The sequence below is a fragment of the Neobacillus cucumis genome, from assembly GCF_016908975.1.
Lineage (GTDB): Bacteria > Bacillota > Bacilli > Bacillales > Cytobacillaceae > Neobacillus > Neobacillus cucumis.
The window spans coordinates 173015-274346 of the sequence record NZ_JAFBEX010000008.1; the positions used below are offsets into that span (position 1 = coordinate 173015).

A 101332-nucleotide genomic window follows, 5' to 3' on the forward strand; every position below is an offset into this window, starting at 1 on the left:
GATGAAGTCCCTGGTTATAAAACCAGGCATCGATTGTATTGTATACACCTCTATTAATTCCATATTTCTCGTTGCAAATATTTATAAAGGAAAGGTCGGGTACATTTACAGTTTCTTCCATCTATATCCTTATCCCCCTTATAACTTACTTCCATACAATTACGGAAGTTTTTTATTTCGTTACTAATTCATTTTCTGCCGTATTTAAAGCCTTTTGCAACATAACTACTTCTTCACTGAGGGATGTGATTCGGCGTAATACATCCTCATCAATAATTTCATTCTGCTTATTGAAATGATCATTATGTGCATATACAGATCCCGGTGCAACATAAGCACGTAAATAACCTGCAACTGGCTTCAATTGATTTTCAATGACTAAATAATGTTGATAGGTTCCGCCAGTAGCCACGAATCCCATAACTTTATGACGAAAATCCTGTGGAGGAACTAAATCAAACAGATTCTTAAGAGCTCCAGTAAGGGATCCTTGGAAAATTGGCGTTCCAATGACATAAAAATCAGCTTCTTTTACTAAATCAATGACTGCTTTTGTATCACCTGTATAGGTAGAAGGGTCTCGACCATCACAAAATTGAACATCATACTGCTTTAAATCAAGTAATTCTACTTCAATCTCCGGATGGTTTTTCTTAACTTCCTCTAATACTTTTTCCACAACAACTTTTGTTTTTGATCCTGTAATAGTTCCGGATATACCCAATAGTTTCATTTTCAATTCCTCCTAAAAAATTTTATATAACCGGATTTTTTATCTCATAATAAACGGATCAGGAATCGGTTCAGTGGAAGTATTAATCCAGACCGTTTTATCCTGCATATATTCTTGAATCGCATCAAATCCGCCTTCTCTACCGTAACCGCTTAGCCCGGATCCACCAATCGCTGCAATTGGCGAAATACTTCGATAGGTGTTCACCCAAACAATACCGGCACAAATGGCCTTTGCCACTCGATGAGCCCTTGCCACATCCTTTGTCCAAATTCCAGCTGCAAGACCGTAGTCTGTGCTATTAGCTAATTCGATGATTTCATCTTCATTTTCAAAAGGAATAACACTTAATACAGGCCCGAAGATTTCCTCTCTTGTAATTCGATCACTGTTATCTCTATGTTCAAAGATCGTTGGCTCGAAATACCATCCCATTTCTAAATGCCGTGGCCGTTTTCCTCCGTAGATAAGTTTGGCCCCTTCTTCTAATCCAATAGATACATAGTTTTCGACCCGATCCAATTGCGCTTTTGTCGCTAATGGCCCCATCTCTGTTTCAGCTTGAAACGGATCGCCTATCTTGATTTTGGACACGCGATCAACTAATCTTTCCATTACTTGATCGTAAATGTCTTTATGCAAAAAGGCTCTTGAACCAGCCACACAACTTTGACCTGTAGCGCCAAAAATTCCTGCTATAATGCCCATCGCCGCATTATCAGGATTCGCATCTTCAAACACAATATTGGGAGACTTTCCTCCAAGTTCAAGTGATAAATGTGCAAAGTTTTTAGCTGAATTTCGAACAATATGACGGGCTGATTCTGCACCTCCCGTAAAGGCAATACGTCTTACAAGTGGATGAGAAGTAAGAGCATCACCGACTGGATTTCCAAAGCCTGTTACCACATTGACGACACCTGGGGGGAATCCTGCCTTTTCTACTAACCTCACTAAATCCAAAAGAGAGGCAGAAGTTACTTCCGAGGGTTTAATAACAATTGTATTTCCCGCTACAAGAGCAGGTGCTAGCTTTAAGGTTGTTAAATAAAGAGGGGAGTTCCAAGGTGTGATGGCGGCCACTACTCCCAATGGTTCCTTTGATGTAAAGGCGAACATATCCTTTTTATCAATAGGTAGAGTTCGGCCATGGATTTTGTCGGCAAGTCCCGCATAATAATAGAAGAATTCAGGTATATAGTTGACTTGACCCCGCATTTCACGAATTAACTTTCCGTTATCAAGTGATTCAACCAATGCAAGTTCTTCGACGTGTTCAGCGATTAGTTCACCTAGTTTGCGAACTAATTTGCCTCGTTCTGTGAAAGTCATCTTCGTCCATTCTGAATGTAAAAAAGCTTTGTGAGCAGCTTGAACAGCTCGATCAACGTCAGCTGCATCCCCTTTTGCAACAAGACACCATGCTTTCTCTGTTGCGGGATTATAGCTCTCGAAATATTCACCGGTTGATGACTCTGTCCATTCACCATTAATGTACATTTGGTATTTTTTTAGCTGTGTCATTTTCGTCCCTCCTTTATCCCAATGAAATTGTCTGTTTCCCTATAAAAAAGCGAAGCTCTTTATTGATGATATCTGCCCCTTCTACTGGCAGCATGTGTTTCATATCTGGGATAATTTTTATGTCTGATCCTTTAATTTGTTCATGCATCATTCTAGCCATCTCAGGATTTGATCCAATATCATTTTCAGCTGTAATAATCAAAGCGGGTGTTTTAATGTTTTGCAATTTTGGCCAAACTTCTGCATCAGCCGTTGCAAAAAGGGTGTAGGCGGCTAAATAGGATGCAGGGTTATTAGTTTGAAGTCTCTTTCGAACTTGGTTCACAACTTCTTCATGGGATTGTATGAAAGTTGGATTAAACCATCGTTTAATGGCTGGTTCAATTGTAAATAGTGGCCCATTTTCGCGGACTTCCTCGACCCTTGCGAGGATTCCTTTTCGTTGCTCGTCAGTTCGATTCGCAACAGCATTCATGATGGTAACCGTTTTCAGTTTATTTTTATAGGTCAGTGCAAATGCTTGTGCGACCATGCCTCCCATTGAAAAGCCAACAAGATGGGTTTTTTCAATTTGTAAATAATCCATCAATCCTGAAAGCTGTTCAACATATTGAGTAATAGAATAAGGACCAGGGGGATGTTCGGATCCCCCATGACCTAACATGTCGTATACAATCACTCGAAAAGAGTCTGATAAGCTATCAATCTGTTGATTCCACATGGTGTGGTCTAATCCTACACCATGAATGAAAATCAACGGTTCTCCAGATCCTTTTTCTTCATAAAAGATTTTCCCTTGTTTGTATACGGCAATTGGCATTAGACAAGCCCCATTTCAACCATATCTAGATGGCGGTTTCCTATTCTAGGATGTGGACGTCCGCCTGTAGATACACCTATGGCTACAACGATTTCATCACATCTCGGTGCATCTGGAATTGTTGCTTCAAAGGTAATAAAGTGAGAACGCTGTGAATCATCTGTTTTATGAACCATAGGAATCATCACTGCTGTTCCTGCTCCGCCGCGCTTATTTGTAAAAGGTAAGATACTTTTTGCTTCTACCGCATCTCTAAATTTATTGCCAAATCTAAATGTATGAATGATAGCAGATGCATGTTCAATCTCTCCATCAACCCCAACAACCGCCGCTTTTCCGAATGCTTCTACGTCGTCAGCAGAGTTGATATGCTTAAATAATTCACTCACTAACAACTCGCCAAGTTGAGGTGCGAATTCTTCAATTTCAGGTTTTAAGTTTTCTACAAATCCTCTGCCTGCCCATGGATTTTTGATGACAGCCGAAGTTATGATCATTTTGATTGGTTCTTCTACTTGCTTTCCACCTTCGATACGTGTTTCTTCAATTGCTGTGTAAACTTTACGAATCTCTAACATTATGCAAGTACCCCCGTATTTTTAGTTGAAAATCTTGGCATTACTTCTTCTGTAAATAGTTTTAGACTTCTCATCATTTTGTCATGAGGTAATCCATTGTGATTAACCCAAAGTAATAATTCTTGCAGGTTAAGCTCTTCTTGTAATTCTTGTATTTTTTCAGTTACATATTCAGGTGTTCCAAATAATAGATTTCTAGGGTGTAAGAATTCATAGTTTAGCTCTTGACCTTGTTTTACTTGTTCGCCTGGATCCATTAGGTTGCTAAGTCCTCTCCAGTGGCAAATCCAACGGTAGTTATTTAACACAGCTTCTGCTGCGTCCTGGCGAGCTTGCTCCATAGTTTCTGCTACATAAACATCACGTACAAGGGCAATTCCTTCACCAAGCGCTACTTCATGTCCACGTGCTTCTGATGCATGTTCACGATATAATTCGAAGCGGCCTTTTAATTCCTTCACAGTTGGCATCCAGAACATACCTTTAATATTATTTTGGGCTGCAGCAATAATGGAAGTTTCTGAATCAATTACTTGCCATAATGGCAGTTCCTTCTGATAAGGTCTTGGCATAAGAGCAATCTTATTAATTTCTCCCTTCTCCATATCCATGAATTCGTCTGTTGATGGGCTCATTGGATGGCTCCATTTCAAGCCTTGTGGAGGGAATTGATAAATATCACCTTGGTGAGAGAAGAAGCGATCTGCCCATGATTTTCTTAAAATCTCTAGTGTTTCATTAAAAAGGGCACGGTTTTGTTGTTGATTTTTTGGATCAGCCAAAGAGTTTAGATTAGCAGCTTCTCTTCCGTATAACCCTCGAGCTAAACCAACTTCAACACGCCCCTTGCTGAGCTGGTCGAGCATGGCTATGTCTTCTGCCAAACGAAGCGGATGCCAGAAGGTAGCAACATTTGCTGCTTGGCCAATTCGAATGTTCTTTGTTCTTGCTGCGATATCTGCTCCCATTAAAATAGGATTGGAAATCAACTCATTTCCTTCATGGCCAAAGTGATGTTCCGTGTACCAAATCGAATCATACCCATTTTCATCACAGTACACAGCCTGCTCGCGCGCTTCATCGAGCACCTTATAGTACTCCTCGTGTCTACCCGGTCCTGAAAGATTCGCAAAGATTCCAAATTTCATACTACTCATTCCTCCTAAGAATTTTTTAGTTTTCTTTCAATGTCCCTTCTTAATTCCTCTCCACTTGCTCTTACATGTTCACGCATGGCTTTCTCCGCTTCCATCTGGTCACCTTTTTCAATAGCATTTAAAATAGCTTTATGCTCTTTAAGGGATTGTTCACGACGAACAGGATCTCCAATCGTAATAAACACATAGCGGTTATATGGGATTTGATTTAATAGAAGGTTCAACATATAGCTTAATTTGGAGCTGTTGGCACCTTCTAAGATGGTTTCGTGAAAAATACTATTTGCTTCAACATACAATTTGTTATCAGATGTTTGTAATGCTTTTTCCATGTCAGTGACTGTCTGCCGTACCTTTTCAATTTCGGCAAGATCCCCTTTTTCTGTAAACAACCCTGCTGCAAGCCCTTCCAAAACTTCCTTCAAGGTAAATAGCTCCCTTAGTTCCTGTTCGGTAGGTTTTGTAACACAGGTTCCAACTCTTGGAATAATTTCAACTAGCCCTTCTCTTTCAAGTTGTTTTAATGCTTCTCTAATGGGTGTACGACTTACTTGGAAGTGTTCAGATAGAGCCGTTTCAGATAATTTCTGGCCCGGTTCATAATCTCCCGTCACAATCGCCTCACGTATCGCATTGGTCACCTGAGCGGTGATACCAAGTGTCAAGATTGCCATAGTTCAAGCACCCCTCCTTTTTTCGTTTCTACCATGTACCATACAAGCTTTATAATTGGAAGTATATGCTATCAATTTTAGCTTGTCAATATAGATTTCTGAAAATTTTTAATAGTATATTTCCTATAAAATATCCCCATTTATGGCTTTGGTAACCCGAGCTTAACACCAAAGACCAAGATCACTATCATTCAAACACTCCTTCTTATTTCGTTTCTACCATGTACCATACAAGATATTTATAATTGGAATTATATGCTTCCCATACTGGCTCGTCAATATAGATTTTAGAAAATTTAAAATTAACTATTATTTTGGTTTCCAAACTTTAAAATTAGACGACTGCTTCCTATGTTTCATTTCTACCTGTTTCAAAGATAAAACAAATTTTTTTCGGATATTTTTTATCTTTTACTATTTTTTGTGTTAAGAAACATAACAAGAAAACCTCAAATCAATTGGGTTAATGCTATTATTCTTTTTAAAGTATTAAAAATTCCAAAGCTTTGCTTTAGTTGATACCCATCAACTTCTTTAGCACATCGGAGGGGGGAATGCACGATCTTTAATAGAACAAAATCTACTGATTTTTTTATTTTTTTCAGAATTTATTGACATTTGGGCACGCTTACATTTATAGTATTTCTTGTAAAACGTACTTGCATGGTACATGGTGGATGCAAGGAAAATTTGGATAGGGGGCGATTGAATGAAAGTTGAATCTCGGAGTATTGAATTTATTCCAATTGATGAAAGGTCAGGAAAAGCTCGCGATTTATTTCCTATTTGGTTTGGGGCAAACATGCACATTACAACTCTGGTAACAGGGGCATTACCCATTACAATGGGGTTGAATTTGTTTTGGAGTCTAGTGGCTATTGTAATCGGGACATTGATCGGTGCAATCTTTATGGCCTCTCATTCAGCTCAGGGTCCTCAACTAGGAATTCCTCAAATGATTCAAAGCCGTGCTCAATTTGGTGTCATTGGTGCTATTTTCCCATTATTTCTTGTCATGTTTGTTTACTTTGGTTATTTTGCCAGTAGCGGGATGCTGGCTGCTCAAACATTAAGCAGTTTAACTTCCATTGATCAAACCTACAGCATTATTATTCTGAATGCACTGTGTTTTATTGTAACGATTTTCGGTTATCAATTCATCCATAAGATGCAAAAAGTGCTGTCCTGGACTACGTTAGTTATCTATCTAATTGCTACCGTTCTTGTTTTTCAATTATCGGTTCCTGCAGGCAGCTGGAATGTCGGTCACGTGAATTTGTCACAGTTTTTATTAGTGGTCAGTATGATTGCTACTTGGCAATTATCATACGCTCCCTATGTTGCAGACTATTCGCGCTATCTACCAATCACAACGCCGACTAAACATACATTTTGGTATAGCTACGCCGGTACCTCAGTTAGCACCATTTGGATAATGACACTTGGCTCGGTCCTGGTCACTGCCATTCCTAATTTTCTTGAACATACAGGTGCCAATTTGGCCCACTTGTTTGGCGGATTCGCCATTATCATGTTTTTAGTGATTATTTTTGGACAACTTGCGATTAATGTCTTCAATTTATACGGGGCCTTTATGTCCACCATTACGACAATTGAACCGTTCGCAAAGCTGAAGGTTACTCCGAAAGTTCGCGTAATCATGATCTTAGCCGTCGCAATCGTCGGCACGATTTTATGCTTACTCGGAAAAAGTAACTTCTTATCGTTTTTCTTAAACTTTATCTGGTTCATGAGTTACTTTTTAATTCCTTGGACTTCGATTAACTTAGTAGACTACTATTTTCTTCGACACGGCCGCTATAGTGTAAAGGATATTTTTGATGTTAACGGACAATATGGAAAAATCAATATGATAACTTGTTTAGCCTTTTTACTATCCATTATTGCAGAAATTCCTTTTATCAACACGACATTATATGTCGGTCCAATGGCTAAAGCGTTTGGCGGCGCAGACCTGGCATGGGTGGTAGGATTAATTGTTCCGGCCGTTTTATACTATTACCCTATGAAATTTAAATTGAAAACAGAAAGTCATAAAATAGATACTCAGGAAAGTATTTTGTAAAGTCTTTGAGGCTATAAGTTGGGGGGAAGGAGAAAAGTGACCTTTTAATCACTTTTTCTCCTTCCCTTCTCTTTGCTGTCTCTTTGCTGTAATTTCAAAAAAATAGATTAAAAAAAGATAAATACAACTATGCTAAGGACAGCCCGTATGGATTAAGTGTTTATTAATTTTTATAACTTGTTTTGAAAGCTACGAGCGCACGAATCTGAGAGTTCCCATTCAAAAAAATAAGCACGCTTCAAACATTATGTTCAGTCTGCTATCACACATTCTATGAATTGTTGAAAATGAGGTCCTATCTGATTTAAAAGTATTTTCAAATCTTATCACCTTAAATATAATCAAGCTACATAAGAGAATTGGAGGAATATTTCATATTAACTATTGCTTATATCGGAAACGGAAAAAGTACCAACCGTTATCATTTAATATAACGCGGAGATATTTGCATAATAAAGAATGAGGTGAATGACAATGAAACTCGGAATAATAGGTTCTGGAAAAATTGTTGCAGATTTTTTAACTATAGCTGGTGATTTACCCGATACAGAATTAATAGCCATCTTTGGTACGGAAAGAAGTATACCAAAAATGGAAGTGATGAAAAACGAATATGGAATTGGAAAAATATATACGGACTATGAAGAATGTTTACAGGATTCGGATATTGATACCGTATATATTGCATTACCCAATCATCTTCATTATTCCTTTACAAAGGATGCTCTTTTAAAAGGAAAAAATGTCATTTGTGAAAAACCATTTACACTAAAGTTTAGTGAGTTTATTGAGCTAAGAAATATTGCTAAAGAAAATCATTTGATATTAATTGAAGCGATCACAACACAATATTTATCCAATTACTTATCAATTAAGGAATCCATTCGTGCTCTTGGAGATTTAAAGATAATCGAATGTAATTATTCTCAATATTCTTCTCGATATGATGCTTTTAAAAAGGGAGAAATCTTGCCGGCTTTTAACCCTAAAGCAGGTGGAGGAGCATTAATGGACATCAACATTTACAATATCCACTTTGTGGTTGGAATCTTAGGAAAGCCTGATTCGGTCACCTATCTTGCAAACGTTGAAAGGGATATAGATACATCTGGTATTCTTTTATTAAACTATCCAACCTGTAAAGTAGTTTGTATTGGTGCCAAAGACTCGACAGCACCGATACGTTCTCTCATTCAAGGCGATAAAGGATCCATTGTCTTAAACGGGTCAGCTAACGTTTGTGATTCTTTTGAGTTGAATATGAATGGGGAGGATAGCCGAATCATTGATAATAAAGTCCATCCACACAGAATGTTTGAAGAATTTTGTGAGTTTGCAATGATGATCAAAGAAAATGATTACACTAAAGCCGATTCTATGTTAGAACAGAGCCAAATGGTGATGGAAGTTCTCGAGGAAGCCTTACTTGATGCTGGAATTAAGTTAGGTTGATTTATCAAATCCTAAAATGCTCAAACTCCTTAGTTATGAGTTTAAATCAAAATAGAAGCAGGGGAGAGAGATCTCTCTCCCTTGCTTCTATAAAAAATCCTTATTCAGCTTCTCCTTGTAAAAACGATAGCTCAAACCAGTTAATATTCATACCAGATGCAGTAATTTGCAGCTTTAAGGAATGCTGACCTTCAGGCAGATTAATTTGGACCGGTGCACCTGTCACCCAATTCTGCAAGCCGCCTGTTGCCTGATTTTGGATGACTGTTCCGACCTTATTATTATCAACATAAATATCAAAGGCAGCACCTGCAGCGTTAACAGCTACCCTCGGAGTAAAAGTATAATCCCCGTTTCTTTGAACATTGATATTGTAGGAAAGCCACTCGCCTAGGTTGGTATTGTTTGGATTCACACCGCCATCAGTATCGAGAGTTACTTGAGTACCAATACCGTTGCTGCTCTAATTGAAATCCATTGCTTTGACTCTAGTATTCTCCTTTTGGCTGATTTTCGTAACCATTGGATGTAATACTCTCTTTTTAAAGACTTGGGTTTTCATAACCATGTTAAGGACGTTCTTAATGTTTCGTTCAAGTTCCTGACGGGTTAAGTCTCCCGAAGCGAGAGCACTCAATAAGTTGGCAGTATTTCCAGACGGCATTTTCACATCGTTACCTGTCTTTGCCTCCTTATAGTGTGTGCTGTTATTGCCCCAGTCCGTCATGACCATTCCTTTATATCCCCACTCACTGCGAAGGATATCGGTCAATAAATCCTTACTTTCTGAAGTTTCCTTGCCATTGATTAAATTGTAGGAAGACATCACTGCCCATGGCTGCGCTTCCTTAACAGCAATCTCGAAGCCTTTCAGATAAATCTCACGTAAGGCACGTTCCGACATCCGGCTGTCACTGCTGTTACGGTTTACTTCCTTATTGTTGGCCGCAAAGTGCTTGATGGTAACTCCTACACCCTCTAATTGAACACCACTGGTGATGGCAGATGACATTTTACCTGTAATAAGCGGATCCTCAGAAAAGTATTCAAAGTTCCGTCCATTTAAAGGATTGCGATGAATATTCATTGCAGGAGCAAGCCACAAATCAACATTATTTAATTGTGCTTCCTTACCCACTGCTTCACCCATTTGCTTCACCAAATCCACATTCCAAGTACAAGCTAGCAAGGTTTCAACAGGCCATGCCGTGGTATGACTCGTCAAACGTAATCCTGCTGGACCATCCGAAGTTTGGGTACTAGGAATACCGTAATCGGCAAGGCCCCCAATTCCACCTGTTCCCCCGGCTATTTGTGCTCTTTTACCTTGAGACAAATCAGCTAGCTGCGCATCGGATAGCTGTGTAAGGAATTGATCCATTAAACTTGGGTTTTCATACACATCTTTCAGCATAAGTTTGCTTTGTGGCGGCTGAACGGTTTGAGTAGGTGCTACAGAAACTTCTTGTGTAGTTGCAGAAGATGTTGCCGGTGTTAGAGTTTCATAAGTTCCATCAGCCAACAATCTTTTATCTAGTTGAATAGGAGCCTGTTCTTTTGAAAGCTGTTCTGTCACGGCTAGTTTGTTAACCTTGTAAGTATAGCGAACACCTTTTTCTCCGGCATCCTTGATGGAGTTCCCGACAAATATGTTATAATCTCCTGGTTCCAAGACGTAAGCTGATTTTTGTACTATACCAGTGTCATCATAACTTGACATATCATTGACATCATAAGACATGTGTACCACATCAGACTTGCCTGGTTCAATCAATTTCGTTTTTGCAAAGGCTGCAAGCTCCTTACCAGGCTTGCCAAGCTTACCTTGAGGGGCACTAAAGTAGGCTTGGACTACTTCCTTACCTGATACTTTACCTGTATTGGTAACCTTTGCTACCACGTTGACTATATCGTCTTCAACAGACGTATGGACATTGGAAATATCAAAAGTAGTATAAGAGAGTCCATAACCGAAAGGATAGTTTACCTTTTGATAAGTAGGGTCGAAGGTTTCAAAATAACGGTAGCCGACAAAAATATCCTCTTCATAGCTAACATGGTCTGTGTATTGATCAAAATTGTTTGCGGATGGGTAGTCATTATAGCTCTTTGCGAAAGTATCAACCAGTTTACCTGATGGGTTCACGTCTCCTGTAAGGACATCCGAAACCGCATTTCCGCCTTCCATTCCAGGTTGCCAAGCAACAAGGACTGAGATACCAGGAAAGTTTGCAATCCAGGAAGTATCAATGACAGCGCCAACATTAAGGACAACAACAACCTTTTTAAATCCTGCTTTTGTTACTTTATCAAGCATCGAAACCTCATCATCACTCAGATAATAATCGCCCTTTATGGCTTTTTTATCTGAACCTTCACTCGAAAATCTACTAATCGTAACAATCGCAGTATCAGCATTATTGGCTGCTGCTTGCACCTGATCATCAGCAAGAGGCATCTCGGCTTTTGTACTAGAAGTAACATATTTTTGATAGGCATCTGTTAATGGTTGATAGATCTTAACTTCCCCACTTGCCTGCTTGTTTTGCATGCCCTGGAGTAAATTGATGACATAATCAACGTTTACGTTTCCAGAACCGCCGCCGCCTTTTTGGAAGTTAATTTGTCCAATGCCAAAAAGAGCAATCGATTGCCCATGATTAAGTGGAAGACCGCCATGGTTTTCAAGTAATACCATACCTTCCCCGGCAATTTTACGGGAAAGATCATGGTTTCCAGGTACGGAAAGCGCATTTGCACGCGGACCATTTACTAAAGCAACCGAAGCCATGACAAAAAAGGCTAATATCAAAGACAGCACTTTTCTTACTTTTTTTGCCCTAACCTTCACCTTCATACCTCCCCTATTTTATTTGAAGCTGAACTGCATACTAACTTTACTCCAACACCTCCCTATTAAAAAATTATTTCGTTAGGCGAAAGAATCCGTTTACATTTAAAGTGTTAACATACTGAATATTCAAAATAACATTACGAACAACTGGATATTTTTGCTATATTCTGGATTATTTTGTTTTTATATCCCATTTATTGAATTAAGACTATCTACTTAAACACAGCAAAGTGAAAAGGTCTGTCCTAGACGTTCAAGAGCCTCTCTCACATCTTCCACTTCCTAAATGACTTTCTTGTCCTCATGAAATCTTTCATGCAGACAATTTCAGCTCCCCCACCTACCTTCAACTCCTCATAAAAGGCAATTCTTAATATCATCACACAAAAGACTTTGGAATCCTAAAGCCTTAATGTCTGATATGACCACCAAAATGGGCACGGTTATAACTAGGAATGAGGATCTTTCCTCCCAAAATAAAGCCCTGGAAGTTAAAGAAATGCTAATGCCCAACAGAGTTAGCAGCGGCAGGGGCAAGAACAAAGAAAAAAGGGATATTTGAAAGGTAATACCTATAGGTAAACCACTATATCCATGGGATATTGATATTCATAGTTATTTTTTTGCCTATTTTCTTAAAAAAATCTAACTAGCCAGTAATAACGTTTAAGTAACAATCCCTTGTCTTACTTGAGGATTTACTATTATTCAACTAGACGAAAGAACTATGGTGACAGAAGTAGTGAAAAGGACGGGCTGTTTTATTAGGACAATCCATTTCGTGGTACATATAAATAAATTACAGCTTAAGAAAAGGGGAATTGTATATGAGTGAACACATCACGAAGAATTTTATTGGTAAAGTAATCAAAATTGACCGGAATGGTCCAGAATCCAGAATTGGAAAGTTATTGCATGTGGGTGAGGATTTTATTGTCATTCTTACAGATGATGAGGTCGTTTACTACAACAGTCATCATATCAAAAGTTTTACTGAGAATGTAACAGGTAATATGACAATCAATGCTGAAGTTCCGGAAGACCTCGAAGTTAAAAAAGCACACAATTTTAAAGGGTTGTTTAAGTGCTCCCAATATAATTGGATACGAATTAATCGTGGCGGTCCTGACACTGTAGAGGGGTTACTAGCTGGTTTAGAAGATAATTTTGCTGTTTTAGTTAATTGTCAAGAGATTATTCGTGTTGCTCTTTTCCACATCAAAAATATCAGTTTTGGAAGCACTAAATCCGAACATGATGAATCAAATGATGAATCATATTATGAATCAAGTGATGAATCAAGTGATGAATCTAGTTCAAGTTCAAGTTCAAGTTCAAGTTCAAGCTCAAGTTCAAGTTCAAGCTCATATTAAGTCCCAGGGGTGAATGAGGACGAGTCCAGTTCTTTCATTCTTACTGCCGAAATCCGGACATCCTGAAAAGGGAGGAAGTCGAGAAACAGATTAATCAATCGGCAGTTTTATGATAAAGAACCCGCATAGCAATGCGGGTTCTTTATTTCTTACTAGTCCATTTGAGTGCTTTACGATAACAAACAGTGATAACGAGATAAAGGATTATGACAATAGCAGCAGTCCAAAATCTTTCTTGCATCGCTCCATCTGCCATGAGAACGGGACCGAGACCAAAAAAAGTTACAAGTCCAAGGAGAATAATAAAGAATATGTGTAAAAATATTTTCACGTCTTTCCCCCCATTACTCTTTAGATATTAATTGACGTAGTTCCTTATTCCCACGTTACCTTGGTTGCCGATTAAATATAAATTTTTTTGAGGACAGGTAGGCTTATCTTTCTGGATTTTGCGCCCTCATGAGGCATTCATGTGGACATCTTCTGCTTGATTTCTGACTTTCTGGTCCTCACGAGGCCTTCATGCGGACATCTTCTGCTCGATTTCTGCCTTTCCTGTCCTCATGAGGCCTTCATGCGGACATCTTCTGCTTGATTTTTGACTTTCTTGTCCTCATGAGGCCTTCATGCGGACATCTTCTGCTTGATTTCTGGCTTTCTTGTCCTCATGAGGCTCCCTTAAGAATCCAAAAATTTCAACCCTACTTATAAAATAAGGGCTTTGGAATCCCAAAGCCCTAACCTTTAATAGTTTATTAACGTATATTTCTTTTTCCCTCTTCTAATAATCGTAAACTGACCTTCAATCCGGTCTGTTCCCTGAAGAACATAAGCTGTGTCTGTCACCTTTTCTCCATTTACTGTGACTGCACCATTTGTAATATCTTCACGAGCCTGACGTTTAGAAGGAGAAATTTTTGCAGCGACGAGCAAATCAACCAGATTTTCTTCCCCTTCGCCAGCATCGTAAGAAGGAACGTCTTTAAAGCCCTGCTTGATCTCTTCAGCGGAAAGGTTTTTGACATCCCCACTAAATAACGCTTGAGAAATTTTAATCGCCTGCTGTAATGATTCTTCACCGTGAATCATGCGGGTAATTTCTTCAGATAAGGCTTTTTGTGCTTTGCGAAGATGCGGCTCTTCTTGAACGCTTTGTTCTAGACTTTCGATTTCTTCATGAGAAAGGAAAGTAAAGTACTTCAAATATTTCACTACATCGGCATCAGCCGTGTTAATCCAGAATTGATAGAATTCATACGGAGTCGTCTTTTCTGGATCTAACCAGACAGCACCGCCTTCTGTCTTCCCGAATTTCGTTCCATCTGCTTTCGTTACCAGGGGAATCGTTAGCCCAAAAGCCTTTGATTCTTCATCATGCATTTTGCGAATGAGTTCTAGTCCGGAAGTAATATTCCCCCACTGATCACTGCCGCCAATTTGTAATTTACAATTATGGTGGTCATATAAATGATTGAAGTCCATTGCTTGTAAAATCGTGTAAGTAAATTCCGTAAACGAGATACCTGTCTCAAGACGAGATGCAATGGTATCTTTTGCAAGCATATAATTGACGCCGATATGCTTACCGATATCACGTAAGAACGTCACGATATCCATTGAGCCTGCCCAATCATAGTTATTAACCATAATCGCTCCATTTTCACCGTCAAAGTCAAAAATATTGGAAAGTTGTTTTTGAATGCCTACAACATTGTCCTGAACGGTTTCCAACGTAAGCAATTTACGCTCTTCACTTTTCCCACTTGGGTCTCCAATTAATCCTGTTGCTCCACCCACCAACACGATTGGTCGATGACCATGCTGCTGAAATCTTCTCAGCGTGAGAAACGCCACTAAGTGGCCAATATGCAAGCTATTGGCAGTCGGGTCTACCCCGCAATAAAGCGAAATACTTTCATTGCTTAATAAATCTTTTAGGCCTTCTTCATCTGTCTGCTGATAAATGATACCTCTCCATGCTAAATCCTGTAATAAATCCATTAAAATCCCTCCAATTAATAAAGCAGCTAAAGTCTGGAAAAAATAAAAACGCCCCTGCAAAATGCAGGGACGTATAATTTACGCGGTACCACCCAGCTTGAGGAAAAAAATGATCCTCCAACTCAAAAACATAACGGATTTGACCGTTTTCTGCTACTTACCATTCGTGTTCACAGAAAAAGCTCAAGGATGTAATTCATTCTTCTACTTGTATCAGCTTTCACCACCGCTGACTCTCTAAAAACAGGGATAGAAGAACTACAGTTGATTCCCATCACAGCTTTAAATATAAAATATGCTATAGCTTTTTTTATCATATTTCAAACATCCTGTCAAACATTCAATTGGAAATTTACAGAAAATGTAGAAGGTTGTCAGTTTTTGATCCTTTGATATGCTATAATGAAAGGGATTTTATAATGAGGTGATGCCCCGAATGAATGAAAAATTGCAAGCGTGGTTGGAGAAAGCAAAATCCATACTGTACTTGTTAACCCATAAAAAAACCGTCAAAGGTGCACGAATTACCTATCAAGTTGTTTGGAACTTAATTCTCCTAGTTCTAACGGTGGGCATTCTAGGAGGATCCTTCGCAACTGGTGTTGGTGCGGGCTATTTCGCTGCACTTGTAAAGGATGAACCGGTTCGATCGTATGCAAGTATGAAAAAGGATATATATAATTATACCGAAAATTCAGATTTATACTTTGCAAATAATGTCTACCTTGGCAAACTTCGATCTGATTTGGTCAGGGAAGAAGTTAAACTTGACCAAGTGTCACCAAATTTAACCAACGCCATCATTGCCACAGAAGACCAATACTTTTATCAGCACGAAGGGGTTGTACCGAAAGCCGTATTCCGCGCCCTTTTTCAAGAAGTAACGAATTCTGCTGTACAGTCAGGCGGGAGTACATTAACCCAGCAATTGATAAAAAATCAAATTTTAACCAATGAGGTTTCTTTCCAGAGGAAAGCAAATGAAATCCTGCTTGCCCTTCGCTTAGAAAAATTCTTCAACAAAAAAGAAATATTAGAAGCATATCTTAATGTTTCAACCTTCGGAAGAAATTCTTCAGGTCAAAACATTGCCGGCGTCCAAGCTGCTGCAAAAGGAATTTTTGGAAAAAGTGCAAGTGATCTTTCATTGCCGGAATCAGCCTTTATTGCCGGTCTACCACAAAGTCCGTTTGGATATACCCCCTTTACAAGAGAAGGAATGGTTAAAAAAAATCTTGAACCAGGACTAACTCGGATGAAAACGGTTTTAAAAAGAATGTTAGATGGTGGATACATAACACAGCAGCAATATGCTCAAGCTTCTGCCTATGACATTACTAAGGACTTTATTAAGCCTGTCGCCAATCCGCTTGAAAAATACCCATGGCTGTCATTTGAAATTGAAAACCGTTCGATTGAAGTCCTTACAACCGTGCTAGCTAAAAAAGATGGCTACACAGAGAAGGATTTACAAAATGACGATACTCTTTATTATAAATACAAAACATTAGCCAATCATGATTTACATCAAAACGGCTACAAAATTTATACCACCATTGATAAAGGTATCTATGATGCAATGCAAGAAGTCAAGGATAATTATAAATTTTATGGACCAGATAAGGCCCAAATAAAAAAGGACCCTGAAACAGGGCAAAATATCACGGTTATGGAGCCAGTTGAAGTTGGGGCAGAATTAATTGAAAATAAGACAGGAAAAATTATTAGTTTTGTTGCCGGTAGGGATTATCAAAAACAACAGCTTAATCATGCAACAAGCGCCGTCAGACAAAACGGTTCAACCATGAAACCGCTTCTTGTCTATGCTCCGGCCATTGAGTTAGGTAAAGTCTCACCTGGCACGCCGCTTCCGGATGTAGCACTTAGTCTTGCTCCTGGTGTGAGTACACCATGGCCACGTGACTATGATTTAAGGTATAGCGGTTTGGTTTCAGCCCGCTATGCGTTGGCAAAATCATATAATGTTCCAGCGGTTAAAGTATATAAAGAAATCGTCGGTCAACAACCGGCGAAGTATCTGGAAAAAATGGGCTTTACTTCACTAAAAAAACCAGACTATACCAATCTCGCAACCTCCATCGGTTCAATGGAAACGGGTGTTACGATTGAAGAAAATACAAATGCTTTCAGTACATTTGCTAATGGTGGAAAATTTATCGATGCCTATATGATTGAAAGAATCGTTGATAAAAACGGAAAAGTTATTTATCAGCATGATGTGAAACCAGTGGATGTATTTAAACCGCAAACTGCCTATTTAACCCTTGATATGATGCGGGATGTTATCAAAATGGGTACAGCTGCAGGTATTAAAAGCAAATTAAAGTTCAGTACAGACTGGGCTGGTAAAACGGGAACTGGACAGGAGTATATTGATTCTTGGTTTGTTGCGACAAACCCGAATGTAACCTTCGGAATATGGACCGGCTACGATACACCAAAGTCGTTAAAAACATCGGGAATGTCCTATAGTCAGCGCACCAATAATTTGTGGGCAGAATTAATGAATGCTGCTTATGCCATCAAGCCTGACTTAGTGGCTCCAAAGGAATCCTTCCAAATGCCAGATGGAATTGTCAAACGCTCAATCTGTGCCGTTTCTGGTATGCTTCCTTCTGCAGCCTGCTCAAAAGCTGGATTAATTGAAAGTGATTATTTTAATGTAAATAATGTCCCAACTAAAGTAGATGATAGTTTAGTTCAAGGAAAATATGTCACCATTGGCAATAATAAATATTTAGCGTTGGATTCCACCCCAAAAGAGTTTTCCCAGTTTGGGTTGGTCCTAAACCCTGATTTTATTACGAGGATGGTTGGCAGTAACTTTAAGAATTATGATCAACTCATTCCAAAAAGAGATAGATGGGGAAAAATACTTGTTCCTACAGCTAAGATGGTAGATAACGGCAGAATTCCAAATCAAGTTACTCTTTCCGTATCGGGGAATACATTATCGTGGTCCCGTTCAGGAGATAATGATGTCGTAGGCTACCGTGTATATCAAGGCCATACAAAGGTAGCAAGCATTACGAACGGCTCCAAACTTTCATATAACGCAGGAAATGGGACCTATTATGTTACAGCTGTCGATATTGCTGGAAAAGAGTCAGTCCCATCCAATTTAGTTGAAGTTGGAGCAGCCGCCCCTCCAAAAGAAGAAGATAAGGAAAATAAAACAACCGCACCTTGATGGCGCGGTTGTTTTATTATGTTCCAGGAAAAACGGGCGCTTGCGCTTACGTTCAAAGATAAGAAAGTATAAATTTCAGCTTTGAGAATTGTCTAGCTCCAGGCGCCATCGGCCCGAAGTCTAAGCGCCTTGCGCTTTTCTTATTAATCCTCCATTGTTGAAAGATCACCTGCCGGCAGGTTCAATTCCCATGCTTTTAAGACCCTTCTCATAATCTTACCACTTCTTGTTTTCGGTAATTTATCACGGAAATCAATTTCTCTTGGAGCAGCATGTGCGGCGAGACCGATCTTAACAAATTGGCGGATTTCTTCTTTTAATTCTTCAGAAGCTACATAGCCGTCCCGTAAAGCCACGAATGCTTTAATAATTTCACCGCGGACAGGATCCGGTTTCCCAATCACACCGGCCTCGGCAACTGCTGGATGCTCAACAAGTTTACTTTCTACTTCAAATGGACCAACTCGCTCGCCGGATGTCATAATCACATCATCCACCCTGCCCTGGAACCAGAAATAACCATCCTCATCCATATAAGCAGAGTCCCCAGAAACATACCAATCCCCCGGCATAAAGTAGGATTCATATTTCTCTTGATTTTTCCAAATGGTATGCATCATGGACGGCCAGCCCTTTTTAATGGCCAAATTTCCCATTCGATATGGCGGCAGTTCATTGCCTTGATTATCAACAATGGCTGCTTTCACTCCTGGAATAGGTTTTCCCATGGAACCAGGCTTGATTGCCATACAAGGATAATTACAGATAAGCTGAGCGCCTGTCTCTGTCATCCACCAGCCATCATGGATGCGCTTATTAAATACCTTTGAGCCCCATTTGACTACTTCCGGATTTAATGGTTCACCAACACTTGAGATATGACGCAGACTGCTTAAATCAAATTTCTTAACCAGCTCATCGCCTGCTCCCATTAGCATTCGGAAGGCAGTTGGGGCACTATACCAAACGGTAACACCATAGTCTTCAATCATTTGATACCAAGACTCAGGGCTAAAACGGCCGCCGATAATCACATTGGAAGTTCCTGTTAACCACGGTCCAAAAATCCCGTAGGAGGTTCCAGTAACCCAGCCAGGATCAGCCGTACACCAATAAACATCATCTTCTTTTAAATCTAGAACCCATTTTGCCGTTTGATAGTGTTGAATCATAGCATTATGTACATGGAGTACGCCCTTAGGCTTTCCAGTGGAGCCCGATGTATAATGCAGGATTAAACCGTCATTCCGGTCAACCCACTCTATTTGAAGGTCTTTACTAGCTGTCTTAAATTTAGCTAGAAAGTCAATAATTAAATCTTGTTCTTCCACATTATTTCCGATTACAAAAATATGCTTTAATGCTGGCAAATCTTGAACAGGGACACGATTTAACAATTCAGGTGTTGTGACTAAAACTTTTGCTTCACTGTCCTGAAGGCGGTCCCTTACCGCCCCTTCCATAAACGCTTCGAACAATGGACCGACAATCGCACCAAGCTTAATGGCCCCCAACACGGTAAAATATAGTTCTGGAGAACGAGGCATAAAAATAAAGACGCGGTCGCCTTTTTCTACATTTCCATAAGATTTCAATACATTTGCAGCTTTGTTGGATAAATCCTTCATTTCCTTAAATGTGTACTTTTCATTTCTAGAACCATCACGATAGTATAAAGCTATCTTATTCTTACGATAGGTTTTCACATGGCGGTCAATGGCCTCGTATGCCAAATTAACAAGTCCTGTTTCACTCCAAGAAAATGTCTTTTCGGTTTCCTTCCAATCAAAACGTTCGTACATTTCTTCATAATTGCCAAGATTATACTCCCCCTGCACAACTGGCAGCGCTTCCACCTTCACCTAAATCTCCCCCTTGTTTGCTAGTATGAGATAATTATAGTACAAACAAGAATTATTCACAATTTTAAAAATATTTTTTCTTGAATTTTATGGCTATTTACCAGGTTCCTGACACAATTTTTTTGAAATTTCTTATTTCTAATAGTTTTTATGTATAATAGAATTAATACATAACCATCTCTCAGGTAGGTGAACGTATGGAACACAAAAAGACATACAATGCCAAACAGTTAAAAACTCCCCATGGGAACATCATTATTGAAGGTCCAATTTCTTCAGAAAAACTTTCGGGATATGAATTTCATCAAGATCTGGTGGCATTTCGCCCTCCTGAACAACAGCACCAAGCGTTAATTGGAATTGCTGACCTCCCTGAAGGAAGAATTATTATTGCCAGGGACCTGGCAACAATCGTTGGATATGTTACCTTTCTTTACCCTGATCCTCTTGAGCGATGGTCCGAAGGAAAAATGGATAATCTGATTGAATTGGGAGCCATCGAGGTCATTCCAAAATTCAGAGGCTGCTCCGTCGGTAAAAACCTGTTGATGGTCTCTATGATGGATGATGCTATGGAAGATTATATAACGATAACAACTGAATATTATTGGCATTGGGATTTGAAAGGTACCAAACTAAATGTTTGGGATTATCGAAAGGTCATGGAGAAAATGATGAATGCCGGCGGTCTTGAATGGTATGCAACAGATGATCCGGAGATTTGCTCACATCCGGCCAACTGTTTAATGGCAAAGATCGGGAAAAGAATAACGGCTGAATCCGTCCAAAAATTTGACCGGCTGAGGTTTATGAACCGCTTTATGTATTAATTTTTCCCCATACATCTAAGGATTAGGGTGATTCGATGATAATTGAAGAAATTATGAAAACAGATGTTGCCGTACTTTCACCTACTAATACCATTGCCGATGCCATTCGGTTAATGGATACCAAAAAGATTCGTCATATTCCCATCGTTGATCAAGATGGACAATTACAGGGGTTGGTAACCGTAGCTAAAATTAGAGAAGCCACTCCCTCCATCTTTCATGCCAATGAGCATCCTGAAGATTTAACAAAACCACTAGAAACCATTATGAAAAAAAACGTCATCACTGGGCATCCTCTCGACTTTGTAGAGGAAGTAGCTGGTGTGTTCTATGAGCACAAGATTAGCTGTTTGCCCATCATCAATGATGGAAAACTTATCGGAATTGTAACAGAAACGGATTTATTGAGAACCATGGTTGAATTAACCGGAGCACATCAACCAGGTTCACAAATTGAAATTAAAGTTCCGGATCTAGCAGGGGTACTTAGCGAAATTACAGCTGTAATTAAAAAGCGAAACGCTAATATTTTAAGTGTTCTTGTTTATCCGGATAAAAAGGATGAGCATTTTAAAATACTGGTCTTAAGGGTGCAAACCATGGATCCGACAGGACTTATCAAAGATCTTAAACAAGCTGGTCATCAGGTGTTATGGCCTAATCTACCGGGGATATCTCTATGAGAGATCCATGCTCGTTTATTTTTTCAGAAGAACTACTAAAGTATAAATTTAATGCTCATCATCCTTTTAATCAATCCCGGCTACAATTAACAGTGGACCTATTACATAAGTTAAATGCTTTAGCACCAGAACAGGTCATACAGCCAAAAATGGCATCGGTGGAAGAATTAGCACTAATCCATGACCAAAGCTACATACGCGCTGTCAAACAAGCTGGAGAAGGAACACTTCCAAAGGATAGGGCTGAAAACTATGGGTTAGGAACTGAGGACACACCCATTTTTCCTAATATGCATGAAGCCAGTTCCTTCTTGGTTGGCGGCACTTTAACGGCAGTAGACCAGGTAATGACTGGAAAAGCATTACATGCCCTCCACCTTGGCGGAGGATTACATCATGGTTTCCGCGGCAAAGCCTCTGGCTTTTGTATTTATAATGACAGCTCTGTTGCGATAAAATATTTGCAGGAAAAATATCATGCCCGCGTACTATATGTGGATACAGATGCCCATCACGGTGATGGTGTTCAATGGTCGTTTTATGATGATCCAAGTGTCTGTACCCTCTCTATTCATGAAACAGGAAGATATTTATTTCCTGGAACGGGCAATATCAATGAACGTGGACAAGGTCCCGGCTACGGGTATTCCTTTAATATCCCCGTTGATGCCTATACCGAAGATGAATCATGGTTAGAGGTTTATTCACAATCCCTCAAGGATGTAGCAGCCTTCTTTAAACCAGATGTGATTTTAACTCAGAATGGTGCAGACGCTCATTATTATGACCCCTTAACACATTTATCTGCTACCATGAAAATATATCGAGAAATCCCCAGGCTCGCACATGAAATCGCGCATCAATATTGCCATGGCAGATGGATTGCCGTTGGCGGCGGCGGTTATGATATCTGGCGGGTTGTCCCAAGGGCATGGGCCCTTATTTGGCTTGAAATGACGGAGAACATGATTGGCCACGGGCGCTTACCGGATGAATGGATTAGCGACTGGCAAAAGCTCTCCCCTTTCCCACTGCCTCTGGAATGGGATGACCCTGATGATCTCTATACCCCGATCCCTAGAAAGACAGAGATTACTGAAAAAAATCGATTAACACTTGAAAAAGCGCTTTATCCGATTCGAAGCTAGGTAAAAAGTGTAAATAAAAAATAGGGCTGGTCCAAAACCAGCCCTATTTTTTTATTTAGTTGACTGACGATGTTCAATTCGGTGCGGTAAAATAACGATTGAATCACTAGACTCGTCTTTATTCATTAACTTAGTTAACAGACGCATTGAAACAGCTCCAATGTCATAAAGAGGCTGCACAATCGTTGTCAGCTGCGGACGAACCATTAGTGACAGTCTGGTATTGTCAGATGTAATTACTTCAAAGTCTTCAGGAATTTGGAACCCTTTATCCTCTGCCCCATGGACGACCCCTAGAGCCATTTCATCAGACCCAACTAGAATGGCGGTAGGTCTATCAGCTGCTTCTAGTAACTTTTCGAAGGCTTCAATTCCGGAATCATAGGTATAGTCCCCTTCAGCAATCAGTTCTTCATTGTACGGAAGACCTGCATCTTGAAGTGCTCTTTGATAACCCTTTAACTTTTTCTGAGCATTTTTTGGTTCATGTAGTGGTCCAACAACAAAGGCAATATGCTTATGTCCTTTTTCCACAAATTCTTTGACAGAATCATAAACTGCTGCTTCATAATCAATATTAACAGACGGAATTTGATTGGATTCTTCAATAGAACCGGCAAGAACAATAGGGACTGGAGATTTACGGAATTCCTCTACATGATCAGCTGTAATATTGCCGCCCATGAAAACAATTCCATCCACTTGCTTGCCTAACATGGTATTGAGCAGGTGTAATTCCTTGTCCTTATTTTGGTCTGAGTTACTTAAAATGATATTGTACTTATACATTGTGGCAATATCCTCAATACCTCGTGCCAATTCAGCATAAAAGATGCTTGAAATATCTGGAATAACAACTCCTACGGTTGTTGTTTTCTTACTTGCCAATCCTCGTGCCACAGCGTTTGGACGGTAGCCTAATCTTTCAATTACTTCTAATACTTTCTTTCGAGTTACTGGTTTTACGTTCGGGTTTCCATTGACGACACGGGAAACGGTTGCCATTGATACATTAGCTTCCCTTGCCACATCATAAATCGTAATATTCACTTTTATACACTCTCCTAATACGTACATTGTTTTTTTTATTTTACATCTGTTTTTAAAAAACTAGTCATAATTATTTACCTAGTTTAAATTTCTCTATCTGACAACCATCCGTTTTGGTTTATGTGAGATATTAAACAAACTACATATGTACTTAATGATACGACAACTAGATTAAAGCCGCAATTGAAAAAGTCAATATTTTTTAGTAAAAATGAAAAAAACCTTCCGCAATGGATTGCAGAAGGCCTTTTAAATTCAATGGAACTCTTTGAACATTAAATTTGAACAAAATTTGATGCAAGTAATTGGCTATAGAATTCATCAAATTGTTTTAGATCCATTTGCTGCTGTGCATCTGAAAGGGCAACAGCTGGATCTGGATGGACCTCTGCCATTACGCCGTCAGCACCGATTGCAATAGCGGCTTTAGCACATGGAAGTAATAAATCTCTTCTGCCAGTTGAATGGGTAACATCGACCATTACCGGTAAATGAGTTTCTTTTTTCAAAATTGGAACGGCAGAAATATCTAACGTATTTCGTGTTGCACGTTCATATGTTCTAATTCCACGCTCACAAAGAATGATTTGACCATTACCTTGTGCCATAATGTATTCTGCTGCATTTATAAACTCTTCAATTGTAGCAGCGAGACCTCTTTTTAATAAAATAGGCTTTTTAACAGCACCGGCAGCTTTTAATAATTCAAAGTTCTGCATATTTCGGGCACCAATTTGGATGACGTCAATATAATCGCAAGCTAGCTCAATATCCGCCGGGTTAACGATTTCACTAATAACAGCCATATCAAATTCATCTGCTACACGTTTTAAAATTTTTAAACCTTCTACTCCAAGCCCTTGGAAATCGTATGGAGAAGTTCTTGGCTTGTAGGCACCGCCGCGAAGAAGTTTTAAGCCTTTTTCTTTCATTGCCTTCGCTACTGTTGCAACCTGCTCGTAGGATTCAACCGAACATGGTCCAAAAACAAAATGTTGTTTGCCATCCCCAATATTTTGGCCTTTTAATGAAACAATTGTATCTTCAGGCTTTTTCTTTCTGGAAACTAGGAGTGCTTTTTCGTGGTCATCCTTTTGCAAGTCTAGCCCAGCTTTAAAAATTTCCTTAAAGATATGATCAATTGTTGAATCTTCAAACGGTCCATCATTATGTTCTTTAATCACTTCAAGCATTTTCCGTTCGCGGACTGGATCGTAACGGTAAACCCCTTGGTTCCCCTTGACTCGTCCAATCTCTTGAACAAGCTGAGCTCTCTCGTTAATTAGTTTTAATAATTCCAAATTTAATTCATCAACGCGTGTTCTCAGTTGATCCAATTCAATATTGCTCATTATTCGTCCCGTCCCTTCTTTGGTAAATCATTTTTTCAAGTTTGAAGTTATTGTCAAAACCAAATGATTTACAAGCTTAAAGTTTTAAAATTTATTAATTTTTGAATAATTAGGCTAATTATATCTGAAAAATTTTTCTTTGTCACTTGTTTTTTCTTTAACAATTAAACGCTTTTAAGCGCTAAAGCGAATTGACTTATAGTAGAGTAATATATGCGTGTGATTCCTAAATGTTTACAAAATTTTTTAAAATCTGAACAAAAATTAATTTGCCTGCTTTACATCGGTAAGGGAACGGGTTGTAATTTTCCAATGGGAAGCATTCCAAAGCGGTTTTCCTTCTGAAAAAAGAATGGCCTGTGGTGATTCATGCTTAATTTCGAATCGTTCAGCAATTTCATTTGATAATGGACGTGAATCTTGTACAGCTAGATAATATGTAGGAAAATCTTGATTGGTTCCGGCAAACTTTTCATATTCCTTATATGCGGCTTGGCTAATCGGACATGTAAGACTATGTTTTAGAAGAAAGAATTTACTGTTATTTTTCACTAATTCATCAAATTGTTCTACGGTATCAATTTTTTCAAGCATTTCTACATTCCTCCAATTGTTTCATAAAATAATAAATGGTGAAGTAATTTTAACACTTCACCATTTTTATCACAAATATTTAGGGCTATTCTATAGTTTAACTTTACTTTCCTCTGCATCAAAAGCCTTTTGCGCTTCTTCCAATTTTTTCTTTATATCGTTGCTATCGGGTGTCTTTAGTTCTGACTTTGTAATCGATTTGGTTTCATTCGGTCCGTGAATCGGGATATAGGTTACATCAGAACCCTCTGTTTCTTCATTCCTTTGAGAAGTTTTCCCCGTTACTTTATTAACAAGTTCTGAAGATTGCAGGACAATTCCTTGTGAAATGGATGATGTTTTGGAAACCAGTTCATTGCTTTTCGCTATTACATTTTCTCTTAAATTGACCGTTTTATCCATAATAGAATCTTTCTGGCTGCTAATTGTGGAACGAATTTCTCTTCCGGATTTAGGTGCTAAAAGCAATGCTGCGGCAGCCCCTACTACCCCTCCAATTACGGCCCCCCATAGGAAAGTGCTAGAAGACCCTTCTGTCCGGGGTGGGTTCGATTCTCTTGATTCAAACTCTCTACTTGTCATTTGTTCTCCTCCTTCATTCATCAATGTGACCTTAGCTTTTGCCTTTCGGATATACTAACTTCCGGTTTTGATTGCTTCCTCGCCTGCCACTTTTCTTTTAATTCTAGGAAGATATTGCCCCATTGGACAATTTGCGAGATTTTTTCTTTACTTTCCTCTACTTGCTGGTCAACTGATTGGGTAATATTCTGAAGTGTCCCATTAAATTTGGTCACCGTTGTCCCTACATCTTTAACAGCTTCCACCACGCTATTTAGCTTTTCAGATTTTTGCTGAATATCTTCTGCCAATGCGTTTGTTTTTTGGAGCAGTAAGGTTGTTTCCGTTGTAACTCCATCCAATTGTTTCTCTAGGCCGCTCAATGTATTAGAAACGCTTGTCAGGGTAACCTGAAGTGATTTAAGTGTCTTTGATAAATAAATTACCAGCACAAGAAATGCGATCGCTACTAAGGCTACGCTTAGATATAATATAATTTGCATTGTGCACCTCCGCCTTAATTCTATCCATATGTATATCCTTTTCGTAACAGATATAAACCTCGCTAATTATCTTATACTAGTTCCATACATTTGTCGTGTTTTCCTGCTAAATTTTTTAAAAACAACCTAAATTAGGAAAAGGATGCCATATGCTGGCATCCTTTGTTTATTTCGTGACTTGTTTTTCATAAGACTCTTGGAATTTTTGAATATCTCCGGCACCCATAAAAATAATCACACTGTGATCATGCTTGTTTAACACAGCCGTATTTTCCTCTGATAATACTTCCGAACCGTTTATTTTATCCTGTAAGTCTTTAATCGACAGTTTGCCGTGATTTTCCCTAGCCGACCCGAAAATTTCACACAAATAGGTTTTGTCTGCTGCTCTTAAGCTCTCTGCAAAATCCTCCAAGAAAGCCTGGGTGCGAGAAAAGGTGTGTGGTTGGAAAACCGCAACAATCTCTCTATCCGGATATTTTTGATTCGCCGCATCAATCGTGGCCCTTATTTCAGTCGGATGATGGGCATAATCATCAATCAAAATTTGCGAACCCACTGTTTTTTCAGAAAATCTTCTTTTTACGCCTTGGAAGGTTTGTAAACGTTCTTTGACAATTTGTACATCTATTTCCTCGTAATGACATAACCCAATAACCGCTAGTGCATTTAATACACTGTGATCACCAAAGGTAGGAATCGAAAAATTGTCATAGTAGGTATTTCGAATAAAGACATCAAAGCTCGTTCCATCTGTCGTCTTAACAATGTTTTTAGCTTGATAATCGTTTTCTTCACCAAAACCATAGAATAAAACCGGAACTTTTGCCTGAATCTTTTGAAGCTGTTCGTCGTCGCCAAAAGCAAATATTCCTTTTTTAACCTGCACGGCCATCTCTTGAAAGGCTGAAAAAACGTCATCAATATTGGCAAAGTAATCGGGATGATCGAAATCAATGTTTGTCATGATGGCATAGTCAGGAAAGTACGATAAGAAATGCCTTCTGTATTCACAGGCTTCAAAGACAAAATACTCAGCACCTTCCTGGCCTTTGCCGGTTCCATCACCAATCAAAAAGGAAGTAGGTTTGGCCCCTGCAATTACATGTGAAAGTAATCCTGTCGTAGATGTTTTTCCGTGCGCACCTGTAATCGCGATACTTGTAAAATTTTGCATAAAATCACCTAAGAAACGATGATAGCGTATGATAGGAAGCCCAAGCCTCATCGCCTCTTGTATTTCTTCATGGGTATCAGGAAACGCATTTCCTGCAATAATGGTCATGCCTGGCTTTATATTTTCCTTCTGAAAGGGAAGGATCGTAATCCCTGATTTTTCAAGAGCCAGTTGTGTAAAAAAGCGCTTTTCGACATCGGAGCCTTGCACCTGAAATTTCATATCATGAAGAACTTGTGCCAGTGCACTCATTCCAGACCCCTTTATACCTACAAAATGGTAAATAGTCATAGAAGAACCTCCAACCAACGTAATACTGTTAAACAGTATATGAAATCTGTCTGTAATTGCTAATCAGTATGTAAGCACACGTTGTTTTATTATTATAATAAATCAATTCAATATTATAGCACTGTTCAGGAATAAAAACTATTTTATCCACTTAAATTTACTTTTGCCTTAAATATTTGTACTAGTTAGTATTTGTCCACCGTAATAAAGAATACAAAAGATTAATGAATAATACTAGTCTTGCATGGATTGTAAATCAGCCTCTGTGATTAACACATCCCGTGGTTTACTGCCGTTTGCACTTGAAATATATCCATTTTGTTCAAGCATATCCATTAATCTGGCAGCACGGTTATAACCAATTTTAAATCTCCGCTGCAAGCTGGAAGTAGAAGCACCGCCATTACTTACAATAAATTCACAAGCTTCATAAAACAATTCATCCTCTTCCTCGATTACCTGTGCCTTTTTCAATAGTTCTTCCTGCTCAAATAAATAATCGGGCTCCTGTTGGTCTCTCACATGTGCAACAACAAGATCAATTTCTTCGTCCGATACAAATGTTCCTTGCAGGCGAACAGGTTTGGATGCACCATTTTCTAAGAATAGCATATCTCCCCGACCAAGCAGCCTCTCAGCACCACTAATATCAATAATCGTGCGTGAGTCTACTTGAGACGAAACGGAAAAGGCAATCCTTGTAGGAATATTCGCTTTAATCAAGCCTGTAATCACATCAACCGATGGTCTTTGCGTTGCCACAATCAAGTGGATACCGCAAGCCCTTGCTTTTTGAGCGATCCTACAAATCGCTTCCTCGACATCAGCAGGTGACATCATCATCAAATCGGCTAACTCATCAATAATGATGACGATGAATGGCAATTTGTCTGAATAACGCTTATGCTGGTCTGCTAATTCGTTAAAACGGTTAATATCCCGAACCCCTGTATGAGCAAACAGTTCATACCGGCGCTCCATTTCATCAACAGCCCATTTTAAAGCGGCCGTTGCGGCTTTCACATCGGTAATAACAGGACTGACGAGATGTGGGATACGGTTATAGGGAGCAAGCTCTACCATTTTAGGATCAATCAGTAACAGCTTTAAATCCCGAGGATCCGCTTTATATAACAGACTAATCAAAATCGAGTTAATACATACACTTTTCCCCGATCCTGTCGCCCCTGCAATAAGTCCATGCGGCATTTTTTTCAAATCTGTCACGATAGGCTTTCCGGCAATATCCAGCCCCAATACTGCAGTCAATGGGGAAGCCGAAACTTTAAAAATAGGACTTCCAATTATCTCGTTTATCAAAACAGGTCTGGATTTCTGATTTGGCACTTCAATCCCAATCGTATGTTTTCCGGGGATTGGCGCTTCAATCCGGATATCACGAGCTGCAAGACTTAATTTAATATCATCACTTAGATTCGTTATTTTATTTACCTTTACACCTGGTTCTGGCTGTACTTCAAAACGAGTTACGGACGGACCCTGCGTCACATTAACAACACTTGCGCCAACATTAAAGTTTTTTAACGTTTGATTCAATAGTTCTTTCTGTTCGTCAATCCATTCTGTATCAAGTACTTCTGTAACTGGAGGACTTAATAATTGAGACCCCGGGAAAATAAATGAACCTTCCTTTGGCTCTTCCTCACAGTTGGATGGCAATACTACAGATTCGACCACAGCCGCTTCTTCAGTTGTTTTAATTTCTTGATGATGAGGCTTGAGCACATGTTCCTGCTCTCGTTTCCGCTTTCTTTCCTCCCATTTTTGTTTATCCTGCGTTAGCATCATCACATTAAATGGTAATCGAGACCGTGGTGCAGGAGGAACTTCGGACTCAGTGGTTGCTGAAATTTCCGCTAATGTTTGATCATTCTCAATCTCAAAGGTAAGCTCATTCGTTTCAACTGGAACCCTTTCCTCAAAGGGTTGCTCATTTACTTTTACTTGAACATCTTCTTCAGATTCCAACTCATTCGGCTTATCTTGAAGACTTTCTGTCTCTACAACAGAAACTGGCACATCCATCTTTAATTCCACTTGGTTAATTTGATTAAGTTGATTAAGTAGACCTTGAAGTGGGTTGTCATTCGTTTTGTTTTGGTTTTGAACAATTGTTTGATTGACACTTGAGTCCAGTCCTTTATCCACGTCGGTATCAAGTTGACCTTGAAAAAAGTGGCTTAATTCATGCTCCACAGTCGTCGTTGTCTTTTGAGGTCTGTTAAAGCCAAAAACAGGCGATGGTATTTCAGTGGGTTGAAAGGGTCCTCGTTGCCGTGGTTTTGGTTCCATTATGTTGTTAGTAGGTATAATTGGAATTTTTGATGTAATCTTTGGAATCTTTGATGTAAACTTTGGCAATTCTGATGTAACCTTTGGAATTTCTTCTAATCTGCTTTTACCACTAGAATCAACGGGTTTTTTTGGTCGGTTCGTTACCTGCCTTTGAGTTGATTTGGTCGTTCTTGGTGTCGGGGTCGTACTTCCTCCCTTTGGATATTGATACGATATTCTCGCATCCAAATCCTTTAGGTTATCAAATGGACTCTGGGAAATATGATTTTCAGGTTCCCTATGGAGGATGTAATCGGAGATTTTCTCATCATCCTCTTCTTTCCTTAACTTTTGGAAAAAGTTTTGGATCCAGCTCAAAACTATCACTCTTTCTTTTCATCTATCATTCTATTTTAACAGCTTTTTCTATTTTATCGACACAATTCTTAAGAATGAGTCGAAATATGTTCGAATTGGATACAATAGGTAAGTTACCATGAAAAAAGACCACTAGATGTGATCCCTTTTATGGCTTATTTATTTTTTCCTAAGATAAAAATGGGCTCTAATTCACCATCTTCATATAGGAAGGATAAAGCGGTAATCGGCACCCTCCCACTCGCAAAAAAGCTCATCGCCATTTGAGCAATCACATCGTAGCCCCGATCATTTCGAATATCAGCAATAATTAATACATCCTGATGGGGAACGGCCAGCACCATGGTTCCGGTAATTTGTTTCTCCATCTCATTAAGGAATCCCTTATTTAAGATTCTGCTCGCATCATAGCCGTCATTCGTGTTCAAGAAATAAAAGCTATTTCCAGCCACCTGATCTTCCTTTAGAGGAGTGGCAAGGGACCTAACATTAAATAATGCCATTTCTTTAATGCGGTTTGCACTCCATCCTTCTTTTTCCATGATCCGTTTATCAATCAAGCGGTAGGTTTTACCCATATCAATCGCATAATAGATTTTGGTTTCAGCCGTATGGTCTTCTGTGAGAAAAGGAACTCCTTCTTCCGCTTCTGCTGGAAAAGAAGCAGACCGAATAACAGGGAATATCTTTTTCACCTGTTCTTTTAAGTCAACCGTATTCTCCATGGCACGCAAACCTTCTTGAACATAATAAACAATTTCATCAATCGCCTTATCTTTTTCTACATGCCATTTGGCAATTACTCCTGGGATTGCAATACTGATTCCCTTGCCTGTTGATTGACTTTCAATTCGCAGCTGATCCTTTTCCCGGTCATACGAAATCAGTCGATCTTCCCCTGCCAAACGGGACTCTAATTTCTGGCGCATCTGCCTGCTGTCCATTTTCATGTTATACCCTGCCCTCCACGTGGTTAAAACCTCATTCATATTTTACACTAAAAAACCCCCTCTCAAAAGAAGAGAAAGGGGGAAGTTTCGGGTTACTTCAAACCAGAAATAAATGCTTCTATTTCTTCTTGTGTTTTCCTGTCCTTACTAACAAAGCGACCAAGCTCTTTACCATTTTCATAAGCAATAAAGCTTGGAATTCCATATACGTCTACTTGCTGACATAAATCAATAAATTGATCACGATCGACGTGAATAAAGGTAAATTCATTAAACTTTTCTTCAATTTCTGGCAGTACTGGTTCGATAAAGCGGCAATCTCCGCACCATTGTGCAGAAAACATAAAGATGGTTTTATCTTGATTACGCAGCTGCTCAAATTGTTCAAGTGATTCTAGGTTTTTCAAATTGAACGCCTCCGTTTATATTTAACTTTTTTTGTTATGTTCCTTTCAAATCATATCAGTATACTTTTTGTTCAGTCCAATGTTATGCTTATGCACCACTTGCTCAACTATCATTCCCTTATTCCTATTTTATAATTCTTTCATGTTGGCATAATAGTTAAATTGTCCAATTAAGAGGCTTGTGACATGTGTAAACATATCAACCCGATTGACTACACCATTTGTAAAAATCCCAACCGCGCCTTCGTGTTTTCGAACATTCTTCTTTTTAGCGTAGTCATCCATGACAGGTCCTAATTCCTCTCCTGCTCTCAGCCTTACTGCCACTTCTTCAGGTAGTAGGAATCTTGCTCCTCCAGCAATCAGAGGTTCCATCCCTTGAGTTGCAAGTGCCCCCCAATTACATAGAACTAAACCGAAGCTTGTTTCCTGTACACCGCCTTCGAGACCAATCCCAATATCTCCATTTCCTTGATTCAGTGCTCCTATCGCACGATTAATCGCACCTTGAATCGTTTCTTCATCAGAAAAAGGCTGGTTGTTGACACCTGAGGGGATATCTAAAGAAATAAATTCACAAGCTTCTGTCGAAAAGCCATTTTGTACAGCCGTAATTTTTGCCGGGTTCTTTGAACCGATAATTATTTTTTTCATTTTCTGTACTCCATTTCCAATTGCTCCTGGATGTTGCTTTCCGCTCCAGGCGCGAGCTTTCCGCGGGCGTGCCGGGGTGCCTCCTCGTCGCATACGCTCCTGCGGGGTCTCCCCTGCCCCGTACTCCCGCAGGAGTCTCGCACCTTCCGCTCCAATCAACAATGTTACATAAAGATTTTTAACATCGTCCAATAAAAAAAAGGGCAAAAGTGATGCCCTCATTGTCTAGCTGTTTGATTTAATGGCATCGACCGTTGACTGGTCACATGCCTTCACAAGCTTCACCAATAATTCTTTAGCAGCAGCATAATCATCAATATGGATGATGGAAGCGTGTGTATGAATGTAACGAGAACAAATACCTATCACTGCACTTGGTACACCTTCATTCGTTAAATGAACACGGCCTGCATCTGTCCCTCCCTGTGAAACAAAATATTGATATGGAATTTGATGAGTTTCCGCCATATCGAGGACAAATTCCCGCATTCCACGGTGGGTAACCATGGTACGGTCAAGGATGCGGAGCAAAGTTCCTTTCCCTAATTGGCCAAATTCTTGTTTATCCCCTGACATATCATTGGCCGGGCTGGCATCAAGAGCAAAAAAGATATCTGGCTTAATCATGTTTGCGGCTGTTTGAGCGCCTCGTAACCCCACTTCTTCTTGAACGGTAGCACCTGAATAAAGGGTATTAGCTAATGAAACATCTTGAAGCTCCTGAAGTAATTCAATAGCCAGTCCGCAGCCATAGCGATTATCCCAAGCCTTCGCTAAAATCTTCTTTTCATTGGCCATCGGTGTAAATGGACAAATCGGCAGAATCGCTTGACCTGGTTTAATACCAATCCGTTCAGCATCCGCACGATCATCAGCGCCAATATCAATCAACATATTCTTGATTTCCATTGGTTTATTTCGTTTTGATTCATCTAATAAATGCGGTGGAATGGAGCCAACCACACCAATAACCGGACCAGTTTTAGTGATAATTTGGACACGCTGGGCGAGAAGGACTTGACTCCACCATCCGCCAAGTGGTTGAAAGCGAATCATACCATTTTCAGTAATGGCCGTTACCATAAACCCCACTTCATCCATATGCCCTGCAACCATAACGGTAGGTCCTTGTGGATTGCCCTTCTTCACACCAAAGATACTGCCCAACTTATCCTGGACAATTTCATCTGAATATAAGGCCAGCTGCTCTCTCATGAAATTTCTAACTAAATGCTCATTCCCAGGTGCCCCTGGCAGCTCTGTTAATGTTTGAAAAAGCTTTAAAGTTTGTTCATTCATTTTTTTACTCCTTTATGTATTACTTTTTAACTCCTGCTCCCTTAGAGCACATAACCCTTCTAACATTCTAGATGCAGATGACGTTTTCCAGTTTTATTTTACCGATTATTTTCTTTTGTTACCAATCATTCATTTCATACAGTCATATTATATTCTTAACTATAAATACGATATACTTAAAGAAGATCTTTTTAGCAATCTTTTCCCACTTTGGAGGTGGATATATGAACTGGAAGTCTTTTTTCTTAGGTGCAGCGGTTGGAATGGCTAGTGGTTATCTGACCAAGGAAATCCTTAGCCAAAACACAAAAGTAACGCCTGAAAAGGTGTTGGGGCTGGTAAAAAAACAATTTAGACAACACGGACCTATTAGCGGCTCATGGATCCATATGACGGCAGAGCCCTATGTAAAAAACCATTTGACGTATGATGTGTATAAGGGTGGAATCTCGCGAAATAATCAAGGAATAAACCAGCAATTTGAATTTATTGCCGACGCTAAGACCGGAACATTAATAGAGGTAAACCCTTTTTCAAATGAACAAAGTGTATAGGAACAAAAGCGTAAGCGCCCGTTAAGCGACGTATGGACTGGAGCCCATCGACTGAGATAAAGGAAACACGGAGAGCGACAACGATTCGATGTTGACTTATCGTAGGGAGATAGGATAAGTACACTAGTCGCTGAGCGCTGGAGCTGGACGTGTCAATACCAGTAAAAAAAGTTATGCACGAGTACTAATCCTATTTGCTAGGCCATATAACAGCCGCATCCAAATAAGGATACGGCTTTTTCTTCTCTACGGTTGTCTATTTATAGTTGCAGTGATTTGCTTACCGTCTGCATCCCATTTTACCGCTCTGTAAAATGCATCATGATAAAAGGTAAACCAAGCATTTTTCGCGAGCCCTAAGCTAAGCCACTTTTGCTTAGCTGCAATGGAAGTCATCGGGTAGTCGTCATATGCCATGACCCATAACACGTTTTGATGAGCGTGTGTGGGCATAAGGTCGGCCATATGAATAAGCACTTCTCCCCCATCCTCAATATGGAGAATCGAATGTCCATCACTATGCCCGCCGGTATGAATCATGGTTATGTTTCCAAGTTCCCATTTTTCTTTAAAGGGAATAACCTGTGTTTCGACTGCCTCCCAGTTTTCCTTCCAATATGTATTTTTCGAACGAATATTGGGTCTTCTCATTTCGTCCCATTCCACTTGGGAAGTGATAATTTGGGCATTAGGAAAGACTGAGGCATACTTTCCATCTACAAGTTTGGTTAGTCCACAGGCATGGTCAAAATGCAAATGGGTCATTAAAACATAATCTATATCCTCAGGTGTTAGCTCCAGCTGTTCTAATGATTTCACTATCTCAGATTCTTTTGTAACCCCATAGTTTCGTAATTGTTTTTCCGTTAATTTACCTGCTCCCAAACCGGATTCCACCAATATATTTTTCCCATTCATTTGAATGAAAATTGGGTCTGTTAGACATTCAATTTGATTTTTCTCATTTGCCGGATATTTTTTGGACCATAATCCTTTGGGGACAACTCCAAACATAGCCCCGCCGTCCAGATAGGTAACTCCACCAGATAACCATGTAAGCGAAACATTTCCGATATTTAACGATTCCATTCCATCTCCCCCTTTTAATTTATATTAGCATTATCTAGATTTTGGATAAAATAAAAAAGACAGCATCCATAAAGGAAACTGTCAATAATACGTTTAGTTTTGATATTTTACTTCACATCGGTAAATCCGGTGTCCTTGTTCCGAAAATTTTTGTTCATATTCGGTCATGACGTTGCCTTCATACTCACTTTTATGAAAATCAAGACTTACATATTTCAATAATAAGCCATAAGCGGAAAAGCTCATGAGAGAGTACTCAAATAATCCCTGATTATCGGTTTTAAAATGAATCTCCCCGCCATCGACCAATATATTTTCATAAAGGCTCAAGAAATCCTTATACGTTAATCTTCTTTTTTCATGACGGGACTTTGGCCATGGATCGGAAAAATTCAAATAAACGCGGTCCACGTCATTTTTTGTAAAGTACTTATCTAATTCGGCAGCATTTACATTTAGCAGCTTAAGATTTGGTAAATCAGCTTCAATTAGTCGATCTAATGCAGCCACAATGACGCTGTCGTAAAGCTCAATTCCAATATAATTAATATCCGGATTGGCTTTAGCCATTCCCGTTACAAATTGACCTTTTCCTGTGCCTACCTCAATATGCAGCGGCTGGTCTTTTTCGAAAGCCTCATGCCACTTTCCCTTAAAACTTTCTGGGTTGGCAACTACAAATTGTGGATGCTGCTCTAGTTTGTCCTTTGCCCAAGGTTTATGTCTAAGTCTCATTCTGACACTCCTAAAAAACGTTATCCTTCAAAACATACCATGCAATACTTTTTCATGCAAGTCAAACTAAATGGAAATAAGGTTTACGCATAAACAAAAAAAGAATCCACAACCTAACTGTGAATTCCTTTTTCTATTTCCACTTGAAAGGATGTGCTTTTATGCCATTAAGTCATGGTGACCAAGTTACACTGTTAAAAGATATACTAAACAATCATCAAACGGATTGCTGTGGGTCTGTTTCAGAATGTGAACAATTAGAGCGTTTAGTGAAATCACTTATGGTTAACACCCAAATTGATACAAACGTCAAAAATATCTTACAGGAAGTATATCAATACAGTCAACATGGTTCCCAAACAACAGATTTAGATCAGCATATTCAATCTAATCAAGAAAATCTTTCTCAATGGGTCAACGATATTAACCAATTTTCTTAATTAGAGGATATTTCGCAAGAAAACAATCCATTTATTCATTTCTTCAAAACGGTTTTTATTTTTATACCATTGAATGGATGAAAGTGTTTGAATGGTCACATACCATTTCATTCTTAGTTTCAGATTTTCGGTAAGCTCCTTACCATAAAGCTTTAACCAGTCCTCCCAATTTTCTTCTGGGATGTACCAGTAAAGCAGTAAACCTAAATCAATGGCTGGGTCGGAAATCATCGCACCATCCCAATCAATCAAATACAACTGGTTGTCTTCTGCAAGCAGCCAGTTGTTATGGTTGACATCTCCATGACAAACCACTTTCTCATCACAGTTAACATTTAAGGCTTCCTCTTTAAGGAATTGTATCGCTTTTTGCGATTCAGGTAACGCGAGTACCTCTTTATCTAATTCCTTTAGAACCGACTGTAAAATAGGCTCAGGGTTTACAGGCGAATTCTCTATTCGGCTTAACATTCCAAGCATTGGTTCAGAACAGTGGATTTTCTTAAGCAATCTTGCAACACTTTCTTGGTTCATTTCTGAGGGATTTAACTCCCGGCCAGGTAGCCATTGCTGCGCTGTTATTACATCCCCGTTTTCCAATCGTTTTGTCCATACAAGCTTTGGGACAATCCCTTCTGCTGATAACACTGCAAGGAATGGAGAGGAATTTCGCTTTAAAAATAGCCTTTGATCTTGGTATTCTGCATAAAAGGCTTCTCCAGTTTTGCCTCCAGCTGGAGTAATCTCCCACTCTTGTCCTAGTAAATGTTCCAAAATTGCTCACCTTCAATTTATGCCGTTCTAATGGGCTTATTCCTCTAATAATAAAAGAGGTAAAACCTGTGTTGCCGGAAGGTCTAGTAACCACAATTATCACAAAAGCACTTTTTTATAAATAAAAAAAAGCTATTGAACCATTGCACACAATAGCCATCTTAATAAATTTTATCTCCTATTCCCTTTTTTCGTCAAGTAATCTTGAAAAACTATTTTTTTAGCAAAACATTTAAAGAAACTGGTTCCAAGATATATTCGGGTGCCTTTTTGAATTCTTTCGCCGTTAATCCTGCAAACTGGTGGTTTGCTAAAATCCCCCATTCCCCTTCAGGAAGCGTCATCGGCTGTGTTTGAGAAGAAGGGTTGATAACAAGAATGACTTCCTGACCAGAAAATTGATACAAACATCCAATCATTGGTGAGGGGAGGATCAGTTCTTGTGTGTGAGAACGAATTTCTTCCGAGGTGCGCATCCGAAAACAACTAAACTTCTGACGGATTTGAATCAGCCCTTGAATATACTCTACATTTGCCTTGAAGGTCATTTTTCGTTCCCAATCGAGCTGATTAACAGTATCTAATGAACGATAGCTATTTCCATCACCATGCTTTGTTCGAAAAAACTCCTGCCCACTGTGAAGAAAAGGGATCCCTTGTGATAACAGAACGATTCCTGTTGCAAGACGATGGTATTTTTCTCGAATCAATTGCCCCATGTCTGAATAGCAGCCTTCAAGTTTATCCCATAGTGTATGGTTATCGTGACATTCTACATAATTGACGGATTGAGATGGTTGATTAAAAAGTCGAGTTCCCTTTTTGGTAAAGCCAATACTGCCGGTTAAAACCTCCATTGCGGCATCAACCAAATGCTCATTTCCTAAAGCATATCCTTTATCAAACAAATTAAAAGTGCTTCCTTTAATCGTATCTCTAAATTTATCATTAAACTGTCCAATTTGTGGAATCTTTGCTTGATTAGCAATGGTTGCCTTTTGTGCTGCAGGTAAAGGGGTATTCAGGTTCCATCCTTCGCCAATAATCAGGACTCCATCAGCAAGACTGTCACAAGTCTTTTTCACTTCATTCATAGTAGTTACATCTAGAATCCCCATCAAATCAAATCTAAAACCATCAATATGGTATTCCTCCAGCCAAAACATGACGGAATCAAGGATAAATTTCCGTACCATTCTTCGTTCTGAAGCCACATCATTCCCAACTCCGGTTCCGTTTGAGGGTAAACCAATTTCATTATGACGGAAGTAATAGCCTGGAACGATTTTTTCAAAAGAGGATTGTTCACGAATATAGACATGATTAAACACGACATCCATAATGACTCGAAGCCCCATGCTGTGAATTTGATCAATTAATTTTTTTAACTCGTTGATTCGGGAATATGGATTGGATGGGTCGGTTGCATAGCTTCCCTCTGGAGCGTTAAAATGAAGTGGATTGTATCCCCAGTTATACTGTTTTGATGGATTTAATTCATCCACACCGGCAAAATCATTAAACGGGAGGAATTCCAGATGAGTTACTCCTAAATCTTTTACATAGGTTAAGCCTGTCGGTTCACCATCCTTCCCCTTGGTATTTAATTCCCCAGCCCCTAAATATAACCCCTTATGCTTAACACCGCTTCCCTGATGAATCGTAAAATCACGTATATGGGTTTCATAAATAATGGCATCCACTGGGTTTTCGAATGGAGGTAAGTTTGGTCTTGGTCTGCCAGTCTTTTCAAGTTTCACGATGACCCCTTGCTCTCCATTGGGAGTTACAGCCTTAGCATATGGGTCTACCGCGTCACGCCACTCTTGATTAACCAGTACAAGAAAGCTGTATTGATAATACTCCAAATCACGGTTAAGAGATATGGACCAAACGCCATTATGTTCGCGCTTCATTTTTATAATTTCTGAATAGCCATTAGCTGGGGAGCGCAATTTTAACTTAACCCCTGTTGCGGTGGGTGCCCATAGTTTAAAACAGGTTTGGCCAGTAGGAAAGGTTACCCCTAGGTCATCCCCTTCATAATAAAATTGTTGATCAAATTGTTCAGTGCGGATGACTGCCCCTATTTGTAATTCCGTTTTCCCACCATGCTCATCAAAAATCCAATAGGGCTTTCCAAAGGAAAATTCCCCTTCAAACTGACAAATATATTTATTGTAATCCTCAATCTCCGTCTTATCTAAAATCTCTAACGATGTCTTTGCAGCATCTGCTGCCATGAAAAACAATGAGGATAGTCCATGATGATATGAATAGGGAAGAAGAATAGTGACGATGTTCATTTCATCTAAGTAAGCAAAAAAATTCCTGTTAATAGAATTCATTCGATTCCCTCTCCTTCAAATCAGCTTCTTCCTTCCCTTGGCTTCTAGATAACACCTCTAAGGCTTTCGCTTGAAGGTGAATCGAAAGTGGGGTAAATCCGATATGTTCTCCGTCTGCATGGACATATTGTGTTCTCGATGATTGAATGGTAATATTTTTCCCCCTAAAAGTTTTTACTTCCTTAAAATGTATATGCCTTCCCCAAAACACACTAAGGAAAACCATTAAAAGCTTCCATCTTGGTAATTGGTGGACAATTGTAATATCAAAAAGACCGTCATCCGGCTCTGCTTCCGGTGATATTTTCATTCCACCGCCATAAAACGGCTGGTTGGAAACAGTTACAAACCATGTTTGTTCAAATATATGCTTATTCCCGTCAATTGATAAATCAAATGTTGCAGTTTTATAGGTAAATACAGTTTTTAATAGAAAAAAGACATAAACCAGCCTTCCTAAGGACCATTTATTTAACCATGCTTTTATTCGAGATTGGTTTGCTTCATAAGAAATAATGGCATCAAAACCTGCACCGAGATTATTAATAAAATAATGTTCCTTTTTTTCATTGATCACCGCTTTACCGATATCGATTTTACGCCCTGGCTGCTTTTGCAAGCGCAGAATAACTTTTAGAGCTTCTATTGGATCGATTGGAATAAGAAACCCTCTAGAAAAGTCATTTCCTGAACCACCAGGTATAAATCCAAGAGGAATTTTTTGATCATGAGCAATCCCATTAAGCACTTCATGAAGGGTTCCGTCTCCACCTACCGCAATTATGAGCTTTTCCTGTTGATTTTTCTCGGCAATCTGTTTGGCAAGGGACTGAGCATGACCAGGATATTCAGTAAAAAAAGCTAGATAGTGGATCTGCTCCAGCTTCAGTTTTGACTCTACTTCTTTCCATACATTTAAACAGTAACCATTTCTAGCGTTAGGATTAATGATAAAATAAATTTGTTTCATATGACCCACCTTTACATTCCAACTTCTATGATTTCAATGGGAATATGGTGACTGCTTCATATTTTGGCGTTTGGTTGAGATGTGTTTGATACACTACCACATCTTTCGCTTGGAAAGGTAATGGTTCCGGCTGCAATCCATGCCAAACATTTAATAAATCAGTTTGAAATTCCCCCGTTCCCTTCCACTTCCTAGCTAAGGTAATATGAGGCCTAAATGGTCGAGTTTCTAGTACAAATCCTGCCTTCAGACATGCTTGAAATACTTTTTTTCTACTATTTATCAATTCTTCACTATTCTCTGTATCAGCCCAAAAGACTCGGGGAGAATCTTCCTTCCCGAAAAAACCTAGTTTGTTTATTTTTAATGTAAATGACTCTTCACTATGTAATGCCTCTTTAACATACGTTTCAGCCAACTTAAGTTTCTCTGGTTCTGCCGCTCCTAAAAAAGCTAAAGTGATATGTAAATCCATAGGATGCACCCACCGGCTGAAAGGAAGTGTTTCTTGTAATTTTTCAAGATGATTCTTCATAATCCGTTTTGTTTCTTCAGGGATTCTTACAGCGAAGAAAAAATGGGGTTGTTGATTCATTCATCATCACAATCCTTTTTTTAATTTTAATCTATTTTGACCCAATTGTACCTACAATCAAACCGGTAATTAGGCGATATTTTTTACATTGTGTATTATTTTCTTTATGATAATAGAAAAGCGGAAGCGCCTTGACCAGGGGCGCAAGGCTACAGACGAGCCGGCGAGAAGGCTGCACTTTAGCCTGCTTGACGGATTGGCTGTAGACCTCTGAGCCCCTAGGCGCTGAAGCTGGACAATTCTAAAAGTCTTAAAATTACGTTTAGAAGGGAAAGCCCAAATGAGAGTTGTTAACAATATTGCTGAATTGATTGGAGAAACACCGCTTGTGAAACTAAATCGCTTTGCAGCTAAAGAGGGGGCCTCCGTTTATTTAAAACTGGAATATTTTAACCCAAGCAAAAGCGTGAAGGACAGGGCTGCCTATAATATGATTGTTCAAGCAGAGAAAAGCGGCAAGTTGCAAAAGGGTTCCACTATCATTGAACCGACAAGCGGCAACACAGGAATCGGCATTGCCATGAACGCAGCCGCAAGAGGTTATCAAGCTATTATCGTGATGCCTGATACCATGACAAAGGAACGAATTAGTCTTCTAACAGCATATGGTGCAAAGGTTGTCCTCACTCCAGGGGATAAAAAAATGCCCGGTGCGATTGAGAAAGCAATTGAATTAGCTAGCGTGATCCCTAATAGTTTTATCCCGATGCAATTTGAAAATCAAGCAAATCCTGATGCTCATAGACAATCTACTGCCCTTGAAATTTTTGAGGCTATGAAGGAAATCGGTAAACCACTCTCAGCTTTCGTTGCCACAGCCGGAACCGGTGGTACGATCACTGGAACGGGGGAAGCCCTAAAAGCGTATTATCAAGATTTATCCGTTCATGTAGTCGAACCAAAGGGATCTCCAGTATTATCTGGCGGAAAACCTGGTAAACATAAACTTGTTGGTACAAGTCCTGGGTTTATTCCAGACATTCTTAATCAACACGTATACGATGAAATTCATCCCATTTCAGATGAGAACGCATATGAAATAACAAGAAGATTAGCCAAAGAGGAAGGAATTTTGGTTGGTCCTTCGTCAGGGGCTGCTTGCTTTGCTGCATTAGAGGTAGCCAAACGCTTCACTCCAGAGGATGTCGTGGTTTGTATTGCTTGTGATACCGGTGAACGGTATCTATCTAGTGATTTGTTTCAGTACTAAACTCTTATTCACAAACGCTAAAACTATGTAGACAAAAAGACGTGATCACTTTAGCACGTCTTTTTGTCTTTTCAGAAAATCTCTCTATTTTAACTAAAAATTCAAATAAATTATCATAAAACAAGGACCTACGCCCATATTCTAAAGTATGAAATAATGTAGGAGGTGAGAAAACAAGCGGTTTTCCATTAATTACCGAAGAATTTTTTGACTTTTTTACTATATTGGTAGAAATTTTCTGAATTTATGGGTACAATAAGGTTAGATGTATGACATCTAAGTGTATCCTCAGTAACATTCCATTAAAGGAGATGTCTGCGCGGAAAAGAAACTACATATTTCTTGAAGAGTCTTCTTCAAATAGGCTGTCGGTAGATGGATTAAGCCATAGGTTTGAAATTAGGATAGGGAGTGGTTCTTTGAAACCTTCAACTAACCGGATGTTAAACCGCATCAAATGTATCTACATGTTTATCAGAAATAACGGCACTGTTACGACGCAAGAACTTGTAGAGGAATTTGGTATCACTCCTCGAACCATACAACGAGATTTAAATGTCTTAGCCTATAATGACTTGGTCATAAGTCCAAGCCGCGGAAAATGGACAACGACACAAAAGAAAGTCAAGATGTCATCTTAATTTAAAGAAACTAACCAATCAGCATAAAAAAGCATGCGATTTTATCGCGTGCTTTTTACATTTTATATCACCTTTTATCCTTTAGCAATACTTCTAATCTATTTGACAAGAATAATAATTATGATATATTAATATAGAAAGTTACTTTAACGCTTAAAAGCGTCTAAGCAAAAAAGAAAAGTAGGTACATATATGAAAAATAATCAGCAGCAAAATTTACAAAAGGGGCTCATGCCGCGGCACGTCCAGTTTATCGCCCTTGCTGGAATGATCGGAACAGGAATTTTCAAAGGGAGTGCTGATACGCTAAATATTGCCGGACCCAGTGTTATTGTCGCCTATTTAATTGGAGGATTATTATTATTCATTATTATGGCAGCATTAGGGGAAATGGCGCTCGCATTTCCAAACATAAACGTTCAGCATTTAGTGAACAAAGCATTTGGATTCCAAGTTTCCTATCTCATCGGATGGCTATATTGGATTAACTGGATTCTCGTCACGGTGGTTGAATTATTAGCAGCAGGAAGTTTTCTTCAATTTTGGTTTCCTTCTGTTCCATTATGGCTGTTAAGCTTTCTATGTGCTGTTATCATTGTTGGCATCAATTTATTCCAAGTCAAATATTATGGTGAGTTGGAATTTTGGTTTGCCGGAATTAAAATTATTGCCTTGATAGCCTTTATAATCCTGGGATTATTACTTCTTTTAGGATTAATTCCAAGTAATATTCAAGATCCAATCTCTAACTTTACAGAACACGGCGGCTTTTTCCCGCATGGACTAAGCGGAACATTTAGTGCATTCTTAGTTGTTATGTTTTCTTATGGCGGTGCTGAATTAATTGGAGTTGCGGTTACAGAAACAAAGGATGCAGAACGTGTCTTACCTAAAATTATCAAAGGCGCAGTCTGGCGCGTCATCATTTTTTATGTTTTCCCCATCATTATCATTTGCGGGATGATGCCTTGGAATAAAGTGACTGGGCAGGACAGTCCATTTGTTCAGGTTTTCAGTAGTACAGGCTTACCTGGGGCAGCGCATATAATAAACTTTGTCCTGTTAACAGCTGTTCTTTCAGCAGCCAATTCTGGTATTTATGCTACCTCTAGAACCTTATTTTCAATGGCTCAAAGTGAGGTAGCACCAAAGGTTCTTGCAAAAGTTTCCTCTAAAGGCATACCAGTGACCGGAATTATGTTGACAAGTATTTTTATTTTAGCGGGTGTTTATTTAGCGTACTTAACACCAAGCCAGGTCATTGGTTACTTAATGACAATCCCTGGTTTTACGGTCATGATTATTTGGATAGGCATTTGTGCCGCCCAGTTAAAATTAAGACCGCATTATAAAAATCAACCTGCCTTTAAAGTGAAATGGTTCCCTTATTCTACTATCTTTGCCCTTATATCATTAAGTATCATTTTTATTGGATTCCTCTTTAATGCAAATAATCTGATTGGGACTATTGTTAGTGTTGGAACCATTGCCGTTTTAGTCATTCTATCCTTTAAATACAGGAAACCTAAAAGGTAATTAAATAATAGCTTAGGATGTATCCAAAAAAATGGAGAGTGATTCAATTTGAATCAACTCTCCATTTTTTTCATATAAGGAAGTTTGTCCAAGAGTGTTTAAGAAATGTCTCACGCAGTGGCTAATTATTTTCCTTTTCCTTTTTTCTTTTTCCTTCCGAATAGTTTTTTCAGATAATACGTAATGATTACAAATACAAACATCATCCCAGTGTAAGTTCCAATAACTCCAAGGGCATTAGATGACCCGCCGCCGTCGTGTCCATTCATTTCAGCTTTAAAGTCCTGAGCACTATTTGCATTCTGTGTAGAGCTTTGAGCCGTACTATTTGTAGTAGTTTGTTCCGAGCCTTGAGCCGTGACACCATCAGGACCATGGAATCCCCCGCCATCGTGACCTTCTATATTTTGAGTGCTGCTACTGCCAAAGACAGAAGTTACCCCTGATAGCTGGTTCACAAAACCGTGGCTATTCATTTCGTACACTCCAAACACAAGGATAAGCACCGTTAATCCTCTTGCTGCATATCGCCCCCATGCGAATGTGGTTTTGATCCGCCAGATTTTGTTCCATACATTCACAACCCACTGCCAGTGTAACCCGACATGAACACCTATTAAGACTAAAGTTAGGTAGGAGACCGCAATATGGGTAACATGGAACCATCCTTGGTTCGTAACTTGGATATTTGGAAAAACGACTTTGGAAATAAGAATTCCACTTATGATAACAAAAGTCATGCAAATCAATAACAACAAATTTAACGCATAACTGCCTCTTAAATTCCATTGTAATTTTCTATCAAATATCTTACGTGTTACATTTACGACCCATTTCCAGTTTAAAAATATATGGGTAAAATACATGACTGCAAAGACCAGCCCTGCTATTTCGTGAAAGGACTGACCTCCCAAAACCCTTTTATTAAAAAACAATACAAACAATACAGCCATTAATAAATCTAAGGAAAATTTAATATAATTAATTTTTTTCAATGGAAATCGCCCCTGGTCTTCCACAAATTTTTTTCGAATAAAGTTAATATTTTTGATTTCTAAATCAGAGGTGGGATTCTCCACCAATTTGATGTTATGTACACTTGGTTTTGATTTTTAGGAATCAGACTACATTGCCTCCCTTCACTTCCCAAACATCGTATCAATTTAAGCTGAAGTCCACTTGAAGGTTGGCTGAAAGTTTGCTGAAAGATAAGAAAAGCGCAAGCGCCTTGGTCAGCCCCGACAACCATAAGCGCTCCAAAAAGGAAGGCGCTTTTTGCCCTTCCTTTTTGGAGTGGCTTATGACCTCGAGGGGCTAGGCGCTGGAGCTAGACAATTCTCGAAGTCGAAATTTATACCTTCTTATCTATAAAAAAATACCTATAGATGAAACACTCTTTTTCAAGTGTCCTATCTATAGGTACCATATTATTTAACGCATTATTTCTCGGGTTTCGAATCTGATTCGTCCGATTCTAAAAAGCGCCCCAGTGCACCCAGTTTATTTTCCCAAAATAGTTCAAAATATTGGAGCCAGTCTTTTAGTTCGAATAATGGTGCAGGCTCGAGCTTGTACCTTGTCTCTCTGCCTACCTTCCGCTCTTTCACTAAACCAGCTTCGGATAAAACCCTAAGATGTTTAGAGACAGCCGTCCGACTAATCGGAAAGTGTTCACTAATGGCTGTAACCGGCATTTCTTGGTTACTAAGCAGTTTTAAGAGACTTCGACGGGTTGGGTCAGCAATCGCTTGAAAAACATCATGTTTTGCTGAAGAAGCAGTCATTTATGCCTCAACATAAGCTTGAAGCTTTTTCACAAGGCCTCCCCAGCCTTGGTTCATGTTTTCACGAATTGGTGTATGCGGTGCCCCAAATTCAGTGACTTTATTAGCATCCCATCCGCCGTGGATTAACGTTACTTCTGTTTTTTCATCTAATTCTTTTAATTCAAATGTTAAGGTCCAGTCTTTTCCCCAATTAAAAGAGAGTCGGTTTGGCGGGTCTACATGTGTCACCTTGCATGGTGACATGCCGAATTGCCCTGCATTTATATGAAACTCATGACCTTCTACCGCCTTCAGGTCATTGGGCATGAACCAAGCACTAAGACCTTCTGCTGTTGCCACAGCATCCCATACTTTCGCAATTGGTGCATTATAAATAAGTGTGTATTTAATATCTTGTAATGTTTGATTTTCCATAGTGAATTCTCCTCTTCAATTATCATTATGCAACCATTTGGTTTCATAATTAAATAATATAACACCTTTTGGTTTCACGTCAAGCTTTTTAAAAATAGGCTCTGTTCTAACTTAATGTTGATTTCATATGTTTGAAAAAATAAACGTTAAATTTCCGTTTATATGATCCAAATCTATGGATTTCGTCTTATTTAGAACAGTTAAGCGGAAATTCTCCGCCTATATCCGCTTTTTAAGCTTCCCCTATGGACATTAGCGGAAATTCTCCGCCTATGAATTCTCATACCTACACGAAAAGCAACAATGAATAATAACACAGCCTTAAAAATTAAAGAGCTCCGAATGCATGAGCTCTTAAACGATATTTGTTCCATAAAATATTTCATCCATTTCGGTCTTTAATCGCCTGGTAATTTCAATATGTTCATCCGGAGTTAGCTTGTCCTTTGTATAGCCAAATAAATAGTTATTTAAATCAAATTCACGCAGTTTGCATTTGGTATGGAAAATGTTTTCCTGATAGACATTGACGTCAATCATATCAAATAATTCACCAACATCTTCAGGAATATAGTTCTGGATAGAGTTGATTTCATGGTCAATAAAGAGCTTATGCCCGGTCTTGTTTCTAGTAAAACCACGCACTCTGTAATCAATGGTAATCACATCTGTTTCAAATGACCTAATTAGATAGTGGAGTGCTTTTAGGGGCGAAATTTCTCCACAGGTTGAAACATCAATATCAGCCCTAAAGGTACTTATTCCCTCATCCGGGTGATATTCTGGATATGTATGGACCGTGATATGACTTTTATCTAGCTGCATGACCACCGATTCCGGCAGCGGCCCTGGTGATTCTTCAAAGGATTCTGACGGGACATCATGTGTTACTGGTCCCTCTGATACTAATAAGGTGACACTTGCCCCAGTCGGCTCAAAATCCTGACTTGCCACATTTAAGACATGAGCTCCGATGATGTCTGCTACATGTTTTAAAATCGTTTGCAGCCTTTCTGCACTATATTCTTCATCAATATATTTTAAATAGGCTTCACGTTCTTCTCTCGTTCTGGTAAAGCAAATGTCATACATATTAAAACTTAATGACTTAGTTAGGTTATTAAAGCCATGTAATTCAATAGCCTGTTCATGTGTTAGCTTCATGACAGTTCCCCCTTAACAACACTTCTTAACATGTAGATTACCCATTTTTATAGTTATCAACCACCTTATAAAAGAACATAAAAAAAGCAGCTAAAAATAGCTGCTTTTTTTACTATTTAACTTGATACTCTCTTAATAACTCCACTTCTTCATCTGTTAAATCACGATATTCACCAAGTTCAAGGGTCTCATCTAACGGGAGCGGCCCCATGGAGATACGCTTTAAGTAGACAACCCTTTTCCCTACAGCCTCAAACATTCTTTTCACTTGATGAAACTTACCCTCCGTAATCGTTAATTCAATATCTGAACGCATACCGGACTTTAAAATTTTCAATTCACCTGGCTTTGTTACATAGCCGTCATCAAGGGTTACTCCTTTGGCAAAGGCTCTTACATCTTCTTCGGTTACTTCTCTGTCAATAACAGCAAAATAGGTTTTCGGTACATGTTTCTTTGGGGACAGCAAGCGGTGCGCTAATTGACCATCATTAGTGATTAACAGCAAGCCTTCCGTGTCCTTATCCAATCTTCCGACAGGAAATGGCTCAAACACTTGATCTCCAATCTCTAATAGATCAATGACTGTCTCCCCTGCACTATCCTCTGTTGCTGACAGCACCCCTTGCGGCTTATTCATCATTAAATAGATAAATTCTTTGTATTCAATTACTTCACCATTTAAGGTGATGGTTTGATTTTTTTCATCCACATGTTGTTTTGAATCTTTCACAATGACATCATCTACACGAACCGAACCGCTTTTTAAAAGCTGCTTGACTTCTTTCCGGCTCCCGTACCCAAGGTTTGCTAACATCTTATCAATTCTCAACGCTATGCCTCCTTCTTGGCATCTTAAATTTACCGATGATTCGGTCAATCTTATTTCCGAATAGACGAGTTGCCAGTCCGGACTTTAATCCTAAATAAAAATAGATTGCTGCACCTACAAAGGCACTAATTAGGATAATGATAAGCGATTGAATTTTCGAACCTGGTGATAAGAATAACAGTAAAAATTTATAAATAATTTCCGTTCCCAGCCACATACATCCGGCAATAATCATGATTAATAAACTCCGTCTCCAAACAAATCGATATTGATAGCGGGAGAAATATTTAATGACTATTAAATTAATAATAATTGAGGCCAAATATCCAATAGCAGTTGCCAGTACCGCCCCTCTTGTTTCAAACATTTTTACGAGAGGAATATTAAGAGTTAGTTTAACCAATAGACCAAACAGTAAGCTTAAGATTGTATAACGCTGTTCATTAATTCCTTGCATGATCGCAGCTGTTACCGAATAAAGAGAAAAAAGAATGGCAACGGGCGCGTAAGCACTTAATACCTGCGTGCCAAGAGCATCATGTTCATAAAAAATTGTATAGACAGGCTCAGCTAACAATGATAACCCAATCGCGGCTGGTAAGGTTAAAAATAGTAATACTTGAAAGGTTTGATTTAATTGATTCGTTAAATTTTCCCGATCATTCTCAACAAATGCCTTGGTAATGCTTGGCACCAGTGTTAATGAAAAAGCGGTTGCCAAGGAAACAGGAATGATGACAATCTTTTGCGCCTCAAAGTTCAAGATCCCAAAAGCAGTATCAGCCAGTTTCTTTGAAGTTCCCATTTCCACCAAAGCCTTTGTAAGCGTAAATTGATCAATAAGCTGAAATAATGGGTTCGCGATTCCTACAAAAACAAAGGGTGCGGCATAAATAAAGATTTCTTTATAAATTTCTTTTAGTGAAACCTGTACTGTACCTTTATCTGACTCTAAAAGCTCATTTAAATATTTTTTCCGTTTATACCAGTACCAAAATAGGACGGCAAGCCCTCCTATAGCTCCCACGAAAGCAGCAAAAGTGGCTACACTTACAGCCGTTACCATAGAACCGTTTAAATATTTGAGAACTACATAGGCCCCTATAATCGTGAATAGGATCCTGACGATTTGTTCGACTACTTGCGACGAGGCAGACGGTCCCATGGATTGATGCCCCTGGAAGTACCCTCTAATTAAACTCATAAAGGGCACGAGGATTAAGGCATAACTAACTGCCCGCATCACTTGAATCACATCATCCAATTGACCATTCCCAGGATTACTCATCTCTGACAAAATCGGAGCAGCAAAATACATAATTAAAAACGCGCCAAATCCAGTTAAAGACATTACCACTAACCCGGATTTGAACAATTTCCTACCTACGGCATATTCTTCCAGTGCATTATATTTGGCAATAAACTTGGATACCGCCAATGGTACTCCTGCCGTTGCGATACTTATAAATATCGTGTAAGGGACATACCCGTATGAATAAAGCTGTGTCCCTTGTTTTCCAACTATTTGATAAAATGGTATGACATAAACAAGACCTATTACTTTCGAAAGTATGGTTCCTAACGTTAAGATAAACGTTCCTCTTAAAAGCTTTGATTGCATATAATCCCTTCCTACCCGAAAGATACGTTCGTTCTTTCACAAAGAATAATCGACTTTTTTTGCGCACTATTAGTAGTTTACAACTTCTTTTCCTTCGATGCTACTCACAACCGTGTTATTTCACTTAAAAAAATGGCTAACTTCGTTTTTTTTTCACAAGTTTTGTTTATAATGAAGTGACTACATAAAAGTTGGTGGAAAAAATGGATTATGATGTAATCGTGATTGGCGGCGGTCCTTCCGGATTAATGGCGGCAATTGCGGCCGGTGAAAAAGGGGCACGGGTTCTCTTAATCGATAAAGGAGACAAATTGGGCCGAAAGCTTGCTATTTCCGGCGGTGGGCGCTGCAATGTAACCAATCGGCTCCCCGTTGAGGAAATCATTAAGCATATACCAGGCAATGGAAAATTTTTATATAGCGCTTTTTCTATTTTCAGTAATGAAGATATTATACGCTTTTTCGAGAAGCTGGGAATTGACCTAAAAGAAGAAGATCATGGAAGGATGTTTCCTGTCAGCAATAATGCTCAATCAGTGGTTGATGCACTTTTACAACAACTAGAGAAGCTTCGTGTAAGAGTCTTCAAGAATAGTCCTGTGGCAGATGTCCTCTATGAAAATGGACATGTTGCTGGAGTGCTGCTTAAAGATGGGCAGAAACTAGCAACTCAATCGGTTGTCATTGCGGTAGGCGGAAAATCAGTCCCGCAGACAGGCTCAACTGGTGATGGATATGCCTGGGCCGAAAAAGCAGGACATACCATTACAGAATTGTTTCCGACAGAGGTGCCTGTCACCTCAACTGAACCATTTATCAAAAAGAAAACTCTCCAAGGATTATCATTAAGGGATATTCAATTAAGTGTATTAAATCCAAAGGGAAAACCACTGGTTTCACACCGAATGGACATGCTGTTTACCCATTTTGGCGTCAGCGGTCCGGCGGTCTTGCGCTGCAGTCAATTTGTCGTAAAAGCAATGAAGAAATGGAATTTAAAAGAAGTAACCATGAGCCTTGATGCCATTCCTGATCGAAAAGAAGAAGAAGTTTTTCAAGAAATCATAAAAATGGTCAAAGGTGAACCTAAAAAAAGTATTAAAAATACGTTAAAGGGACTGGTTCCTGAACGTTATCTATTATTTCTACTAGAGATTCATCATATCGATCCATCCGAGCAAGGTGGCACCATATCCAATGAAAAAATCCGTGCTTTTGTTAAGGGCTGCAAACAATTTCAGTTCAAAGTGAACGGCACTCTTCCACTGGAGAAAGCATTTGTGACTGGCGGAGGAATTACCGTTAAAGAGATCGAACCGCAGACCATGGCCTCAAAATTAATGGACGGTCTATATTTTTGTGGAGAAATCCTTGATATCCATGGTTACACGGGCGGCTATAATATTACTTCTGCCTTAGTAACCGGCAGGTTAGCAGGGACTAATGCTGCAAAATCAGTAAAAACTAAAAGGGCGTGATGTTTTTATCACGCCCGATAAATAATCATCGCAGAAAAGCAATATATCTGCTCTTCTTCTTCTTCCTCTGTCATGGCTGCCACATTGTACTTAATATCGACCAAGCTTTCCTCGTCAATTCCTTTTAAAAATCCGTTCATTTCCTTTTCTAGATCTTTTTCATGTTCCCTGTCAAATAACTTTACTTTAATCATCTAACTCTCCCTCTCTTTTTTTCTACTATTATTCACACTTTTTCAGAATTTTAAAAATAAGCAACAAAAAAAGTTAAGGATATTTTAAGTTTCAACTTGTAAACTCTCTCTGTGGGACAATTTGAAGGGAGCATTTCAAATGGATACTAAACAAAAAATTTCCTGGGGCGTTAGCTTTGGCAGCTTGGCTTTAGTTGCAGGAATGGTCTCCTATCTCGGATTATCAAACAACGGTAATCAAAACAATCAAGTTGCCGTTAACCAAGGGCAACAAACAAATAATAATACAAATCAGCAGCAACAAAGTGGCGTAAATCAACAACAGGGACAAGATCAGCAATCAGGACAAACGTCTGATAGTAGTTCCTGGAGCGGAGATAGTACATCAGAGTTTGATCAAAGCCAACAAGATCCAAATGATTCTTTGGACAATAGTGGACAAGACTCTAGCACAGATGATCAACAACAGGCTCCATTTTCAAATGGCGCCGATTCATTTTCTGGTCATCATCATGGCTTCGATACAACGACAGGTGGGACATGATAAGAAAAGCGCAGGGCGCCCGCTTATCGGCGACAAGCACAAGCCAATCCGGCCGAAAGGTTGTTCTTTAACCTTTTGGACGGATTGATCAAAATGTGGAGGCGACTGTTCTGGGACTCTAGGCTAAGACGTACCCTGTAAGAAGGCGTTTTTTGCCTTCTTCAGGGGGTGGCTTAGGCTTCGAGTCCCAAGGAGACGCAACTGGATAAGCTTGTGATTCGAGCCGATGGCGCCCGGAGCTGGACAATTCTCGAAGTCAAAAATTTTTACCTTCTTATCTTAAAAAAAACCGATTCCAATCTGGAATCGGTTATTCTGTGTATTCTGTTTCACCTGTCCAAGCAAGCATTCCGCCAATCATATTGCGGACCTTGTAACCTTGTTCTTGAAGATAATAGCATACATTCCCGCTTCGGTGGCTCGAGCGGCAAATAAAAATATATTCCTTGTCTTTATCAAAGTAATCAAGATTACCAGGAATATCCCCCATACGAATATGCTTGGCCCCCGGAATCATCCCAAAAACAACTTCCTCATCTTCTCGTACATCTACAAGCTCTAGCTCTTCCCCCGCTTTGAGCTTTTTTTGTAACTCTTCTGGTGTAATGATTTTAATTTCTTCCATCCCATTCATCCCTTTCAGAAAAACAACATCCTCCATCTTATAGGAGGATGTTCAGTTTTGCTACTCGATTAATTCGCCACGATATTGACCAATTTACCAGGTACGGTAATCACTTTGCGAATTGTCTTACCTTCGATTTGTTCCTTGACACGGTCATCGTCCATCGCAATTCCTTCTAATGCCTCTTTGGTTGCATCTGTTGGAACCTTTAATTTCGTTTTAACCTTGCCATTTACTTGAATCACAATCTCAATTTCGTCATCCACTAATTTCGCCTCATCATATGCAGGCCATGCTTCATATGAGATTGTTCCGCTATGTCCTAGTTTTTCCCAAAGCTCTTCAGCGATATGCGGACAAACAGGAGCAAGTAATTTTACAAAGCCTTCGATATAATCCTTTGGAAGAACAGTTGCTTTGTAGGCTTCATTGATAAATACCATCATTTGAGAAATAGCGGTATTAAATCTTAAACCTTCATAATCCTCTGTCACTTTTTTCACGGTTTGATGATACACTTTTTCTAAATTAGAAGCTTCTTCATTTGGCTGGATTTTCGGGTTTAATTCACCGTTTTCCTCAACAAGTAGACGCCAAATCCGATCTAAGAAACGTCGGGATCCATCTAAGCCGTTTGTTGACCAAGCAATAGAAGCATCAAGCGGTCCCATAAACATTTCGTATAAACGAAGGGTATCGGCCCCATGGCTTTCGATAATATCATCAGGATTAACCACATTTCCTTTTGATTTACTCATCTTTTCATTGCCTTCCCCTAAAATCATTCCTTGGTTGAAAAGCTTTTGGAATGGTTCTTTGGTTGGCACCACACCGATGTCATATAAGAATTTATGCCAGAAGCGTGCATATAGCAGGTGAAGAACAGCGTGTTCGGCACCGCCAATGTAAATATCAACTGGGAGCCAATGATTTAATTTTTCTTGTGACGCTAATTCTTGATCATTTCTTGGATCAATGTAACGTAAATAATACCAGCAGCTTCCTGCCCATTGCGGCATCGTATTCGTTTCGCGACGGCCTTTTTTACCTGTTATTGGATCTACAACATTAACCCAGTCCTCAATATTGGCAAGTGGAGACTCACCGGTTCCAGAAGGTTTGATATCCGTTGTTTTTGGTAAAGTCAATGGCAGCTGGTCTTCTGGAACGGCTGTCATCGTGCCATCTTCCCAATGAATAATTGGGATTGGCTCGCCCCAATAACGCTGGCGGCTGAATAACCAGTCGCGTAAACGGAAGGTTACCTTTTTCGTACCGATCCCTTTTTCTTCTAACCAAGCTATCATTTTTGAAATCGCATCTTCTTTATTTAAACCATTTAAGAACTCGGAATTGATGTGCTCACCATCACCAGTATAGGCTTCTTTCTCTACATCACCGCCAGCCACAACCGGCTTAATTGGTAAGTTGAAGACCTTCGCAAATTCCCAGTCACGCTCATCGTGGGCAGGGACGGCCATAATCGCACCTGTTCCATAGCTGACTAATACATAGTCCGCGATCCAGATTGGCATTTTTTCGCCATTTACAGGATTAATCGCATAGGCACCGGTAAATACACCTGTTTTCTCTTTTGCTAAATCCGTACGTTCTAAGTCGCTCTTCAATTTCACTTTTTCTAAATAAGCATCAACAGCGGCACGCTGCTCATTCGTCGTGATTTTATCCACAAAGGCATGCTCAGGAGCCAGCACTGTATAAGTGGCGCCAAATAAGGTATCTGGACGAGTTGTAAACACGGTAAAAGTTTCTTCATGGCCATCAATCTTGAAAGTGACTTCGGCACCTTCTGATCGGCCAATCCAGTTGCGCTGCATTTCTTTTAGGCTTTCCGGCCAATCTAATTCTTCAAGGTCTTCTAATAAACGATCGCCGTAAGCTGTAATTTTTAACATCCATTGCTTCATTGGCCGGCGTTCGACTGGATGTCCGCCGCGTTCACTTTTTCCATCAATTACTTCTTCATTGGCTAAAACGGTTCCAAGTGCCGGACACCAGTTCACAGCCACTTCATCAATATAGGCTAAGCCTTTTTCCCATAGCTTTAAGAAAATCCACTGTGTCCATTTGTAATAGTCAGGATCTGTCGTGTTTACTTCGCGATCCCAATCATAGGAAAAACCAAGTGATTTAATTTGTCTACGGAATGTATTAATATTCTTTTCCGTGAATTCAGCAGGGTCGTTCCCTGTATCTAATGCATATTGTTCTGCAGGTAAGCCAAAGGCATCCCAGCCCATTGGATGAAGGACATTATATCCCTGCATCCTTTTTAATCGTGAAAGAATATCGGTTGCGGTATAGCCTTCCGGGTGCCCTACATGAAGCCCTGCACCGGATGGATATGGAAACATATCTAAAGCATAAAATTTCCTTTTATCATATTCTTCGCTCGTTTTGAACGTTTTTTCCTGTTCCCATGTTTTTTGCCACTTCTTCTCGGTCTGTTGATGATTAAAGCTCATTTCGATGTTCCTCCTATTGAAAAATAAAAAACCCCTCATCCCAAAAGGGACGAGAGGATTGTATGTATCTTCCCGCGGTACCACCCACATTAGTGCCAAAGCACTCGCTTCATTATCCTTAACGCGGTAAACGGCAGATATTACTTTGGTTCATATCTGCAACTCAAAGGCGAGTTCATGATGTACTCGGTTGACTTTCACCAGCCGTCAACTCTCTATGTTTCGAGTAAAATTCACTACTACTCCTGATCACTGTTTTTTTAGTATAAAAGTATTACGGTTATTGTATTAAATTTTCTCTCACTATGCAAGCAAACAAATGCCTAAATTCAGGATTGACGAAGGATGTTTTTTTTATACCATTAAAAAAGCAGCTGACGATTGAAGTCAACTGCTTTACGAATTAAGCCACTTTTGAACCAAAATGAAATCGAGGAGAATTCCACAATGTTGTCCATTTCTTAATGGCTGTCACCATAATAATAATTCCGAGTACTAACATAATAATCGAAAGAACACCATTTAAGACACTGTACCCTGCTGCAGCTGGATTTAAGTAGACGTTTTTGACCATCCAATAGCCAGCATAATTAACCGTAACAAATAAATAGGCGAGCGGCACTAAACAAGTAAACATGTACCACCGTTTGTTCGCAATCTTTAGAATGACCGTTGCACCAATGATTAATCCAATAGAGGCCATTAACTGATTCGATACTCCAAATAGGGCCCAAACAGAGCCGATGTCTCCTGAGTAGAGCAGATACCCCCATATAAAGCAAGCTAATGCACTTGCAAAAATGGAACCTGGAAGCCAGTCTGTTTTTTTCAAAGGTTTATAGAATTCTCCAAAGAAATCTTGAATTAAATAACGAGCTACCCGTGTACCAGAGTCAATCGCCGTTAAAATAAAGACCGCCTCAAACATAATGACAAACTGGAAGAAGTAGGATGATAATTTCGCAAACCACGGAATGGCTGTGAAGATATATGTCATACCAACTGCCAATGTTACTGCACCGCCAGTTCTTCCTTCCAAGTCAATTCCTATTTCCTGAGCTAGCTTTGGTAATTGATCAACGTGCATTCCCAATGTTTTGAACATTTCTGGAGTTGAGTTGATCGCAAAATAATCCGCAGGCTGAAGGGCCGTTGCGGCAATCAAGGCCATGATCCCTACGACACACTCTACTAACATCGCACCAAACCCAACTACCTTAATGTCTGACCAGCGATCTAGCATCTTTGGTGTGGTACCTGAACCAACAAAGGCATGAAATCCAGAAATGGCGCCACAGGCAATGGTAATCGAAATAAACGGCCATACTGGACCAGCAATCACAGGACCGCCGCCTTGTGTAAATTTAGTTAATGCAGGCATTTGAATCGTCGGATTAATAATAAATACTCCGATAATAAGGGCAATAAATACGCCAATTTTCATAAAACTGCTTAAATAATCACGAGGTGCAAGCAACAGCCATACGGGCAGCGCCGCTGCAAAGAAAGCATAGATGGGCAAAATAATAGCTAATGTTTTTGTATCTAAAGTGAGCAGGTCCCCTATCACTGTATCTTGAATGATGGGACCAACAAATACCCCCACCATAACAAGTATAAATCCGATTGTAGTAGTCATTTTTAAATTGCCTGTTTTCTTATAAAAGATTCCTACTCCCATCGCAATTGGGATGGTGATTCCTACCGAAAAGGTTCCCCATGGGTTATTCTCCAAAGCGTGTAATACGACCATGGAAAGTCCAGCCATTGTAATCGTAATGATGAATAACATAGCAAGTCCAGTACAAAAACCTGCAACAGGACCTAACTCATCTTTTGCAACTTCCGATAAAGATTTCCCCTTCTTACGCATGGAAGCATAAAGTACCACGGCATCATGGACGGCACCGCCTATAACAGCTCCAATTAGAAGCCAAAGTAAACTTGGCAAATAACCAAATTGTGCGGCCAGGATGGGTCCAACAAGTGGACCTGCTGCTGCGATTGCAGCAAAGTGGTGACCAAATGTCACCCATTTATTGGTTGGTACATAGTCCTTTCCATCATTTAATTCGTGAGCCGGTGTCGGCTTAGAATCATCTAGCTTTAAGACCTTTACAGCCATGAAAGTCCCGTATAATCGGTAGGCAATCATTAAGATGCAAATGGAGCCAATGACAACTGTAATCGCATTCATTTTCTTCCATCCTCCCTCAAAAATAATAGCTTATCTTAATAATATTAAATGAAAACAATAACATGTGTTTTTCAAGATAAGTTGCGGTATTTTGGAGCTGAAAGACATAAATTTAAAATTGAAATACAAAAAACAGCTGTTAAAATCCAAGCAGCTGTTTTAAATCTTTTGTGTAGGTTCTGCTGACTGGAACCTTATCACCGGATTTCATAATTAAGTTGTATGTAGAATTAAACCATGGTTCAATCTCTATGATGGCATCAATATTGACTAAAAAAGCACGATGAACACGAACAATCGGGGCGGTTTGAAGCTTTCGTTCGAATGTAATCAACGGTTCATAGACCCAATACTTTTGCCGTTCAGTGGCGATAACCGTTTTTCCATCCTGTGTTCCAACATAAAAAATATCGTTTGTATTGACTAACACTATTTTTTCATCGATTGAAACAGCTAGTTTTTCAGATCGCTCATTTTGAAACGAATGCGGCCTAGATGAAAGAGGGATATTCTGTTCTTTACTGCCCGCCAGCTTATAAAGCTTATCAATCGTTTGTTGAATTCTTTTTTCATCGATTGGTTTTAATAGATAATCAACAGCATTTAGTTCAAAAGCTTTAAGAGCATATTCGTCAAAAGCAGTTGCAAACACAATTAATGGAGGATAGTCTAACTGATTTAATTGACTTGCTATTTCAATACCAGTTTGATCTTCAAGCTGGATATCTAAAAAAATCACATCAATATCAAGGTTTTTCAATTTTTCTAAGGCCGTTTCGACACAATCAGCTTCTCCTGCAATTTCCACCTGCTTACTGCGTTTAAGCAGATAGGAAAGCTCATCCCTTGCAAGCGGTTCGTCATCCACGATAAATGCTTTTAACACTTTCTTCCCCCCATTTTTGCCTTGTTAATGGCAATTTAATCACCACTTTGGTCCCTTTATCTATAAAACTATCAATCTCAAACGATGCATTCGGACCATATATTTCTTCAATCCTCTTCTTTATATTCCATAGTGCCGAGCCTGTCCCCTCAGCTGAATCAACGGTTTGATTTCCAAGGACATCTAGTTTTTCATTTGGTATCCCTTTCCCGTCATCTTCGGTAAGCAGGACCATTCTCCCCTCTTCTTGGAAAGCACGTACCTTCACTGTTCCCGTTTTTGTTTTTGAAAAGGCATATCGGATGGCATTTTCGACTAGCGGCTGTAAGGTAAATGGCGGTATTAAGACTTCTTCCAAAGATGGGTCAATCATTAATTCAACTCGATAGCGGTCAGGGAACCTAGCCTGTTCAATCGACAAATAGGCCTCCACATGCTCGAGCTCTTTTTCAAGCGGAATCAACATTTGACGAGCACCTTGGAGATTACTGCGAAAGAAAACACTTAATTGAATTAAAAGCATTCTTGCTTGATCTGCGTCTTTTCGGACTAGGCTTGAAATGGTATTAATGGCATTAAACAAAAAATGAGGATGCACTTGGGCCTGCAGCGCTTTAATCTCTGCATCTTTTAATAAACGTCTTTGCCGTTCCAGCTCTGCCATTTCAAGCTGCCCAGAGAATAACTTCCCTAAGCCCTCTGCCAGTTCCTGCTCTACCCTATCTAGTTTGCTGGAAGTAGTAAAGTAAAGCTTTAACGTTCCAACCGTTTTTTCATAAACCTTAAGAGGTAAGACAATGGCAGCTTCTAATGGACAATTGGGGTTAAAGCATTGAATTTCTTTGGCTGTTTTGGCCATAATGATTCTTCCTTGATCTAATACCTTTTTCGTTAATTCAGTGGCCATCATTCCGGACGGACGATGGTGTTCGGAGGCAGCTCCAACATGCGCTAATACTTGCCGTTGATTGGTGATGGCGATAGCATCTGCCCCTGTCCATTTCAAAATAATCTCTGCCGCTTTTGTACAGGAATCCTTATTCAAGCCCTGGCGGAAAAATGGGAGCGTTTGATTCGCTATATATAAAGCTTTATGTGTCTGCAACGCCCGTGTTCGTTCCTGCTCTCGAAAAATATCCTGAATAATTAGTAAAAAAAGAAACGTCCCAAAACCATTGATCGCAATCATCGGAAAGGCAATTAGTTTTACAAGATTAAGGGCTTCATCATATGGCTTGGCTAATAAAAGAATAATTCCCATCTGAAGACATTCCATCAAAATCCCCATGATAACGGCTTTCGAAGTAGAGCCGCTTTCCTGTATTTTAAAACGCTTACTTAAAAATCCTGTTACGACTCCTGCAAAAATGGTCGAGACAGCACAGGCAACTGCGGTGAACCCTCCCAGCGATAATCGGTGCAATCCAGCAATTAAGCCCACCCCTATTCCAATCATCGGCCCGCCAAGCAAACCGCCAATTACCACACCCATAATCCTTGTGTTCGCAATCGCACCTGTTGTATTTACATCTGTCAGCCAATCTTGTGACGTAACCATCCCATGTCCTATTTCTACACCTGTATAATTGCTGATAATTCCAAAGGCACCAAAGATCGCAATAATCGTAACTTTGGCCGTCATTCCCCGCTCATAATGTATGACTTGTCGGAAGGATTTCATTCTTGATAAAATAAACGCCACAATGATTAAAATACCCACCCGCTCAAGCATAAGAGGCAGTAAAGCAAGCATTTGTTTCCCCACCACCCTGTATACTTTTACTCACTATCTTTACTATACCAAAAAAGAAAGCAGGATTTCATTTAGTTTTTTGAAGAACAAAAGCGCAAGCGCCTTGAACAGCCCCGACAAGCATAAGACACTCAGGGAAAGAAGGCGTTCTTTGCCTTCATTCCCTGAGCGTCTGTAGACCATCGAGGGGCTAGGCGCTGGAGCTGGACGTAGACTGTCCTTTTATTAACAGTTATCCCACAAGCGAAAATTTTATATTTCCAAAACGATAAAAAAGACCTCTCAACAATGTGAGAGATCCATTCAATCGTTTAGGAAGATTGCTCCGGTTCTTGATGCATTTTAGACTTAACTGGCTGTCCGCCGGACTTCTCGTATTTCATTTTGGCTTCTTTTACTAAGTCACGGTCCTGACCTAGTTCAAGGTCTTGATTATTTACACCATTGCGGTTTTTTTGTTCGGGATTATTTTTCTTTGAACGTTTTTTCAAGATATTCTCCTCCTCTTAATGTACTTCAAGAATCATGGAATTCTGAACCTGCTGGATCTGAAGTCTCATTCGATGGAGTTGTTCCCGCTGCTGCGAGTTGGCACTATGAGCCAACTTACAAATATCTTGATAGGTTTGTTCAAGTTGTTGCAGCGCATTTGTGTAACCATCATCATTATATTGCTCTTGAAGGCTGCTTTGCTTGTATTGCTCCTCTGCGTAGCGGATTGTATCCTCAACTTGCTGCATTAAATTATCAATTGAGTCGCGAGTAGCCATCTAAGAACCCCCCTAATTGTTTGAAGCCCACGCTTCATTTCTTATTTTGTTCTCCATTCCATTTCCTATTACTTTCGAGTCGTGGATAATTTTTACCATCCTTTGTTTTAGGCTGTGTTAAACTTGGATGTTGACTTCCGTTCCAGGCGCGAGCGGTTCGCGGACGTGCCGGGGAGCAGAATGCAAGGGTGGTTAGGACAGGTAAAGCCGGAAAAAGCCAAGGGCTGTCCGAATGCTAGGGGAATTCGGACAGGTCCAGATGGAAAATCACGCAGATCTGTCCGTAGTCTAGCCAAGTTCGGACAGCTTAAGCCTAAAATCATACAGAGTTGTCCGAAGTCTAGCCAAGTTCGGACAACTTATGCTAAAAATCATACGGAGCTGTCCGAAGTCTAGCCAAGTTCGGACAGCTTAAGCCAGAAATCATACGGAGTTGTCCGAAGTCTAGCCAAGTTCGGACAGCTTAAGCCAGAAATCATGCGGAGCTGTCCGAAGTCTAGCCAAGTTCGGACAGCTTAAGCCAGAAATCATACAGAGTTGTCCGAAGTCTAGCCAAGTTCGGACAGCTTAAGCCAGAAATCATACGGAGTTGTCCGAAGTCTAGCCAAGTTCGGACAGCTTATGCCAGAAATCATACAGAGTTGTCCGAAGTCTAGCCAAGTTCGGACAGCTTAAGCCTAAAATCATACGGAGCTTTCCGAATATAAGGGTAATTTGTAATTCGGACAGGTTCAGCTGGAAAAATTCAAGGGTTGTCCTCAGCACTATCACTCCTGTGTGGTCTCCCCTTCCCCATACACCCTCAGGAGTCTCGGGCATTCCACTTCACTCAACTTTGTTACAAAATCAACAATGACTTTTAACAAAGCCTTGTTTTAATAAATTCCATTGGAGATGTGTTTACTTCATGATAAAATGGAGGTTATGCAATCATGATTATTTAAAAGGAGGTTTTCTCTAGTGCTTAAGACGAAACCTTTTCAATATGCCACTGACGATAAACGATACCATACATGGAATTACCACCTTCGAAACCATTTTGGTCATAAGGTATTTAAGGTAGCCTTGGATGGCGGATTTGACTGCCCGAACCGTGACGGTACGGTTGCCCATGGCGGATGTACCTTTTGTAGCGCGGCAGGGTCTGGTGATTTCGCTGGTAACAGACTGGCAACACTAGAAACCCAATTTAACGAAATAAAACAAAAAATGCATACAAAATGGAAAGACGGCAAATATATGGCCTATTTTCAGGCGTTCACCAACACGCACGCACCTGTAGAGGTTCTTCGGGAAAAATATGAAACCGTCCTAAAACAAGAAGGTGTCGTTGGATTATCCATTGCGACTCGTCCCGACTGCCTGCCAGATGACGTTGTTGAATATTTAGCTGAACTAAATCAACGGACGTATTTATGGGTTGAGTTAGGTTTGCAAACAGTTCATGAGCGAACGGCCTTACTCATTAACCGTGCCCATGACTTCCAATGTTATATGGATGGCGTTAATAAATTAAGGAAACACGGAATTAGAATTTGTTCCCATATTATAAACGGGCTGCCTCTTGAATCTTATGACATGATGATGGAGACAGCTCGTGAGGTTGCAAAGCTAGATGTTCAGGGGATCAAGATTCATTTACTGCATTTATTAAAAGGCACCCCCATGGTCAAACAATATGAAAAAGGAATGCTTCAATTCCTTAGCCAAGAAGACTATGTAAAATTAGTATGTGACCAATTAGAAATTTTACCACCCGAAATGATTGTGCATCGAATTACAGGTGATGGTCCTATTGATTTAATGGTTGGACCGATGTGGAGCGTAAATAAGTGGCAAGTTCTAAATTCGATTGATGCGGAATTAACCGCAAGAAACAGCTGGCAAGGGAAGTTTTATCAAAAGGATAAGGGGAATTTATCATGATCTTGGAACGGATTCTTCCTTTTGCGAAAAGTTTACTAAAAAAAGCCGTTACCCCTGGGGATACTGTGGTAGATGCTACCCTAGGAAATGGGTATGATACGGTGTTTTTAGCAGAATTAGTAGGTGAGCATGGAAAAGTGTATGGGTTTGATGTACAGCAAGAAGCGATTGACGCAACCATCGAACGTTTAAACCAGCACAACTTGAGAAATCGGGTAACTATTTTTCATAATGGACATGAAAAAGTGATTGACAGGATTCCTGTGAGTGAACATGGTTCTATAACCGGAGCGATTTTTAATCTTGGCTATTTGCCCGGCGGTGACAAAACGATTGTAACCCATTCCGAGACAACGATTGCGGCCATCGAGCAGTTATTAGCGATTATGGCTCCGGAAGGAATGATTGTTCTTGTTATTTATCATGGTCATGAACAAGGAGCCATCGAGCGGGACGCTTTGATGCAATATTGTCTAAAACTTGATCAAAAAACTGCCCACGTCCTACAGTACCAATTTATTAATCAACAGAATAACCCACCATTTATCATTGCTATTGAAAAAAAATTAAATTAGGTTGCGAAAGCAACGGGTTTTGTTACCCATCACAAAAAAAAAATTCGCATACATTTTACTTATTAAAGTGTGTTCGAAAAATAAACGGAAAAATTCCGTTTAAATTGGGAAATACCCATATTTCCCTAAAAATAAAGGGAGTTTTTCCGTTTATATTACCCAAATCTTTTGATTTTGTCTTATTTAGAGGAGTTAAACGGAAAATCTCCGCTTATATCTGCTTCTTAAGCCTCCCTATATACAATAGACGGAAATTTTCCGTCTATGAATTCTCATACCTACACGAAAATCAACAATGAATAATAACTGAACCAAAGCCCTGTTATTAAGGTTTGAATAAAAAAACACTGCAAAAAATCGCAGTGCTTTTTTGTGTACATTTTAATTAACATATAATGATGTAAATTTAACAGGTATCAGAACCCGTTGCCGCGAAAGCCGGGTTTTATTTTGATATTGACCTTGTTATGATGGCCGGAACTGATTTTTGCAGTGAACGGTATGCTAGTCCATTAAAATAAAAGAAATAGCTAATCCATCCACCTGATTTAATAATTCCTCTTGCTAATTTCCGGACATTTTTCTGTTTTCGAACCTTTTCATCAGAAAGATAAATGCCTAACAACCCGCGATTAATCAATTGGTGAAATTTTTTATGAGGCAGGAATTCTGTATGGCGGTCCGCCTCGATGACAAAGTGCTTTAACCGTTTAAAAAGGGTTTCTTCACTTTTATAATATGTACAGAAATTCAAGTCACCGCCCCTTTGGTCTTCCTCTTGATCAATAAAATAATCTAACAGAATATGTAAGCCCTGAATGTAGGGAAAATAGCCCCTGCGAATACTGATGGCATCCTCTAATTTAAAATCTGGACGCATCGCATAAGAAACTAAACAAAAAATCCCTAATGTGGAACCGGAACAGGCCGAGAATTCGTACCACTCCATCTCCGGCAGTTTGTCTTGATAACGGTTAAACCAATTTTTTAGGCGCGGGACCCGTTCCTCCTTCACCACGTGTTTGTGGATTTGTAAATCACAATAATAGCGGCAAAGCTCTTGAAGGTAATCTTTGATTAAATCATAGTGAGTTAACTCCCTTAAGCAAGAACGGCATGTTTCAGATAGGTCATGTAAATATCCAGCATCATCCTGGTCATCTCGAAGTCGGTAATAATTTTTCGTTTCCGCTTGTAGGCATAAGGCATCTGACATCGATTCATGAAGGGCAGCAAAATCTGCCGGGTCAAGAGAAGTACTTCGGTCACAAAGATTATCCAAGTAGTCACTAATCGTCTGATAGGCGACAATAAACTTAACAGCCTTTTTATAATCATCTCTCGCAGTGAGGGCAAGAATGGCGCCTCCTTCACAATGGAAGGTTTTATGCTCGATACTGGCTAATGCCTGTTTTCTTAATTCTGGATTGGGGATCTTTTCAGCCCGGCTTCTCCAATACGCCAATTCTTGATGGACGGCAGGTATGATTTTGCGGTAGACCCTGGACATGAGGGTGATTGGCATCATGGAAAACATCACCTTTCTAAACTATATAACCAATTGCTTTTAATTGACTATAAACAAAATCCTTCGCATATTCAAATACTTCTTCTCTTTCAGGCTCATTAAAGATTTCATGGTAACACTTAGACCATTCCTTGAACCTTTTTTCAGACAACGGAGCATGATTAAACCATTGTTTCACCGTCGATTTATTTACAATTTTATCATCCCCGCCCTGCATCACCAGCATTGGTAGATCCTGTGTATCTTCCATTTTTTCGAAAGCTTCTTTTATTGCCCCCACTAGTTCACGATACCAACGAATCGAAACTTTTGTCACGTAAAGTGTATCATTAGCATCGGCTTCTCGGACATCCTCATTTCTTGTCGCCATTTGAACCGTTAACCCTGAATTCATTCTAAGAGATGGATATACAATGTTAATAACATGTGAGAGTGCATTCAAAAATTTGGAAGGTCCATTCACAAGCCCCAAGCATGGTGAAGAAAGGATTACACCTGCCACATTCAGTTGTTCTTCTTGTAATAAACGAATCGAAATCAATCCGCCCATGCTGTGACCTAATAAAAACACCGGGAGGTTATATTGATAGGCGGCCTGTACCCAATCCTTTACCTCAATGATGTACTCATCAAAGGAATCAATATGACCACGGCTGGCCCTTGTCGTCATTCCTTGCCCTGGAAGATCACCCATGATGATATGAAACCCAGCTAAACGCCACATTTCAATTAGCCAGCCGTACCTGCCATGATGTTCCATTGCACCATGTACAATAACAATAACTGCTTTTGCCTCCCCTTCAGCTTCCCATTTCCACATAGATCGTCCCCCTTGAAAATATATATGCGTATGTTTATTTGTCATATAACGGATTTATTTTTTGAAAACTCCTTCATATATTCGTTAATATATATTTATCATATATAAAGGAGCGAACCCATTTGATCTATCCCTATAAAGATAAAAATCCGTTGATTGCTGAGACTGCTTTTATTGCTGATTATGTAACCATAACCGGTGATGTAGAAATTGGCGACCAGTCAAGTGTTTGGTTTAATTCTGTCATCCGCGGCGATGTTGCCCCAACAAAAATAGGTAAAAAGGTTAATATTCAGGATAACTCTATCTTACACCAAAGTCCTAATAACCCGCTAATTTTAGAAGATGAGGTCACGATTGGGCACCAAGTCATTCTTCATAGCTGTATTGTAAGAAAAGGGGCCTTAGTCGGCATGGGCTCGATTATACTTGATCAGGCGGAAATCGGCGAAGGTGCGTTTATCGGTGCCGGAAGCCTTGTACCCCAAGGGAAGAAAATCCCTCCTAATACTTTAGCATTTGGCAGACCAGCGAAAGTTATTAGAGAATTAACCCCCGAAGACAAAAAAGATATGGAACGCATCTATACAGAATATGCCGAGAAAGGGCAGTATTATAAGTCTTTACAGTCTTAAAGATTGACAAAAGCACCCAAAAATTTTGGGTGCTTTTTTATTAATGCTTTAATGATTGAAATTCTTTTTGCAAGGCATAATCACGTTGAAAAGAATAGACATTTTCTACATAGATCTGATGCCAAACCATAAACATCAGTACGGTCCAGATTTTCCGGCTGTTATCAGCTTTACCTTGACAATGATCTTCCAGTAAGCCCAAGACATAGGATTTATTGATGAGATGATCCGTATTACTCTCACGAATAATCTTTTTAGCCCATTCATTCATTTCATTTTTTAACCAATGGCGAATCGGTACAGGGAATCCGAGCTTCTTCCGGTTGAGCACATGCTCAGGCACTACGCCTTCAGCTGCTTTACGTAAAATATACTTGGTTGTACCATTGGCTGTTTTTAGGCTAGTTGGAATTTTGGAAGCTACTTCAAACACTTCTTTATCTAGGAATGGTACCCTTAGTTCTAGTGAATGAGCCATGGTCATCCGATCAGCTTTCAGTAGTATATCTCCCCGCATCCAAGTGTGGATATCAATATACTGCATCCGGTCCACTGGGTCATACCCTCTTGACTCTTGATATAGCGGCTTTGTAACATCGGTATAATCTAAACCTTCACGGTAAACATTTAATAAATCACGCTTCTCCATTTCAGTGAACATCTTGGCATTTCCGATATAACGTTCTTCCATAGGGGTAACGCCACGCTCAATAAAACTTTTACCTTTCATTCCCTCAGGCATCATCCCGGCAATTCCTCTAAGTAACACTTTACCTACTCTTGGAATTTTATTAAATACCTCTAAGGACTGCGGCTCCCGGTAGATATTATAGCCACCAAACAATTCATCCGCACCTTCACCCGATAAAACAACGGTCACGTGTTTACGTGCTTCCCTTGCTACAAAATAAAGCGGAACACAGGCTGGATCAGCCATCGGATCATCCATATGCCACATGATCTTTGGTATTTCATTCATATATTCTTCAGGTGTGATGACATAGCTGATATTTTCAACACCCAATTTTTCAGCTGTTTCTTTTGCCACATCAATTTCACTGAACCCATTGTGTTCAAAACCAACAGAGAATGTTTTAATCGCAGGATGAAATTCTTTCGCAATTGATGCAATGATAGAAGAATCAATTCCACCGGATAGGAATGACCCTACCGGAACGTCACTGCGCATATGTTTTTCAACAGAATCAAATAAAATATCGCGAATTTCTTTCGTAAAATCTGCTTCTGTTTTTTGAACAGGCTTAAAATGGGCCTTCCAATACTTTTTCATGATCATTGGGGAACCGATTTTTTTGGTAAAATAATGACCCGGCTCAAGCTTTTTAATTCCCACTGAAAGCGTGTCTGGTTCAGGAACAAATTGATAGGTCAAATAATGCTGTAAAGCATCATAGTTAAGTACATCATTCTCTAAAGCCAGCAAAATGCTCTTTTTCTCGGAAGCAAAGAAAGTCCGCTCCCCATCTTCTAAATAAAAGAAAGGTTTAATTCCAAACGGATCACGTGCCCCATAAAGAGTTTGTTCCTGCTTATCCCAAATAACAAAACCGAACATTCCGCGCAGCTTTTCTACTGCTTTTTCCTTAAGATGACTATAAAGGGCAATGATGACTTCTGTATCAGAATGAGTGGCAAAGGATAGACCTTCCTTTAACAGCTCTTCACGAAGTTCAAGATAATTATAAATTTCACCATTAAAAATAATCCAATAACGCTCGTTTTCGTACGTTAGCGGCTGATGTCCACTTTCAATATCGATAATGCTTAAACGACGAAAGCCAAATTGGATATGATCATCATAATAAAAACCATCATCATCCGGTCCGCGATGGGTAATTAAATCATTCATATTTTTAAAAAGTTGTTTTTGTTCATCACTATAGTTTTGTGTTTTGTCGTGTACACAACCGATAAAACCACACATTATGTACCTCACCTACTCCAATTCATATTAAACGTCTTCTAAAAAAACATCTCTCTTATACTAACACTATTATAAAAAAAATGGCACTGTGAACATCAGGAAAAATTAAAAGCGGAAGCGACCGTAAAGCGCACGACAGGACTGGAGCACATCGACTGAGATAAAGGAAACACGAAGAGCGGAAGCTTTTTCGTGTTGACTTATCGTAGGGGGATGTGCGAAGCCTTCTGGTCGCTGTAGCTAGACACTCATCAAAGTTTATCACTTTTAAACTTCATAGCCAAGCTATCCTTCATTTTTCACTTCTTTTTACCTAAGTAAACAGAAAAGAGAGTTACATTTTACATGCAACTCCCTTTTTACTTATACGTTGGCCTGCTCTTTTAAAGTTTCGGCCTTGTCGGTCCGTTCCCATGGAAGGTCCACATCTGTGCGTCCGAAATGACCATAAGCAGCCGTTTTCTTATAGATTGGGCGGCGTAGATCAAGCATTTTAATGATGCCAGCAGGACGTAAATCAAAGTTTTGTTCAACTAAACCAACTAAAGCATCTTCTGTTAACTTGCCTGTTCCAAACGTATCAATCGAGATCGAAACGGGTCTTGCTACTCCGATCGCATAGGCAAGTTGAACTTCACACTTTTCAGCCAGCCCTGCAGCGACAATATTCTTCGCTACATAACGAGCCGCGTAGGCAGCTGAACGGTCCACTTTGGTAGGATCCTTACCGGAGAATGCTCCTCCACCGTGACGAGCATAACCACCGTAGGTATCCACAATGATTTTCCGACCTGTTAACCCTGCATCGCCTTGTGGTCCGCCAATAACGAACCGGCCTGTTGGATTAATGAAATACTTTGTATTCTCATCGATTAATTCCTTTGGAACAACAGGATTGATGACAAATTCTTTTACGTTTCTCTGAATTTGCTCCAAGGCGATTTCAGGATGATGCTGGGTTGAAATAACAATCGTATCAATCCGAACTGGTTTATCATTCTCATCGTATTCAACTGTAACTTGGGTTTTCCCATCCGGACGCAAGTAAGGTAAAATATCCTCTTTCCGTACTTCCGTTAAACGGCGTGCAAGTTTATGTGCAAGAGAAATAGGAAGTGGCATTAGCTCTTTTGTTTCATTACATGCAAATCCAAACATTAACCCTTGGTCGCCTGCACCAATCGCTTCAATTTCTTCCTCTGACATTTGACCTTCACGAGCTTCAAGCGCTTGGTTAACCCCCATTGCAATATCTGCTGATTGTTCATCAATGGAAGTTAAGACCGCACAAGTTTCAGAGTCAAAACCATATTTAGCACGATTATAACCAATCCCTTTAATTGTTTCACGAACAATCTTAGGAATATCTACATACGTGGAAGTGGTAATCTCTCCTGCTACAAGAACTAATCCGGTTGTTACCGAAGTTTCAGCGGCAACACGGGCATTAGCATCTTTAGCTAAAATAGCATCTAAAATGGAATCAGAAATCTGGTCACAAATCTTATCAGGATGACCTTCAGTTACTGATTCAGAAGTAAACAAACGACGTTTTGTCGACAATCTGAATTCCTCCTTATATGAAATAAAGTGAGGTTTGCTGTATGACTATAAACAGCCCTTTAACCTCGATTGATACGGAACTCATTCCCTAGTAGTATGAAATAAACATGGGATTATTATTATAGAAATATGGAAGAGCCTTGTTGCCTGCCCACCTCATTTTCCTCTAATCGTCCCCTTGAAGTTTATACGATGGAATAAAAAGTAGAATTATGTAGTAATCGCACGTAAAATACAAAAAACCTTTCCATCATATGAGGAAAGGTTGATAGCAAATTTCTGCGTGCCTTTCACTCTTATCGTTCAAGGCCAAGCCTTGCTTCAGGTTTAGCACCTTTGCCCGAAAATGTCCAGATCAAAATTAATCCGTGTTTCGTTTGCAGGTTGCTGGGTTTCATAGGGCCTGTCCCTCCACCAGCTCGGGATAAGAGAGTATCCGTTCAAGGGTAAATCATAACCTACTCGCTTCAACAATGTCAATGAATTTAGTTCAAATTTTTCCTCTTTTGAGTAAATTTCTCCTTTCTGTTGAATTCATTAGACAGCCCCTTGATTCCCTTTAAGTAGCTTAATTTAAAAATATTCACATAATTTTAAATAATAGTATAGATTATTTAAATAAATGTGTTATACTATTTAACAAATAAACATGGATAAAGGAAGGTTTCGGTCAATGAATTCTGTTCATATTCCTAATGATTTAAAAGAATTGTTACAAGAAAGTCATGTCCAATTTCAACTATCTGTTCCCCAACTCGTCGAGAAGGTTTTAGAAAGAAACGAAGGTTCTCTCACCTCTACGGGTGCTGTCTGTGTTTCAACTGGTAAATACACCGGACGATCGCCTCAAGATAAATTTATTGTGATGGAGGAGTCTACTAAAAATAAAATTGCATGGGGCCCTACCAATCAGCCCATTACTAGAGAAGCGTTTACCGGTTTGTATCAAAAAGTGGTTGAATACCTTAGACAACAAAAAGAAATGTTTGTTTTTAAAGGATTTGCTGGAGCGGATCCAAAATCTCGCTTGCCGATTCAAGTCATCAATGAATATGCCTGGCATAATCTCTTTGCCCAACAGTTATTTATCCGCCCGACAGAAGAAGAATTATTCACCCATGATGCCGGGTTCACTATAATCTCAGCTCCCAACTTTAAAGCTGATCCCGTCCTTGACGGAACGAAATCGGAAACTTTTATTATCATCTCTTTTGAACAAAGAATCGTTCTAATCGGTGGTACTGAATATGCAGGAGAAATGAAGAAATCAATTTTTTCTGTGATGAACTATTTACTACCTGAAAATAATATTTTCTCCATGCACTGTTCGGCAAATGTTGGCATTGAGGGAGATGTGGCCTTATTCTTCGGATTGTCCGGTACAGGAAAAACCACTCTTTCTGCCGACCCGAATCGCCGCCTAATCGGAGACGATGAGCATGGCTGGTCATCCAATGGCGTCTTTAATATTGAAGGTGGATGTTATGCAAAGTGTATCAATCTTTCTCGTGACAAAGAGCCGCAAATTTATGATGCGATTCGGTTTGGTACCGTTCTTGAGAATGTCGTTCTAAATATTGATTCAAGAACCCCTGATTATAATGATGGTTCCCTGACAGAAAATACAAGGGCTGCCTATCCGATTGAGGCAATTGATAATATTATTAAGCCAAGTATTGCCGGCCACCCTAATACCATTGTCTTTTTAACAGCAGATGCCTTTGGTGTGTTACCTCCGATTGCTAAATTAACCAAAGAACAAGCTATGTATCATTTCTTAAGCGGATATACCTCTAAACTGGCCGGAACCGAGCGCGGGATCACCTCTCCAGAAGCAACGTTCTCTACTTGCTTTGGGGCACCATTCCTTCCGCTGCCTGCGACACGTTATGCGGAAATGCTAGGTGATAAAATCCTTGAGCATGATGCTAATGTCTTCTTAGTCAATACGGGCTGGACTGGAGGAGGATATGGAATTGGCAATAGAATGAAGTTATCCTATACTCGAGCAATGGTCCAAGCAGCCATAGAAGGGGAATTAAACCAAATAGAGACAGTCAAAGATAAAATTTTCGGGCTAAATATACCAATTCATATTGCAGGTGTTCCTGATGAGGTTCTACAGCCTAGTCAAACATGGGCAGATGCGCAGGACTACGAGGAAAAAGCCAAGGCACTAGCAGCAAAATTCCGTGAAAACTTTAAAAAGTTCCAAGATGTTTCAGCTGATATCGAACATAAAGGCGGACCTATTATTTAATTTAGATAAAAAAACAAGTTGATTGGAGCGGAAGGCGCCCGCGGAAAGCGAGCGCCTGGAGCGGAAATCAACAGGCAAATTATACGCAAAGCCCCATATCAAAAAAGATATGGGGCTTTTGTATGTCTTTATTATTACTTATAATCGTTTAATTCGTAGAATTTAAGGACACTAATTGATAGGTTATGGTTGTGGTGTTTTTTTGCCATTCCACTTTCTTAATTAACGCTGTACCATTTGAATCACTGTCAAGTGTTTTTCTGACATCAATCGGAATTTCAATAGGGTATAGTCGGTATCCTTCTTTAACAAGCTCAAAAAGATTTTCCTCTAGCCTATGCTCCCTGCCTTTGGTCACAATTAAAGTATTTAACTCTAGTGGCATACCCATGTACATCCGCCCCTCCACTTTTATTACCTTTATTTTATCATCTTTTGGTTTGATTTTTCATCCACTTTGCTAAATCATGGACGACATTTCTATTAAGGCTCGGAGGAAAATAATGCGTAACCTCTTCAAAGTACCAGCACTCTACTGGTTTGTCTAACGACCTCAGCCTTCTTTCAAGGCGGTAAGCATGCTCGATTGTCACATTAAGGTCCTTTACACCATGAATGATTAAGACGGGTGCTTTCATTTTTTCCAAGGCATATAATGCCGTTCTCTCTTTGTAGCGGTCTGGATACTTCTCAGGTGTTCCGCCAATCACCCTTTTCATCATTCTCCGTAAATCTTTGCGTTCCTTATATGTAAGCGTCATATCACTGACACCACCCCAAGTAACAACAGAAGCAGCCTCCGGGAATTGTATTCCTGCCCATAAGGCCATTACTCCTCCGCGAGAAAAACCAAAAATATGAATATCGCGAACCCTTGGAAGTGATTTTAACACTTGAAAAGCAGCATAGGCATCTTCCCTATCTTCTCCAGCGAAATCTTCATTTCCTTGTCCACCTTGGTTCCCACGATAGAACGGGGCAAAAACAATAAATCCCTCTGAGGCAAATTGGGCAATCCTTGCCGGTCTTACTTTTCCGACGTTTTTTATGCCGCCTCTTAAATAGAGAAACCCGTCGAAGTTTCCATCCTGAATCGGTTCGGCAAGCATCCCCTTTACTTTTAATCCACCAGATAGATACGTTATGACTTTTAATTCAACACGGGGATTGGGAGAAGGAAACCGAATGATTTCTAAAATCGTGCCATTATTGATGTCCATCTAAAAGTCCATCCTTTTGTCTTTTCTTTTTTAAATAAATCGTCACTGGGCATTCACACATTTTTCTCCCCTACATACCATATCATAGGCAATTAGCCCAGATTTATGAAAAGGTATTAAGGGGGGCCTCATGTTGAAAAAATGGTTGAAAGGTAGTTACGCCTTACTTCTTATTAGCATACTGATGATTTCATTAGCTGCTTGCAATAACAGCTCGAGTTCGGAGCCGAAAACAACTAAAGTAGTAAAAGTTCGGATTGCTGAAGTGACACGGTCACTATTTTATGCTCCACAATATGTCGCCCTTGCGAAAGGATTTTTCAAGGATGAGGGATTAGATGTCACCTTAACCACCACTCCTGGCGGTGATAAAACGATGACAACCTTAATTTCAGGCGCCGCTGATATTGCTCTTGTTGGCTCGGAGACATCGATTTATGTTTATGCTCAAGGGTCCAATGACCCAGTCATCAATTTTGCCCAACTCACGCAGACAGATGGTACGTTCCTTGTTGCAAGGAATAAGATTGACAACTTCTCTTGGGATTTATTAAAAGGCAAAACCTTCCTTGGTCAGCGCAAAGGCGGCATGCCACAAATGGTTGGTGAATTTGTGTTAAAAAAACATGGGATTGACCCGCATCAAGACCTCACTTTAATTCAGAATGTTGATTTTGCCAATATCGCCAATGCGTTTTCTTCCGGCACAGGTGATTTCGTGCAATTATTCGAACCGACTGCCAGCATCTTTGAAAAAGAAGGCAAGGGCTATATTGTCGCCTCGTTCGGTAAGGAATCTGGGCATGTTCCTTATACAACCTTTATGGCAAAACAAAGCTATATGAAAGAAAATAAAGCCACCGTTGAAAAATTCACTAGAGCAATTTACAAAGCACAGCAATGGGTACAAACACACAGTGCCGAGGAAATCGCTAAAGCAGTCCAACCGTATTTCCCAGATACCGATTTTGAAATTATGAAAACCGTTGTCGACCGCTACAAGAGCCAAGGTTCCTATGCAACAGATCCTATTTTAGATGAAGAAGAGTGGAACAATCTGCAAAATATCATGAAAGAAGCAGGTGAACTTCCAAAAGAAGTAGACCATAAAACGCTTGTAAATACATCAGTGGCCGAAGGCATTATGAAAAAATAAAAAAGGAAAGGGAGGCCGGTATCATGAGCTTCTTGAAGGTTCAAGATATTCATCACACTTATTTCACCAAAGCCTCTGTCACCACGGCCCTCTCCGATATTTCACTAACCGTTGAGGAAGGGGAGTTTGTCTCCTTCCTCGGCCCAAGTGGCTGTGGAAAGACAACTTTGCTCTCCATCATTTCCAGCCTGCTGAAACCAACCCAAGGGACTGTTCTTTTAGAAAACAAACCGGTTTCTACCTCTAAAAATGAAATCGGCTATATGCTGCAGCAGGATTATTTGTTTCCTTGGAAAACCATTGAAGAAAATATCTTATTAGGCCTTAAACTATCGAAACAGCTCAATGAAAATACCAAAACAGCCGCACTGGACTTATTGGAGCAAATCGGCTTAAAAGGAGTGGAAAAACAGCTTCCAAAACAATTGTCGGGCGGAATGAGACAACGGGTTGCTCTTGTTCGAACACTGGCGACAGAGCCGAAACTTTTGATGCTTGACGAACCGTTCTCAGCTCTCGATTATCAAACGAAGCTAAAGCTCGAAGATTTAGTCTCTCAAACATTAGATGAGTTCGGAAAAACAGCCATCTTAGTTACCCATGATATTGGCGAAGCTATTGCGATGAGCGATCGCATCTTTTTATTTTCAGCAAAGCCTGGAAAAATCCACAAAATCTTCGAGATACCGAAAGAACTACAGAAGCTTTCACCTTTTGAAGCGAGAAATCATGAAGCCTTTCAAGGTATCTTTCAAACGATATGGAAGGAGTTGGAGTCTCTTGAGCCCAAAAAGGAATGACATAGAACTCCTCCATAAACAGTATCTCAAATCTTTAAAGGTCCAAAAGAGCTGGGTGCGTTTTTATCAATTAGTTATATTTCTACTCTTACTCTTTAGTTGGGAATTTTTAAGCCGGATGCAGTGGATTGATCCGCTCCTTTTTAGTTCACCATCAAAAATTTGGAACTTATGTCTTGAAAAGATTCAAGATGGCTCATTGCTAACCAACTTAGGTGCCACTTTACTGGAAACGGTGATTGGCTTTATTGTCAGCACCGTACTCGGCGTAATCATCGCAGCAATTCTCTGGTGGTCACCCATGCTTTCTAAAATCTTAGATCCCTATCTAGTAATTTTTAATGCCATGCCGAAAGTCGCTTTGGGACCTGTTATTATCGTTGCCCTTAGTCCTGGCTATACCTCCATTATTGCCAATGGCGTAATTATTTCTGTTATTATTACCGCTATCGTCGTGTATACATCTTTTAAAGAAGTGGACCCTAACTATTTAAAGGTCCTGCAAACCTTTGGGGCCACACGCCTTCAATGCTTTAAGGAAGCCATTATGCCAGCAAGCTTTCCAGCTATTATCTCGACATTAAAGGTGAATGTGGGTCTTTCCTGGGTTGGGGTAATCGTTGGGGAATTTCTAGTTTCCACTAAAGGGCTTGGCTACATGATTATTTATGGATTCCAAGTATTTAATTTTACGCTGGTGTTTTTATCGCTATTGGTAATCGCTGTTTTTGCCACGGTCATGTATCAATTGGTGGATTTATTGGAAAAAAAATTAATAAAAGAATAGCAGATAGCCTAACTTCTGCTATTTTTTTTATTTATATATCTTAGACATTCCTCAATCACTTGGTCTTTCATGATAAAGCTATATTCTTCAGCAAAGCGGAGCTGCAAAAGGTCTCCCTCAACTTTGACTGGTCCATTTGTTTCAAAGTAGGTTTGGGTCTTCTCTACCTTGTCCACCTTTCCCCAAAAGACGGCTTTAGCAAAAGCACCTTTGGTGTCGTTGACTTTGTATTCGGCAATAAATTGAAGGTCGGAAAGAACCGCCCCTGTTTCTTCAAAGACCTCTCTTCTCGCTGCCTCTTCAAGTGTTTCGCCACTTTCTACTTTTCCACCTGGGAATTCTAGACCTCGAAGTTTATGCTTGGTTAATAGCCAGCAATTTTTGTATTGGCAAATCACCAATACATGCATAGCCTTCATATTAAATGCGTCAGGACTAAAAGCAAGTTCAATTTTATTTCCATAATAATCGAGAAATTCATTCATCTTTAACCGCCCCAAATTTACTTTCATGCTATAATTATATATAAAAAAGGAGAATCCTTAAACTCCTGGATTCTCATCAAAGTAATTTATTGATTTTTTGGCAGAATGTTCATGCTTTCGATATGGCTTTTCGCCTCTTGGTCTCCAAGTTTATAAATAATACCGTATACTTGTTGGATCGTACTATCGTAGGTGTCATTCTCCCTGTCGTAATGATATTGAACAAAAGGGACATGGGCTCTAAAAAAGTTTTGCCATTCAGTGGAATAATTTTGATTAAACAGCTCTCTTAATTGGGAAATTTCCTCGTCTGTTGCTTCAATTTTGTAGCTCCAAGTGGAACTTGAAGCATTACTGGAAATATGACCGGTCCCTACATCTATATAGTAGGATTTCTTCTGTTCATCCATTACTTCAACCCCTTTTACTGTTTAGTAATGTGCAAATAGAGAAATTTTTATTCTTTTTCACATTTCGACTCATTTTTTAGCGGGTAATCTTATATAATATACATACAAACAAGAAAACAGACTTTTCAGTCAATTCATTTTTTAACAGACAGGGATGATTTTCTACTTTTATGGGTATTCAATAAGTATATTCTTTTCTCGTCTAATCAAATCAAAACCGGAATAGGAGGTGGTAAAAATGAAATTAGTTGATGAATTGTATGCAATGTATCGAAACAAATTAACCGGTGATGAAGAAGATATCGATATGTTGACTTTTGCTTTTTTAGAAGAAATGTCACATGAAGACTTGCTTGCCTTAATTCAAGAGATGGATAAACAAGAGCTTTATGATTTAATGGGACTTTATCTGATTGAAAGCTTAAAAGGTAAATTTGCTCAAGAAGAGTATGGTCAGCACCGTACACATACTTATTATCCTAGGAATATACATTGATTATTACATAATACCTGACACCCGGAAGCGGAAGCGCTTCCTTTTTTTGTGTTTTTTCAAAACGGTTCCTTTAATCATGTTACAATTGAATGGAAGAGGGGGGAATGAATTATGTTTACGGTCATAGTGGTAGGGATTATTATTGTGATGGTTATTTTATTGCTCGCAGTTACAACCACTTCAAAAGCGTATTCTTATAAACATACGGTGGATTCGTTGGATAATAATCCCTATATGGATTCAGAAGAGAAACAGAAAAAAGAAGATGAAAATAAGGGATAAAAAAATTCCTATTCATTGTGAATAGGAATTTTTTTATCTTACGCAAATACTTGTTTTAATTCTTCTTTGCTGTGGTCAAGCCAGAAACGCATTAAGCGTTTAGCCCCTTCTAAATCGTGGAGTTTTGCCTGGCCGCATTGTCTTTCATTTGCAGCAGGAATCTCAACAATTTCAACAGCATCTTTCATTGTATCTTCGAGAAGGTCGATAATTTCTTCTACGGTTGGTTCGCCGCTTACGACCAAATAATAACCTGTTTGACAGCCCATTGGTGAAATATCAATGATATCAAAGTGGTCATACTTTTCGGAATGCTTGCGGATATTAAAGGCAAGTAAATGCTCCAATGTATGGATCGCATCTGGTTTCATTGCCTGCTTATTGGGTTGGCAAAAACGGATATCATATTTATTAACAATACCGTCACTGCCTACTTTATGAACACCACAGTGTCTCACAAATGGGGCTTTAACAGCATTATGATCTAAATCAAAGCTTTCTACTGAAGGCATATCATTCACTCCCTTTTCTTTCTCTCTCCATCATACTATAAATTCCGATCTTATTCATCAACATAATTGCATTTAACAATTTAGACGATTATTTCTATTTATGGTATGTTGTACGTATGAACACTGTATTCAAAAGGAGAAACGTATGCTAAAAAAAATCTTTCTATTGCTTATTCGTTTTTATCAGGTCGTGATATCACCTATCAAACCGCCAACCTGCCGCTTTTATCCAACATGTTCGCAATATGGACTAGAGGCAATTCAACGCTTTGGTGCCATCAAAGGCGGCTGGCTAACGATTAAGCGGATAGCAAAATGCCATCCTTTTCATCCAGGTGGGGTAGATCCTGTACCTGATAAAAAACAGCCCAAATCTTAATCCTTATATCCGTCGACAATTAAATCAAGCTTGCCTGTTTTAGGGTCAATAACCAAACCGTGTACTGGAACATCGTTTGGCATTAGTGGATGATTTTTGATCATATCCACACTGTGTTTGACACTGTCAGTTACACTTTCAAATCCACGCAGCCATGATTCAATATCAATTCCGGAATATGTAAGGGTTTTGAATGTTTCTTCCGATATTCCTCTTTCTTTCATGCTTTCAATCACAGGTTCTGCTTTCATTCCGCTCATCCCACAATCGTAGTGGGCTATAACCAAGACTTCTTGTGCTTTTAATTGATATAAAGCAACTAAAATACTCCGCATTACACTTCCAAATGGATGTGACACCAGAGCACCTGCATCCTTAACAATCTTGGCATCCCCATTACCCAAGTTCAACGCTTTAGGCAGCAATTCCAAGAGACGTGTATCCATACAAGTAAGAATGACCATCTTTTTGTTAGGGAATTTGGTTGTTTCATACTTTTCATATTCGTGATTTTCTACGAATTGCTGGTTAAAATCTAAGATTTCATTTAAAATTTTTGTCATTTTTAATCCCATCCTTTCCTATTAAGCATACATAATATGCCTTGCATGAAACAAATATTATACTTGCATTTAGGCAAATTTTTTTTATATTACATAGGAATCCCTTCCCTGCAGACAATAAAACCATATGTGTCTGTTGAGAAAGGAAGATTTATATGAGTGATTTAGTTATTGCAAGAAGTCTATTTGGAACGACCATGGGTTTTCATATTATTTTTGCGACCATCGGCGTTGGTCTGCCATTCATGATTTTGACAGCTGAAATTCTCTATCAAAAAACAAAAGATATTGAATATGTGGTAATGGCCAAAAGATGGACAAAGGCCTTCGCTGTCCTGTTGGGGGTTGGAATTCCAACTGGAACCATTGCAGGAGTACAATTATCATTGCTGTGGCCAGGTTTTATGGAAGTCATTGGCAGGGTAATGCCGTTGCCATTTCAAATTGAGATTTATGCCTTTTTTATTGAAGCCCTTTTTATGTCCATTTATGTTTATGCTGCGGAAAGAATTGCACCATGGATGAGGATTGCAAGCCTTGTTCTCGTCGCCATAGGGGCAATGGGCTCCGCCGTCTTAATTACTAATGTCCATGCCTTTGAGGGAACACCCGCCGGTTTTGATATCGTTAACGGAAAAATTGTCGATATCGATCCTTGGGCTGCCTTTTTTAATCCAAGCTTTTTTGTAACTGCCGGACATGTAGCATTGTCTGCTTATACCACTGGAGCATTTATCGTCGCCACCGTATCTGCCTATAAAATGTTAAAAGCTAAAAACTCTTCAAGGGTTTATAAATTCCATCAAAAAGCATTGTTGTTAAGTTTAGTGATAGGCGGAGTATTTTCCTTATTAACCGCTCTTAATGGTCATGAGTCAGCTCAATACCTACATAAATATCAACCGGAAAAACTTGCAGCTGCAGAAGGGCTATTTGAAACACAATCCCATGCCCCTTTAACGATTGGCGGTTTTACTGATAAAGCCACCCAAGAAGTAAAATGGGGAATCGAAATTCCCTGGGCTTTAAGCTTTTTAGCGGGAAACAGGTTTGATACCGTTGTGAAAGGTCTGAACGACTATCCAGAACAATATTGGCCGCCGCTGTTTATTCATACACTATTTAATGCGATGGTTGGTGTCGGATCTCTGTTAATCCTAATTTCCTTCCTAGGGCTCGCGTTAAAAAAATTCTTTAAAAAAGATGCGTTTCCAAAATGGTTGATGTGGCTGTATGTGGCATCCGGTCCATTAGCCGTTTTAGGCATTGAATTCGGCTGGATTTTTGCCTGTACGGGGAGACAGCCATGGACCATTTATCGGATTCTGTCCACGGCAGATTCTGCTACAACGGCAACGAATCTTGGGATCTTATTTGCTTTATTCGCATTTGTTTATGTCATCCTCGCTTTATCAGTCCTATTTGTATTGCGCTATTATTTTAAAAAGAATACTGTTGTGGATGACCTTAACCGTGCTGATCAAAAAGGGGTACCCCTTTTTAGTTCAAATTCTTAAAGAGGTGGAACAAACATGCTGGATGCTTATCTTGCAGTAACAGTGTTATGGGGATTTGTTTTTATCTATGCTGTTATGGCAACAATGGATTTTGGGGCAGGGTTTTGGTCGATGTTTTATATTAATCGAAAAAAAACGACTGCGACGAACATTGCCAATCGGTACCTCTCGCCAACATGGGAGGTAACCAACACCTTTATTGTCGCCTTAGTAGTAGCAGTATATAGTATGTTTCCCAAGGGAGCCTACACGCTTGGAACGATTTTATTAATCCCAGGGAGTCTCATTCTGTTATTACTTTCGGTACGAAGTGCGTTTCTAGTCTTTTCACATATCGCCGATGAATATAAAAAACCACTCACCTATATATCGGGTATCTGCGGTATTTTAATTCCTGGATTATTAATAAGTGTTCTGCCGATTACGCATGGAAACTATGTCCACTTCTTAGGTAACCGGCAATCATTAGATTTAGCTGGACTTTTTAGCAGCCCGAATGAATATGCGTTTTTCGGTTTTGCGATTACAAGTACACTTTTTCTTTCCTCTTTATTGTTAGCGGACTATTCCAAAGCTTCGGAGGAGTTTGAAGCATACCGTATCTACCGACGAGACGCCCTGTTTATTGGACCGATCTCATTACTAATGGCATTTTTGATTATGATCACCTTAAAATATGAAGCCGTTTGGATATACAATAAAATGATGGATGACCTTCCATTTCTTTATTTATCACTTGCCTGTTTCCTAGTGGGTGGATTAGGTTTATTACTTCCCTCTGCCAAAACAAAGACAAAAGGCATCCCCCGTTTATCGGTGATTGCCATTACAATTCAATATTTACTTGCAAGTTATGTATATGGGAAGGCACATCTTCCCTACATTGTTTACCCTGAAGTGACCATTCACTCTGCCTTTACTGACCCGAATTCTTTTCGAGCCATTTTTATTACCTATATTGTGGGATTTGCGATTTTGTTTCCCGGTTTTATCTATTTCTGGAGTCTGTTTATGAATGATAAACGATACTTAAGACAACTCAAATTGGGCAAAAAATAATGCTCAAATCTGGCAAGGATATTTGTTTGAATATTATCAAAAGCTATTTTTGTATCCTAATTATTAAGGAGTGGTGATACAAAATGGCAAAAGATGTTTTATGCGAAGTCAATAACTGTACATTTTGGGCGAGTGGCAATAGATGTAGTGCTGAGCAAATTTACGTTGTCAGCCATACAGGGGAAACAGCTGATAATAGCAGAGAAACCGATTGTAAGACATTTGAACCCTCACATCAGTTAAGTTAAGTAAGAAAAGGGTATGCGCCTTGTCGGAGCTATGCGCTGAAAGCTGGACAAGCATAAAAGGTGAATCAGATGTCTGATTCACCTCTTCCTATTTAAAATGGAAATGTCTTCTTTGACAATAACGCTTCTTGCAGCCTTTTTTCATTAAGGCTAAATCCAATCCCCGGGGTATTTGGTACCTGAACATATCCCTTATTTACCTGTACCTCTGGCAGAATTATATCCTCCTCCCAAAAACGAGAGGATGCAGAGATATCACTCGGAATGGTGAAACCTTGCAGTGATGCGAGTGCAATATTATGGGCCCTGGAGATTCCAAATTCAATCATCCCGCCGCACCAAACAGGAATATCCTTACTCATACAATAATCATGAATGCGTTTTGCCTCAAAAAGCCCGCCCACTCGACCGACTTTAATATTAATGACCTGACAACTGCCAAGTTCAATCGCCTTCTTCGCATCCTCAAAGGTTACAATACTTTCATCCAAACAAATAGGCGTTCTGATTTCTTTTTGGAGTATGGCATGATCGATGATATCGTCATGTGCAAGCGGCTGTTCGATCATAAGCAAATTCAATTCATCTAATGCCTTTAGGCGATCAATGTCATTTAATGTATAAGCGGAATTAGCATCAACCATAATCGGAAGCTCGGGATACAGCTTGCGGATTTCGGCAAGAAAGGAATAATCTTGTTTAGGATTAATTTTCACCTTTATCCGCTGGTAGCCCTCCACTAAATATTGCTCAATTTGCTGCAGCGCTTTTGCTGTAGAATCCGTAGCCACTACTACCCCCGATGCAATCTTAGCACGAGTACCGCCTAAAATTTTGGCTAAGGGTGACGATTCTTGTTTGGCGTACAAATCCCATAATGCTGTTTCTAAGGCTGATTTTGCCATATTGTTCCTTCGAATGGCTTGAAAAAGCTGTGCAGCCTCTTCAGGCCGCTTAATCGGATGTTCTTTTATTAATGGAATTAAAACATCCTTTAGTATATGTAAACTAGTCTTAACCGTCTCTTCTGTATACCAAGGAGTGGAAAAGGCTACCCCTTCTCCATACCCAAAGAGACCAGCTTTATCGGTCACCTTTACAATAATTCCTTCACGGCTTTCAACGGCTCCTAAATGGGTTAAAAAAGGAGACTTTAAGGGCATTTGAATGATATAGAGCTCAATTCGAGCAATGTTCATTCCCTTCCACCCACTCTCTTAGTTTTCTGCGGAGCAATTTTTTGGCAGCGTTTCTTGGCAGATTATATGTAAAATAAACTGCCTTCGGTACTTTGTATTTAGCAAGACGTTCCGTACAGAATTGCTGTAATTCCTCACCAGATAAAGTTCTACATTCCTTTTTAACAATAAAAGCAACAGGCACCTGCCCCCATTTTGGATCGTCTATCCCGGTAACACCCGCTTCCATTACATCTGGATGGGCTAATAACACCGCTTCAATTTCGGCAGGATAGATATTTTCACCACCGGAAATGATGAGGTCACTTCTTCGATCCATAACATACAGAAATCCTTCTTCATCTATATAACCAATATCTCCTGTATAAAACCAACCATCGCGGATCTTGTCTTCGGTTACTTGTGGACGGTTCAAATAGCCTGGAGTCACATTTGGACCTTTGGCGACAATTTCACCAGCTATACCTGTTGCTGCCATCACGCCCGGTTCAAGCTCAATCTTAACCTGGGAAGGAAATAACGGTTTACCGGCTGAACCAAGTTTTCGTATACTGTCTTCGGGAGAAAGGGTAACGATTTGCGAGGAGGTTTCGGTCATTCCGTATGTTTGAAAGACAGGTATATCTTTTTTCACACATGCCTCTAATAATGGTAAGGGTGCAGGACCACCGCCTAACAGCATACAACGGAATAAGCCTGGCAGCCTTCTTTCCTCAAGTCTCTCGACAATTTGTGTCAGCATGGTACCTACTACTGACATGATCGTGACTCTATTAAGAGTAATATCTTTGATTGTTCTTTCAACATCAAATTTTTCATGGAGAACAATGGGCATCCCGTAAATAACACTTCGCATCAGGATGGAATAACCACTAATATGAAAAAGGGGGACCGAACAGAGCCAGCAATCACTTTCGATTGTGCCAAGATTAAGGGCAGAACCAGTTGAACTCCACCAATGGTTTCCATACGTCTGAATCACCCCTTTGGGATTGCCGGTTGTGCCTGATGTATACATAATCGTACAAATATCAGTGAGACTGATTTCTTCTTGAATCACAGGAAGTGTCGATTCTATTTGGTCTATTTGTTTCTTCGTAATGGTGGTTAACTGTTCGATTTCTTGATTGATTACTTTTTCGATTTCATTAAAGGAATCTTCAAGAACGAGAAATGCAGCTTTTGAATCCTTTAATTGCCAAACAAGTTCTGCTGGTGTCAATCGGTTATTTAAAATCACTGCCTTTACCCCTAATAACTGCAGCGCAAATAGAATGACTACCGTATCAAGATGATTTTTTAATAAAACTCCAACAAAATGATTCTTATTGATTCCAAATGCCTGCAGCCTTCCAGCGGTCTCTATAGAACGGTCATACAGCTCTTTAAAAGAGAGCGATTGGTCTTGAAAATAGATGGCCGTCCGGTTCGGGGTTAAAAAAGCACGTTTGATTAAAAAATTTGGCATCATTTGTGTATCCATGTTGTCACCCTTTCTAATCGAATTTTATCTAGCTTCGCTTTTCTTATTATAAAAACAGCCTGATGGTATATACCATCAAGCTGTAATGGAAAAACGCTTTTCATCAAGGAAAACGAGGGAATTGACCGAAGTCTGGTTTACGTTTTTCTTTAAAGGCATCGCGGCCTTCTTTTGCTTCATCCGTTGTATAGTAAAGCAATGTTGCATCACCGGCAAATTGTTGAATACCAGCTAAGCCATCGGTATCCGCATTAAACGCAGCTTTTAAGAACCGAAGAGCAGTTGGACTTTTCTCAAGCATTTCTTCACACCACTGAATGGTTTCATCTTCTACTTGCTCTAATGGAACGACCGTATTAACCAAGCCCATATCCAAAGCTTCTTGTGCATTATACTGACGGCATAAATACCAGATTTCACGTGCCTTTTTGTGACCAACAATTCTAGCTAAATAGCCGGAACCATAACCAGCATCAAAGCTTCCTACTTTTGGACCTGTTTGGCCAAAAACAGCATTATCAGCTGCAATGGTTAAGTCACAAACAATATGTAAGACATGTCCACCGCCAATAGCATAACCTTTTACCATCGCCACAACTGGTTTTGGAATTACACGGATTAACCGCTGAAGATCTAGCACATTTAGACGAGGGATTTGGTCGTCACCCACATATCCGCCATGTCCTCTTACCTTTTGGTCTCCACCGGAGCAAAACGCTTTATCACCAGCGCCTGTTAATACAATAACACCGATGTTTGAATCATCACGTGCATATGCAAAAGCATCAATTAATTCCATGACCGTCTTTGGTGTAAAAGCATTATGTACATGTGGACGGTTGATGGTGATTTTTGCAATCCCATTATATGTTTCATATAGGATTTCTTCATATTTTTTTCCTGGAATCCATTCTACTGCCAAAATGATTTCCTCCCTTTATGATTGATTAGTAGAAAAGCGCAAGCGCCTTGGTCAGCCCCGACAAGCATAAGACGCTCCCAAAAAGAAGGCGCTTTTTGCCTTCATTTTGGGAGTGGCTTATGACCATCGAGGGGCTAGGCGCTGGAGCTAGACATTTCTCAAAGTCAAAATTTATACTTTTTTATCATTTCAGAAAGTCATTTACTATTGTACCAAACTTTTCTTGTTCTTCCACATGAATTGCATGACCGCAATTTTCAAGCACAATCCAGGTTGCTTTGTTGATACTTTTCACCATCACTTCAGCAATTTGACAAAATTTTTGATCCTCCTGGCCTGTAAGCAGCAAAACATCACAGCTAAGTTGGTCAAGCTTTTCCCACCAAGATGGCTGTGAGCCGGTTCCCATTCCAAGTAAACTATTCGCAAGCCCTTGAGGAGAATTCCTTAATCTCTGTTCTCTTACCTTAGCTTGCAGTGAAGCTGGAAGTCTCTTCATCGTCTGAAACAAGGGGATATTTTCCCAATAATCAACAAATGAATCCATACCATTGTCTATTATAAAGTTTGCAAGTTTTGCATCGTTCATACGGCGAAGTTCTCTTTCACTCTCTAGTTTAAGACCTGGTGAAGCACTTTCCAAGATTAACTTTCGAACCCTGTTTGGAAAAGCAAGAGCAAATGTTAAGGCAAGTCTGCCCCCCATTGAATAGCCAAGTAAATCTATTTGATTAATACCTTGTCTATCAAGAAAGCGGTTGAGATTGTTGGCCATGGATTCGATTTGATAATATTTCACCTCTTTAGGAGAGTCACTCTTACCATGTCCGATAATATCCGGGATTATTAACTCCGAATGCCCCTTCCACCGCTCCACAAAAGGTTCCCAAGTGGTTGAATCACCTGTAAAGCCATGCAATAAAACAAGGGGAAACCCTTCACCACAAACTTCGAAATGATATTTTACCCCATCGAGAGCGACAATCATTCCTGTCCCTCATTGACAAGATTTGATATTTCCCGGGAAACCGCACGCCAGAAATCACGATGTTCCTCCCGGTTTCTGTCTCTATTTGTCTGAATCTCATAAACATGAATCCCGCTTTGATCATGGCTTTGTCTTAATAATGTTCCCAATTGGTCCCAATTAGCTATTTTCGTGTAATGCCCATTAAACATCTTAACAGCATGTTCAAAGTCAATATTTAATGGGGTTCCAAATAAAAGTTCAAAATGCTTTGGATGCTCTGATTGCGGGAGAAACGAGAAGATTCCGCCTCCATTATTGTTAACGAGAATAATATGAATATCAATTCCCATTAGCTTGGCTGCAATCAAACCATTTAAATCATGGAAGAATGTTAAATCCCCTAAAACTAAATAGACGGACTTTCGATAAACAGCTGTACCAATAGCCGTCGAAACGGTACCATCGATACCGTTTGCCCCACGATTCGCCATTACTTTAATCGATTTTTGATTGCTAATGAAGAAACTATCCAAATCCCGGATTGGCATGCTGTTTCCCACAAATAGAGTCGATTCAGCTGGGAGGAATTCTGCTAATTGATAAAAAAGCTTAGCTTCGCTTAATTCTACTACATCACGAATAACTGCCATATTTTCTTTTGTCAGTTCGTTCATTTTCTTCCAACTTTCAAGATAAGCAGAAGAGGAATTTTTTTTCAAATGAGATAATAATTTTTCACAAAAGTACGTTTCATTACAAAAAATCATATTGGTTGAAATAGCAGAAGGATCACGCCAACCGCCTCCACCATCAACAACAAGTTGCTCAGCCATATGATTTTCTTTTAGAAAGATAGTTAACGCTTTCGAAACAGGCATCGCCCCAAATCGAATGATAACATCAGGCTTTAAAAAAGATTTGGCCTCTTGATTCCTTAAAAAGGAATCATAGGTTTCAACAATATGATCCATTTCATGGGTGCCGCTTCTTAATTGCGATAACGGGTCAGCTAAGATCGGATAGTTTAATTTGGCTGCAAGTCCTGTAACTGCTTGGGCAAATTTTTCATCTGCCAAATTCCCACAAACAATCATACCCTTTTTGATCCCATTCAATTTATCCGCGATGTCTTTAAACACTTGATCTTGTACAACTAAATCTCCGTTGTGAACCTTCACGTAACCCTCTGTTCGTTCAGAAAGTGTAAAGAGATATTCGTCCATTTTGGGAATGAGTGGTTCTCGAAATGGGAAGTTCAAATGTACAGGTCCTGCTGGTGCCTGTGTAGCGATGGCTGTGGCACGAGCACAAATTGTTCTCGCATAGCGAAGCATTTCTTGGCTGTTCTCTGGCAGAGCCATATCTGCAAACCATTTAACATGTTGACCATACAAATGAAATTGGTCAATAGCCTGTGGAGCCCCTACTTCTCTTAATTCATGTGGTCTGTCGGCAGTCAGAACGAGCAGTGGTACACGGGAATATTTAGCCTCCACAATCGCAGGATAATAATTGGCTGCCGCTGTACCAGATGTGCATAAAAGGGCTACAGGTCTGTTCGCAGACTTAGCCATTCCTAAGCCAAAAAAGGCTGCTGAACGCTCATCCACATGGATATGAACGTTTAAATCAGGGTGCTCAGCCATGATCAATGCCATCGGCGTGGATCTAGAACCAGGGCTGACCACTACATCCCGAATACCAGTTAATACAAGTTCTGTAACAAAGGCTGCAATATAAGCAGTAAGTGCCTCTTGATGATTCATTATTTTTCTCCTCCAAGAGCCCGAAGCATTGGCCTAAACTTTAAAGCTGTTTCCATATATTCCTCTTCAGAATTCGAATCGGATACTACACCACATCCGGCAAACAAGGATACTTCATCTCCTTGAATCAATCCTGAACGAATTGCCACCGCGAATTCCCCATTCTGTTGATAATCAACCCATCCGAGCGGTCCGCCAAATAGTCCGCGGTCTAATACTTCTACTTCTCTAATTTTTTCGATCGCAGCTGTTTTGGGTAGTCCCCCAAGAGCAGGTGTAGGATGGAGCTTCTCAACCAGCAACAATAAGGATGTGTTTGGACCGCATTTCCCAATTACAGGTGTATAAAGATGTTGTATATCACGCATTTTCATTAATTGCGGTTTATTCGGGAGAATCACTTCTTTACAGGATTGTTCTAACGCTTCTTTAATCATCTCGACCACAAACCCGTGTTCAATTAGATTTTTCGGATCAGTTAAAAGCGTTTGTCCTAATTGCTGATCCTCTTCCTCCGTATTGCCACGAGAAATGGAGCCAGCTAAACAGGTAGAATAGACCTCTGCCCCTTGCTTTTTGATTAGCCGCTCTGGAGATGCCCCTATAAAGCAATCGCCGTGGGACTCAAATGCAAAGATATAGCTTGCCGGCTGTTGAATATATAAATTTTCAAGGACCGCCTCTGCTTCTACCTGTGAGGTAAACACCAGTCTAAGCTCCCGGGCAAGTACTACTTTCTTTAAAAGTCCTTCTGACAATTCTTTCACTACTCTGTCAACTGACTGTTTCCATTGGTCAGGAGAGATTTCCATTGTCTTAATTAATGCTGGAGTTTCTAATTGAAGACTTTTTTCTAATGATTGAAGCAACTGATTTCTTTCTTCCATACTCTTGCTATATAATAACAGGTCATCATTTGGTGTAATGACAATATTGGTTGTTAAATATGTTTCACCGTTAACAATGGTGAATAAAAATTTGGGTATATGGAATAAAGAATCGGCAAATTTGGACCAAGTTTTAGTTTTTTCTTTTAAAGGATCAAATGAAAAACCACCAAACATAAGAGGTCCAACACCATCCACTTCGTATTCATTAAAAATGAGACTGTCCTTTAAAAAATTTTTCCACTCTTTTTCAACATGAAAAAAGCGGTCAGCAGCCTGAACCGATTGAATTTGCTTTGAAATTCCTAGTCCGACAAGAACCATTTCGTTTGTCGGGTCTTTCCAAAAAAAGCGTTCCCCATAATAACGGTCTCCTCCGACCTGAAAGAGGGTTAAGGGGTTTGCCTTGTCCATTTTATGAACTTCACTGACCAAAATGGACCGGTTCAATTCCCGTGCCCGCTTGATTCCTAATAGACCCTTTTGTTTTATTTCTGTTTCTTGAATGGTAATCAAACAAATCCCTCCAAAACAGCCTAAATGACTGTTATCCATTCATCTTAAAGCCTATTCTAAGATACTACTCTCATTGTAAATAAGTCAATAATACTTATCACTTCAGCCCAGCCTTATTCCTTATTATATATCAAAACTCAAAATGAAGGTTAATTAGGGGTTTATTAACGTAGTTTTCCTCGATTGATTCCATAATAACCGAGCAGGGATTATCTTCTAGTTTTGAAAACAAAAATTAATTGACACTAAACATGGAATTCCATACACTAAGGTTTGGGAATACAGCCATAATTACTTGTAATCTTATTATAGAGATAGAAATAGAAATAGAATTTATTTAAGGGGGAGAACTGTATGGAGTCAAATTTACAGAAAAACTCAAAACAGTCCATTGATGCGAATCGTGGGTTCCAAGTTTGGTGGAAAATGACCCGACCACATACACTAACTGCTTCATTTGTACCTGTATTACTTGGTACTGCACTAGCCCTGAAAACAGGGACGGTTCATATCGGTCTATTTATCGCCATGCTTATTGCCAGTATGTTAATTCAAGCAGCAACCAATATGTTTAACGAATATTTCGATTATGTTCGTGGATTAGATACGAAGGAATCCGTCGGGATTGGCGGAACCATTGTCCGTGATGGAATTAAACCCAAAACGGTCCTCAATCTTGCTTTTGGTTTTTATTTCATTGCTTTATTGTTGGGCATTTATATTTGTGCTAGCAGCAGCTGGTGGTTAGCCCTTGTAGGACTTGTTTGTATGGCGGTTGGTTATTTCTACACCGGTGGACCCGTTCCGATTGCTTATACACCATTTGGGGAAATTCTTTCAGGTTTCTTTATGGGGATGCTGATTATATTAATTTCCTTCTTTATTCAAACTGGAACTGTCGATCGTTCAAGTGTTCTGCTTTCGGTTCCTAGTATGGTATTAGTTGGTATGATTATGTTATCTAATAACATTCGTGATTTAGATGGTGATAAAGAGAATGGCCGTAAAACCGTAGCCATTTTATTAGGTAAGAAGAAAGCTATTTTTCTATTAGCAGGCATGTTTACCTTTTCCTACCTTTGGATTGTAGGTCTTATTATTAGTGGTATTGCTTCTTTTTGGACAGCCATTGTCATTTTAAGTCTTCCAAAACCAATTAAAGCAATCAAAGGCTTTATTGAAAATAACGTCCCTTTAAAAATGGCACCTGCTATGATTGCTACTGCTCAAACAAATACCATTTTTGGGTTTTTACTTGCGATTGGCATCTTTATCGGTCACTTCTTTTCATAAGTAAAAAGCTTCTGCCATATGCTGGCAGAAGCTTTTTCTTATTTGAGCGGCTTTATTCCCCAAATATCGTCTGCATATTCCCTAATCGTACGATCACTTGAAAAATAACCGGCATGAGCGATATTGGCTAAACTCATCTTCTGCCATTGGCTCTTGTCTATGAATTTTTGACCTATTTCATCCTGTACATTTGCATAGGAAGCAAAATCTTTTAGAACGAAATATTGATCATTTTCCTCCAGTAATGAATCAAAAATAGGTTCGAATTCATTATTAACACCTGGAAAAAATCCATTTACGAGCTGATCCACAGCCTGCCTGATCCGGAAATCATGATGATAATATTCACGCGAATGGTAGCCGCCATGCTGATAATAATGAAGGACTTCATCTGCAGTTAAGCCAAAGGTAAATATATTTTCCGGACCAACTAAATCCTTAATTTCGATATTTGCCCCATCCAGAGTACCTACAGTTAAAGCACCATTAATCATAAATTTCATATTACCAGTACCTGATGCTTCTTTACTTGCAGTGGAAATCTGTTCACTCACATCTGAGGCCGGAAAGATTTTTTCAGCAAGGGAAACCCGATAATTTTCAAGGAAAATTACCTTTATCTTATCCCCTACCCTTGGATCGTTATTGATTTGTTCAGCCACCGTATTAATTAATTTAATGATTTTTTTTGCATAATAATAACCAGGAGAAGCTTTTGCACCAAAGATAAACACCCTTGGTACAATCGGATAACTCGAATCCTCTTTTATCCGGTTATATAAATGCATAATGTGTAAAACATTTAAAAGCTGACGTTTGTAAGCATGAAGTCTCTTTACCTGTACGTCAAAAATAGCACCTGAATCTACTTTTACCCCGGTTTTATCCAATATGATCTCGGCAAGCTTTTGTTTATTTTCGTTTTTAATCTTTAAAAGCTGCTCTAAGAACGTGGAATCGTTTTGGTAGTTTAGCAAATGGGAAAGTTCCTCAGCTGAATGCATCCAAGAAGGACCAATGGCATCTGTAATCAGCGAGGACAACTTTGGATTTGCTTTTAACAACCAACGGCGGTATGCAATCCCATTCGTTTTATTATTAAATTTCTCTGGGTAAAGTTGATAAAATTGATTCATCTCGCGTTTTTTTAGTATTTCAGTATGAAGCTTGGCAACACCATTCACACTAAAGCTTCCGACAATCGCTAAATGGGCCATTTTCACAAAGTTATCTGCGATAATCGCAAGGTCACTAATTCTTTTCCAATCACCTGGCGTTTGTTCCCACAAGTCTCGGCAAAAGCGCTCATTAATCTCTTCAACAATCATATAAATCCGAGGCAGTAATGGTTGAAAAATATGTATCGGCCATTTTTCGAGTGCCTCTGATAACGTTGTATGATTAGTATAAGAGATGGTATGTGTAGTAATTTCCCATGCCTGGTCCCATTCATACCCTTCCTCATCGATTAAAATCCGCATAAGCTCAGGGATTGCCAATACTGGATGAGTATCATTAATATGGATACAAACATGTTCATGCAATTGATTTAAGCTGCCATGTTGTTTTCGGTAGGTCTTTAAAATAGATTGAATACTTGCAGAGACTAAAAAGTATTGCTGTTTCAACCTTAAGATTTTACCCTCATCATGTGTATCATCTGGGTATAAAAATTCGGAAATGGACTCGGTCTCACGCTTATATTTTAAAATATCAGCATGAATTGGAAATTGAGATGGCTCAGCATTCCAGAGTCTTAATGTATTGACGGTTTGGGTGTTATAGCCGATAACCGGCATGTCATGTGGAACGGCAGTCACAGTTTCGGCATTCATATGGTGAAAGACGAGTCGTCCGTTTTCCATTTTAGCTTCCACTTTTCCCCAAAAAGGTACTTTCATAGCCCCATCTAGTTTCCGAATTTCCCATACATTTCCGCTTCTCAACCATTGCTCGGGAAGTTCCACTTGATAGCCATCCACTATTTTCTGCTCAAATAAACCGTGCTTATAGCGGATACCATGACCATGTCCAGGTAAATTCAGCGATGCAAGTGAATCCAAGAAACAGGCGGCTAACCTTCCTAAGCCGCCGTTTCCAAGTCCTGCATCACTTTCTAATTCTTCAAGTTCGTCCAAATTAATCCCGAGTTCTTTGAGGCCGTCCTGGACGGTTTCCTCTACTCCTAGATTAATTAAATTTTGCCTTAATAACTTACCTAATAAATATTCAATCGATAAATAGTAAACCTGCTTCCCTTGGGCGGCAAGATATTTTTCATTTGTTGCAATCCAATCATTACTAACAAACTCTCGAATCATACTGCCAAGAGTTTGATATTGATCTCGTGCTGTGCTCTCTGAAAAACTCTTTCCACATAGCATTTCAAGTCTTTTAAGGAAGGTTTTCTTGAACTTTGCTTTACTAGAAAACATGTGTTTCACTCCTTGAGACAAGCTCGGCATACAGCTGACTATAACGAAATGCTGATTGCGCCCAGCTATAGTCCTTTTCCATGGCCTGTTCAACAATGGATTCCCAAACTGGTTTATCATGATAAAAACTTAGTGCTCGTTGAATGGTATAAAGCATGTCATGGGCATTAAAGTTCTGGAAAGAAAAACCATTCCCTTTACCTGTAAATTCGTTAAATGAATTTACGGTATCATTTAAGCCTCCTGTTTCGCGAACAATAGGGATCGCCCCATATCTCATCGCAATCATCTGTCCAAGACCACATGGCTCAAATTGTGAAGGCATTAAAAACAAGTCAGCCGCAGCGTAAATCTTGTGGGCCAGTTCTTCGTTAAAGCCAGTGTAAACCTTTAATTTATCAGGGTATACTCGAGCTGCTTGGCGTAAGTATTCTTCATACTCATAATCACCTGTTCCAAGAATAATCACTTGAACATCCTCTTGCAGGATTTCCCTGAGAACATGTCTGACTAAATCAAGCCCCTTTTGCTTAGTCAACCTTGTAATCATGACGAGCAATGGAGTACTAGTACTTTGAGGCAATCCAAATTGCTTTTGAATTTCTTTTTTGTTTACTGCCTTTTTTAAGTAAGTATCTGCCTTATAATTTTCATAGATTAATGGATCAATCGATGGATTGTAGAATTCTTCATCAATACCATTTAAAATACCAATAAGGTCGTCTTTTCTTGCCCGAAGGAGTCCATCCAGTTTTTCACCAAAAGTTGGGCTTTGAATTTCCTCCTTGTAAGTTGGGCTGACAGTCGTAATTTTATCAGATGCCACTAGGCCACCCTTCATAAAATTAACATTTCCAAAAAACTCTAAATGGCCTGATTGAAATGATTGATAATCCAGCCCCAATAAATCTCCCAATACCTCTTTTGGAAAAATCCCTTGAAATTGAAGATTATGAATGGTAAACACTGTCTTAATCAATCCATAACCTTTTCGTTTGTAGTACTCCGTTCTTAAAAGGTAAGGGATCATGGCTGTATGCCAATCATGACAATGTAAGACATCAGGATAAAAGTCTAATTCGGCTATGGCCTCCAAAATGGCCCGATTAAGATAGGCAAATCTTTCCCCATCATCATAATAACCATACAAACCTTCGCGTTTAAAATAATATTCGTTATCCACAAAATAATAAGTAATCCCCTGATATGTAAGCTCCTCAATCCCACAATATTGGTTTCTCCAGCCTACTGAAACAGTAAATTCCTTAATTTTTTTCATATTTTGTTTGTATTCCTCCGAAATCGTTCCATATTTCGGAAGAATCACCCTTACATCAGTGCCCAGACTTTTTAGTTCTTTTGGGAGAGACCCGGCAACATCTGCGAGTCCCCCTGATTTGGCGAATGGGCCACATTCTGATACAGCAAATAAGATTTTCACGAATTCATCAGCGCTCCTTGTTTCGTCCCTTTACGAATGACATAAGGGTTTTGTGAAGTTCCTACTAAATAGGTACCTTCCTCCACCTTTACATCCTTGTCTAAAATAACCGAATCTAAATAACAATTCTCATCGATTTGGCACTTTTGCATAATAATACAGTTCTTAATAACTGCTCCTTTACCGATTTTCACTCCACGGGCGACAATACTATTTTCAACCGTCCCGCTAATGTGACAACCGTTTGCAATCATCGCATTTTTGACTAAAGACCCCTGGATATACTTTGTTGGCGGCTCATCTTTAACCTTAGTGATAATTGGCTGATCTTTTAAGAATAATTGCTTCCATACTTTCGCATCAAGCAATTTCATACTGGTAGAAAAATAACTGTCTATTGAATCTATCATGACGGCATAGCCATTATATTCATATTGACAAATCGTATACTCATTAGAAAGAGCTGTAACGACATCCTTCATACAGGTGTACCCTGTTTCATGTCTAGTTTCAATCAATTTAATCAACAATGATGTTTTAACTAAATACATCTCCATTGAGCTTCCGTCTTGGTGACGGATTTCGGTAATATCGCATTTTGCATCAAGATGCGATTCTAATATTGGTCTAAAATTCATATTAAAAATAGCATTACAGTTTGCAATAATGGCATATTCCTGTGTGCTACGGTAAAAATAATCCATATTGGCAGCAAAATGTTCAAAAGATCCAATACTATTGCCATCACTATCGACAATCGGGGATGGGAAGAAGAAAAGCCCATCACGTTTGCGATTTAAATCCCAATTTTTCCCTGAACCTAAATGATCCATGAGGGAACGGTATTGCATCTTTGGAAAGATTGCCACGCTACGAATTCCTGAATTGACCATACTTGATAGAACAAAGTCGATAATACGGTATCGACCTCCAAAAGGCAGTGCCGCGAGTGAGCGGTGGATGACTAAATCCTCTAAATCTTCGTGGTAGGTTGTTGCATCAATTACACCTAATAGCTTTCTTTTCACTGCAAATTCCCTCCTGTATTAGATATCTATTTTTTTTAATCTATATTGCAGGATATAGCTCGTTTAACATTTCCTCCGTAACAAGGACAATCTCATCATCTAATGAGCGAATCACAGTACCGTCCGGTATTTTGACCTCACCTGGTACAATTGCTTTTTCAATCAAACAATTTTTACCGATTTCAGCATCCGGCATGATGACAGACTCTTTAATAGTCGTGTTTTTACCGACAGTCACACCTTGGAATAGCACTGATTTATCAATATTCCCGTCAATTGTACAACCCTCATTGATTAAAGACTCGTTCACCGTTGCATCCGGAGAGATGTATTGAGGAGGCTGATTAGGGTTGACCGAATAGATTCTCCAGTCATTATCAAATAAATCTAAATCACAATCTTCGCCCAATAAATCCATATTGGCTTCCCATAAACTTTGAACAGTTCCTACGTCTTTCCAATAACCTTTAAACGGATAGGCAAATAATTTTTTCTTTTCATCTAATAGCATTGGAATGACATCTTTCCCAAAATCATGGCTTGAATTAGGATCACGATCATCCATTTCTAAATATTCTTTGAGTACATTCCAGCTGAAAATATAGATACCCATAGAAGCAAGATTATTTTTTGGATGTGCCGGCTTCTCATCAAAATCCGTTATTCTCATTTCATCGTTTGTACTCATAATGCCAAAACGGCTCGCTTCCGCCCATGGAACCTCAATTAAAGAAATCGTCACGTCTGCCCTTTTTTCAATATGATACTCGAGCATGCTCTCGTAATTCATTTTATAAATATGGTCACCGGATAGGATTAAAACATATTCAGGTTGATATTGCTTAAGATAATTTAAATTTTGAAAAATAGCACTTGCGGTTCCGGTATACCACTTTACTTCTGAAGACTCGGTATATGGAGGCAGAACGGTTACTCCGCCATCTTTGCGGTCGAGGTCCCAGGCACTTCCGATCCCGATATAAGAATTTAATAAAAGCGGCTGGTATTGGGTCAATACCCCCACCGTATCGATGCCAGAATTGGCACAATTACTTAATGTAAAGTCAATAATTCGGTATTTCCCTCCAAAAGGTACTGCAGGCTTTGCTAATTCCTTTGTAAGCGAATTAAGTCTGCTTCCTTTCCCTCCTGCTAACAGCATGGCTACGCACTTTTTCTTTACCATTACCCTTTCTCTCCTTCCGCTTTTTAACTGGTCTTATAATCTGAAAACCGTACGGGGGAATTGCAAGCTCAAATGAACATGGCTGACCATGATAAGGCTCTTCAGCTGCTATTATGGTCTTCTTATTCATCAATCCTGTCCCGCCGAACTCTTGGTAATCACTATTTAAGACCTCACGATATTCGCCTGCTCTTGGAGCACCAATCTTATAAACCGGATAGGCTACTCCTGTAAAGTTGCAGATAATTATTAATGAATCTTCTTCTTTTTTTCCCTTTCTTATGAAGGAAAAAACCGATTGAGAACTATTATTTACATCAATCCACTCAAAACCATCCTGCAAATGGTCTAATTCATAAAGGGCCTTTGAGCGTTTATAAAGTTTCGTTAATACTTTTACATATGTGTTTAAATCACGATGCATGTCATATTCCAGTAAGTTCCAATCAAGTTGTTCTTTATCCTTCCATTCTGCAAATTGCCCTAATTCAAAGCCCATAAACAATAATTTCTTGCCTGGGTGGGCAAACATATATCCTAGCAATAACCTTAATTGAGCAAACTTTTCCCAGTACTCTCCTGGCATTTTGTCTAGTAGCGACTTTTTACCATGAACCACTTCATCATGTGAAAAGGGAAGCATAAAGTTTTCAGAAAAGGCATATAAAAGTGAAAAAGTTACCTTAGAATGGACCTTTGACCTGAAATAAGGGGGAGTTTCCATATACTCCAGCATGTCGTTCATCCAGCCCATATTCCATTTGTAGTCAAAGCCTAAACCTCCGTAGTGTACAGGCGCTGTTACTTGAGGATATTCCGTAGAGTCTTCCCCAATCATGAGAAAATGGGGATCGTATTCATGTACTTCTTTATTAAGCTTTTTCAGAAAATTAATTCCAAATGGATTTTCTCGCATGCCATATGTAGTATCAGGCCAATAAATGATGTTAGCCACTGCATCCATCCTAAAGCCATCAATATGGAAATAGTCAATCCAATACAATGCATTGGATATGAGGAAACTTTGAACTTCTCCTTTTCCTAAATCAAAGTTTGCCGTGCCCCAGACTACATTCTCTCTGTCATAATCGGTGCTGTACGAATAGGTATGCGTGCCGTCAAATCGGTAAAGTCCATGGGCATCCTTGCAAAAATGACCTGGAACCCAATCGAGAATGACACCTATTCCTTGCTGATGACACTGATCCACAAAGTATCTAAAGTCATCTGGCGAACCATACCTCGATGTGACCGAGAAATAACCGGTCCCTTGATAGCCCCATGAGGCATCAAGTGGATGCTCGACAATTGGCAATAGTTCTATATGGGTAAATCCATGCTCAATCACATAAGGGATTAGCTCTTCTGCAAGCTCCTTATATGTTAAATAGCTCCCGTCCTCTTTTTTCTTCCATGAGCCTGCATGGACCTCGTAAATAATTGCTGGATCTGATAATGCATTCTTTTTATCCTTTCTGTTCATCCAGTGATCATCTTCCCAATGATACTCGTCTAGGGAATATACAATTGAAGCTGTTTGTGGCCTTAATTCTGAATAAAAGGCAAATGGGTCCGCTTTAAGAAGCTTTTCCCCTGAAGGTGTAATGATCTCGTACTTATAAATACGGCCTTCTAGATTTTGATTAATGACAATAATCCAGACTCCTTCATCATTTACCCTTTGTAGTTCATATCCTTCACCATTCCAGTTATTAAAATCTCCCGTGAGCCTAACCCTAGAAGCATTAGGTGCCCAGACGCAAAATCGAGTAAAGACCTTATCGGAATTCTTAAAGATATGAGCGCCAAAAAGCTGATGACTCTGGAAGTAGCTGCCTTCATGAAACAAATGCAGCTGGTAATCTGTCGGAAATAGTGTATTCACCGTCATGGCTCTCCTCATCTCAATGAAAATATATATTTCTTGACCAATTATAAGTGCAAATGGATTATATGCCTTGTAAAACTTTTTTATCTTTTCTGACATATAACTATGTATATTGCCAGCATACTACAGCATCAAACATCTTTTGACAGCATTCGACTAGAAATCCACCAATTCTCGACGAAAATCTAGTAACTTTTTTAAAGATTTTTATTAAAATTACAGAAAAAAAATTATTTTAAAGAAAGCAAAAATTAAGCATAACAAGCGGGAAGAAAAGCCTATATGTAAGCGGTGCCAACGTATAGTGTCATGAGGATATAAAATAAAAAATTATTTTGATAAAATGTTTATCGAGTTAAAAGCTAACTCTTTTTTACTACTTTGTTGTGTAGAAGCGTTCTAAAAGTCGGACATGTTTTTACTATCTGGGTATTGTTTATTTTGTCACAGAACATGGAATGAAAAGTTTTTTATTTTTGAGGTATATTGTTAACAAGGTTGGGTCTCCAGTACTATATACAGCAAGTCGAGGAGTTATTTAATCTTGTAGGATTTTAGGTGGTATCAAGGGATCTTTATGGGGGACTTTTTATTACTCTTGTTAGTTCGTGTCCCCATGGGGCTTTTCATGGGGACACGATTCGTTTTCTTTCCCGTTTCTGGTCCTCATGGGAGCTTCATGCGGACAGGATTCGTATCTTTCCGGCTCTCGTGTCCTCATGGCAGCTTCATGCGGACTGGATTCATTATCTTCCCGGCTTTCTTGTCCTCATGGGGCTTTCATATGGACAGGATTCGTTCTCTTTCCCGCTTTCTTGTCCTCATGGGGCTTTCATATGGACAGGATTCGTTCTCTTTCCCGCTTTCCTGTCCTCATGGCAGTTTCATGCGGACTGGATTCGTTCGGTTTTCACCTTTCGTGTCCTCATGGCAGCTTCATGCGGACTGGATTCATTATCTTCCCGGCTTTCTTGTCCTCATGGGGCTTTCATATGGACAGGATTCGTTCTCT

General features: G+C 39.5%; 95 protein-coding genes, 1 riboswitch and 2 other annotated features (1 of these 98 only partly in view). Of the genes, 30 read left to right on the forward strand and 65 right to left on the reverse strand.

Annotated features, from left to right (window positions below; translation table 11 throughout):
• The 7 genes in view from JOC76_RS12605 to JOC76_RS12635 are tightly spaced (at most 51 nt apart) and all read right to left on the reverse strand, a layout consistent with a single transcriptional unit that may run on beyond the window.
• Positions 1-121, reverse strand: the beginning of a protein-coding gene (locus JOC76_RS12605) for a hypothetical protein (RefSeq protein WP_205178053.1). Its footprint begins 143 nt before the window's first position; the window shows 121 of its 264 coding nt (coding positions 1-121); its start codon is at positions 119-121; its stop codon lies beyond the left edge, outside the window.
• A 51-nt stretch (positions 122-172) separates the two neighbouring features.
• A complete protein-coding gene (locus tag JOC76_RS12610) occupies positions 173-733 on the reverse strand; it encodes an NADPH-dependent FMN reductase (RefSeq protein WP_205178055.1) in 561 nt (186 codons plus the stop codon).
• 39 nt (positions 734-772) lie between these two features.
• The gene (locus tag JOC76_RS12615) at positions 773-2257 is read right to left on the reverse strand and encodes an aldehyde dehydrogenase (protein WP_205178057.1); all 1485 of its coding nucleotides are present in this window, start codon (positions 2255-2257) and stop codon (positions 773-775) included.
• Between the two features lie 13 nt (positions 2258-2270).
• Positions 2271-3077, reverse strand: coding sequence for an alpha/beta fold hydrolase (locus tag JOC76_RS12620; RefSeq protein WP_205178059.1), 807 nt, complete (start codon positions 3075-3077; stop codon positions 2271-2273).
• The gene (locus JOC76_RS12625; RefSeq protein ID WP_239557705.1) at positions 3077-3655 is read right to left on the reverse strand and encodes an amino acid synthesis family protein; all 579 of its coding nucleotides are present in this window, start codon (positions 3653-3655) and stop codon (positions 3077-3079) included. The genes JOC76_RS12620 and JOC76_RS12625 overlap by 1 nt, the downstream gene beginning before the upstream one ends.
• Entirely contained in the window at positions 3655-4803 is a 1149-nt protein-coding gene (locus JOC76_RS12630) for an LLM class flavin-dependent oxidoreductase (RefSeq protein WP_205178061.1), read from the reverse strand. The genes JOC76_RS12625 and JOC76_RS12630 overlap by 1 nt, the downstream gene beginning before the upstream one ends.
• Before the next feature lie 14 nt (positions 4804-4817).
• Positions 4818-5486, reverse strand: coding sequence for a GntR family transcriptional regulator (locus JOC76_RS12635; protein WP_205178063.1), 669 nt, complete (start codon positions 5484-5486; stop codon positions 4818-4820).
• A gap of 709 nt (positions 5487-6195) precedes the next feature.
• On the opposite strand from JOC76_RS12635, the gene JOC76_RS12640 reads away from it, so the two are divergent.
• Positions 6196-7572, forward strand: a complete 1377-nt coding sequence (locus JOC76_RS12640) for a purine-cytosine permease family protein (RefSeq protein ID WP_205178065.1) — start codon at positions 6196-6198, stop codon at positions 7570-7572.
• A gap of 474 nt (positions 7573-8046) precedes the next feature.
• Positions 8047-9024 (forward strand): Gfo/Idh/MocA family protein, encoded by a 978-nt coding sequence (locus JOC76_RS12645; protein WP_205178067.1) that lies wholly within the window; start codon positions 8047-8049, stop codon positions 9022-9024.
• 100 nt (positions 9025-9124) lie between these two features.
• On the opposite strand, the gene JOC76_RS12650 is transcribed toward JOC76_RS12645, so the two are convergent.
• Positions 9125-9475 carry a carbohydrate-binding protein gene (locus tag JOC76_RS12650; RefSeq protein ID WP_307784719.1) on the reverse strand — a complete coding sequence of 117 codons (351 nt, stop codon included), beginning with the start codon at positions 9473-9475 and terminating at the stop codon, positions 9125-9127.
• Positions 9476-9487: 12 nt separating this feature from the next.
• The gene (locus JOC76_RS12655; RefSeq protein WP_205178070.1) at positions 9488-11875 is read right to left on the reverse strand and encodes a beta-glucosidase; all 2388 of its coding nucleotides are present in this window, start codon (positions 11873-11875) and stop codon (positions 9488-9490) included.
• Between the two features lie 830 nt (positions 11876-12705).
• On the opposite strand from JOC76_RS12655, the gene JOC76_RS12660 reads away from it, so the two are divergent.
• Positions 12706-13251 carry a hypothetical protein gene (locus JOC76_RS12660; protein WP_205178072.1) on the forward strand — a complete coding sequence of 182 codons (546 nt, stop codon included), beginning with the start codon at positions 12706-12708 and terminating at the stop codon, positions 13249-13251.
• A gap of 142 nt (positions 13252-13393) precedes the next feature.
• Here JOC76_RS12660 and JOC76_RS12665 read toward each other — a convergent pair whose 3' ends face one another.
• Together JOC76_RS12665 and tyrS are read right to left on the reverse strand one after the other, a co-directional pair.
• A complete protein-coding gene (locus JOC76_RS12665; RefSeq protein ID WP_205178074.1) occupies positions 13394-13582 on the reverse strand; it encodes a DUF6954 family protein in 189 nt (62 codons plus the stop codon).
• 413 nt (positions 13583-13995) lie between these two features.
• The gene (gene tyrS / locus JOC76_RS12670) at positions 13996-15252 is read right to left on the reverse strand and encodes a tyrosine--tRNA ligase (RefSeq protein ID WP_205178076.1); all 1257 of its coding nucleotides are present in this window, start codon (positions 15250-15252) and stop codon (positions 13996-13998) included.
• A gap of 62 nt (positions 15253-15314) precedes the next feature.
• Positions 15315-15539 (reverse strand) — a binding site (T-box leader).
• A 149-nt stretch (positions 15540-15688) separates the two neighbouring features.
• Here tyrS and JOC76_RS12675 point away from each other — a divergent pair.
• Positions 15689-18463 (forward strand): transglycosylase domain-containing protein, encoded by a 2775-nt coding sequence (locus tag JOC76_RS12675; protein WP_205178078.1) that lies wholly within the window; start codon positions 15689-15691, stop codon positions 18461-18463.
• 143 nt (positions 18464-18606) lie between these two features.
• Here JOC76_RS12675 and acsA read toward each other — a convergent pair whose 3' ends face one another.
• Positions 18607-20325 (reverse strand): acetate--CoA ligase, encoded by a 1719-nt coding sequence (gene acsA, locus JOC76_RS12680; protein WP_205178080.1) that lies wholly within the window; start codon positions 20323-20325, stop codon positions 18607-18609.
• A gap of 197 nt (positions 20326-20522) precedes the next feature.
• On the opposite strand from acsA, the gene JOC76_RS12685 reads away from it, so the two are divergent.
• Genes JOC76_RS12685 through JOC76_RS12695 form a run of 3 tightly spaced genes read left to right on the forward strand, consistent with a single transcriptional unit; the run spans position 20523 to position 22986 of the window.
• Positions 20523-21155 carry a GNAT family N-acetyltransferase gene (locus JOC76_RS12685; RefSeq protein ID WP_205178082.1) on the forward strand — a complete coding sequence of 211 codons (633 nt, stop codon included), beginning with the start codon at positions 20523-20525 and terminating at the stop codon, positions 21153-21155.
• A gap of 35 nt (positions 21156-21190) precedes the next feature.
• Entirely contained in the window at positions 21191-21838 is a 648-nt protein-coding gene (locus JOC76_RS12690; protein ID WP_205178084.1) for an acetoin utilization AcuB family protein, read from the forward strand.
• A complete protein-coding gene (locus tag JOC76_RS12695) occupies positions 21835-22986 on the forward strand; it encodes an acetoin utilization protein AcuC (protein WP_205178085.1) in 1152 nt (383 codons plus the stop codon). The genes JOC76_RS12690 and JOC76_RS12695 overlap by 4 nt, the downstream gene beginning before the upstream one ends.
• A 51-nt stretch (positions 22987-23037) precedes the next feature.
• Here JOC76_RS12695 and ccpA read toward each other — a convergent pair whose 3' ends face one another.
• From ccpA to JOC76_RS12750, 11 genes are all read right to left on the reverse strand, one after another.
• Positions 23038-24036 (reverse strand): catabolite control protein A, encoded by a 999-nt coding sequence (gene ccpA / locus JOC76_RS12700; protein ID WP_205178086.1) that lies wholly within the window; start codon positions 24034-24036, stop codon positions 23038-23040.
• A 275-nt stretch (positions 24037-24311) separates the two neighbouring features.
• Complete coding sequence (locus JOC76_RS12705; protein WP_205178087.1) at positions 24312-25388, reverse strand: bifunctional 3-deoxy-7-phosphoheptulonate synthase/chorismate mutase; 1077 nt, start codon at positions 25386-25388, stop codon at positions 24312-24314.
• A gap of 264 nt (positions 25389-25652) precedes the next feature.
• Positions 25653-25982 carry a bacillithiol system redox-active protein YtxJ gene (ytxJ, locus tag JOC76_RS12710; RefSeq protein ID WP_205178088.1) on the reverse strand — a complete coding sequence of 110 codons (330 nt, stop codon included), beginning with the start codon at positions 25980-25982 and terminating at the stop codon, positions 25653-25655.
• Positions 25983-26072: 90 nt separating this feature from the next.
• Positions 26073-26564, reverse strand: coding sequence for a YtxH domain-containing protein (locus tag JOC76_RS12715; RefSeq protein WP_205178089.1), 492 nt, complete (start codon positions 26562-26564; stop codon positions 26073-26075).
• Positions 26565-26584: 20 nt separating this feature from the next.
• Complete coding sequence (locus tag JOC76_RS12720) at positions 26585-27046, reverse strand: DUF948 domain-containing protein (RefSeq protein ID WP_205178090.1); 462 nt, start codon at positions 27044-27046, stop codon at positions 26585-26587.
• A 166-nt stretch (positions 27047-27212) separates the two neighbouring features.
• A complete protein-coding gene (murC, locus tag JOC76_RS12725; protein ID WP_205178091.1) occupies positions 27213-28514 on the reverse strand; it encodes a UDP-N-acetylmuramate--L-alanine ligase in 1302 nt (433 codons plus the stop codon).
• Positions 28515-28748: 234 nt separating this feature from the next.
• Positions 28749-30560, reverse strand: a complete 1812-nt coding sequence (locus JOC76_RS12730) for a DNA translocase FtsK (RefSeq protein WP_372441947.1) — start codon at positions 30558-30560, stop codon at positions 28749-28751.
• Between the two features lie 782 nt (positions 30561-31342).
• Positions 31343-32131 (reverse strand): DUF1444 domain-containing protein, encoded by a 789-nt coding sequence (locus tag JOC76_RS12735; protein WP_205178224.1) that lies wholly within the window; start codon positions 32129-32131, stop codon positions 31343-31345.
• 98 nt (positions 32132-32229) lie between these two features.
• Positions 32230-32544: a thioredoxin family protein gene (locus tag JOC76_RS12740; protein ID WP_205178095.1), complete on the reverse strand. Its 315-nt coding sequence runs from the start codon at positions 32542-32544 to the stop codon at positions 32230-32232.
• Between the two features lie 129 nt (positions 32545-32673).
• Positions 32674-33198: a DUF84 family protein gene (locus JOC76_RS12745; RefSeq protein ID WP_205178226.1), complete on the reverse strand. Its 525-nt coding sequence runs from the start codon at positions 33196-33198 to the stop codon at positions 32674-32676.
• 225 nt (positions 33199-33423) lie between these two features.
• Positions 33424-34497, reverse strand: a complete 1074-nt coding sequence (locus JOC76_RS12750; protein ID WP_205178097.1) for a M42 family metallopeptidase — start codon at positions 34495-34497, stop codon at positions 33424-33426.
• 224 nt (positions 34498-34721) lie between these two features.
• Between JOC76_RS12750 and JOC76_RS12755 the strand changes: the two genes are divergently transcribed.
• Complete coding sequence (locus JOC76_RS12755; RefSeq protein WP_205178099.1) at positions 34722-35051, forward strand: hypothetical protein; 330 nt, start codon at positions 34722-34724, stop codon at positions 35049-35051.
• A 246-nt stretch (positions 35052-35297) separates the two neighbouring features.
• Here the strand turns inward: JOC76_RS12755 and JOC76_RS12760 are convergent, their stop codons facing one another.
• Positions 35298-36140, reverse strand: a complete 843-nt coding sequence (locus tag JOC76_RS12760; RefSeq protein WP_205178100.1) for a YtnP family quorum-quenching lactonase — start codon at positions 36138-36140, stop codon at positions 35298-35300.
• 93 nt (positions 36141-36233) lie between these two features.
• Positions 36234-36875, reverse strand: coding sequence for a tRNA (guanosine(46)-N7)-methyltransferase TrmB (gene trmB, locus JOC76_RS12765; protein ID WP_205178102.1), 642 nt, complete (start codon positions 36873-36875; stop codon positions 36234-36236).
• A gap of 161 nt (positions 36876-37036) precedes the next feature.
• Between trmB and JOC76_RS12770 the strand changes: the two genes are divergently transcribed.
• Positions 37037-37315: a YtzH-like family protein gene (locus JOC76_RS12770; RefSeq protein ID WP_205178104.1), complete on the forward strand. Its 279-nt coding sequence runs from the start codon at positions 37037-37039 to the stop codon at positions 37313-37315.
• Here JOC76_RS12770 and JOC76_RS12775 read toward each other — a convergent pair whose 3' ends face one another.
• The 4 genes from JOC76_RS12775 to thpR form a co-directional block, all read right to left on the reverse strand.
• Complete coding sequence (locus tag JOC76_RS12775; protein ID WP_205178105.1) at positions 37316-38089, reverse strand: phosphotransferase family protein; 774 nt, start codon at positions 38087-38089, stop codon at positions 37316-37318. It lies immediately after the preceding gene.
• 212 nt (positions 38090-38301) lie between these two features.
• Positions 38302-40437 carry a type I pullulanase gene (pulA, locus tag JOC76_RS12780; RefSeq protein ID WP_205178107.1) on the reverse strand — a complete coding sequence of 712 codons (2136 nt, stop codon included), beginning with the start codon at positions 40435-40437 and terminating at the stop codon, positions 38302-38304.
• Entirely contained in the window at positions 40424-41407 is a 984-nt protein-coding gene (locus tag JOC76_RS12785; RefSeq protein ID WP_205178109.1) for a diacylglycerol/lipid kinase family protein, read from the reverse strand. Before JOC76_RS12785 ends, pulA begins: the two co-directional genes overlap by 14 nt.
• Before the next feature lie 25 nt (positions 41408-41432).
• The gene (thpR, locus tag JOC76_RS12790) at positions 41433-42002 is read right to left on the reverse strand and encodes an RNA 2',3'-cyclic phosphodiesterase (protein WP_205178111.1); all 570 of its coding nucleotides are present in this window, start codon (positions 42000-42002) and stop codon (positions 41433-41435) included.
• 280 nt (positions 42003-42282) lie between these two features.
• Here thpR and cysK point away from each other — a divergent pair, with 280 nt between their 5' ends.
• The 3 genes from cysK to JOC76_RS12805 all read left to right on the forward strand — a co-directional run bounded on the left by cysK (position 42283) and on the right by JOC76_RS12805 (position 45389).
• Positions 42283-43212, forward strand: a complete 930-nt coding sequence (gene cysK, locus JOC76_RS12795; protein WP_205178113.1) for a cysteine synthase A — start codon at positions 42283-42285, stop codon at positions 43210-43212.
• A 419-nt stretch (positions 43213-43631) separates the two neighbouring features.
• The gene (locus JOC76_RS12800; RefSeq protein WP_007086548.1) at positions 43632-43853 is read left to right on the forward strand and encodes a DeoR family transcriptional regulator; all 222 of its coding nucleotides are present in this window, start codon (positions 43632-43634) and stop codon (positions 43851-43853) included.
• Between the two features lie 192 nt (positions 43854-44045).
• Entirely contained in the window at positions 44046-45389 is a 1344-nt protein-coding gene (locus JOC76_RS12805; RefSeq protein WP_205178115.1) for an amino acid permease, read from the forward strand.
• 125 nt (positions 45390-45514) lie between these two features.
• On the opposite strand, the gene JOC76_RS12810 is transcribed toward JOC76_RS12805, so the two are convergent.
• The 6 genes from JOC76_RS12810 to JOC76_RS12835 all read right to left on the reverse strand — a co-directional run bounded on the left by JOC76_RS12810 (position 45515) and on the right by JOC76_RS12835 (position 51207).
• A complete protein-coding gene (locus tag JOC76_RS12810) occupies positions 45515-46384 on the reverse strand; it encodes a DUF4405 domain-containing protein (RefSeq protein ID WP_205178117.1) in 870 nt (289 codons plus the stop codon).
• A gap of 444 nt (positions 46385-46828) precedes the next feature.
• Positions 46829-47173, reverse strand: a complete 345-nt coding sequence (locus JOC76_RS12815) for an ArsR/SmtB family transcription factor (protein ID WP_205178118.1) — start codon at positions 47171-47173, stop codon at positions 46829-46831.
• Positions 47174-47590, reverse strand: a complete 417-nt coding sequence (locus tag JOC76_RS12820) for an SRPBCC family protein (protein WP_205178120.1) — start codon at positions 47588-47590, stop codon at positions 47174-47176.
• A 354-nt stretch (positions 47591-47944) separates the two neighbouring features.
• Complete coding sequence (speD, locus tag JOC76_RS12825; RefSeq protein ID WP_205178122.1) at positions 47945-48754, reverse strand: adenosylmethionine decarboxylase; 810 nt, start codon at positions 48752-48754, stop codon at positions 47945-47947.
• Positions 48755-48866: 112 nt separating this feature from the next.
• A complete protein-coding gene (locus JOC76_RS12830) occupies positions 48867-49586 on the reverse strand; it encodes a pseudouridine synthase (RefSeq protein ID WP_205178124.1) in 720 nt (239 codons plus the stop codon).
• Positions 49576-51207, reverse strand: a complete 1632-nt coding sequence (locus JOC76_RS12835) for a putative polysaccharide biosynthesis protein (RefSeq protein WP_205178126.1) — start codon at positions 51205-51207, stop codon at positions 49576-49578. Before JOC76_RS12835 ends, JOC76_RS12830 begins: the two co-directional genes overlap by 11 nt.
• A gap of 203 nt (positions 51208-51410) precedes the next feature.
• Here JOC76_RS12835 and JOC76_RS12840 point away from each other — a divergent pair, with 203 nt between their 5' ends.
• Positions 51411-52685: a BaiN/RdsA family NAD(P)/FAD-dependent oxidoreductase gene (locus JOC76_RS12840; RefSeq protein WP_205178128.1), complete on the forward strand. Its 1275-nt coding sequence runs from the start codon at positions 51411-51413 to the stop codon at positions 52683-52685.
• Between the two features lie 8 nt (positions 52686-52693).
• Here the strand turns inward: JOC76_RS12840 and JOC76_RS12845 are convergent, their stop codons facing one another.
• Positions 52694-52879: a sporulation protein Cse60 gene (locus JOC76_RS12845; protein ID WP_205178130.1), complete on the reverse strand. Its 186-nt coding sequence runs from the start codon at positions 52877-52879 to the stop codon at positions 52694-52696.
• A 121-nt stretch (positions 52880-53000) separates the two neighbouring features.
• Between JOC76_RS12845 and JOC76_RS12850 the strand changes: the two genes are divergently transcribed.
• Positions 53001-53423 carry a hypothetical protein gene (locus JOC76_RS12850; RefSeq protein ID WP_205178132.1) on the forward strand — a complete coding sequence of 141 codons (423 nt, stop codon included), beginning with the start codon at positions 53001-53003 and terminating at the stop codon, positions 53421-53423.
• Positions 53424-53733: 310 nt separating this feature from the next.
• Here JOC76_RS12850 and JOC76_RS12855 read toward each other — a convergent pair whose 3' ends face one another.
• The 7 genes from JOC76_RS12855 to JOC76_RS12885 form a co-directional block, all read right to left on the reverse strand.
• Positions 53734-54048 (reverse strand): rhodanese-like domain-containing protein, encoded by a 315-nt coding sequence (locus JOC76_RS12855; RefSeq protein ID WP_205178134.1) that lies wholly within the window; start codon positions 54046-54048, stop codon positions 53734-53736.
• Positions 54049-54116: 68 nt separating this feature from the next.
• Positions 54117-56534 (reverse strand): leucine--tRNA ligase, encoded by a 2418-nt coding sequence (gene leuS, locus JOC76_RS12860; RefSeq protein ID WP_205178136.1) that lies wholly within the window; start codon positions 56532-56534, stop codon positions 54117-54119.
• Between the two features lie 42 nt (positions 56535-56576).
• Positions 56577-56796, reverse strand: a binding site (T-box leader).
• Positions 56797-56937: 141 nt separating this feature from the next.
• The gene (gene cstA / locus JOC76_RS12865) at positions 56938-58731 is read right to left on the reverse strand and encodes a carbon starvation protein CstA (protein ID WP_205178138.1); all 1794 of its coding nucleotides are present in this window, start codon (positions 58729-58731) and stop codon (positions 56938-56940) included.
• Positions 58732-58870: 139 nt separating this feature from the next.
• Positions 58871-59617, reverse strand: coding sequence for a LytR/AlgR family response regulator transcription factor (locus tag JOC76_RS12870; protein ID WP_205178140.1), 747 nt, complete (start codon positions 59615-59617; stop codon positions 58871-58873).
• Positions 59592-61370 carry a sensor histidine kinase gene (locus JOC76_RS12875; protein WP_205178141.1) on the reverse strand — a complete coding sequence of 593 codons (1779 nt, stop codon included), beginning with the start codon at positions 61368-61370 and terminating at the stop codon, positions 59592-59594. Before JOC76_RS12875 ends, JOC76_RS12870 begins: the two co-directional genes overlap by 26 nt.
• A gap of 311 nt (positions 61371-61681) precedes the next feature.
• Positions 61682-61861 (reverse strand): glycogen biosynthesis protein GlgD, encoded by a 180-nt coding sequence (locus JOC76_RS12880; RefSeq protein WP_205178143.1) that lies wholly within the window; start codon positions 61859-61861, stop codon positions 61682-61684.
• Between the two features lie 15 nt (positions 61862-61876).
• Positions 61877-62140 (reverse strand): YtzC family protein, encoded by a 264-nt coding sequence (locus JOC76_RS12885; protein ID WP_205178145.1) that lies wholly within the window; start codon positions 62138-62140, stop codon positions 61877-61879.
• 180 nt (positions 62141-62320) lie between these two features.
• On the opposite strand from JOC76_RS12885, the gene JOC76_RS12890 reads away from it, so the two are divergent.
• Entirely contained in the window at positions 62321-62536 is a 216-nt protein-coding gene (locus JOC76_RS12890; RefSeq protein WP_205178147.1) for a hypothetical protein, read from the forward strand.
• Positions 62537-62740: 204 nt separating this feature from the next.
• Here the strand turns inward: JOC76_RS12890 and JOC76_RS12895 are convergent, their stop codons facing one another.
• On the reverse strand, positions 62741-62905 hold the full coding sequence (locus JOC76_RS12895) for a hypothetical protein (RefSeq protein ID WP_205178149.1): 165 nt from the start codon (positions 62903-62905) through the stop codon (positions 62741-62743).
• 195 nt (positions 62906-63100) lie between these two features.
• On the opposite strand from JOC76_RS12895, the gene mnmL reads away from it, so the two are divergent.
• Both mnmL and mnmM read left to right on the forward strand, forming a co-directional pair.
• The gene (gene mnmL / locus JOC76_RS12900) at positions 63101-64066 is read left to right on the forward strand and encodes a tRNA modification radical SAM protein MnmL/YtqA (protein ID WP_205178151.1); all 966 of its coding nucleotides are present in this window, start codon (positions 63101-63103) and stop codon (positions 64064-64066) included.
• Positions 64063-64641, forward strand: a complete 579-nt coding sequence (gene mnmM, locus JOC76_RS12905) for a tRNA 5-(aminomethyl)-2-thiouridylate-methyltransferase MnmM (protein WP_205178153.1) — start codon at positions 64063-64065, stop codon at positions 64639-64641. Before mnmL ends, mnmM begins: the two co-directional genes overlap by 4 nt.
• A 445-nt stretch (positions 64642-65086) precedes the next feature.
• Here mnmM and tbcS read toward each other — a convergent pair whose 3' ends face one another.
• Together tbcS and JOC76_RS12915 are read right to left on the reverse strand one after the other, a co-directional pair.
• Positions 65087-66181: a tetraprenyl-beta-curcumene synthase gene (gene tbcS, locus JOC76_RS12910; RefSeq protein WP_372441945.1), complete on the reverse strand. Its 1095-nt coding sequence runs from the start codon at positions 66179-66181 to the stop codon at positions 65087-65089.
• Between the two features lie 4 nt (positions 66182-66185).
• Positions 66186-66989 carry an alpha/beta hydrolase gene (locus JOC76_RS12915; RefSeq protein ID WP_205178157.1) on the reverse strand — a complete coding sequence of 268 codons (804 nt, stop codon included), beginning with the start codon at positions 66987-66989 and terminating at the stop codon, positions 66186-66188.
• 122 nt (positions 66990-67111) lie between these two features.
• Here JOC76_RS12915 and JOC76_RS12920 point away from each other — a divergent pair, with 122 nt between their 5' ends.
• Complete coding sequence (locus JOC76_RS12920; protein WP_205178159.1) at positions 67112-67624, forward strand: gamma carbonic anhydrase; 513 nt, start codon at positions 67112-67114, stop codon at positions 67622-67624.
• A gap of 40 nt (positions 67625-67664) precedes the next feature.
• Here JOC76_RS12920 and asnB read toward each other — a convergent pair whose 3' ends face one another.
• Both asnB and metK read right to left on the reverse strand, forming a co-directional pair.
• Positions 67665-69569, reverse strand: a complete 1905-nt coding sequence (gene asnB, locus JOC76_RS12925) for an asparagine synthase (glutamine-hydrolyzing) (protein WP_205178161.1) — start codon at positions 69567-69569, stop codon at positions 67665-67667.
• 363 nt (positions 69570-69932) lie between these two features.
• The gene (gene metK, locus JOC76_RS12930; protein ID WP_205178162.1) at positions 69933-71132 is read right to left on the reverse strand and encodes a methionine adenosyltransferase; all 1200 of its coding nucleotides are present in this window, start codon (positions 71130-71132) and stop codon (positions 69933-69935) included.
• Positions 71133-71425: 293 nt separating this feature from the next.
• A riboswitch (SAM riboswitch) is annotated at positions 71426-71563 on the reverse strand.
• A gap of 242 nt (positions 71564-71805) precedes the next feature.
• On the opposite strand from metK, the gene pckA reads away from it, so the two are divergent.
• Positions 71806-73392, forward strand: a complete 1587-nt coding sequence (pckA, locus tag JOC76_RS12935; protein ID WP_205178163.1) for a phosphoenolpyruvate carboxykinase (ATP) — start codon at positions 71806-71808, stop codon at positions 73390-73392.
• Positions 73393-73540: 148 nt separating this feature from the next.
• On the opposite strand, the gene JOC76_RS12940 is transcribed toward pckA, so the two are convergent.
• Together JOC76_RS12940 and JOC76_RS12945 are read right to left on the reverse strand one after the other, a co-directional pair.
• The gene (locus tag JOC76_RS12940) at positions 73541-73783 is read right to left on the reverse strand and encodes a DUF2584 domain-containing protein (protein ID WP_205178164.1); all 243 of its coding nucleotides are present in this window, start codon (positions 73781-73783) and stop codon (positions 73541-73543) included.
• Positions 73784-73820: 37 nt separating this feature from the next.
• Positions 73821-74612, reverse strand: a complete 792-nt coding sequence (locus JOC76_RS12945) for an alpha/beta hydrolase family protein (protein WP_205178165.1) — start codon at positions 74610-74612, stop codon at positions 73821-73823.
• A 130-nt stretch (positions 74613-74742) separates the two neighbouring features.
• On the opposite strand from JOC76_RS12945, the gene JOC76_RS12950 reads away from it, so the two are divergent.
• Genes JOC76_RS12950 through JOC76_RS12960 form a run of 3 tightly spaced genes read left to right on the forward strand, consistent with a single transcriptional unit; the run spans position 74743 to position 77355 of the window.
• A complete protein-coding gene (locus tag JOC76_RS12950; RefSeq protein WP_205178166.1) occupies positions 74743-75768 on the forward strand; it encodes an ABC transporter substrate-binding protein in 1026 nt (341 codons plus the stop codon).
• Positions 75769-75791: 23 nt separating this feature from the next.
• Positions 75792-76568 (forward strand): ABC transporter ATP-binding protein, encoded by a 777-nt coding sequence (locus JOC76_RS12955; protein WP_205178168.1) that lies wholly within the window; start codon positions 75792-75794, stop codon positions 76566-76568.
• Positions 76549-77355: an ABC transporter permease gene (locus JOC76_RS12960; protein WP_239557708.1), complete on the forward strand. Its 807-nt coding sequence runs from the start codon at positions 76549-76551 to the stop codon at positions 77353-77355. The genes JOC76_RS12955 and JOC76_RS12960 overlap by 20 nt, the downstream gene beginning before the upstream one ends.
• 8 nt (positions 77356-77363) lie before the next feature.
• On the opposite strand, the gene ytkD is transcribed toward JOC76_RS12960, so the two are convergent.
• Positions 77364-77840, reverse strand: a complete 477-nt coding sequence (gene ytkD / locus JOC76_RS12965) for an RNA deprotection pyrophosphohydrolase (protein WP_205178172.1) — start codon at positions 77838-77840, stop codon at positions 77364-77366.
• Positions 77841-77926: 86 nt separating this feature from the next.
• Positions 77927-78250, reverse strand: a complete 324-nt coding sequence (locus tag JOC76_RS12970) for a hydrolase (protein ID WP_205178174.1) — start codon at positions 78248-78250, stop codon at positions 77927-77929.
• A gap of 238 nt (positions 78251-78488) precedes the next feature.
• Between JOC76_RS12970 and JOC76_RS12975 the strand changes: the two genes are divergently transcribed.
• Both JOC76_RS12975 and ytzI read left to right on the forward strand, forming a co-directional pair.
• A complete protein-coding gene (locus tag JOC76_RS12975) occupies positions 78489-78746 on the forward strand; it encodes a DUF6154 family protein (RefSeq protein WP_098531965.1) in 258 nt (85 codons plus the stop codon).
• 111 nt (positions 78747-78857) lie between these two features.
• Positions 78858-79028, forward strand: coding sequence for a YtzI protein (gene ytzI, locus JOC76_RS12980; RefSeq protein WP_205178176.1), 171 nt, complete (start codon positions 78858-78860; stop codon positions 79026-79028).
• Between the two features lie 38 nt (positions 79029-79066).
• On the opposite strand, the gene JOC76_RS12985 is transcribed toward ytzI, so the two are convergent.
• Positions 79067-79540, reverse strand: a complete 474-nt coding sequence (locus JOC76_RS12985) for an S-ribosylhomocysteine lyase (protein WP_205178178.1) — start codon at positions 79538-79540, stop codon at positions 79067-79069.
• A gap of 145 nt (positions 79541-79685) precedes the next feature.
• Between JOC76_RS12985 and yidD the strand changes: the two genes are divergently transcribed.
• On the forward strand, positions 79686-79919 hold the full coding sequence (gene yidD / locus JOC76_RS12990; RefSeq protein WP_205178180.1) for a membrane protein insertion efficiency factor YidD: 234 nt from the start codon (positions 79686-79688) through the stop codon (positions 79917-79919).
• On the opposite strand, the gene JOC76_RS12995 is transcribed toward yidD, so the two are convergent.
• A complete protein-coding gene (locus JOC76_RS12995) occupies positions 79916-80482 on the reverse strand; it encodes a beta-class carbonic anhydrase (RefSeq protein WP_205178182.1) in 567 nt (188 codons plus the stop codon). The two genes, yidD and JOC76_RS12995, sit on opposite strands and share 4 nt — an antisense overlap.
• A gap of 155 nt (positions 80483-80637) precedes the next feature.
• Here JOC76_RS12995 and JOC76_RS13000 point away from each other — a divergent pair, with 155 nt between their 5' ends.
• The 3 genes from JOC76_RS13000 to JOC76_RS13010 all read left to right on the forward strand — a co-directional run bounded on the left by JOC76_RS13000 (position 80638) and on the right by JOC76_RS13010 (position 83306).
• Positions 80638-81999 carry a cytochrome ubiquinol oxidase subunit I gene (locus JOC76_RS13000; protein WP_205178184.1) on the forward strand — a complete coding sequence of 454 codons (1362 nt, stop codon included), beginning with the start codon at positions 80638-80640 and terminating at the stop codon, positions 81997-81999.
• A 15-nt stretch (positions 82000-82014) separates the two neighbouring features.
• A complete protein-coding gene (locus JOC76_RS13005; RefSeq protein WP_205178186.1) occupies positions 82015-83058 on the forward strand; it encodes a cytochrome d ubiquinol oxidase subunit II in 1044 nt (347 codons plus the stop codon).
• A gap of 83 nt (positions 83059-83141) precedes the next feature.
• Positions 83142-83306, forward strand: coding sequence for a DUF1540 domain-containing protein (locus JOC76_RS13010; RefSeq protein ID WP_205178188.1), 165 nt, complete (start codon positions 83142-83144; stop codon positions 83304-83306).
• A gap of 92 nt (positions 83307-83398) precedes the next feature.
• On the opposite strand, the gene menC is transcribed toward JOC76_RS13010, so the two are convergent.
• The 6 genes from menC to JOC76_RS13040 all read right to left on the reverse strand — a co-directional run bounded on the left by menC (position 83399) and on the right by JOC76_RS13040 (position 91049).
• Positions 83399-84505: an o-succinylbenzoate synthase gene (gene menC / locus JOC76_RS13015; protein ID WP_205178189.1), complete on the reverse strand. Its 1107-nt coding sequence runs from the start codon at positions 84503-84505 to the stop codon at positions 83399-83401.
• A complete protein-coding gene (locus JOC76_RS13020; RefSeq protein ID WP_205178190.1) occupies positions 84486-85988 on the reverse strand; it encodes an o-succinylbenzoate--CoA ligase in 1503 nt (500 codons plus the stop codon). Before JOC76_RS13020 ends, menC begins: the two co-directional genes overlap by 20 nt.
• Before the next feature lie 103 nt (positions 85989-86091).
• Positions 86092-86910 (reverse strand): 1,4-dihydroxy-2-naphthoyl-CoA synthase, encoded by an 819-nt coding sequence (gene menB, locus JOC76_RS13025; protein WP_205178191.1) that lies wholly within the window; start codon positions 86908-86910, stop codon positions 86092-86094.
• 184 nt (positions 86911-87094) lie between these two features.
• Positions 87095-87898, reverse strand: coding sequence for a 2-succinyl-6-hydroxy-2,4-cyclohexadiene-1-carboxylate synthase (gene menH, locus JOC76_RS13030; protein ID WP_205178192.1), 804 nt, complete (start codon positions 87896-87898; stop codon positions 87095-87097).
• The gene (gene menD, locus JOC76_RS13035; RefSeq protein ID WP_205178193.1) at positions 87895-89646 is read right to left on the reverse strand and encodes a 2-succinyl-5-enolpyruvyl-6-hydroxy-3-cyclohexene-1-carboxylic-acid synthase; all 1752 of its coding nucleotides are present in this window, start codon (positions 89644-89646) and stop codon (positions 87895-87897) included. The genes menH and menD overlap by 4 nt, the downstream gene beginning before the upstream one ends.
• Positions 89646-91049 carry an isochorismate synthase gene (locus JOC76_RS13040; RefSeq protein ID WP_205178194.1) on the reverse strand — a complete coding sequence of 468 codons (1404 nt, stop codon included), beginning with the start codon at positions 91047-91049 and terminating at the stop codon, positions 89646-89648. The genes menD and JOC76_RS13040 overlap by 1 nt, the downstream gene beginning before the upstream one ends.
• Positions 91050-91403: 354 nt before the next feature.
• Between JOC76_RS13040 and JOC76_RS13045 the strand changes: the two genes are divergently transcribed.
• Positions 91404-92342 carry a 1,4-dihydroxy-2-naphthoate polyprenyltransferase gene (locus tag JOC76_RS13045; protein ID WP_205178195.1) on the forward strand — a complete coding sequence of 313 codons (939 nt, stop codon included), beginning with the start codon at positions 91404-91406 and terminating at the stop codon, positions 92340-92342.
• A 38-nt stretch (positions 92343-92380) separates the two neighbouring features.
• Here the strand turns inward: JOC76_RS13045 and JOC76_RS13050 are convergent, their stop codons facing one another.
• Genes JOC76_RS13050 through glgB form a run of 5 tightly spaced genes read right to left on the reverse strand, consistent with a single transcriptional unit; the run spans position 92381 to position 100323 of the window.
• Positions 92381-94777, reverse strand: a complete 2397-nt coding sequence (locus tag JOC76_RS13050) for a glycogen/starch/alpha-glucan phosphorylase (RefSeq protein WP_205178197.1) — start codon at positions 94775-94777, stop codon at positions 92381-92383.
• Complete coding sequence (gene glgA / locus JOC76_RS13055) at positions 94767-96218, reverse strand: glycogen synthase GlgA (RefSeq protein WP_205178199.1); 1452 nt, start codon at positions 96216-96218, stop codon at positions 94767-94769. The genes JOC76_RS13050 and glgA overlap by 11 nt, the downstream gene beginning before the upstream one ends.
• On the reverse strand, positions 96215-97246 hold the full coding sequence (locus JOC76_RS13060; RefSeq protein ID WP_205178201.1) for a GlgC family sugar phosphate nucleotidyltransferase: 1032 nt from the start codon (positions 97244-97246) through the stop codon (positions 96215-96217). The genes glgA and JOC76_RS13060 overlap by 4 nt, the downstream gene beginning before the upstream one ends.
• 40 nt (positions 97247-97286) lie before the next feature.
• Positions 97287-98432 carry a glucose-1-phosphate adenylyltransferase gene (locus tag JOC76_RS13065; RefSeq protein WP_205178203.1) on the reverse strand — a complete coding sequence of 382 codons (1146 nt, stop codon included), beginning with the start codon at positions 98430-98432 and terminating at the stop codon, positions 97287-97289.
• Entirely contained in the window at positions 98374-100323 is a 1950-nt protein-coding gene (glgB, locus tag JOC76_RS13070; protein WP_205178227.1) for a 1,4-alpha-glucan branching protein GlgB, read from the reverse strand. The genes JOC76_RS13065 and glgB overlap by 59 nt, the downstream gene beginning before the upstream one ends.
• Positions 100324-101104: 781 nt before the next feature.
• Between glgB and JOC76_RS13075 the strand changes: the two genes are divergently transcribed.
• Positions 101105-101332 (forward strand): hypothetical protein (locus tag JOC76_RS13075; protein WP_205178205.1); only part of this gene is annotated, 228 nt, incomplete at its 3' end.

Bases quoted from the DNA above. Each gene is read 5' to 3' on its own strand.
- JOC76_RS12970 (WP_205178174.1), bottom strand. From the start codon at position 78,250: ATGGATGAACAGAAGAAATCCTACTATATAGATGTAGGGACCGGTCAT.
- JOC76_RS12685 (WP_205178082.1), top strand. From the start codon at position 20,523: ATGGAACACAAAAAGACATACAATGCCAAACAGTTAAAAACTCCCCAT.
- glgB (WP_205178227.1), bottom strand. From the start codon at position 100,323: ATGACGGTGAATACACTATTTCCGACAGATTACCAGCTGCATTTGTTT.
- JOC76_RS12745 (WP_205178226.1), bottom strand. From the start codon at position 33,198: ATGAAAAAAATAATTATCGGTTCAAAGAACCCGGCAAAAATTACGGCT.
- pulA (WP_205178107.1), bottom strand. From the start codon at position 40,437: ATGAATTCTATTAACAGGAATTTTTTTGCTTACTTAGATGAAATGAAC.
- JOC76_RS12730 (WP_372441947.1), bottom strand. From the start codon at position 30,560: ATGGATGTGCCAGTTTCTGTTGTAGAGACAGAAAGTCTTCAAGATAAG.
- JOC76_RS12915 (WP_205178157.1), bottom strand. From the start codon at position 66,989: ATGTGGAAATGGGAAGCTGAAGGGGAGGCAAAAGCAGTTATTGTTATT.
- menH (WP_205178192.1), bottom strand. From the start codon at position 87,898: ATGATTGTCGCTCTCGATGGGGTAAAATATCATTTCGAAGTTTGTGGT.
- leuS (WP_205178136.1), bottom strand. From the start codon at position 56,534: ATGAGCTTTAATCATCAACAGACCGAGAAGAAGTGGCAAAAAACATGG.
- JOC76_RS12855 (WP_205178134.1), bottom strand. From the start codon at position 54,048: ATGGAAGAAATTAAAATCATTACACCAGAAGAGTTACAAAAAAAGCTC.
- JOC76_RS13050 (WP_205178197.1), bottom strand. From the start codon at position 94,777: ATGTTTTCTAGTAAAGCAAAGTTCAAGAAAACCTTCCTTAAAAGACTT.
- JOC76_RS12620 (WP_205178059.1), bottom strand. From the start codon at position 3,077: ATGCCAATTGCCGTATACAAACAAGGGAAAATCTTTTATGAAGAAAAA.
- JOC76_RS12705 (WP_205178087.1), bottom strand. From the start codon at position 25,388: ATGAGCAATATTGAATTGGATCAACTGAGAACACGCGTTGATGAATTA.
- menD (WP_205178193.1), bottom strand. From the start codon at position 89,646: ATGAATCATCAAGAGGCACTTACTGCTTATATTGCAGCCTTTGTTACA.
- JOC76_RS12840 (WP_205178128.1), top strand. From the start codon at position 51,411: ATGGATTATGATGTAATCGTGATTGGCGGCGGTCCTTCCGGATTAATG.
- murC (WP_205178091.1), bottom strand. From the start codon at position 28,514: ATGACTATTTACCATTTTGTAGGTATAAAGGGGTCTGGAATGAGTGCA.
- JOC76_RS12770 (WP_205178104.1), top strand. From the start codon at position 37,037: ATGCCATTAAGTCATGGTGACCAAGTTACACTGTTAAAAGATATACTA.
- JOC76_RS13000 (WP_205178184.1), top strand. From the start codon at position 80,638: ATGAGTGATTTAGTTATTGCAAGAAGTCTATTTGGAACGACCATGGGT.
- pckA (WP_205178163.1), top strand. From the start codon at position 71,806: ATGAATTCTGTTCATATTCCTAATGATTTAAAAGAATTGTTACAAGAA.
- cstA (WP_205178138.1), bottom strand. From the start codon at position 58,731: ATGAATGCGATTACAGTTGTCATTGGCTCCATTTGCATCTTAATGATT.
- JOC76_RS12675 (WP_205178078.1), top strand. From the start codon at position 15,689: ATGAATGAAAAATTGCAAGCGTGGTTGGAGAAAGCAAAATCCATACTG.
- ytxJ (WP_205178088.1), bottom strand. From the start codon at position 25,982: ATGCTTGAAAAAATTGATACCGTAGAACAATTTGATGAATTAGTGAAA.
- JOC76_RS12630 (WP_205178061.1), bottom strand. From the start codon at position 4,803: ATGAAATTTGGAATCTTTGCGAATCTTTCAGGACCGGGTAGACACGAG.
- JOC76_RS12885 (WP_205178145.1), bottom strand. From the start codon at position 62,140: ATGGCTACTCGCGACTCAATTGATAATTTAATGCAGCAAGTTGAGGAT.
- JOC76_RS12645 (WP_205178067.1), top strand. From the start codon at position 8,047: ATGAAACTCGGAATAATAGGTTCTGGAAAAATTGTTGCAGATTTTTTA.
- ytkD (WP_205178172.1), bottom strand. From the start codon at position 77,840: ATGAATGAATTTCTCGATTATTATGGAAATAAAATTGAACTTGCTTTT.
- JOC76_RS12975 (WP_098531965.1), top strand. From the start codon at position 78,489: ATGAAATTAGTTGATGAATTGTATGCAATGTATCGAAACAAATTAACC.
- JOC76_RS12690 (WP_205178084.1), top strand. From the start codon at position 21,191: ATGATAATTGAAGAAATTATGAAAACAGATGTTGCCGTACTTTCACCT.
- thpR (WP_205178111.1), bottom strand. From the start codon at position 42,002: ATGAATCAACAACCCCATTTTTTCTTCGCTGTAAGAATCCCTGAAGAA.
- JOC76_RS12720 (WP_205178090.1), bottom strand. From the start codon at position 27,046: ATGCAAATTATATTATATCTAAGCGTAGCCTTAGTAGCGATCGCATTT.
- JOC76_RS12845 (WP_205178130.1), bottom strand. From the start codon at position 52,879: ATGATTAAAGTAAAGTTATTTGACAGGGAACATGAAAAAGATCTAGAA.
- JOC76_RS12695 (WP_205178085.1), top strand. From the start codon at position 21,835: ATGAGAGATCCATGCTCGTTTATTTTTTCAGAAGAACTACTAAAGTAT.
- JOC76_RS12735 (WP_205178224.1), bottom strand. From the start codon at position 32,131: ATGGACAGCAGGCAGATGCGCCAGAAATTAGAGTCCCGTTTGGCAGGG.
- JOC76_RS13005 (WP_205178186.1), top strand. From the start codon at position 82,015: ATGCTGGATGCTTATCTTGCAGTAACAGTGTTATGGGGATTTGTTTTT.
- asnB (WP_205178161.1), bottom strand. From the start codon at position 69,569: ATGTGTGGTTTTATCGGTTGTGTACACGACAAAACACAAAACTATAGT.
- JOC76_RS12805 (WP_205178115.1), top strand. From the start codon at position 44,046: ATGAAAAATAATCAGCAGCAAAATTTACAAAAGGGGCTCATGCCGCGG.
- JOC76_RS13020 (WP_205178190.1), bottom strand. From the start codon at position 85,988: ATGGATACACAAATGATGCCAAATTTTTTAATCAAACGTGCTTTTTTA.
- JOC76_RS12715 (WP_205178089.1), bottom strand. From the start codon at position 26,564: ATGACAAGTAGAGAGTTTGAATCAAGAGAATCGAACCCACCCCGGACA.
- JOC76_RS12750 (WP_205178097.1), bottom strand. From the start codon at position 34,497: ATGAATGAACAAACTTTAAAGCTTTTTCAAACATTAACAGAGCTGCCA.
- JOC76_RS12995 (WP_205178182.1), bottom strand. From the start codon at position 80,482: ATGACAAAAATTTTAAATGAAATCTTAGATTTTAACCAGCAATTCGTA.
- JOC76_RS13065 (WP_205178203.1), bottom strand. From the start codon at position 98,432: ATGGTAAAGAAAAAGTGCGTAGCCATGCTGTTAGCAGGAGGGAAAGGA.
- JOC76_RS12955 (WP_205178168.1), top strand. From the start codon at position 75,792: ATGAGCTTCTTGAAGGTTCAAGATATTCATCACACTTATTTCACCAAA.
- JOC76_RS13010 (WP_205178188.1), top strand. From the start codon at position 83,142: ATGGCAAAAGATGTTTTATGCGAAGTCAATAACTGTACATTTTGGGCG.
- cysK (WP_205178113.1), top strand. From the start codon at position 42,283: ATGAGAGTTGTTAACAATATTGCTGAATTGATTGGAGAAACACCGCTT.
- JOC76_RS12785 (WP_205178109.1), bottom strand. From the start codon at position 41,407: ATGAAACAAATTTATTTTATCATTAATCCTAACGCTAGAAATGGTTAC.
- JOC76_RS12615 (WP_205178057.1), bottom strand. From the start codon at position 2,257: ATGACACAGCTAAAAAAATACCAAATGTACATTAATGGTGAATGGACA.
- trmB (WP_205178102.1), bottom strand. From the start codon at position 36,875: ATGAGACTTAGACATAAACCTTGGGCAAAGGACAAACTAGAGCAGCAT.
- JOC76_RS12640 (WP_205178065.1), top strand. From the start codon at position 6,196: ATGAAAGTTGAATCTCGGAGTATTGAATTTATTCCAATTGATGAAAGG.
- mnmM (WP_205178153.1), top strand. From the start codon at position 64,063: ATGATCTTGGAACGGATTCTTCCTTTTGCGAAAAGTTTACTAAAAAAA.
- speD (WP_205178122.1), bottom strand. From the start codon at position 48,754: ATGAAGCTAACACATGAACAGGCTATTGAATTACATGGCTTTAATAAC.
- JOC76_RS12760 (WP_205178100.1), bottom strand. From the start codon at position 36,140: ATGGAATCGTTAAATATCGGAAATGTTTCGCTTACATGGTTATCTGGT.
- yidD (WP_205178180.1), top strand. From the start codon at position 79,686: ATGCTAAAAAAAATCTTTCTATTGCTTATTCGTTTTTATCAGGTCGTG.
- JOC76_RS12635 (WP_205178063.1), bottom strand. From the start codon at position 5,486: ATGGCAATCTTGACACTTGGTATCACCGCTCAGGTGACCAATGCGATA.
- JOC76_RS12875 (WP_205178141.1), bottom strand. From the start codon at position 61,370: ATGCTTGCTTTACTGCCTCTTATGCTTGAGCGGGTGGGTATTTTAATC.
- JOC76_RS12945 (WP_205178165.1), bottom strand. From the start codon at position 74,612: ATGGACATCAATAATGGCACGATTTTAGAAATCATTCGGTTTCCTTCT.
- ytzI (WP_205178176.1), top strand. From the start codon at position 78,858: ATGTTTACGGTCATAGTGGTAGGGATTATTATTGTGATGGTTATTTTA.
- JOC76_RS12950 (WP_205178166.1), top strand. From the start codon at position 74,743: ATGTTGAAAAAATGGTTGAAAGGTAGTTACGCCTTACTTCTTATTAGC.
- tyrS (WP_205178076.1), bottom strand. From the start codon at position 15,252: ATGGATTTATTACAGGATTTAGCATGGAGAGGTATCATTTATCAGCAG.
- JOC76_RS12890 (WP_205178147.1), top strand. From the start codon at position 62,321: ATGCAAGGGTGGTTAGGACAGGTAAAGCCGGAAAAAGCCAAGGGCTGT.
- JOC76_RS12820 (WP_205178120.1), bottom strand. From the start codon at position 47,590: ATGGAAAATCAAACATTACAAGATATTAAATACACACTTATTTATAAT.
- JOC76_RS12610 (WP_205178055.1), bottom strand. From the start codon at position 733: ATGAAACTATTGGGTATATCCGGAACTATTACAGGATCAAAAACAAAA.
- JOC76_RS12835 (WP_205178126.1), bottom strand. From the start codon at position 51,207: ATGCAATCAAAGCTTTTAAGAGGAACGTTTATCTTAACGTTAGGAACC.
- JOC76_RS12815 (WP_205178118.1), bottom strand. From the start codon at position 47,173: ATGACTGCTTCTTCAGCAAAACATGATGTTTTTCAAGCGATTGCTGAC.
- JOC76_RS12755 (WP_205178099.1), top strand. From the start codon at position 34,722: ATGAACTGGAAGTCTTTTTTCTTAGGTGCAGCGGTTGGAATGGCTAGT.
- JOC76_RS12660 (WP_205178072.1), top strand. From the start codon at position 12,706: ATGAGTGAACACATCACGAAGAATTTTATTGGTAAAGTAATCAAAATT.
- JOC76_RS12940 (WP_205178164.1), bottom strand. From the start codon at position 73,783: ATGGGTATGCCACTAGAGTTAAATACTTTAATTGTGACCAAAGGCAGG.
- JOC76_RS13045 (WP_205178195.1), top strand. From the start codon at position 91,404: ATGGAGTCAAATTTACAGAAAAACTCAAAACAGTCCATTGATGCGAAT.
- menC (WP_205178189.1), bottom strand. From the start codon at position 84,505: ATGAACATTGCTCGAATTGAGCTCTATATCATTCAAATGCCCTTAAAG.
- JOC76_RS12985 (WP_205178178.1), bottom strand. From the start codon at position 79,540: ATGCCTTCAGTAGAAAGCTTTGATTTAGATCATAATGCTGTTAAAGCC.
- JOC76_RS12625 (WP_239557705.1), bottom strand. From the start codon at position 3,655: ATGTTAGAGATTCGTAAAGTTTACACAGCAATTGAAGAAACACGTATC.